General features: G+C 73.0%; 105 protein-coding genes, 1 tRNA gene, 3 pseudogenes and 1 riboswitch (2 of these 110 running past the window's edge). Of the genes and pseudogenes, 52 read left to right on the top strand and 57 right to left on the bottom strand.

Annotated elements, in window-relative coordinates:
• Window positions 1–400, bottom strand: partial view of an aldose epimerase family protein gene (locus B086_RS0132640; protein WP_018570643.1) — the beginning only. It extends 584 nt beyond the left edge of the window; 400 of the gene's 984 nt are visible here — the first part of the coding sequence; it begins with the start codon at window positions 398–400; its stop codon lies off the left edge, out of view.
• 14 nt (window positions 401–414) lie between these two features.
• A complete protein-coding gene (locus B086_RS0132635) occupies window positions 415–1,311 on the bottom strand; it encodes an SGNH/GDSL hydrolase family protein (RefSeq protein WP_018570642.1) in 897 nt (298 codons plus the stop codon).
• 248 nt (window positions 1,312–1,559) lie between these two features.
• Here B086_RS0132635 and B086_RS0132630 point away from each other — a divergent pair, with 248 nt between their 5' ends.
• On the top strand, window positions 1,560–2,054 hold the full coding sequence (locus B086_RS0132630) for a DUF3145 domain-containing protein (RefSeq protein ID WP_026253000.1): 495 nt from the start codon (window positions 1,560–1,562) through the stop codon (window positions 2,052–2,054).
• Window positions 2,055–2,151: 97 nt separating this feature from the next.
• On the opposite strand, the gene B086_RS0132625 is transcribed toward B086_RS0132630, so the two are convergent.
• The 5 genes from B086_RS0132625 to fasR all read right to left on the bottom strand — a co-directional run bounded on the left by B086_RS0132625 (window position 2,152) and on the right by fasR (window position 7,133).
• The gene (locus B086_RS0132625) at window positions 2,152–3,432 is read right to left on the bottom strand and encodes a beta-ketoacyl-[acyl-carrier-protein] synthase family protein (RefSeq protein ID WP_018570640.1); all 1,281 of its coding nucleotides are present in this window, start codon (window positions 3,430–3,432) and stop codon (window positions 2,152–2,154) included.
• Between the two features lie 86 nt (window positions 3,433–3,518).
• Window positions 3,519–3,767 carry an acyl carrier protein gene (locus tag B086_RS0132620; protein ID WP_018570639.1) on the bottom strand — a complete coding sequence of 83 codons (249 nt, stop codon included), beginning with the start codon at window positions 3,765–3,767 and terminating at the stop codon, window positions 3,519–3,521.
• Window positions 3,768–3,867: 100 nt separating this feature from the next.
• A complete protein-coding gene (locus tag B086_RS0132615; RefSeq protein ID WP_018570638.1) occupies window positions 3,868–4,899 on the bottom strand; it encodes a ketoacyl-ACP synthase III in 1,032 nt (343 codons plus the stop codon).
• A 21-nt stretch (window positions 4,900–4,920) separates the two neighbouring features.
• Window positions 4,921–5,838, bottom strand: coding sequence for an ACP S-malonyltransferase (locus B086_RS0132610; RefSeq protein ID WP_018570637.1), 918 nt, complete (start codon window positions 5,836–5,838; stop codon window positions 4,921–4,923).
• Window positions 5,839–5,927: 89 nt separating this feature from the next.
• The gene (fasR, locus tag B086_RS0132605; RefSeq protein ID WP_018570636.1) at window positions 5,928–7,133 is read right to left on the bottom strand and encodes a fatty acid biosynthesis transcriptional regulator FasR; all 1,206 of its coding nucleotides are present in this window, start codon (window positions 7,131–7,133) and stop codon (window positions 5,928–5,930) included.
• Between the two features lie 91 nt (window positions 7,134–7,224).
• On the opposite strand from fasR, the gene B086_RS0132600 reads away from it, so the two are divergent.
• The gene (locus tag B086_RS0132600) at window positions 7,225–7,893 is read left to right on the top strand and encodes a pirin family protein (RefSeq protein ID WP_018570635.1); all 669 of its coding nucleotides are present in this window, start codon (window positions 7,225–7,227) and stop codon (window positions 7,891–7,893) included.
• A gap of 6 nt (window positions 7,894–7,899) precedes the next feature.
• Here the strand turns inward: B086_RS0132600 and B086_RS0132595 are convergent, their stop codons facing one another.
• On the bottom strand, window positions 7,900–8,724 hold the full coding sequence (locus tag B086_RS0132595; RefSeq protein WP_018570634.1) for a serine hydrolase domain-containing protein: 825 nt from the start codon (window positions 8,722–8,724) through the stop codon (window positions 7,900–7,902).
• A gap of 163 nt (window positions 8,725–8,887) precedes the next feature.
• Here B086_RS0132595 and B086_RS41375 point away from each other — a divergent pair, with 163 nt between their 5' ends.
• Window positions 8,888–11,041 carry a choice-of-anchor A family protein gene (locus tag B086_RS41375; RefSeq protein WP_078531268.1) on the top strand — a complete coding sequence of 718 codons (2,154 nt, stop codon included), beginning with the start codon at window positions 8,888–8,890 and terminating at the stop codon, window positions 11,039–11,041.
• 139 nt (window positions 11,042–11,180) lie between these two features.
• Window positions 11,181–11,888 (top strand): L,D-transpeptidase family protein, encoded by a 708-nt coding sequence (locus B086_RS0132580; protein ID WP_018570633.1) that lies wholly within the window; start codon window positions 11,181–11,183, stop codon window positions 11,886–11,888.
• Window positions 11,889–11,915: 27 nt separating this feature from the next.
• On the opposite strand, the gene B086_RS0132575 is transcribed toward B086_RS0132580, so the two are convergent.
• Window positions 11,916–12,386 (bottom strand): GNAT family N-acetyltransferase, encoded by a 471-nt coding sequence (locus B086_RS0132575; RefSeq protein WP_018570632.1) that lies wholly within the window; start codon window positions 12,384–12,386, stop codon window positions 11,916–11,918.
• Window positions 12,387–12,493: 107 nt separating this feature from the next.
• Between B086_RS0132575 and B086_RS0132570 the strand changes: the two genes are divergently transcribed.
• The gene (locus B086_RS0132570; RefSeq protein ID WP_018570631.1) at window positions 12,494–12,973 is read left to right on the top strand and encodes a MerR family transcriptional regulator; all 480 of its coding nucleotides are present in this window, start codon (window positions 12,494–12,496) and stop codon (window positions 12,971–12,973) included.
• Between the two features lie 40 nt (window positions 12,974–13,013).
• Here the strand turns inward: B086_RS0132570 and B086_RS0132565 are convergent, their stop codons facing one another.
• The 3 genes from B086_RS0132565 to B086_RS0132555 form a co-directional block, all read right to left on the bottom strand.
• Window positions 13,014–13,889, bottom strand: coding sequence for a DUF4429 domain-containing protein (locus B086_RS0132565; protein ID WP_018570630.1), 876 nt, complete (start codon window positions 13,887–13,889; stop codon window positions 13,014–13,016).
• A gap of 66 nt (window positions 13,890–13,955) precedes the next feature.
• Window positions 13,956–15,173 carry an alpha/beta hydrolase gene (locus B086_RS0132560; RefSeq protein ID WP_018570629.1) on the bottom strand — a complete coding sequence of 406 codons (1,218 nt, stop codon included), beginning with the start codon at window positions 15,171–15,173 and terminating at the stop codon, window positions 13,956–13,958.
• A 154-nt stretch (window positions 15,174–15,327) separates the two neighbouring features.
• Window positions 15,328–15,993: a TetR family transcriptional regulator gene (locus tag B086_RS0132555; RefSeq protein ID WP_018570628.1), complete on the bottom strand. Its 666-nt coding sequence runs from the start codon at window positions 15,991–15,993 to the stop codon at window positions 15,328–15,330.
• A gap of 203 nt (window positions 15,994–16,196) precedes the next feature.
• Here B086_RS0132555 and B086_RS0132550 point away from each other — a divergent pair, with 203 nt between their 5' ends.
• Both B086_RS0132550 and B086_RS0132545 read left to right on the top strand, forming a co-directional pair.
• The gene (locus tag B086_RS0132550; RefSeq protein WP_018570627.1) at window positions 16,197–17,732 is read left to right on the top strand and encodes a DHA2 family efflux MFS transporter permease subunit; all 1,536 of its coding nucleotides are present in this window, start codon (window positions 16,197–16,199) and stop codon (window positions 17,730–17,732) included.
• A gap of 311 nt (window positions 17,733–18,043) precedes the next feature.
• The gene (locus B086_RS0132545) at window positions 18,044–18,352 is read left to right on the top strand and encodes a hypothetical protein (protein ID WP_018570626.1); all 309 of its coding nucleotides are present in this window, start codon (window positions 18,044–18,046) and stop codon (window positions 18,350–18,352) included.
• Between the two features lie 110 nt (window positions 18,353–18,462).
• Here the strand turns inward: B086_RS0132545 and aceE are convergent, their stop codons facing one another.
• Window positions 18,463–21,210: a pyruvate dehydrogenase (acetyl-transferring), homodimeric type gene (gene aceE, locus B086_RS0132540; protein WP_026252995.1), complete on the bottom strand. Its 2,748-nt coding sequence runs from the start codon at window positions 21,208–21,210 to the stop codon at window positions 18,463–18,465.
• Between the two features lie 490 nt (window positions 21,211–21,700).
• On the opposite strand from aceE, the gene B086_RS0132535 reads away from it, so the two are divergent.
• The 8 genes from B086_RS0132535 (at window position 21,701) to B086_RS0132500 (ending at window position 30,769) form a co-directional block, all read left to right on the top strand.
• Window positions 21,701–22,138 carry a DUF3052 domain-containing protein gene (locus B086_RS0132535; RefSeq protein ID WP_018570624.1) on the top strand — a complete coding sequence of 146 codons (438 nt, stop codon included), beginning with the start codon at window positions 21,701–21,703 and terminating at the stop codon, window positions 22,136–22,138.
• Window positions 22,139–22,278: 140 nt separating this feature from the next.
• Window positions 22,279–22,737 carry a peroxiredoxin gene (locus B086_RS0132530; RefSeq protein WP_018570623.1) on the top strand — a complete coding sequence of 153 codons (459 nt, stop codon included), beginning with the start codon at window positions 22,279–22,281 and terminating at the stop codon, window positions 22,735–22,737.
• Between the two features lie 161 nt (window positions 22,738–22,898).
• Window positions 22,899–23,474, top strand: coding sequence for a TerD family protein (locus B086_RS0132525; protein WP_018570622.1), 576 nt, complete (start codon window positions 22,899–22,901; stop codon window positions 23,472–23,474).
• Between the two features lie 100 nt (window positions 23,475–23,574).
• The gene (locus tag B086_RS0132520; protein ID WP_018570621.1) at window positions 23,575–24,153 is read left to right on the top strand and encodes a TerD family protein; all 579 of its coding nucleotides are present in this window, start codon (window positions 23,575–23,577) and stop codon (window positions 24,151–24,153) included.
• 72 nt (window positions 24,154–24,225) lie between these two features.
• Entirely contained in the window at window positions 24,226–25,374 is a 1,149-nt protein-coding gene (locus tag B086_RS0132515; RefSeq protein WP_018570620.1) for a DUF475 domain-containing protein, read from the top strand.
• A gap of 135 nt (window positions 25,375–25,509) precedes the next feature.
• Window positions 25,510–26,247 carry a TerD family protein gene (locus B086_RS0132510; protein ID WP_018570619.1) on the top strand — a complete coding sequence of 246 codons (738 nt, stop codon included), beginning with the start codon at window positions 25,510–25,512 and terminating at the stop codon, window positions 26,245–26,247.
• Between the two features lie 309 nt (window positions 26,248–26,556).
• Window positions 26,557–30,429 carry a polymorphic toxin-type HINT domain-containing protein gene (locus B086_RS41370; RefSeq protein WP_234029415.1) on the top strand — a complete coding sequence of 1,291 codons (3,873 nt, stop codon included), beginning with the start codon at window positions 26,557–26,559 and terminating at the stop codon, window positions 30,427–30,429.
• Window positions 30,422–30,769: a hypothetical protein gene (locus tag B086_RS0132500; RefSeq protein WP_158690445.1), complete on the top strand. Its 348-nt coding sequence runs from the start codon at window positions 30,422–30,424 to the stop codon at window positions 30,767–30,769. The genes B086_RS41370 and B086_RS0132500 overlap by 8 nt, the downstream gene beginning before the upstream one ends.
• Before the next feature lie 27 nt (window positions 30,770–30,796).
• Here B086_RS0132500 and B086_RS0132495 read toward each other — a convergent pair whose 3' ends face one another.
• Window positions 30,797–31,651, bottom strand: a complete 855-nt coding sequence (locus B086_RS0132495) for a TerD family protein (protein ID WP_018570616.1) — start codon at window positions 31,649–31,651, stop codon at window positions 30,797–30,799.
• A 171-nt stretch (window positions 31,652–31,822) separates the two neighbouring features.
• Between B086_RS0132495 and B086_RS0132490 the strand changes: the two genes are divergently transcribed.
• From B086_RS0132490 to B086_RS0132480, 3 genes are read left to right on the top strand one after another with little or no spacing between them, the layout of a single operon-like run.
• Entirely contained in the window at window positions 31,823–32,998 is a 1,176-nt protein-coding gene (locus B086_RS0132490; protein WP_018570615.1) for an HpcH/HpaI aldolase/citrate lyase family protein, read from the top strand.
• Window positions 32,999–33,028: 30 nt separating this feature from the next.
• Window positions 33,029–35,506, top strand: coding sequence for a phosphoribosyltransferase (locus B086_RS0132485; RefSeq protein ID WP_018570614.1), 2,478 nt, complete (start codon window positions 33,029–33,031; stop codon window positions 35,504–35,506).
• Entirely contained in the window at window positions 35,506–36,318 is an 813-nt protein-coding gene (locus tag B086_RS0132480; RefSeq protein WP_018570613.1) for a hypothetical protein, read from the top strand. The genes B086_RS0132485 and B086_RS0132480 overlap by 1 nt, the downstream gene beginning before the upstream one ends.
• Before the next feature lie 6 nt (window positions 36,319–36,324).
• Here B086_RS0132480 and B086_RS0132475 read toward each other — a convergent pair whose 3' ends face one another.
• Entirely contained in the window at window positions 36,325–36,546 is a 222-nt protein-coding gene (locus B086_RS0132475; protein WP_026252994.1) for an FmdB family zinc ribbon protein, read from the bottom strand.
• Between the two features lie 297 nt (window positions 36,547–36,843).
• Here B086_RS0132475 and B086_RS0132470 point away from each other — a divergent pair, with 297 nt between their 5' ends.
• The 3 genes from B086_RS0132470 (at window position 36,844) to B086_RS0132460 (ending at window position 41,903) form a co-directional block, all read left to right on the top strand.
• Window positions 36,844–39,204 (top strand): transglycosylase domain-containing protein, encoded by a 2,361-nt coding sequence (locus B086_RS0132470; RefSeq protein WP_018570611.1) that lies wholly within the window; start codon window positions 36,844–36,846, stop codon window positions 39,202–39,204.
• A 94-nt stretch (window positions 39,205–39,298) separates the two neighbouring features.
• The gene (locus B086_RS0132465) at window positions 39,299–40,594 is read left to right on the top strand and encodes a hypothetical protein (protein ID WP_018570610.1); all 1,296 of its coding nucleotides are present in this window, start codon (window positions 39,299–39,301) and stop codon (window positions 40,592–40,594) included.
• Window positions 40,595–40,769: 175 nt separating this feature from the next.
• Window positions 40,770–41,903, top strand: coding sequence for an amidase domain-containing protein (locus tag B086_RS0132460; protein WP_018570609.1), 1,134 nt, complete (start codon window positions 40,770–40,772; stop codon window positions 41,901–41,903).
• Between the two features lie 35 nt (window positions 41,904–41,938).
• Here the strand turns inward: B086_RS0132460 and B086_RS0132455 are convergent, their stop codons facing one another.
• From B086_RS0132455 to B086_RS0132440, 4 genes are all read right to left on the bottom strand, one after another.
• Window positions 41,939–43,339: a hypothetical protein gene (locus tag B086_RS0132455; protein WP_026252993.1), complete on the bottom strand. Its 1,401-nt coding sequence runs from the start codon at window positions 43,337–43,339 to the stop codon at window positions 41,939–41,941.
• Window positions 43,340–43,603: 264 nt separating this feature from the next.
• Window positions 43,604–44,374: a DUF4097 family beta strand repeat-containing protein gene (locus tag B086_RS0132450; protein ID WP_018570607.1), complete on the bottom strand. Its 771-nt coding sequence runs from the start codon at window positions 44,372–44,374 to the stop codon at window positions 43,604–43,606.
• Window positions 44,375–44,599: 225 nt separating this feature from the next.
• Window positions 44,600–44,671 (bottom strand) — tRNA-Val (locus tag B086_RS0132445).
• A 93-nt stretch (window positions 44,672–44,764) separates the two neighbouring features.
• Complete coding sequence (locus B086_RS0132440; protein WP_018570606.1) at window positions 44,765–45,130, bottom strand: hypothetical protein; 366 nt, start codon at window positions 45,128–45,130, stop codon at window positions 44,765–44,767.
• Window positions 45,131–45,277: 147 nt separating this feature from the next.
• Between B086_RS0132440 and B086_RS0132435 the strand changes: the two genes are divergently transcribed.
• Window positions 45,278–45,805, top strand: a complete 528-nt coding sequence (locus B086_RS0132435) for a GNAT family N-acetyltransferase (protein ID WP_018570605.1) — start codon at window positions 45,278–45,280, stop codon at window positions 45,803–45,805.
• Between the two features lie 41 nt (window positions 45,806–45,846).
• Window positions 45,847–46,083 carry a DUF2277 domain-containing protein gene (locus tag B086_RS0132430; RefSeq protein ID WP_018570604.1) on the top strand — a complete coding sequence of 79 codons (237 nt, stop codon included), beginning with the start codon at window positions 45,847–45,849 and terminating at the stop codon, window positions 46,081–46,083.
• 141 nt (window positions 46,084–46,224) lie between these two features.
• Here B086_RS0132430 and B086_RS0132425 read toward each other — a convergent pair whose 3' ends face one another.
• From B086_RS0132425 to B086_RS0132415, 3 genes are all read right to left on the bottom strand, one after another.
• A complete protein-coding gene (locus tag B086_RS0132425; protein ID WP_018570603.1) occupies window positions 46,225–46,863 on the bottom strand; it encodes a DedA family protein in 639 nt (212 codons plus the stop codon).
• Between the two features lie 238 nt (window positions 46,864–47,101).
• Window positions 47,102–47,554, bottom strand: a complete 453-nt coding sequence (locus B086_RS0132420) for a DoxX family protein (RefSeq protein ID WP_026252992.1) — start codon at window positions 47,552–47,554, stop codon at window positions 47,102–47,104.
• A 602-nt stretch (window positions 47,555–48,156) separates the two neighbouring features.
• Window positions 48,157–48,831 carry an HNH endonuclease family protein gene (locus tag B086_RS0132415; RefSeq protein WP_018570601.1) on the bottom strand — a complete coding sequence of 225 codons (675 nt, stop codon included), beginning with the start codon at window positions 48,829–48,831 and terminating at the stop codon, window positions 48,157–48,159.
• A 382-nt stretch (window positions 48,832–49,213) separates the two neighbouring features.
• Between B086_RS0132415 and B086_RS0132410 the strand changes: the two genes are divergently transcribed.
• Both B086_RS0132410 and B086_RS0132405 read left to right on the top strand, forming a co-directional pair.
• Window positions 49,214–49,792, top strand: a complete 579-nt coding sequence (locus B086_RS0132410; RefSeq protein ID WP_018570600.1) for a TMEM165/GDT1 family protein — start codon at window positions 49,214–49,216, stop codon at window positions 49,790–49,792.
• Window positions 49,793–50,089: 297 nt separating this feature from the next.
• On the top strand, window positions 50,090–50,749 hold the full coding sequence (locus B086_RS0132405; protein WP_018570599.1) for an HAD-IA family hydrolase: 660 nt from the start codon (window positions 50,090–50,092) through the stop codon (window positions 50,747–50,749).
• 43 nt (window positions 50,750–50,792) lie between these two features.
• Here B086_RS0132405 and B086_RS43375 read toward each other — a convergent pair whose 3' ends face one another.
• Window positions 50,793–51,761 (bottom strand): peptidoglycan-binding domain-containing protein, encoded by a 969-nt coding sequence (locus B086_RS43375; protein ID WP_234029414.1) that lies wholly within the window; start codon window positions 51,759–51,761, stop codon window positions 50,793–50,795.
• 513 nt (window positions 51,762–52,274) lie between these two features.
• Here B086_RS43375 and B086_RS0132395 point away from each other — a divergent pair.
• Window positions 52,275–54,380: an MDR family MFS transporter gene (locus tag B086_RS0132395; protein WP_018570597.1), complete on the top strand. Its 2,106-nt coding sequence runs from the start codon at window positions 52,275–52,277 to the stop codon at window positions 54,378–54,380.
• Window positions 54,381–54,418: 38 nt separating this feature from the next.
• On the opposite strand, the gene B086_RS0132390 is transcribed toward B086_RS0132395, so the two are convergent.
• Both B086_RS0132390 and B086_RS0132385 read right to left on the bottom strand, forming a co-directional pair.
• Window positions 54,419–54,952 (bottom strand): GNAT family N-acetyltransferase, encoded by a 534-nt coding sequence (locus B086_RS0132390; protein WP_018570596.1) that lies wholly within the window; start codon window positions 54,950–54,952, stop codon window positions 54,419–54,421.
• Between the two features lie 101 nt (window positions 54,953–55,053).
• Window positions 55,054–55,488: a DUF1992 domain-containing protein gene (locus B086_RS0132385; protein ID WP_026252989.1), complete on the bottom strand. Its 435-nt coding sequence runs from the start codon at window positions 55,486–55,488 to the stop codon at window positions 55,054–55,056.
• A gap of 147 nt (window positions 55,489–55,635) precedes the next feature.
• Here B086_RS0132385 and B086_RS0132380 point away from each other — a divergent pair, with 147 nt between their 5' ends.
• Window positions 55,636–56,052 (top strand): hypothetical protein, encoded by a 417-nt coding sequence (locus tag B086_RS0132380; protein ID WP_018570594.1) that lies wholly within the window; start codon window positions 55,636–55,638, stop codon window positions 56,050–56,052.
• A 56-nt stretch (window positions 56,053–56,108) separates the two neighbouring features.
• Here B086_RS0132380 and B086_RS0132375 read toward each other — a convergent pair whose 3' ends face one another.
• Both B086_RS0132375 and proP read right to left on the bottom strand, forming a co-directional pair.
• On the bottom strand, window positions 56,109–56,780 hold the full coding sequence (locus tag B086_RS0132375) for an O-methyltransferase (protein WP_018570593.1): 672 nt from the start codon (window positions 56,778–56,780) through the stop codon (window positions 56,109–56,111).
• A gap of 101 nt (window positions 56,781–56,881) precedes the next feature.
• The gene (proP, locus tag B086_RS0132370) at window positions 56,882–58,273 is read right to left on the bottom strand and encodes a glycine betaine/L-proline transporter ProP (RefSeq protein ID WP_018570592.1); all 1,392 of its coding nucleotides are present in this window, start codon (window positions 58,271–58,273) and stop codon (window positions 56,882–56,884) included.
• 529 nt (window positions 58,274–58,802) lie between these two features.
• On the opposite strand from proP, the gene B086_RS0132365 reads away from it, so the two are divergent.
• Window positions 58,803–61,004 (top strand): bifunctional glycosyltransferase 87/phosphatase PAP2 family protein, encoded by a 2,202-nt coding sequence (locus tag B086_RS0132365; RefSeq protein ID WP_018570591.1) that lies wholly within the window; start codon window positions 58,803–58,805, stop codon window positions 61,002–61,004.
• 1 nt (window position 61,005) lies between these two features.
• Entirely contained in the window at window positions 61,006–62,520 is a 1,515-nt protein-coding gene (locus tag B086_RS0132360) for a glycosyltransferase family 39 protein (RefSeq protein ID WP_037874287.1), read from the top strand.
• 41 nt (window positions 62,521–62,561) lie between these two features.
• Here B086_RS0132360 and B086_RS0132355 read toward each other — a convergent pair whose 3' ends face one another.
• The gene (locus tag B086_RS0132355) at window positions 62,562–63,176 is read right to left on the bottom strand and encodes a TetR family transcriptional regulator (RefSeq protein ID WP_018570589.1); all 615 of its coding nucleotides are present in this window, start codon (window positions 63,174–63,176) and stop codon (window positions 62,562–62,564) included.
• A gap of 145 nt (window positions 63,177–63,321) precedes the next feature.
• On the opposite strand from B086_RS0132355, the gene B086_RS0132350 reads away from it, so the two are divergent.
• Complete coding sequence (locus B086_RS0132350; protein WP_026252986.1) at window positions 63,322–64,341, top strand: aldo/keto reductase; 1,020 nt, start codon at window positions 63,322–63,324, stop codon at window positions 64,339–64,341.
• A gap of 53 nt (window positions 64,342–64,394) precedes the next feature.
• On the opposite strand, the gene B086_RS41360 is transcribed toward B086_RS0132350, so the two are convergent.
• Window positions 64,395–64,841: an ATP-binding protein gene (locus B086_RS41360; protein WP_018570587.1), complete on the bottom strand. Its 447-nt coding sequence runs from the start codon at window positions 64,839–64,841 to the stop codon at window positions 64,395–64,397.
• 90 nt (window positions 64,842–64,931) lie between these two features.
• Here B086_RS41360 and B086_RS0132340 point away from each other — a divergent pair, with 90 nt between their 5' ends.
• From B086_RS0132340 to B086_RS0132325, 4 genes are all read left to right on the top strand, one after another.
• Window positions 64,932–65,759 carry a helix-turn-helix domain-containing protein gene (locus tag B086_RS0132340; RefSeq protein ID WP_018570586.1) on the top strand — a complete coding sequence of 276 codons (828 nt, stop codon included), beginning with the start codon at window positions 64,932–64,934 and terminating at the stop codon, window positions 65,757–65,759.
• Entirely contained in the window at window positions 65,740–66,000 is a 261-nt protein-coding gene (locus B086_RS0132335; RefSeq protein WP_018570585.1) for a DUF397 domain-containing protein, read from the top strand. The genes B086_RS0132340 and B086_RS0132335 overlap by 20 nt, the downstream gene beginning before the upstream one ends.
• Complete coding sequence (locus B086_RS0132330; protein WP_018570584.1) at window positions 65,997–66,566, top strand: cysteine hydrolase family protein; 570 nt, start codon at window positions 65,997–65,999, stop codon at window positions 66,564–66,566. The genes B086_RS0132335 and B086_RS0132330 overlap by 4 nt, the downstream gene beginning before the upstream one ends.
• Before the next feature lie 115 nt (window positions 66,567–66,681).
• The gene (locus B086_RS0132325; RefSeq protein ID WP_018570583.1) at window positions 66,682–67,047 is read left to right on the top strand and encodes a hypothetical protein; all 366 of its coding nucleotides are present in this window, start codon (window positions 66,682–66,684) and stop codon (window positions 67,045–67,047) included.
• Between the two features lie 27 nt (window positions 67,048–67,074).
• Here B086_RS0132325 and B086_RS0132320 read toward each other — a convergent pair whose 3' ends face one another.
• Complete coding sequence (locus B086_RS0132320) at window positions 67,075–67,698, bottom strand: TetR/AcrR family transcriptional regulator (RefSeq protein ID WP_026252985.1); 624 nt, start codon at window positions 67,696–67,698, stop codon at window positions 67,075–67,077.
• Window positions 67,699–67,817: 119 nt separating this feature from the next.
• Between B086_RS0132320 and B086_RS0132315 the strand changes: the two genes are divergently transcribed.
• Window positions 67,818–69,269, top strand: a complete 1,452-nt coding sequence (locus B086_RS0132315) for an amidase (protein WP_026252984.1) — start codon at window positions 67,818–67,820, stop codon at window positions 69,267–69,269.
• Window positions 69,270–69,325: 56 nt separating this feature from the next.
• Here the strand turns inward: B086_RS0132315 and B086_RS0132310 are convergent, their stop codons facing one another.
• On the bottom strand, window positions 69,326–70,246 hold the full coding sequence (locus B086_RS0132310) for an NADP-dependent oxidoreductase (protein ID WP_018570580.1): 921 nt from the start codon (window positions 70,244–70,246) through the stop codon (window positions 69,326–69,328).
• An 82-nt stretch (window positions 70,247–70,328) separates the two neighbouring features.
• On the opposite strand from B086_RS0132310, the gene B086_RS0132305 reads away from it, so the two are divergent.
• The gene (locus B086_RS0132305) at window positions 70,329–70,943 is read left to right on the top strand and encodes a TetR family transcriptional regulator (RefSeq protein WP_018570579.1); all 615 of its coding nucleotides are present in this window, start codon (window positions 70,329–70,331) and stop codon (window positions 70,941–70,943) included.
• 274 nt (window positions 70,944–71,217) lie between these two features.
• On the opposite strand, the gene B086_RS45765 is transcribed toward B086_RS0132305, so the two are convergent.
• Complete coding sequence (locus tag B086_RS45765) at window positions 71,218–72,168, bottom strand: VOC family protein (protein ID WP_018570578.1); 951 nt, start codon at window positions 72,166–72,168, stop codon at window positions 71,218–71,220.
• The gene (locus tag B086_RS0132290; protein ID WP_026252983.1) at window positions 72,168–73,061 is read right to left on the bottom strand and encodes a ketopantoate reductase family protein; all 894 of its coding nucleotides are present in this window, start codon (window positions 73,059–73,061) and stop codon (window positions 72,168–72,170) included. The genes B086_RS45765 and B086_RS0132290 overlap by 1 nt, the downstream gene beginning before the upstream one ends.
• A 221-nt stretch (window positions 73,062–73,282) precedes the next feature.
• Here B086_RS0132290 and B086_RS41350 point away from each other — a divergent pair, with 221 nt between their 5' ends.
• Both B086_RS41350 and B086_RS45760 read left to right on the top strand, forming a co-directional pair.
• On the top strand, window positions 73,283–73,873 hold the full coding sequence (locus B086_RS41350; protein ID WP_018570576.1) for a LysR family transcriptional regulator: 591 nt from the start codon (window positions 73,283–73,285) through the stop codon (window positions 73,871–73,873).
• A 16-nt stretch (window positions 73,874–73,889) separates the two neighbouring features.
• Entirely contained in the window at window positions 73,890–74,384 is a 495-nt protein-coding gene (locus tag B086_RS45760; protein ID WP_234029412.1) for a hypothetical protein, read from the top strand.
• Window positions 74,385–74,424: 40 nt separating this feature from the next.
• Here the strand turns inward: B086_RS45760 and B086_RS41345 are convergent.
• Window positions 74,425–74,838: pseudogene (locus B086_RS41345) on the bottom strand (DUF1275 family protein); the annotation flags it as partial.
• Between the two features lie 13 nt (window positions 74,839–74,851).
• On the opposite strand from B086_RS41345, the gene B086_RS0132270 reads away from it, so the two are divergent.
• The 3 genes from B086_RS0132270 to B086_RS44820 all read left to right on the top strand — a co-directional run bounded on the left by B086_RS0132270 (window position 74,852) and on the right by B086_RS44820 (window position 76,086).
• Window positions 74,852–75,031: a hypothetical protein gene (locus tag B086_RS0132270; RefSeq protein ID WP_018570573.1), complete on the top strand. Its 180-nt coding sequence runs from the start codon at window positions 74,852–74,854 to the stop codon at window positions 75,029–75,031.
• A 157-nt stretch (window positions 75,032–75,188) separates the two neighbouring features.
• Window positions 75,189–75,698: a hypothetical protein gene (locus B086_RS44825; RefSeq protein ID WP_158690444.1), complete on the top strand. Its 510-nt coding sequence runs from the start codon at window positions 75,189–75,191 to the stop codon at window positions 75,696–75,698.
• A 115-nt stretch (window positions 75,699–75,813) separates the two neighbouring features.
• On the top strand, window positions 75,814–76,086 hold the full coding sequence (locus B086_RS44820; protein WP_158690443.1) for a hypothetical protein: 273 nt from the start codon (window positions 75,814–75,816) through the stop codon (window positions 76,084–76,086).
• Between the two features lie 750 nt (window positions 76,087–76,836).
• On the opposite strand, the gene B086_RS0132265 is transcribed toward B086_RS44820, so the two are convergent.
• Window positions 76,837–77,562: a YoaK family protein gene (locus tag B086_RS0132265; RefSeq protein WP_018570572.1), complete on the bottom strand. Its 726-nt coding sequence runs from the start codon at window positions 77,560–77,562 to the stop codon at window positions 76,837–76,839.
• A gap of 106 nt (window positions 77,563–77,668) precedes the next feature.
• On the opposite strand from B086_RS0132265, the gene B086_RS0132260 reads away from it, so the two are divergent.
• Together B086_RS0132260 and B086_RS0132255 are read left to right on the top strand one after the other, a co-directional pair.
• Entirely contained in the window at window positions 77,669–79,018 is a 1,350-nt protein-coding gene (locus B086_RS0132260; RefSeq protein ID WP_018570571.1) for a hypothetical protein, read from the top strand.
• 317 nt (window positions 79,019–79,335) lie between these two features.
• Complete coding sequence (locus B086_RS0132255) at window positions 79,336–81,516, top strand: beta-galactosidase trimerization domain-containing protein (RefSeq protein ID WP_020573049.1); 2,181 nt, start codon at window positions 79,336–79,338, stop codon at window positions 81,514–81,516.
• Between the two features lie 134 nt (window positions 81,517–81,650).
• On the opposite strand, the gene B086_RS0132250 is transcribed toward B086_RS0132255, so the two are convergent.
• The 7 genes from B086_RS0132250 to B086_RS0132220 all read right to left on the bottom strand — a co-directional run bounded on the left by B086_RS0132250 (window position 81,651) and on the right by B086_RS0132220 (window position 89,349).
• Window positions 81,651–82,067 carry a transglycosylase SLT domain-containing protein gene (locus B086_RS0132250; RefSeq protein WP_018570570.1) on the bottom strand — a complete coding sequence of 139 codons (417 nt, stop codon included), beginning with the start codon at window positions 82,065–82,067 and terminating at the stop codon, window positions 81,651–81,653.
• A gap of 346 nt (window positions 82,068–82,413) precedes the next feature.
• Window positions 82,414–83,292, bottom strand: coding sequence for an ECF transporter S component (locus B086_RS0132245; protein WP_018570569.1), 879 nt, complete (start codon window positions 83,290–83,292; stop codon window positions 82,414–82,416).
• A complete protein-coding gene (locus B086_RS0132240) occupies window positions 83,289–85,019 on the bottom strand; it encodes an ABC transporter ATP-binding protein (RefSeq protein WP_018570568.1) in 1,731 nt (576 codons plus the stop codon). Before B086_RS0132240 ends, B086_RS0132245 begins: the two co-directional genes overlap by 4 nt.
• Window positions 85,016–86,161 carry a CbiQ family ECF transporter T component gene (locus B086_RS0132235; protein ID WP_026252981.1) on the bottom strand — a complete coding sequence of 382 codons (1,146 nt, stop codon included), beginning with the start codon at window positions 86,159–86,161 and terminating at the stop codon, window positions 85,016–85,018. Before B086_RS0132235 ends, B086_RS0132240 begins: the two co-directional genes overlap by 4 nt.
• Complete coding sequence (locus tag B086_RS0132230) at window positions 86,154–86,846, bottom strand: SCO2322 family protein (RefSeq protein ID WP_018570566.1); 693 nt, start codon at window positions 86,844–86,846, stop codon at window positions 86,154–86,156. The genes B086_RS0132235 and B086_RS0132230 overlap by 8 nt, the downstream gene beginning before the upstream one ends.
• Complete coding sequence (locus tag B086_RS41340; RefSeq protein ID WP_018570565.1) at window positions 86,843–88,132, bottom strand: prenyltransferase/squalene oxidase repeat-containing protein; 1,290 nt, start codon at window positions 88,130–88,132, stop codon at window positions 86,843–86,845. The genes B086_RS0132230 and B086_RS41340 overlap by 4 nt, the downstream gene beginning before the upstream one ends.
• Window positions 88,133–88,267: 135 nt before the next feature.
• Window positions 88,268–88,339, bottom strand: a riboswitch (cobalamin riboswitch).
• Between the two features lie 377 nt (window positions 88,340–88,716).
• Window positions 88,717–89,349, bottom strand: a complete 633-nt coding sequence (locus B086_RS0132220) for a TetR family transcriptional regulator (protein WP_018570564.1) — start codon at window positions 89,347–89,349, stop codon at window positions 88,717–88,719.
• Between the two features lie 261 nt (window positions 89,350–89,610).
• Between B086_RS0132220 and B086_RS0132215 the strand changes: the two genes are divergently transcribed.
• The 3 genes from B086_RS0132215 to B086_RS0132205 are packed head-to-tail and all read left to right on the top strand — an operon-like array spanning window position 89,611 to window position 92,866.
• Window positions 89,611–91,071 carry a glycosyltransferase family 4 protein gene (locus tag B086_RS0132215; RefSeq protein WP_018570563.1) on the top strand — a complete coding sequence of 487 codons (1,461 nt, stop codon included), beginning with the start codon at window positions 89,611–89,613 and terminating at the stop codon, window positions 91,069–91,071.
• Window positions 91,065–91,799 (top strand): class I SAM-dependent methyltransferase, encoded by a 735-nt coding sequence (locus B086_RS0132210; protein ID WP_018570562.1) that lies wholly within the window; start codon window positions 91,065–91,067, stop codon window positions 91,797–91,799. Before B086_RS0132215 ends, B086_RS0132210 begins: the two co-directional genes overlap by 7 nt.
• On the top strand, window positions 91,796–92,866 hold the full coding sequence (locus B086_RS0132205) for a prenyltransferase/squalene oxidase repeat-containing protein (RefSeq protein WP_018570561.1): 1,071 nt from the start codon (window positions 91,796–91,798) through the stop codon (window positions 92,864–92,866). The genes B086_RS0132210 and B086_RS0132205 overlap by 4 nt, the downstream gene beginning before the upstream one ends.
• Before the next feature lie 28 nt (window positions 92,867–92,894).
• Here the strand turns inward: B086_RS0132205 and B086_RS0132200 are convergent, their stop codons facing one another.
• The gene (locus tag B086_RS0132200; RefSeq protein ID WP_026252980.1) at window positions 92,895–93,188 is read right to left on the bottom strand and encodes a hypothetical protein; all 294 of its coding nucleotides are present in this window, start codon (window positions 93,186–93,188) and stop codon (window positions 92,895–92,897) included.
• A gap of 176 nt (window positions 93,189–93,364) precedes the next feature.
• Here B086_RS0132200 and B086_RS0132195 point away from each other — a divergent pair, with 176 nt between their 5' ends.
• Window positions 93,365–93,946: a hypothetical protein gene (locus B086_RS0132195; RefSeq protein ID WP_018570559.1), complete on the top strand. Its 582-nt coding sequence runs from the start codon at window positions 93,365–93,367 to the stop codon at window positions 93,944–93,946.
• 118 nt (window positions 93,947–94,064) lie between these two features.
• Here the strand turns inward: B086_RS0132195 and B086_RS0132190 are convergent, their stop codons facing one another.
• The 4 genes from B086_RS0132190 to B086_RS0132175 all read right to left on the bottom strand — a co-directional run bounded on the left by B086_RS0132190 (window position 94,065) and on the right by B086_RS0132175 (window position 98,547).
• Window positions 94,065–94,850 carry a hypothetical protein gene (locus B086_RS0132190; RefSeq protein WP_199785624.1) on the bottom strand — a complete coding sequence of 262 codons (786 nt, stop codon included), beginning with the start codon at window positions 94,848–94,850 and terminating at the stop codon, window positions 94,065–94,067.
• 155 nt (window positions 94,851–95,005) lie between these two features.
• A complete protein-coding gene (locus B086_RS0132185) occupies window positions 95,006–95,962 on the bottom strand; it encodes an N-acetylmuramoyl-L-alanine amidase (protein ID WP_199790799.1) in 957 nt (318 codons plus the stop codon).
• A gap of 10 nt (window positions 95,963–95,972) precedes the next feature.
• On the bottom strand, window positions 95,973–96,635 hold the full coding sequence (locus B086_RS0132180) for a class I SAM-dependent methyltransferase (RefSeq protein WP_018570556.1): 663 nt from the start codon (window positions 96,633–96,635) through the stop codon (window positions 95,973–95,975).
• 172 nt (window positions 96,636–96,807) lie between these two features.
• Complete coding sequence (locus tag B086_RS0132175; protein ID WP_018570555.1) at window positions 96,808–98,547, bottom strand: MFS transporter; 1,740 nt, start codon at window positions 98,545–98,547, stop codon at window positions 96,808–96,810.
• A gap of 294 nt (window positions 98,548–98,841) precedes the next feature.
• Between B086_RS0132175 and B086_RS0132170 the strand changes: the two genes are divergently transcribed.
• Complete coding sequence (locus B086_RS0132170) at window positions 98,842–100,278, top strand: DHA2 family efflux MFS transporter permease subunit (protein WP_018570554.1); 1,437 nt, start codon at window positions 98,842–98,844, stop codon at window positions 100,276–100,278.
• Window positions 100,279–100,315: 37 nt separating this feature from the next.
• On the opposite strand, the gene B086_RS0132165 is transcribed toward B086_RS0132170, so the two are convergent.
• The 5 genes and pseudogenes from B086_RS0132165 to B086_RS46300 form a co-directional block, all read right to left on the bottom strand.
• Window positions 100,316–100,957 carry a response regulator transcription factor gene (locus B086_RS0132165; protein WP_018570553.1) on the bottom strand — a complete coding sequence of 214 codons (642 nt, stop codon included), beginning with the start codon at window positions 100,955–100,957 and terminating at the stop codon, window positions 100,316–100,318.
• 85 nt (window positions 100,958–101,042) lie between these two features.
• Window positions 101,043–102,395, bottom strand: coding sequence for a sensor histidine kinase (locus B086_RS41335; protein WP_018570552.1), 1,353 nt, complete (start codon window positions 102,393–102,395; stop codon window positions 101,043–101,045).
• Window positions 102,396–102,410: 15 nt separating this feature from the next.
• Window positions 102,411–103,142, bottom strand: coding sequence for an ABC transporter permease (locus B086_RS0132155; RefSeq protein WP_018570551.1), 732 nt, complete (start codon window positions 103,140–103,142; stop codon window positions 102,411–102,413).
• 248 nt (window positions 103,143–103,390) lie between these two features.
• Window positions 103,391–103,489 (bottom strand): annotated as a pseudogene (locus B086_RS46305) (ABC transporter ATP-binding protein); the annotation flags it as partial.
• Window positions 103,490–103,504: 15 nt separating this feature from the next.
• Window positions 103,505–104,059 (bottom strand): annotated as a pseudogene (locus tag B086_RS46300) (ABC transporter ATP-binding protein); the annotation flags it as partial.
• Window positions 104,060–104,223: 164 nt separating this feature from the next.
• On the opposite strand from B086_RS46300, the gene B086_RS0132145 reads away from it, so the two are divergent.
• Window positions 104,224–105,090, top strand: a complete 867-nt coding sequence (locus B086_RS0132145; protein WP_018570549.1) for a MaoC/PaaZ C-terminal domain-containing protein — start codon at window positions 104,224–104,226, stop codon at window positions 105,088–105,090.
• A gap of 90 nt (window positions 105,091–105,180) precedes the next feature.
• Here the strand turns inward: B086_RS0132145 and B086_RS45180 are convergent, their stop codons facing one another.
• A complete protein-coding gene (locus B086_RS45180; protein WP_018570548.1) occupies window positions 105,181–105,339 on the bottom strand; it encodes a hypothetical protein in 159 nt (52 codons plus the stop codon).
• 104 nt (window positions 105,340–105,443) lie between these two features.
• Complete coding sequence (locus B086_RS46295; protein ID WP_018570547.1) at window positions 105,444–107,405, bottom strand: hypothetical protein; 1,962 nt, start codon at window positions 107,403–107,405, stop codon at window positions 105,444–105,446.
• 243 nt (window positions 107,406–107,648) lie between these two features.
• Here B086_RS46295 and B086_RS0132130 point away from each other — a divergent pair, with 243 nt between their 5' ends.
• Genes B086_RS0132130 through B086_RS0132120 form a run of 3 tightly spaced genes read left to right on the top strand, consistent with a single transcriptional unit; the run spans window position 107,649 to window position 110,615 of the window.
• Window positions 107,649–108,488, top strand: coding sequence for a Nif3-like dinuclear metal center hexameric protein (locus B086_RS0132130; RefSeq protein ID WP_018570546.1), 840 nt, complete (start codon window positions 107,649–107,651; stop codon window positions 108,486–108,488).
• Between the two features lie 19 nt (window positions 108,489–108,507).
• Window positions 108,508–109,251 carry a zinc ribbon domain-containing protein gene (locus B086_RS0132125; RefSeq protein ID WP_078531264.1) on the top strand — a complete coding sequence of 248 codons (744 nt, stop codon included), beginning with the start codon at window positions 108,508–108,510 and terminating at the stop codon, window positions 109,249–109,251.
• A gap of 44 nt (window positions 109,252–109,295) precedes the next feature.
• Window positions 109,296–110,615 (top strand): bifunctional RNase H/acid phosphatase, encoded by a 1,320-nt coding sequence (locus B086_RS0132120; protein WP_018570544.1) that lies wholly within the window; start codon window positions 109,296–109,298, stop codon window positions 110,613–110,615.
• On the opposite strand, the gene eda is transcribed toward B086_RS0132120, so the two are convergent.
• From eda to B086_RS41330, 3 genes are all read right to left on the bottom strand, one after another.
• Window positions 110,590–111,300: a bifunctional 4-hydroxy-2-oxoglutarate aldolase/2-dehydro-3-deoxy-phosphogluconate aldolase gene (gene eda / locus B086_RS0132115; RefSeq protein ID WP_018570543.1), complete on the bottom strand. Its 711-nt coding sequence runs from the start codon at window positions 111,298–111,300 to the stop codon at window positions 110,590–110,592. The genes B086_RS0132120 and eda overlap by 26 nt on opposite strands.
• A gap of 74 nt (window positions 111,301–111,374) precedes the next feature.
• Complete coding sequence (gene yaaA / locus B086_RS0132110) at window positions 111,375–112,166, bottom strand: peroxide stress protein YaaA (RefSeq protein ID WP_018570542.1); 792 nt, start codon at window positions 112,164–112,166, stop codon at window positions 111,375–111,377.
• Between the two features lie 84 nt (window positions 112,167–112,250).
• Window positions 112,251–112,609: the end of an FAD-dependent monooxygenase gene (locus B086_RS41330; RefSeq protein WP_018570541.1), read on the bottom strand. The gene runs 1,285 nt beyond the window's last position; only the last 359 of its 1,644 coding nucleotides appear in the window; the start codon falls outside the window, past its right edge; the stop codon is at window positions 112,251–112,253.

The following is a 112,609-nucleotide window of genomic DNA, read 5'->3' as shown; positions in this document are numbered from 1 at the left end:
CCTCGCCGTCCGGGCTGACCCGGGACAGGCGTACGCCGTGCTCGACCGGCTCCGCGTCCCACACCCGCTTGTCGAAGCCGCGCGCGCCGCCGTGCAGCGTGTTGGCCCCCTCGTTCGGCGTGACCGTGTACGTCCGCCCGTCCAGGGCGAAGCGGCCGCCCTCGATCCGGTTGGCGTACCGCCCGATCAGCGCGCCGAGATACGGCTCCGGATGGGCGAGGTAGCCGTCCACCGAGGGGAAGCCCAGCACCACGTCCGCGGTACGCCCGTCCCGGTCCGGGATCTCGGCCGACTGCACGATCCCGCCGTAGGACAGCACCCGCACCCGCACCCCGGCCCGCTCCAGTGTCCAGCGGTGCACCGGCGTGCCGTCGGAAAGTGTGCTGAAAAGTTCGTTCATGGGGGAACCCTAGGTCACGGATCTGTGGCCGTGACAGTGCGGTAGGCGATCTCCGCCAGCCTGGCCTGGCCGTTGCGGCTGGGGTGGAACCAGTCCCAGTGGCTCAACTGCTTGGTGCCGAACCGGTAGTCGAAGACCGCGTTGCCGTCGAAGCGGCAGCGGCGGTCCTTCGCGCACACCTCGGCGAGCACCTTGTTGTACTCCACCACCCGGGCCTGCACCGTGTCCCGCCGCTGGGTGGCCGCCGCGTCCAGCGCGTCCGCGTCGCCCAGCATCGACGGGCAGATGCCCAGCTTCCAGACCTGCTTGCCCAGCGCGTTGGTCCGGCCCTGCGACCACAGCCGCTTCAGGTCCGGCACGCTGGAGACGTACACCTCCGTCTTCGGCAGCGCCTGCCGCAGGGCGGTCAGGGCGGACTGGAACTGACGGCGGAAGTCCGCCACCGGCGTCATCTGGCCGGTGGAGTCCCGGCACGCGTCGTTCGCCCCGGCCATCACCGTCACCAGCTCCGGCCGGTGCAGCACCGCCCGCTCCATCTGCGCGCGCAGATCGGCCATCCGGGAACCGGTCACCGCGTCGTTCCAGCTGCGCTGCGCCGCCCCGGTCACCCCGAGCAGCCGCACGGCCAGGCTGTCCACACCCGCGTCGCTGCCCGTCGCCCAGGAGACCTCCGGACAGTCCGTCAGCACCATGCACGCGTCGAAGCCGCGGGTGATGGAGTCGCCCACCGCGGCGATGGAATCCGGACGGGTGTTCCACACCGGCGCGGGCGACGCGGACCGGCCGGCCGCGGTGCCCGCCTCCCGCCCGCCGGAGGCGCCCGCACCGGCCGCGTCGCAGCCCGCCGCGGTCAGTACGGCGGCCGCCACGACGGCATGGGCGGCCCGCAGCCGGTGACTTCGCTTGGGCATGCCGGTCTTCCCCTCGGTCGTCGTGCGGTGGTCCCTTCCAGAACAACGCCTGAGGGTTCCCAGCCTCACCCGATGTGACGGCGCACACCCGTACAAGCGTCCCCCCGGGTGAATGGCGGGTGTTTCCAGGCCCCGGGACCGACCGTACGTCACACTCCCCGGCCCGTCGCACGGTAGCCTCGCCCTCAACGTGGCCCCGCGCCACTGCCGCCCGCCCGCCCCCTTCCCCGCTCTGCCCGGAGGTCCCGGTGACGACACGTGGAGTTCTGTACGTGCACTCCGCGCCGCGCGCGCTGTGCCCGCACGTCGAGTGGGCCGTCGCCGGGGTGCTCGGCACCCGCGTCAGCCTGGACTGGATCCGCCAGCCGGCCGCCCCCGGCACCTGGCGCTCGGAGTTCTCCTGGCAGGGCCAGGCCGGCACCGCCTCCAAGCTGGCCTCCGCGCTGCGCGGCTGGCACCTGCTGCGCTTCGAGGTCACCGCCGAGCCCTGCGCGAGCGCCGAGGGCGAGCGCTACAGCTGCACCCCCGAGCTGGGCATCTTCCACGCCGTCACCGGCATCCACGGCGACATCCTCATCCCCGAGGACCGCCTGCGCGCCGCGCTGACCCGCTCCCAGCGCGGCGAGACCGATCTGGAGGCCGAGATCGCCAAGCTCCTCGGCAAGCCCTGGGACGACGAACTGGAGCCGTTCCGCTACGCGGGTGAAGGCGCCCCGGTCCGCTGGCTCCACCAGGTGGTCTGAGCCCGGCGGGCGGGCGCGGACGAACGGCGACGGCTGCGGCCCGGACCCCCGACGGGGTCCGGGCCGCAGCCGTTCACCCGGACGGTGCCGGGCGACCTCAGATCGTGCGGAACGCCAGGACGACGTTGTGCCCGCCGAAGCCGAACGAGTCGTTCAGCGCGGCGATCCGGCCCTCGACCGGCAGCTTGCGCGCCTCGCCGCGGACCACGTCCGCGTTGGCCTCGGCCTCGGGGTCGATGTCGTCGAGGTTGATGGTCGGCGGCGCCACCCGGTGGTACAGGGCCAGCACGGTCGCCACCGACTCCACACCGCCCGCGCCGCCGAGCAGGTGACCGGTCATCGACTTGGTCGCGGAGACCGCCATGTGGTCCGCGTCGTCGCCGAACACCTTCCGCAGCGCCTTCAGCTCGGCGATGTCACCGGCGGGCGTCGAGGTGGCGTGCGCGTTGACGTGCACGATCTCGGCCGGGTCCAGGTCGTTGCGGTCCAGCAGGTTCTGTAGGGCGTGCGAGATGCCGCGGCCCTCCGGCTCCGGCTGCACGATGTCGTGGCTGTCGGCGGAGATGCCCTGGCCGACCGCCTCCGCGTAGACGCGGGCGCCGCGCGCGGCGGCGTGCTCGGCGGACTCCAGCACGATCACGCCCGCGCCCTCGCCGAGGACGAAGCCGTCCCGGGCGACGTCGTAGGGGCGCGACGCCGTCTCGGGGTTCTCGTTGTTCTTGGACATCGCCATCATGTTGCCGAACGCGGCGATGGGCAGCGGGTGGATCGCCGCCTCGGTGCCGCCGGCGACGACCACGTCGGCCCGGCCGGTACGGATCATCTCGATGGCGTAGCCGATGGCCTCGGCGCCCGAGGCGCAGGCGGAGACCGGGGTGTGCACGCCCGCGCGGGCGCCCACGAGCAGGCCGACGTTGGCCGAGGGGCCGTTCGGCATCAGCATGGGGACGGTGTGCGGGGAGACGCGGCGTACGCCCTTCTCCTTCAGCACGTCGTACTGGTCCAGCAGGGTCGTCACGCCGCCGATGCCGGAGGCGATGACCGCACCGAGCCGGTCGGGGTCGACGGCGCCGTCGCTGCCGTCCTCGCCGGCCTTGCCGGAGAAACCGGCGTCCTGCCACGCCTCCTGGGCGGCGATCAGCGCGAACTGCGCCGAACGGTCCAGCCTGCGGGCCTGCGGACGCGGGATGATCTCGGACGGCTCGACGGCGATCTGAGCCGCGATACGGACGGCCTGCTCGGCCGCCCAGTCCTGGGTGAGGGGCTTGACCCCGGACTTGCCGGCGATCAGACCCTCCCAGGTAGAGGCTGCGTCGCCACCCAGCGGTGTGGTTGCGCCGATACCGGTGACGACCACGGTGCGATTGGTCGGGCTCACGGGAATTCTTTCTCCAACGGAACGAGGATCAAAAACGGCGCCACCGCCGGGTGGCGGGGCATCAGCCCACAGCAGTGATCGGTAGATCAGCTCTGGTGCTTGAGGATGTAGTCGGTGGCGTCCCCGACCGTCTTGAGGTTCTTGACGTCCTCGTCCGGGATCTTGACGTCGAAACGCTCTTCGGCGGCGACGACGACCTCGACCATGGACAGCGAGTCGACGTCCAGGTCGTCGGTGAAGGACTTGTCCAGCTGGACGTCCTCGGTGGGGATACCGGCGATCTCGTTCACGATCTCGGCGAGACCGTCGAGGATCTCCTTCTGAGTGGCGGCCATGTCGGCGCTCCTTCGTAGATGTTCAGAGGGTGTGGCGCCCGCCGCGGCAGCGGCAGGTGGGGCAGTGCCGTACCGGACCCCATGATCCGGCACGGAGTGCCTAGGGGAGGGTAACGACCGTAGCGGCGTAGACGAGACCCGCCCCGAAGCCGATGACGAGCGCGGTGTCGCCGCTCTTCGCCTCGCCGGTCGCCAGGAGCCGCTCCATCGCGAGCGGGATCGAGGCGGCCGAGGTGTTGCCGGTGGTGCGGATGTCACGGGCGACCGTGACGTGCTCCGGCAGTTTCAGGGTCTTCACCATCGAGTCGATGATCCGCACATTGGCCTGGTGCGGGATGAAGACGTCCAGGTCGTCCGGGGTGATCCCGGCCGCTTCCAGCGCCTGCTGGGCGACCTTCGCCATCTCGAACACGGCCCAGCGGAACACCGCCTGGCCCTCCTGCGTGATCGCGGGGAACTTGACGTTGCCCTCGCTGTCCTGGGGCAGACCGTCGAGGTCGCCGCTGCGGAAGCGGTCCCAGGGGACGGTCTGCTTGATCGTCTCGGACTTGTCGCCCTCCGAGCCCCAGACCGTCGGGCCGATCGCCGGCTCCGGGGAGGGGCCGACCACGACCGCGCCCGCGCCGTCGCCGAACAGGAAGGCCGTGGCGCGGTCCTCCAGGTCGGTCAGGTCGCTCAGCCGCTCCACGCCGATGACGAGCACGTACTCGGCGGAACCCTCCACCACCATGCCCTTGGCCAGCGTCAGGCCGTAGCCGAAGCCCGCGCAGCCCGCCGAGATGTCGAAGGCGGCGGCCCTGTCCGTGCCCAGCCGGTCGGCGATCTCGGTCGCGACGGCCGGGGTCTGGCTGAAGTGCGAGACGGTCGAGACGACCACGGCGCCGATCTGCTCGGGGGTGATCCCGGCGTCCGCGACGGCCTTGCCGGCCGCCTCGATCGACATGGCCGCGACGGTCTCCTCGGGGCCCGCCCAGTGCCGGGTCTCGATACCGGAGCGCGACCGGATCCACTCGTCGGACGAGTCGATCTTCTCGAGGATCACCTCGTTGGGCACCACCCGGGTCGGGCGGTAGCCGCCGACACCGAGGATGCGCGCGTACGGGGCGCCCTTGCTGGGCCTGATCTTCGACATGAACGTCGGCTCCTTCGGTCGTCAGGCGTTCGCGTGCTCGGCGATGAGCTCGCGGGCCGCGTCGAGGTCGTCGGGGGTCTTCAGCGCCAGCGTCCGCACGCCGGGCAGCGCCCGCTTGGCCAGACCGGTCAGCGTGCCACCCGGGCACACCTCGATCAGCGCGGTGGCGCCCAGCTCCTCGAAGGTCTTCATGCACAGGTCCCAGCGGACCGGGTTGGCGACCTGGCCGACCAGCCGCTCCACGATCTCGGCGCCGCTCGTCACGGCCCGGCCGTCCTTGTTGGAGACGTAGGTGACCTTCGGGTCGCCCGGCTCCAGGGCCTTCGCGGCCTCGGCGAGCCGGTCGACCGCGGGGGCCATGTGGGAGGTGTGGAAGGCACCGGCCACCTTCAGCGGCACGACCTTGCGCACGCCCTCCGGCTTGTTCTCGGCCAGCTCGGCGAGCTGCTCCAGCGTCCCGGCGGCCACGATCTGGCCCGCGCCGTTGACGTTCGCCGGGGTCAGGCCCAGCTTCTCCAGATGCGCGACGGAGACCTCGGGGTCGCCGCCGAGCAGCGCCGACATGCCCGTCGCGGTGATCGCGGCGGCCTCGGCCATCGCCAGCCCGCGCCGGCGGACCAGGGTCAGCGCCGCGGTGTCGCCCAGCACGCCCGCGAAGGCCGCGGCGGTGATCTCGCCCACGCTGTGCCCGGCGACGGCATCGGGTGCCACGTCACCGAGTGCCGCGGCCGACAGGATCCCGGCGGCGACCAGCAGCGGCTGCGCCACCGCGGTGTCACGGATGGCGTCCGCGTCGGCCTGCGTCCCGTAGTGGACGAGGTCCAGGCCGATGGCGTCCGACCAGGCGGCCACACGATCGGCGGCACCGGGCAGTTCGAGCCAGGGGGTCAGGAAGCCGGGCGTCTGGGCGCCCTGGCCGGGAGCGACGAGTACGAGCACTCTCACACTCTCTCTTGGGGACGGGCATGGCCGCCCGTGAGGACAGGGACGAAGAACACGGAGGGGTTTTGTGGACCCCCGACAAAAGGCTAGGCCTGGGGATCTCCATCGGCCAGACGCCCCAGGATCAGGGCGATCCGCAGCGTGAACGCGGATCGTACATCGGAGGGGGACCATCCGGTGACGTCAGTCACACGTCGGAGCCGGTAGCGCACGGTGTTCGGGTGAACGAAGAGCATCCGGGCCGCCCCCTCCAGACTGCTCGCCTGCTCCAGATAGACACTCAGCGTCTCCAGGAGCGCGGACCCGGCCTCCTCCAGCGGTCTGTAGATCTCCTCTACCAACTGCTCCCGGGCGCTCGGATCCCCGGCGATGGCGCGCTCCGGCAGCAGATCGTCCGCCAGCACCGGGCGGGGCGCGTCCTGCCAGGCGAAACAGGCCTTCAGACCGGCCGCGGCGGCCTGCGCGGACCGGGTGGCGGCCAGCAGGTCGGGCACGATCGGCCCGGCCACCACCGGCCCGGCCGCGTACGGCCCGATCAGCGACCTGGCGACGGCCAGCGGATTGTCGTCGCCGCCCGCGATCACCACCAGACGGTCGCCGAGCACCCCGGTGAGCACCTGGAGCTTGGCGTGCCGGGCGGCCCGCCGGATGGCCTCCACGGTCAGCTCGGAGTCGCCCTCGGGCGCGGTGCCCAGCACCACGCACACATGGTCGGGGGAGTTCCAGCCGAGCGCGGCGGCCCGCGACACGGCGCCCTCGTCGGCCTCCCCGCTGAGCACCGCGTTCACCACCAGCGACTCAAGGCGCGCGTCCCAGGCACCCCGTGCCTCGGCGGCCTGGGCGTAGACCTGGGCGGTGGCGAAGGCGATCTCCCGGGCGTACACGAGCAGCGCCTCGCGCAGCACGTTCTCGTCGCCGGGCGCGGCCACCTCGTCGATGGCGCTCTCCATGACCTCGATGGTGGTGCGCACCATCTCCACGGTCTGCCGCAGCGTGATCGCCCGCGTCAGCTCGCGCGGCGCCGTCCCGAACACATCGGTGGAGATCGCCTGCGGGGCGTCGGGGTGCCGGAACCACTCGGTGAACGCGGCGATGCCCGCCTGGGCCACCAGTCCGATCCAGGACCGGTTCTCCGGTGGCATGGCCCGGTACCACGGCAGCGATTCGTCCATCCGCGCGATGGCCTGCGCGGCGAGCGACCCGGAGGACTTCTCCAGCCGTTTCAGGGTCGCGGAGTGCCGGTGGGCGGGGCGGGCGGCGGCTTCGGGGCGGTGGGACTCGGGTTCGGGCACGGGGACAAGACTGCCTTATCCGGACGTGCGTGCGTGCCGCGGGTCGGACCGGGGGCCCGCGGTCCCGTCCCGCGGGGCTACGGTGGTGCGCGTGAGCACGGACGTACGACGCGCCGCGGACCGCTACCCGGGCGGCGACGAGAGCGCCGGGATCAGCACCCGGCACGCCTTCTCCTTCGGCCCCCACTACGACCCGGACAACCTCGGCCTCGGCGCCCTGATCGCCTGCAACGAGGAGCACCTGGCCCCGGGCGCGGGCTTCGCCGAACACCCGCACAGCCACACCGAGATCGTCACCTGGGTCGTCGAGGGCGAACTGACCCACCGCGACTCCACCGGCCGCCGCACGGTGATCCGCCCCGGCGACCTCCAGCACCTGTCGGCCGCGGCCGGGGTGCGCCACACCGAACGCAACGACGCGGACGTCCCGCTGACCTTCGTCCAGATGTGGCTGACCCCGCCGCACCCCGGCGGCGAGCCCCGCTACGAGGCCGTACGCGCCCTGCCCGCCGACACCCCGTACCCCGTGCCCGGGGCGGGCGCCACCCTGCGCGTCCTGCGGCTGCGCGCGGGCGGACGCACCCTGCTCCCGTCCGCCCCGCACGTGTACGTCCACGTCGTGCGCGGCGAACTGCGCCTGTCCGGCCACCTCCTGGCCCCGGGCGACGCGGCCCGCCTCACCGACCCGGCCGACGCCGAGCGGGCGGCGGTGGCGGTGGGCGCCGCCGAGGTGCTGGTGTGGGAGCTGCGCGGACGTTAGGCCCCCTCACACGCCCCGGAGTTCCGCCAGCACCCCGTCCGTGAAGACCGGCCACGCCTCGACCGCCCACGGGCCGAAGGCGCGGTCGGTCAGGGCGACGCAGGCCGCGCCCGCGTCGGGGTCGGTCCACAGGAAGGTGCCGGACTGGCCGAAGTGGCCGAAGGTGCGGGGCGAGGAGGAACTGCCCGTCCAGTGCGGGGACTTGGCGTCGCGGATCTCGAAGCCGAGACCCCAGTCGTTGGGGTTCTGGTGGCCGTAGCCCGGCAGGACGCCCTTGGTGCCCGGGTACTGGACGGTCATCGCCCCGGCGACCGTGCGCGGGTCCAGCAGGCGGGGGGCCTGGAGTTCGGCGGCGAAGCGCAGCAGGTCCTCGACGGTGGAGACGCCGTCCTTGGCGGGGGAGCCGTCCAGGACGGTCGCGGTCATGCCCAGCGGTTCCAGGACCGCCTGGCGCGCGTACTCCCCGAAGGGGATGTCCGTCGCCTTGGCCACATGGTCGCCGAGCTGCTCGAAACCGGCGTTGGAGTACAGCCGCCGTTCACCGGGCGGCGCCGTCACCCGGTGCTCGTCGAAGGCCAGCCCCGAGGTGTGGGCGAGCAGATGGCGCACCGTGGCGCCGGGCGGCCCGGCCGGCTCGTCCAGCTCGACGGCGCCCTCCTCGTAGGCGACGAGGACCGCGTAGGCGGCCAGCGGCTTGGTCACCGAGGCCAGCGGGAAGCGGTGCCCCGTGGGGCCGTGGGTGCCGACGACCGTGCCGTCCGCGCGGACCACGCCCGCCGCGGCGGTGGGCACCGGCCAGTTCTCGATCGACGCCAGGCTGTTCAACGACATGCGCCGAGCCTACGCGGCCGGGCCGCGCTCCCAGGATCCGGACCACCGGTGTGACAAATACCCCTCCGTGGTGCTCCGGTCGAATGAGAAACGTCGCAAGATGCGATCAGCCGCACGTGTCACGCGACCGGTTCGGCCACCGGGGCTGCCCACCATGCCCCTCATGAAACGCTTCTCCCAGCACCTCGGCGCGCTGCGTACCCGCGTCGGTGCCACCGGAACCGCCTGGGCCCTGGCCGCGGCGGCGGCGCCCGCCCTCGCCCTCGGGCTCGGCGCGGCTCCCGCCCACGCCGCGCCGCTGCCGGGCGGCCTCGGCCCGTGCGTCCCCGGCTCCTGCCCGAACCCGTTCCCCGGCATCAACAACGGGCCCCTCGCCGGTCGCGACAACGCCATCAACATCTTCGTCGGCGACGACTTCCTGGTGCGCGGCCGGGCCGCGGAGGCGGAGGGCCGGGTCGTCGTCCTCGACAACTTCGACCAGAACAAGGACCCGGCCGGCAGCAGCCTGTACAACCTCGGCATCGTCGGCGTCGGTTCGCGCGTACCGCCGCCCACCGACGCGGACTTCCTGACCACCGGCGGCAATGTCACCATCGCGCCCGGCCAGCGGCTGGAGACCACCGGCGGGATCGTCGGCGAGCGCGGCATCGTGCGCTACGCGGGCACCGAGTCCGGCACGGTCGTCGGCGAACTCGTCCACGACCCGGCCGCCGCCCAGCCGTACACGGCCCTCAGGAACCAGCTCACCGCGGCCAGCCAGTGCTACGCCCGCGTCGGCGGCCAGCCCCGCCAGGCCACCGGCACCGCCGTCAACGAGGGCACCCGGACGGTGTTCCGGGGCGACGGGACCTCCTCGCTCCAGGTCTTCAACGTCGACTTCGACCTGACCGCGCCCGGCGGCGGCCAGCAGGGCATCGTCTTCGAGAACGTCCCCGCCGACGCCACCGTCCTGGTCAACATCGTCGGCGGCGACCGCACCATCAACACCTACAGCGGCGGCATCGACGACAGCACCGACCCGCTCAACGCCTACCGCGAGCGGCTGCTGTGGAACTTCCCGGACGCGACCACGGTCCACCTCAGCGGCACCGGCCAGATGCAGGGCAGCTTCCTCATGGGCGACCAGGCGTCGATGACGACCGTCACCCTGCCCGGCATCAACGGCCGTTTCTTCACGACCGGTTCGCTCACCCACACCAGCTCGGCGACGGGCGGCGGCGGCCAGGAGTTCCACGCCTACCCCTTCGACGGCGACCTGCCCGACTGCGGCGGCACCGGCCCGACCACCGGTGAGGTACGGGTCGTGAAGACCGACGCGACCACCGGCGACACCCTGCCGGGCGCCGACTTCGAGCTGTGGCGCGAGACCAACGGCGAGCCCGGTCTCCAGACCACCGGCACGAACCCGGACACCCGGGTCACCTCCTGCACCACCGGCGACGACGGCCGCTGCGGCGTGACCGTGGCGACCGGCATGTACTACTGGCGGGAGACCGCGGCCCCCGACGGCTACGACCTGCCCGACCCGAACGTCTTCGGCCCGCTGACCCTCACCGCCGACAACGCGGCGCAGGGCGTGCAGGCCGTGGCCAAGGACACCCGCAGCACCGTGCCGCCGGTCAGCGGCGAGGTGCGCATCCTCAAGACGGACGCTGGCACCGGTGACGTGCTGGAGGGCGCGGACTTCGAGCTGTGGCGCGAGACCAACGGCGAGCCCGGTCTCCAGACCACGGGCGCCAACCCGGACACCCAGGTCACCTCCTGCACCACGGGCACCAACGGCCGCTGCTCGGTCACGGTCGAGACGGGCACGTACTACTGGCGGGAGACCGCGGCCCCCGAGGGCTACGACCTGCCCGACCCGAATGTGTTCGGCCCGCTGCACCTCACCGAGGACAACGCGGACGCCGGGGTGCAGGCCGTGGCCGCCGACACCCGCTCCACCGTCCCGCCCGGCAACGGCGCCATCCACCTGACCAAGACCGACCGCAAGGACGGCAGCCCGCTGGCGGGCGCCGTGTTCGAGACCTGGCGCGAGACCAACGGCGTCCCCGGTCTCCAGACCACCGGCGCTGACCCGGACACCCGGGTCGGCGGCGGCTGCTCGACCGACACCGCGGGCCACTGCGCCTTCGAGGACCTGCCGCCCGGCGAGTACTACCTGCGCGAGACGGCCGTCCCCGAGGGCTACGTCCTGCCCGGCAACCCGGTCTCCGGCCCCTACCGGGTGACCGGCGGCTCCACCGCCGTGGACGTCAGTCTCTCCAACGAGCGCGGCGAGCCCTGCAAGGGCAAGGACTGCTCGTACGGCTACTGACCGGCCGGTCCGCCGACCCGCTGACGGGCGGCCCTGACCCCCGGCCCGTTCACCGGTTCGGCCGCCCTCCCCAGGGCGGCCGGAGCGGCCCGGCGCTTCACTGGCAGGAGAAGCCCGCTCCGCTCAGGAGGTCTCCGCCGTGGGTCCTGCCCGTATCCGCATATCCGGCGCCGCCACCGCAACGGTGGCGGCGCTGGCCTGCGTGGCGCTCGCCGTGCCGGGCGCCGCCGCCGCTCCCGGCGGCGCGGCCGCCGAGTGCACCGCGCCGACCGGCCCCTACCAGCGGCCGCTGGAGCAGTACCTCGGCCTGCCCGTCGACGGGATCCAGTCCCCGGCGGACTGCGAGGCCGTGCGCGCCTTCCAGAGCGCGCACCAGGTCCCCCGCACCGACGGCTACGCGGACCTGGCCACCTACCGCTACATGCTCGCCGCGCAGGCCGCGGCCGACCCCAACGCGGCCGGCCACTGCCCGGTGCGCGGCTACCGGGTCACCTGCGTCGACATGGACCGGCAGCTGCTGTGGGTGCAGACCGGCACGCGCGTCGACTTCCGCCCGGTGCCCATCCGCACCGGCCGCGACACCCAGGAGACCCGGCCCGGCTGGCACTCCGTCTACTGGCGCGACAAGGACCATGTCTCCTCGCTGTACGACGACGCCCCGATGCCGTACTCGCAGTTCTTCGACGGCGGGCAGGCCCTGCACGGGCACCCGGGCAACCTCTACGACGGCGGCGGCTCGGCCGGCTGCGTCAACCTCACGGTGAGCGACGCGGCGGCCCTGTGGGACCTGCTCGCCCTGCACGACGCCGTCTACGTCTGGGGAACCAAGCCCGGCACCGCGGGCTGACCCGGCCGGGAAAGGCGGGCCCCGGTCTCAGAGCAGCAGTTCCAGCAGCGGGTCCGGCTTCGGACGGAAGCCGAGCGAGGCGTACAGCGGGGCGGCCTCGGCGGAGGCGGTGAGCTGGATGCGGCGCGCGCCGCGCTCGCGGAACCACTCCAGCAGCGTGTCCATGCACGCGCGCGCGTACCCGCGCCTGCGGGCGTCGGGGTCGGTGGCGACGCTGAAGACGAAGCCGACCGTGCCGGTGGGGTCGCCGGCCTTCCCGATGCGGTAGTCGACCGTCCCGGCCACCAGCGCCGCCAGCGCTCCGGGCCGCTCGGGGTGGTCGACGACGAAGGCCGCGAAGCCGCCGCCCGGATCGCCCAGCCGGGCCCGCAGGGCGGGCAGGGACTCCTGGTGCCACGCGGTGGACGGATCGGAACCGGGCAGCGAGTCGATCATCACCTGGCGCAGCCGCAGCACTTCGGCGGCGTCCGCGGGTTCGGCACGTCGTACGAGACTCATGCCTTCGCACGCTAGTCACCACCGGCCGCCCGTGTCCCGCGCTTTTGCCGCCCGGCCGGGGGACCGCCCTTGCTTCGAGCGCACTCCAAGGCCCTAGCGTGGGAACCATGACGGTGACGCAGACCACGGCCGTGGCCACCCGGGAGACGCCGCAGAGCGAGGACACCAGCACCGGCCTGTGCGCCGAGCCGCGGCGGCGTCCGCGCCCGGACGGACAGGACAGCTACACCATCAGCGAGGTCGTCGCCTTCACCGGGCTGACCGCGCACACCCTGCGCTGGTACGAGCGGATCGGCCTGATGGCCCACGTCGACCGCTCGCACACCGGCCAGCGCCGCTACAGCAACCGCGACCTGGACTGGCTCGACCTGGTCGGCAAGCTGCGGCGGACCGGCATGCCGGTGGCCGACATGGTGCGGTACGCGGAGCTGGTGCGCCAGGGCGAGCAGACGTACGGGGAGCGGTTCGCGCTGCTGGAGGCGACCCGCCGGGACGTGCTGTCCCGGATCGCCGAACTCCAGGACACCCTGGCCGTGCTGGACGGCAAGATCGGCTTCTACGCGGCGGCCGGGAGCCGGGCCCGCTGAACCGCGGGGCCCGCCCCGGCCGTACGGCCCGGTGGCGGGCTCACAGCTCGGCGAGCAGTTGCGCCTTCTTCACCGAGAACTCCTCGTCCGTCACCAGACCCGCCTGGTGCAGTTCCCCGAGGTGGCGGATCCGCTCCGCGATGTCGGCGGGGTCGCGGCGGGCCGCCGGGACCGACAGCGCGGGCGCGGGCGCGGCCACCCGCACCGCGGCCAGCACCGCCGCCGCGAACGGCAGCGACTCGTGCACCGGCCCGTAGCCGCGGCCGAACACCACCGCCGCCGGGTCCTGGTCGGGCTGCGGCGGCTGCCCCGCGCCCGCGGCGGCACCGGCCGCGCCGCAGCCCTCGCGCGGCAGCAGCCGCAGATGGCCCTCGAAGGACTCCGGGGAGCGCCACTCCACCCCGCTCAGCGCGGCCACCGGGAAGTGCTGGTCGCCCGTCTTCCACTTGGCCGAGGACGCCCCGGTCCAGGACCAGCGGAAGCGCACGGCGGCGCCGTCGAAGGACGCCTTGCCGTCGTACGCCTTGAAGTGGAGCGGCGGCTCGGGCGCGGCGACCAGATGGCGGTCGGCGGGCCCGCTCCCGGTGAGCCGGGCGGTCAGCTCGTCGGCGCAGCGCCCGGCGAGGGCCTCGCGGTCGGCGGGCAGCACCAGCCGGTAGGGGTCGCAGCCCTCCTTGAGCTGTCCGCCGGCCGCGTCCATCAGCGGATCGGCGCCCGGCCGCGGCTCGGCGTGCAGGACCACGGTCCCGCGCCGCCCCGGCGTGAGTGTCACCGACGCGAGCGCGGCCAGCGGAACGCGGCGCTCGCCGAGCGCCTGGAAGAGCTTCGGTGTCCGTATCCCCCGTTCGTAACGGATGAGCACGGAATCGGACGCGAACTCCCAGGCAGCATGAAATCCGGCCAGTACGTCACCCATGCGGCTCATCGTAGGGGGCACGCGCTGCTTCGTCCCTCCCCTCGCGGACCGCACTTCCTGCTGTCTCTACGCGCGTTCGGCCGTCGTCGTGCCGGACAAACCCGCCCGGCAACCGTCGTTGTCATGGGCGCACCGCACGGCGTCGTACGCGCCGACGCCGATCTCGGCGAAGTTGGCCAGGCTGTCGGTGCCCGGCTCGAAGTAGCCGGCGTGGCCCTCGGCCGTCTCGGCGGACAGCACCCGGGCGCCGAAGGCGCCGGAGACCGGGTCGGCGCCGTGGCCGAGACCGCCCAGCTCCAGGTAGGGCACGTCGCGGATCCAGTCGGTGGCGTCCCGCATCGCCCAGACGTGCGCCGAGGTGTTCAGGCGGGACGCCTTCTGGGCGCGCATGCCGGGGCTGGCGGCGACCGCTATGTCGGTGACCCGGCCGGGCACATCCCGGGCGGCCACCCCGCAGAGCACCGAGCCGTAGCTGTGGCAGAACAGGGCCACGGGCGCGCTGCCGGGCAGCGCGCGCAGCAGCTTGTTCAGCCGCACCGCGCCCTCCTCGGCGCGCATCGCGGTGGCCGCGTCCACGCCGATGCCGCTGGGCGCGGTGTAGTCGGCCCAGGCGATCACGGCGGTGCGGGTGGCCGGGGCGGCGGTGCGCTCGGCGGCGTACAGCGCCTGCGCCATGCCGTACGGCGCCGAGTAGGGGCGGTAGGTCTTGCGGAACGTGATCAGGTCGGTGTCGACGCCGGGGACGACGACGGAGACCCGCTGGGCCCGGGGCAGGTCGCCGAAGACCTCGGCGACGCGGCCGGAGCCGGTGGGGTCGAAGGCGAGGATCTGGCGGCCCGCGCCCAGCAGCGAGGCGAAGCGGTGCATCCGCCGTCCTGCGGCCTGCTGCCCGGCGGGGGAGAGCCTGCTGTCGTGCATGCGTTCGCGTTCGACGTCCCGGGCCTGGCCGAGCGCGACCCGGTTGGCCAGATAGCGCAGCGGTACCGGGGCGCCGTTCATGTTGCCGACCGCGAGCGGGTAGCGGTGCGCGAGCCGGGTGCGGTCCTGCGCGGTGAGCGAGGTGAAGAAGCGGGTCAGCCGGGCGGGGCCCGCCTCGGGGTCCGGCAGCCGGTGCCCGTGCAGGCTCCCGCGCTCCCAGGCGGACAGGGATGCCTGGAGGGCGGTGGTCCCGCGCTGGTGGCGCACGGCGGTCCAGCCGGTGGTCGCCAGCATCACGAAGACCACGGCCAGCGCGAGCAGCGCGCGCCAGACGTTGAGCTGCGGGGAGGTGTCGAAGGAAGTCACTGGGAGGACACACTAGGAGAACGAGGCGGTCTCGCGTGAATCGAGTGACCGGGATCACGTTTCACGTGGCGTGCCGTGTGTCACCGCCCGCACGGCTGTTCAAGATCGGTTGCGCGTACGGAAGTTCAAGATCCGCGCGGTAAGTGCCGCGGGGTCACGGACGGGTGGTCCGCCAGTTCCCGGTGAGCGCCGGACCCACCTGATCGAGGTACGCGGCGGTGAGCGTCCGGATCGCCTCCAGGCTGAGGTCCGGGCCCGCGCTCCACTGACGGCCCGTCACCCGCATCGCCCCGCCGAAGAGGGCCACCAGCAGCCGCGGGCGCGGATCGGTGTCCGCGTCCAGGCCCTCGCGGGCGGCGAGCAGCCGGGCGACCTGCTCCTCGGTCTCCGCCGCACGGCGCAGCTGCGCGGCGAGCAGGACGGGCGTCGACTCGATGGTGCAGAACATCCGCAGATACAGCTCGACGGGCACGACGCTCAGCACGGCGTCGCTGATCGTGTCCCAGCCCTCCAGGACCGCCTGGCGCAGCGCCTCCAGCGGGGCCTCGTGCGGCGGCCGGGCGCGCAGCGCCTCGACGAAGTGCGCCTCCACCATGTCCTGCACGGCGAAGGCGGCCTCCTCCTTGCCGGGGAAGTACCGGAAGAAGGTGCGCTGCGAGACGCCGACGGCCTCGGCGATGCCGTCCACCGTCGTGCGCTCGTAGCCGACGGTGGTGAACAGCTCCAGCGCGGCCCGCAGCAGGGCGTCCCGGGTGCGCTGCTTCTTGCGCTCACGCAGCCCCGGTGGTGGTGCCGCCTCGGCGGTCCCCGCCGTCTCCATGTGCCTCTCCGGACCTCTCCGCGAACTGTTTCCCCAGTTCAGCCTATAGGAGGCTGACATGTCAGTTACCGACTTGTGAATTGGTTTGTCATTTGTCAGTCGCTGACATTAGCCTCGAATGTATGACTAGTCAGACCACCGTCGACACGACAGGGCCGGGGGACAAGGCGTCAGCCCTGTCGGACCCCGCACCGGCCAAGGGGATGCGCGGACACCCGTGGTTCACGCTCATCACCGTCGCCGTAGGGGTCATGATGGTGGCCCTCGACGGCACCATCGTGGCCATCGCCAACCCGGCGATCCAGAAGGACCTGCACGCCAGCTTCGCCGACGTCCAGTGGATCACCAACGGATACTTCCTCGCGCTCGCCGTCTCCCTGATCACCGCGGGCAAGCTCGGTGACCGCTTCGGGCACCGGCAGACCTTCCTGATCGGCGTGACCGGCTTCGCCGCCGCCTCCGGCGCGATCGGCCTGTCGAGCACCATCGCCATGGTGGTCGTCTTCCGTGTCCTCCAGGGCCTGTTCGGCGCGCTGCTGATGCCGGCCGCGCTCGGCCTGCTGCGGGCCACCTTCCCGGCCGAGAAGCTCAACATGGCCATCGGCATCTGGGGCATGGTCATCGGCGCCTCCACCGCCGGCGGCCCGATCCTCGGCGGTGTCCTCGTCGAGCACGTCAACTGGCAGTCGGTGTTCTTCATCAATGTGCCGGTCGGCGCCCTCGCCCTGGTGCTCGGCCTGCTCATCCTGCTCGACCACCGCGCCGAGAACGCGCCGCGCTCCTTCGACATACCCGGCATCGCGCTGCTCTCCGGTGCGATGTTCTGCCTGGTGTGGGCGCTCATCAAGGCCCCGGCCTGGGGCTGGGGCGACGGCAAGACCTGGGCCTTCCTGGCCGGGTCCGTGCTGGGCTTCGTCCTCTTCGCCGTCTGGGAGACGAAGGTCAAGGAGCCGCTGATCCCGCTCGGGCTCTTCCGCTCGGTGCCGCTGTCGGCCGGTGTGGTCCTGATGGTGCTGATGGCCATCGCCTTCCTCGGCGGCCTCTTCTTCGTCACCTTCTACCTCCAGAACGTGCACGGCCTGAGCCCGATCAGCGCGGGTCTGCACCTGCTGCCGCTGACCGGCATGATGATCGTCGGCTCGCCGCTCGCGGGCGCGCTGATCACCAAGGCCGGACCGCGCATCCCGCTCGCGGGCGGCATGGCCGTCACCGCCCTCGCCATGTTCGGCATGTCCACCCTGGACACCGGCACCGGCAGCGCCACCATGTCGGTCTGGTTCGCCCTGCTCGGCCTCGGCCTGGCCCCGGTCATGGTCGGCGCCACCGAGGTCATCGTCGGCAACGCCCCCATGGAGCTGTCCGGCGTGGCCGGCGGTCTCCAGCAGGCCGCCATGCAGATCGGCGGCAGCCTTGGTACGGCCGTGCTGGGCGGCGTGATGGCCTCCAAGGTCGACCACGCGCTGCCGGGCAACTGGAAGGACGCGGGCCTGCCGCCGCTCACCCCCGCCCAGGCGGACCAGGCGTCCGAGGCGGTCCAGGTCGGCGTCGCCCCGGTGCCGAAGGGGGTGCCGGCGGAGGTCGCCGCGAAGATCACCTCGGTCGCGCACGACACATTCATCTCCGGGATGAGCCTCGCCTCGCTGGTCGCCGCCGGTGTCGCCGTGGTGGCCGTCCTGGTCGCGCTGCTCACCAAGCGCGGCGTCAACGCGGAGGCGGGCGCGGGCGTCGGCCACCTCTGACGCCGCCGCGGTGCGGTTTCCCCTATCAGGGTGACCGCACCGCGCAACCGCCGCCCCCGGTCCCGGCCGCGGGTGACAGTGGGCCACGTCCGGCACGGGGGCGACGGGCCCGACGAACGGGACGAACGGGACCAGGGGAACGACAGGGGCGCCGGTCCGCGGCGCGCCGCCGGAGGGGGGCGGCGCGCCGGCCCGGCAGGCGGCCCACAGGCCCTCCGTACGGCCCGTACGGATGGCCCGTCAGAACCGGGGTACCCGCTCCCCGAACCCCGATGGAACTCCAACCCGACCCGGGGTTCGGGGAGTTGATGATGGCGGGCTTCGGACACCGAACGCGCGGGTACCCCCGTTCACGGGGCCGGACGTGGCGCCGGGAAGGGCCGGACCGCGCGACGCTCGGGATCATCGGAACCGTCTGCGCGGTCGCGGGCTTCTTCGCCCTCGGGATCGTGCTCGGCCCGGTGGCGGTCGTCTGCGGATGGCTGTCGATGGGCCGCAGCTGGACCGGCGCGAGCCGCTCCGTCCCGGCCCTGGTCGCCCTCGTCCTGGGCGCCGTCGACACCCTGCTCGCCCTGGTCGCGCTCGCCGGAGCCGCGACCTGGGGGCACGGCGTGCTCTGAGCGGCCGGGCGGAAGCGCCCGCCGCGCGCGAGACGGACGGACGCCGAAGGGGTGGTGGAGCCGAGGCTCCACCACCCCTTCGCGGTGTGCGGGTGCCGCGGGCCCGGCCGCTACGCGTCGCCCCCGGCCGCGCCCGGGTGCGCCGCCGTCACGTCGAGCAGCTGGTAGCGGTCGATCGCCTGCTTGAGCAGCGAGCGGTCGACCTTCCCCTGGCGCGCCAGCTCGGTCAGCACCGCCACCACGACCGACTGGGCGTCGATGTGGAAGAACCGCCGGGCCGCCCCGCGGGTGTCGGCGAAGCCGAACCCGTCCGCGCCCAGCGACTGGTACGGACCGGGCACCCAGCGCGCGATCTGGTCCGGCACCGAGCGCATCCAGTCGGAGACGGCCACGAACGGCCCCTCGGCGCCGCTCAGCTTCCGCGTCACCCACGGCACCCGCTGCTCCTCCTCGGGGTGCAGCAGGTTGTGCTCCTCGCAGGCCACGGCCTCGCGGCGCAGCTCGTTCCAGGAGGTGGCCGACCAGACGTCCGCCCTGACGTTCCACTCGGAGGCGAGGATCTGCTGCGCCTCCAGCGCCCAGGGCACGCCCACGCCCGAGGCCATGATCTGCGCCGGGATCTCGCCCGCCGTGCCCGCCGAGATCCGGTGGATGCCCTTGAGGATGCCCTCGACGTCCACGTCGGCCGGTTCGGCGGGCTGGCGGATCGGCTCGTTGTAGACGGTGAGGTAGTAGAAGACGTCCTCGCCGTGCGGGTGCTGCTCGTCGCCGCCGTACATCCGGCGCAGGCCGTCCTGCACGATGTGCGCGATCTCGTAGCCGTACGCCGGGTCGTAGGCCACGCACGCCGGGTTGGTGGAGGCCAGCAGCTGCGAGTGGCCGTCGGCGTGCTGGAGCCCCTCGCCGGTCAGGGTCGTACGGCCGGCGGTCGCGCCCAGGACGAAACCGCGCGCGAGCTGGTCGGCCATCTGCCAGAACTGGTCACCGGTGCGCTGGAAACCGAACATCGAGTAGAAGACGTAGACCGGGATCAGCGGCTCGCCGTGGGTGGCGTAGGCCGAGCCCGCCGCGATGGCGGAGGCGGTGCAGCCCGCCTCCGAGATGCCGTCGTGCAGCATCTGCCCGGTCGGGGACTCCTTGTAGGCGAGCAGCAGATCGCGGTCGACCGACTCGTACTGCTGGCCGAGCGGGTTGTAGATCTTCGCACTCGGGAAGAACGAGTCCATGCCGAAGGTGCGGTACTCGTCCGGCGCGATCAGCACGAACCGCTTGCCGATCTCCTTGTCCCGCATGAGGTCCTTCAGGAGCCGCACAAAGGCCATGGTGGTCGCGATGGCCTGCTGCCCCGAACCCTTCTTCACGGACGCGTACGTCTTGTCATCGGGCAGCGGCAGCGGCTTCGCGCGCACGACCCGGGTCGGGACATAGCCGCCGCACTGCTTGCGGCGGTCGTGCATGTACTGCATCTCCTCGGAGTCGCGCCCCGGGTGGTAGTACGGCGGCGCGCCGGACTCCAGCTCCTTGTCGGAGATCGGCAGGTGCAGCCGGTCGCGGAAGCGCTTGAGGTCGTCGACCGTCAGCTTCTTCATCTGGTGGGTGGCGTTGCGGCCCTCGAAGTTCGGGCCCAGCGTCCAGCCCTTGACCGTCTTGGCCAGGATGACGGTCGGCTGCCCCTTGTGCTCCACGGCCGCCTTGAACGCCGCGTAGATCTTGCGGTGGTCGTGACCGCCGCGGCCCAGGTGCAGGATCTGGTCGTCGGTCATGTTCTCGACCATGGCGCGCAGCCGGTGGTCGTCGCCGAAGAAGTGGTCGCGGATGTAGGCGCCGGACTCGGTGGCGTAGGTCTGGAACTGGCCGTCCGGGGTGGTGTTCATCCGGTTGACCAGGATGCCGTCGCGGTCCTGGGCGAGCAGCGGGTCCCAGGTGCGGTCCCAGATCAGCTTGATCACGTTCCAGCCGGCACCGCGGAAGACCGACTCCAGCTCCTGGATGATCTTGCCGTTGCCGCGCACCGGGCCGTCCAGCCGCTGGAGGTTGCAGTTGACCACGAAGGTCAGGTTGTCCAGGCCCTCACGGGCGGCGATGGAGAGCTGGCCCAGCGACTCCGGCTCGTCCATCTCGCCGTCGCCGAGGAAGGCCCACACGTGCGAGCCGGAGGTGTCCGCGATGCCGCGCGCCTGCATGTACCGGTTCATCCGGGCCTGGAAGATCGCCCCGATCGGGCCGAGGCCCATGGAGACGGTCGGGAACTCCCAGAACTCCGGCATGGAGCGCGGGTGCGGGTAGCTGGACAGGGCGTGGGGCGCCTTGGACTTCTCCTGGCGGAAGCCGTCCAGGTGCTGCTCGCTCAGCCGGTCCAGCAGGTACGCGCGCGCGTAGATGCCCGGTGAGGCGTGGCCCTGGAAGAAGACCTGGTCGCCGCCCCGGCCGTCGTCCTTGCCGCGGAAGAAGTGGTTGAAGCCGACGTCGTAGAGCGAGGCGGAGGAGGCGAAGGTCGCGATGTGGCCGCCGACGCCGATCCCGGGGCGCTGGGCGCGGGAGACCATCACCGCGGCGTTCCAGCGGGTGGCGTTGAGGATCTTGCGCTCGATCTCCTCGTTGCCCGGGAAGAACGGCTCGCTCTTGGTGGGGATGGTGTTGACGTAGTCCGTGCTGCGCATCTCCGGCACGGCCACGCGCTTCTCCCGCGCGCGCTCGATCAGCCGGAGCATGAGGTAGCGGGCCCGCTCCCGGCCTCGCTCGTCGACGGCTGCGTCGAGCGAGTCGAGCCACTCCTGGGTCTCCTCGGGATCGAAGTCAGGAACCTGACTCGGAAGGCCGCCAATGATGATCGGGTTTCGATCGGATCCGGAAGCCACGCTGTTCCTTACCTGTCAGAGGGCTGACATATCTGTGACGTCTCTGGGCTCTTGCTGGGGTTTCCCTGGGTTTGTGCGGTTCTGGCCGTTCTGCTCGTTCTGCTCGTTCTGGTCTGTTCCGGGTCATCTGTCTGTGTGTGCCTGCACCGTTCCCCATCGTGTACCTCGGGTGAGGCAAACGTCATCTTTACTCACCGGTAACAGGGGTGGGTGGGGCCGCCCCTCCGGGGGGTGAAAGGGTTCCCCTTCTGATCTCGTGCCGAGCAGGGGTTCCCAAACACGCAAAAGTGGGCAGAAGGGTGTGGTGTGTGTCACCGCGGAGCGCGATACCGTGTCAGGAGTTGCGGCGACACAGCCGGGAACGTCACCGTTTCGGCGGTCCGGAGCGCCGGGTACTTGCGCGATCCGGCCCGCCCGTGTGGACTACGGCCAATGCTTCGCGCACGCGCGTGGCTGAAGACCCAATCGCAACACCATCAGGAGGCAACCCGTGAGCGCGACCGCGGACCACGCGGAGGAGCGGACTAACCCGGCCGCCAGGCTGGGATTCCAGCCCGGACAGGTGGTCCAGGAGATCGGCTACGACGACGACGTCGACCAGGAGCTCCGCGAGTCCATCGAGGAAGTCATCGGACAGGACCTCGTCGACGAGGACTACGACGACGTGGCCGACGCCGCGGTGCTGTGGTTCCGCGACGAGGACGGCGACCTGACGGACGCGCTGGTCGACGCCCTGGGGTTCCTCGACGAGGGCGGCGAGATCCTGCTCCTGACGCCGAAGACCGGCCGGGACGGATACGTCGAACCCAGCGACATCGGCGAGGCCGCGACGACGGCGGGTCTGTCGCAGACCAAGAGCGTCAGCGTGGGCAAGGACTGGAACGGCACCAGGCTGCTCACGCCGAAGGCGGCCAAGCCCAAGAAGTAGCCTCCGTCCCGCGGGCCGTGCCCGCGGGCGCCCGGCGGAGCCCCGGACGGGCCGGCGCGTATCGGCCCGTCCGCGGGTGCGCGGTGTGCGCTGCGTAGGGTGGTCTCACCCGAACAGCCCCACCGAAGGGAAGCAGCGCGATGGCGATCCAGGTCGGCGACAAGGCACCCGACTTCGAGCTGAAGGACAACCACGGCCGCACCGTACGGCTGTCCGACTTCCGCGGCGAGAAGAACGTGGTGGTGCTCTTCTACCCGTTCGCCTTCACCGGTGTGTGCACCGGCGAGCTGTGCGCGCTGCGCGACAACCTGCCGAAGTTCGTCAACGACGACACCCAGCTGCTCGCCGTCTCCAACGACTCCATCCACACCCTGCGCGTCTTCGCCGAGCAGGAGGGCCTGGAGTACCCGCTGCTCAGCGACTTCTGGCCGCACGGCGAGACCTCGCGCGCCTACGGCGTCCTCGACGAGGGCAAGGGTTGCGCCGTGCGCGGCACCTTCATCGTCGACAAGGAGGGCGTGGTGCGCTGGACCGTCGTCAACGGCCTGCCGGACGCCCGCGACCTGAACGAGTACGTGACGGCGCTCGGCGCCCTGTGAGCCGCCCCCGCCCCCTGCCGCGGACCCGGGAGGACCCGACACCTGGGAATCTTCGGTCACACGGCCTGCGAGGGGCGGGAACCCGTCACTAGGATCGACACGTTGATCCCATATCCGATGCACGACGGGGCTCCCCGCCCCCGGACACCAATGGAGGACTCGTGGGAGTCAGCCTCAGCAAGGGCGGCAACGTATCGCTTTCGAAGGAGGCGCCGGGCCTGACCGCGGTCCTCGTCGGCCTGGGCTGGGACGCCCGGACGACGACCGGCACCGGCTTCGACCTCGATGCCAGCGCGCTGCTGCTGAACAGCGCCGGCAAGGTCGGCAGCGACCAGAACTTCGTCTTCTTCAACAACCTCAAGAGCCCCGACGGCTCCGTGGAGCACACCGGTGACAACCTCACCGGTGAGGGCGAGGGCGACGACGAGGTGATCAAGGTCAACCTCGCGGGCGTCCCGGCCGACGTCGAGAAGATCGTCTTCCCGGTCTCCATCTACGACGCCGAGACCCGCCAGCAGTCCTTCGGCCAGGTCCGCAACGCCTACATCCGCGTGGTGAACCAGGCCGGCGGCGCGGAGATCGCCCGCTACGACCTGAGCGAGGACGCCTCCACGGAGACCGCCATGGTCTTCGGCGAGCTGTACCGCAACGGCGCGGAGTGGAAGTTCCGCGCCATCGGCCAGGGGTACGCCTCCGGCCTGCGCGGTATCGCCCAGGACTTCGGCGTCAACGTCTGAGTTCCGCACCACGCCCGACCGTCCGGCGCCGCGCGTCCCAGCGCGGCGCCGGACGCGCAGGACACCGACACAGGCACCACCCACGGGGAGGACCAGCAGCATGGGCGTCACGCTCGCCAAGGGAGGCAACGTCTCCCTGTCCAAGGCCGCACCCAACCTGACCAACGTCCTGGTCGGGCTCGGCTGGGACGCGCGCTCCACCACCGGAGCCCCCTTCGACCTGGACGCCAGCGCCCTGCTGTGCGGCGCCGGGAACCGAGTGCTGGGCGACGAGTGGTTCGTCTTCTACAACCAGCTCACCAGCCCCGACGGCTCCGTGGAGCACACCGGTGACAACCTCACCGGTGAGGGCGAGGGCGACGACGAGTCGATCCTGGTCGACCTCGCCCGGGTCCCGGACCGCTGCGAGAAGATCGTCTTCCCGGTCTCGATCCACATGGCCGACGAGCGCGGCCAGACCTTCGGACAGGTGAGCAACGCCTTCATCCGCGTGGTCAACCAGGCCGACGGCCAGGAGCTCGCGCGCTACGACCTGAGCGAGGACGCCTCCACCGAGACGGCGATGATCTTCGGCGAGCTCTACCGCTACCAGGGCGAATGGAAGTTCCGGGCCGTGGGACAGGGGTACGCCTCCGGACTGCGCGGTATCGCTCTAGACTTCGGAGTCAACGTTTCGTAAAGCCGAGTGCGGCGACGGGGGAGACCCGTACAGGCGACGGGGGAGACCCGTACTTAAGGGATTGGGTAGCCAGTGCTTCTGAAAACCTTCGGCTGGTCGTTCGCGATCACCGTGCTCGGCCTGATCGCGGCCGCGTTCTACGGGGGGTGGACCGCCTTCGGGGTCGTGGCGATCCTCGCCGTCCTGGAGATCTCGCTCTCCTTCGACAACGCGGTGGTCAACGCCGGGATCCTGAAGAAGATGAATGCCTTCTGGCAGAAGATCTTCCTCACGGTGGGCGTGCTGATCGCGGTCTTCGGTATGCGGCTGGTGTTCCCCGTCGTCATCGTCGCCGTCACCGCCAAGATGGGCCCCATCGAGGCCGTCCGGCTGGCGTTCGACGACAAGGACCAGTACCAGCAGCTGGTCACCGACGCGCACCCGGCGATCGCCGCCTTCGGTGGCATGTTCCTGCTGATGATCTTCCTCGACTTCATCTTCGAGGACCGGGACATCCAGTGGCTGCGCTGGATCGAGCGGCCCCTGGCCAAGCTCGGCAAGGTCGACATGCTGTCGGTCTGCATCTCCCTGATCGTCCTGCTGATCACCTCCTTCACCTTCGCCACCCACGCCCACCAGCACGGCGGCGCGCACGCGGACAAGGCGCAGACCGTACTGATCGCCGGTATCGCCGGTCTGATCACGTACATGATCGTCGGCGGTCTCTCCGGGTTCTTCGAGGACCGCCTGGAGGAGGACGAGGAACGCGAGCACGAGGAGGAGGAAGAGGCCGCCCGCAGCGGAAAGCAGCGCTCGGCCGTGAAGCTGGCCGGCCAGGCCGCGTTCTTCATGTTCCTCTACCTGGAGGTCCTGGACGCGTCCTTCTCCTTCGACGGTGTCATCGGCGCCTTCGCCATCACCAACGACATCGTCCTGATGGCCCTCGGCCTCGGCATCGGCGCCATGTACGTCCGGTCCCTCACCGTCTACCTGGTCCGCCAGGGCACCCTCGACGACTACGTCTACCTGGAGCACGGCGCCCACTACGCGATCGGCGCGCTGGCCGTGATCCTCATGGTCACCATCCGGTACGAGATCAACGAGGTCATCACCGGCCTGGTCGGCGTGGTCCTGATCGCCTGGTCCTTCTGGTCCTCGGTCCGGCGCAACCGCGCGCTGGAGGCCGCGGAGGGAAAAGCGGCGGGCTCGGGGGAGAAGACTGAGGTGCAGTCCGGGGTGTGACGCCCCACCCGGTACGGGAACGCTCTGAGCGGGGCGGCCGACGGGACCGCACGGCAGCCGAGCCGGGTGCGTCCGACCGGCCGCCCCGCGAGCATGTGGACGGGGGTGGACGAGCGCGGTGAAGGTGGGGGGAAGATGGGATTCTTCGACGGTCTGCGCGGCGGACGCCTGGCCGAGTTCGACTCGGGCAGCGCCGCGTCCAACGCGATCGAGCTGACCAAACGGCACGCCCAGGTGTCGCTGACCAAACAGGGCGCGGCCACCGGCAATCTGCGCATCAACCTGAACTGGCGGATGCGCACCTCGGACTTCGGCGGCGCCGCCCGGGAGAGCCTGCTGCGCCACCCGTTCAAGGCGCTCAAACCGCCGGAGGTGCAGGGCCACAGCCAGTCCATGGTCAACGTCGACCTGGACCTCGGCTGCCTGTACGAGCTGGCGGACGGCACCAAGGGCGTCGTCCAGCCCCTCGGCAACCTGCTGGGCGATGTGAACGGCCCGCCGTACATCAAGCTCAGCGGCGACGACCGGTTCGGCTCCGCGTCCGGCGAGACGATCTACGTCAACCTCGACCACCGCGACGACATCAAGCGGATGCTGGTCTTCGTCTACATCTACGACCAGACACCGGCCTTCGACCGCACCCACGCCGTCGTCACGCTCTACCCGAGCAACGGCCCGCGCATCGAGATCGGCCTCGACGAACGCCACCCCCAGGCCCGCTCCTGCGCGGTCGTCCTCATCGAGAACGTGAAGGGCGAACTGCTGGTGCGCCGCGAGGTCAAGTTCGTCTACGGCTTCCAGTCGGAGCTGGACCGGCTCTACGGCTGGGGACTCCAGTGGGGCCGGGGCTACAAGTCGAAGGCGGACCGGTAGGCGAGGGCGCGGCCGGTACGGCAGCCGGGCCCGACTGCTAGATTGCTGTGCACATGATCAAGCACATGCAGTGATCACCAACTTTGTCGCACCTGTCTTCGTCGCGTTCGCGCGTGCCGGGCAGGGGGGTGCGGATCAGGGCGGTCCGTACGCGGGGGACGCACAAGGTGTCGTACGGGCTGTCGGTGATCGACCGCTTTCCTGGTCGCGGGAGCACCCCTCCAGGAGTGCCGTGCAGCCGTACCTTCCCCGGACCGCCCCCGTCCGCCGCACCGGCGGTCGGACGGTCAGGGAGAAGGAGAGAAGGCATTGGCAATCGGACTCCGGGCCAGACCGGGCCGGCGTGGCGTCGCGATGACGCTCGCGGCCCTGGTCCTGCTCCTGGGACTGGACCTGCGCCCGGCCGCGGCCGACACGGCGCCGGTGTACGGCAGAGCGGACGTTCTGGAGGTGTGGGACGCCGCGGGCCCAGGGGTGAAGCGGGCGGCCGAGGCCGCCCTGCTGGGCTCCGACCAGGACATCCAGACGTTCATGGGCAAGGACCTGCCCGTCCTGGAGGAGGAGGACCTGCGGGTCCAGGTCGCCCAGGTGATGGCCATCGGCGGCCCCGGGGTTCGCTCGGCGGCGAACACCGCGCTGAGCGGCGGCGCCGACCAGCTGACGGCGTTCCTCGACGAGGGGTTCGAGGCGCCCTACGACGAGGATCTGCGGGTCCAGGTCGCCCAGGTCATGGCGTACGGCGGTCCGGGGGTGAAGGCCGCGGCGGCCAAGGCGCTGGACGGGACGCCCGACGACTGGCAGGCGTTTCTCGACGAGGGCCAGTTCCGGCCCCGTGAGGACGACAACCGGGTCCAGGTGCTGCGGCTGATGGCGGCGGGCGGTCCGAACGTCAGGCAGGCGGCGCAGCAGGCGCTGGACGGGACGCCGGAAGACGTACAGGCGTTCCTGGACGACGGATGGCAGGTCGCCTCCGCCCGGGACCAGGAGACGCTGACCGTCTCCCAGCTGGCCGACCTGGCCGATCACGCGCAGAAGCAGGCCAGGGAGCTGACGGACAAGGCCAAGGAGGAGGCAGCCAAGGCGGAGGCGGCCACACAGGCGGCCAAGGCGGCCGCCCTGGTGGCGGCCAAGGAGGCACAGGATTCCAAGGAGTCGGCCGGGCGTGCGGCGGCGGCCGCCTCGCGCGCGGCGGCCGCGGCGGACCGGGCGGCACAGGCGGCACGTACGGCGGTGTCGGCGGCGGCTGCCGCGAACCGGACCGCGAGGGTGGCGGCGAGTGCCGCGGCGCAGGCGGCGTACGCGGCCGGGCGCGCGGGCAGTGCGGCGTCCTCGGCGCGGTCGGCCGCGGCGGCGGCGGCCGGTGACGCCTCCCGGGCCAAGCAGGCGCGGCAGGCGGCGGAGAACGCACGCCAGGCCGCGTCGGGCGCCAAGAAGGCGGCGGACGCCGCTGATCAGGCGGGCATCGCCGCCGAGAACGCGGCGAAGGCGGCCGGTGCCGCCGCGTCGGCGGGTGCCAACGCGGCCGCTGCCGCCGCCGCCGCGGCCGACGCGGGCCGGTGGGCCGGCGAAGCCGGTTCCAAGAGCACCGAGGCGCAGCAGGCGGCGGCGCGGGCCAAGCGGCTGGCCGACCAGGCCACCCGGGCGGCGGGCGCCGCGCAGGCCAACGCCAACCAGGCGGCCAAGGCGGCCCGGCAGTCGCGCGACGCGGCCAACGCGGCCGCCGCGCACGCGGAAGCGGCGGCGAAGGCCGCGGACAAGGCCGCCGACGAGGCGGGCAAGGCGGTGGACGCGGCCAAGGAGTCGACGGCCGCCGCCAACGAGGCGACGACGGCCGCGAACGCCGCGCAGACCGCGGCCGACCAGGCGGCGACCGTGGCCGACCTGGCCCAGAAGGCGGACGCCGAGCGGCTGGCCGAGCAGCAGGACGAGGATGTCCTCGCCGCCGAGGAGGCCGCCAAGGAGCATGCCGCGCAGGTCGCCCAGGCCGTGTGGGAGGCGGGCCGGATCCAGCAGCTGGACGCCGAGACCCGTCGGCTCGTGCAGGACGCCGCCGCGTCGACCGACCCGCAGATCACGGCCGCCAAGGGCCGGCAGGCTGCCGTCAACCTGCTCACCAGCGGGGGCACCTGGGTGAAGGACGCGGCCGAGATGGCCGTGACCGGTACGGACGCGGATGTGGCCGAGTTCGTGCGCACCGGCCTGGACATCGCGCTGGAACAGGACGACCGCGCGAGCGTCGCGTACATCGCCGAGACCAGCGACAAGCCGGCTCAGCGGCAGGCCGCCCTCGATGTGCTGGACAAGCCGGTCGGCCAGGTGCGCGAGTGGCTGCGCACCCGGGCCTACCCGGGCAAGGAGGACGACGACCGGATCGCCGTCGGCAAGATCATGGCCGAGGGCGGGCCGGGGGTGAAGGCGGCCGGCAGCAAGGCGCTGGACGGCACCGCCGCCGATCTCCAGGAGTTCCTGGAGTCCGGCCAGTACACGGCGCGCGAGGACGACGACCGGGTCGCTGTCTCCGAGGCCCTGGCGTCCGGCGGGCCGGAGGTCAGGGCCGCCGCGCAGGCCGCGCTGACCGGACCGCCCGCCGGACTGCGGTCCTTCCTCCAGGTGGGCCTGTACCGGGCCAGGCAGCGGGATGCCAACGCCGCGTCCCACCTCGCGGAGATCAACACCCTGCTGCTGGCCGCCTACAAGTCGGCGGCGCTCGCCCACAAGGACGCCGCCGAGGCGCAGCGCGTGGCGGCCGAGGCCCGCAAGGACGCCGCCAAGGCGGTGGAGTGGGCCGACAAGGCGAAGGATTCCGCGAAGAAGGCGTCCGACTACGCTCAGCAGGCCGACAAGTCCGCCGACGATGCGGCGGCCTCCGCCGACCGTGCCGCCGAGTCCGCGAGGACCGCCAGGAACGCGGCGGCCTCCGCCCAGCAGGACGCGCGGTCGGCGGCCCACTCCGCGCAGCAGGCGGAGCATTCCGCGGCGGTCGCCTCCGGTTACTCTGCGCAGGCGAGCACGGCCTCGTACCAGGCGGCGGCCTCGGCGCGGGCCGCGGGCAGGGACGCCGCGGCGGCGGCCAAGGCATCGGCGGAGGCCATGAAGGCCGCCGCGGACAAGCTGGTGGCCGAACTCAAGGCGCAGATCCAGGCGGAGGTCAAGGACCCGAGCAAGCCGCTCTCCGACAAGGAACTGCGCAAGGCACTGGAGAAGCGGCTGTTCCAGTTCCGCCGGGAGCACGCGTTCAACGGCGACATCAAGGCCGGTGACACCATCCTGGTGTGCGGCGGTGACGGCGCCGGCGGCATGGGCTGCATCACCACGACCTACCTGGACCGCCTGATCGCCTGGTACGTGGGTGTCGACGAGATCCAGAAGTGCCTCGACAAGTTCGACTCCTCGTGCATGAAGGACCTTGCACTGCACGCCCTCAGGTACAAGTTCCTGAAGAAGTCGCCGTGCAACAGCTTCGCGCCCGGCACCCGGGTGCTGCTGGCCGGCCGGCGGACCAGAGCCATCGAGGACATCCGCGTCGGCGACCGTGTGATGGCCACCGACCCGGAGTCCGGTCGGACGGTGGCGGAGCCCGTCGAGGCGACCATCACCGGCCAGGGACGCAAGGTCCTCGTCGGCGTCGCGGTCGGCCGCTCGGCGGCCGGACGCGGCGGCACGGTGGTCGCCACCGACAAGCATCCCTTCTGGGTGACGGACGGCCGCGGCGCATGGCTCGACGCGGACCGGCTCACCCCCGGCATGCGTCTGCGCACCGATACCGGCGATCGGCCGCGGATCACGGCGGCCAGTGCCTGGACCGCCCCCGGCCAGCGGGTCTACAACCTGACGGTCGCGGAGCTGCACACCTACTACGTCCTCGCCGGGGACACCGCGGTGCTGGTGCACAACGCGGGCAAGTTCTGCGGCAAGGACGCGGACGCGCTCCAGCACTGGGACCCGGCGACGTTCGGCAGTGCGGAGGAGACGGCGGTCTACCATCTCGACAAGCACGGCAAGGGCAGGACGCTCGCCGAGTACACCAAGGAAGCGATGGACCTCTGGAACAAGACCAAGCCCGGGGACCGCATCGAGTGGAAGCTGCGGAACGGCGAGATGGGGTGGAAGATCCGGGGCGGCCTGTTCGGTGGTGAGGGGATCTACACCAAGGACGGAAAGATCGTCACCTGGCATGACTGACACCATGGCCGAGTTCCGCGCCGCCTTCGACGCCTTCCGGGCCCTGCCGTACCCCGCTCTACCCCGAGGGGAGGAGCTGCGCGACTGGAACTCCCGCCTGCTCGACCTCGACGGGTACGCCGCGGGGTACGCGGCACGGGTGCGGGACGGCCGGATCGGCGCCGCCGAGGTGCCGGGGACCGGCGCGCTGCTCCTGGAGGCCGAGACGCTGCGGCGGGACCTCGACGGGCTCGGCCCGCAGCGGGGCGGCGACGCGGAGCTGGTGGACGACTACCGTGCGTACATCGGCACGCTGGAGCGGATGGTCCGCCTGCTCGCGCTGCTCGCCCGGCCGGTGTGAGCGCGGGGGCCGCGGGTCACCGGTGGCTCAGCGGCCGATGAACTGCGGCCCCTGCGGGGGCAGCCGGAAGTCCGGGTCCGGGGCGGAACCGGCCGGCTGCGGATAGCCGTAGCCGCCCGGCGCGGCGCCCGCGGACACCGGCGCGGGCTGCTGCGGATAGCCGTAGCCGGGCTGCGGATAGCCGTAGGAGGGCTGGGCCGCCGTCGTGCGCGGCGGCTGCTGCGGCGCCGCGGTCTGCGGCGGCTGCGGGGGATGGGCGTATGTGGGCTGCTCCGGGGGCAGCGGCTGGGCCGCCGGGGCGGTGGCCGCGTCCGCCGCGCTGCCGTCGGCCGCCTCCGCCGCCTCGTCCACCGAGATCCCGAAGTCCGTGGCCAGGCCCTTCAGCCCGTTCGAGTAGCCCTCGCCCAGCGCCCGGAACTTCCAGCCCTCGCCGCGGCGGTACAGCTCGCCGCAGATCAGCGCGGTCTCCTGGCCGGTCTCGGGCTTGATGTCGAAGGACGCGAGCGGCTCGTCGTCGCCGCCCGCCGCGTCGTACAGCAGGATGCTCAGCGCCGGGACGCGGTCGAAGGCGACGCCGTCCGCCGAGGCGACCAGCAGGATCCGGCCGATCTCCGGCTCCACCCCGGTCAGCTCGGCCCGGACGGTGTCGGTCAGGCCCTCCGCGACCCGCCGCTTGCCCAGCCGCCAGACCGTCCCGGAGGGATGCCGGGGCTGGTTGTAGAAGACGAAGTCCTCGTCGGAGCGGACCCGCCCCCCAGGGCCGAGGAGCAGCGCCGACGCGTCGACGTCCGGCACCCCCTGGCCCGGCGTCCAGCGCACCACGGCCCGTACCGTGGCGGCTTCCACCGGGACGTTCGACCCCTTCAGCATCGCGCGCGTCATGCCGTCATCCTGCCTGCTCGGTCCTGCTCACGACAACGCGGCCCGGCACCCCGCTACGGTGGCGGGCGCCCGTCATCAGAAGTTCACGCCCGGCGGGAACCGCCGACACCGGTATGTACGTACTATTACCGGCCACCTATTTTCCGCCGGGCGTCACCACAGGGGAGCTACATGCGTCATTTCGGGCACCTCGCCCCTGAGGCACGGCAGCGGCTCTTCCACCGGGAACCGGCCGAGTTCACCGCCGATTCCCCGGCCCGGCTGCTCTCCACCGCCCTGGGCGCCACCCTCTACAGCCCGGCCACCCGCCCGAGCCTGGCCGAGGACATCACCAAGCAGGCCGCCCGCGGGGTCGTCTCCATGGTGCTGTGCCTGGAGGACTCGATCGGCGACGCCGACGTGGCGGAGGGCGAGGCGAACCTCGTCCGGCAGTTCGCCGCGCTGGCCGCGCTCCCGGCGGACACCGGGCTCCCGCTGCTGTTCATCCGGGTCCGTACCGCCCGCCAGATACCCGACCTGGTGCGCCGCCTGGGCCCCTCGGTCCGGCTGCTGTCCGGTTTTGTGCTGCCGAAGTTCACCGGCGAACGCGGCCTCGGCTTCCTGGAGGCCGTCCAGGCGGCCGAGGCCGACTGCGGCCGGCGGCTGTTCGCCATGCCCGTCCTGGAATCGCCCGAACTGCTCTACCGGGAGACCCGCGTGGAGACCCTGGAGGGCATCTTCCGCGCGGTCGACAAGTACCGCGACCGGGTGCTGGCGCTGCGCCTGGGCGTGACCGACTTCTGCTCCTCCTACGGACTGCGCCGGGCCCCCGACATGACGGCCTACGACGTCCAGGTCGTCGCCTCCGTCATCGCCGACGTGGTCAACATGCTGGGCCGGGCCGACGGCACCGGATTCACCGTGACCGGCCCGGTGTGGGAGTACTTCCGGGCACAGGAGCGCATGTTCAAGCCGCAGTTGCGCCAGAGCCCCTTCCTGGAGGTGCAGGCCGCGGGCCTGCGCGCGACACTGATCGAACACGCGATGGACGGGCTGCTGCGGGAGATCACCCTGGACCAGGCCAACGGGCTGCTCGGCAAGACCTGCATCCACCCCTCGCACGTCCTGCCCGTGCACGCGCTGTCCGTCGTCAGCCACGAGGAGTACAGCGACGCGGCCGACATCCTGCGCCCCGAGCGCGGCGGCGGGGGCGTGCTCAGGTCGGCGTACACGAACAAGATGAACGAGGTGAAGCCGCACCGCGCCTGGGCCGAGCGGACCCTGCTGCGCGCCGAGGTCTTCGGCGTCGCCCGGGAGGACATCGGCTTCGTGGAACTGCTCGCCGCGGGCATCCCCGCCGACCGCTGACCGGCCCCCACCCCCCTCCCCTAGGAACGCATGAACAAGGCAGTGCACGACGGCATCTGGTCCGGCGACTGGGTCGCCGAGCGGCTCGGTGTGGACCTCGTGGGCGGCGGCGAGCTCAAGGACCTGCTGGGCCTCGCGCTGCGCCGCAACCCCAAGCGGGCCCACCTGCTCGTCTCGTACGTCCTCGGCAAGCACGTACCGCAGTCGCCCGCGGTGGTCCACGGGCACGGCCTCGCCCTGGGCCGCCGGGTCCGCGCCCTGCTCGGCGAGCGCGACACTGCCGGAGCGGTCGTCCTCGGCTACGCGGAGACCGCCACCGGACTCGGCCACTCGGTCGCCGACGGTCTGGGCCCGGTGCCGTACCTGCACTCCACCCGCAGGCCCGTGCCCGGCGTCGCCCCGGCCGGCGGCTTCGAGGAGTCCCACTCCCACGCCACCTCGCACCTGCTGCTCCCCGAGGACCCGGCGCTGCTGTCCGGCGGCGGCCCGCTGGTGCTGGTGGACGACGAGTTCTCCACCGGCAGCACCGTCCTGAACACCATCCGCGACCTGCACGCCCGCCATCCGCGCGAGCGCTACGTCGTGGTCGCCCTGGTGGACATGCGCTCACCGGCCGACACCGCCCGCCTGGACGACTTCGCCCGGAGCATCGGCGCCCGCGTCGATCTGGTCGCCGCCGCCTCCGGCACCGTCCGGCTCCCCGACGGCGTGCTGGACAAGGGCCGGGACCTGGTCGCCCGCCACGAGACGGCGGCGCCCGGCCCCGCCACGCTGCCCGCCGGGCGCGCCCGCGGCCGGATCACCCGCGTCGGACTCGACTGGCCCGCCGGCCTCCCCGACGGCGGACGGCACGGCTTCACCCCGGCCCACCGCGCCCGCCTGGAGCGCGCCCTGCCCGGCATGGCGGCCCGGCTCGCCGCCGCGCTGCCCGCCGGTGTCCGCCGGATCCTGGTCCTCGGCTGCGAGGAACTGATGTACGCGCCGCTGCGGCTCGCCCACGAGCTGGAGCGGACCACCGGCGCCGAGGTGCGCTCCTCCACCACCACCCGCTCGCCCGTCCTCGCCGTGGACGACCCCGGCTACGCCATCCGCAGCCGCCTGGTCTTCCCCGCGCACGACGACCCGGCCGACGGACCCGGCGAGCGCTACGCCTACAACGTGGCGGGCGGCGGCTTCGACGCCGTCCTCGCCGTCGTCGACTCGGCCGCCGACACGCCCGCGCTGCACGCCTCCGACGGCCTGCTCGCCCGCCTCGCCGAGCACACCCCGCACGTGCTGCTCGCCGTCGTCCCCGCGTACGTCCCCGCCGCCCACCCGGCTGTTCCCGCCTCCCGCCCGGAAGGTTCCCCCATGCTGCCCGAGCCCCTGCGCGGCCCCGACTTCTCCTCGTACGCGCCCGAGGAGGTCGGCTGGCTGCTCCAGGACCTCTCGGACGTGACGCTGGAGGCGCCCACCGAGGAGCGCGAGGAGGCCATCCAGCGCGGCGGAGCGCACTACGCCGAGTCGCTGCCGGTGGAGTACCAGCCCAGCGCGGAGTACCAGGAGCTGTTCCACTCCGCGCTCACCGCCTCCGCCGACCGGCTCGCGCGCGGCGTCGGCGCGGTCACCGAACTGGTCCTCGCCGAGCGCTCCCCGCGCCCCGTCCTGGTCTCGCTGGCCCGCGCGGGCACCCCCGTCGGGGTGCTGATGCGCCGCTGGGCCGCCTTCCGGCACGGCCTCGACCTGCCGCACTACGCGGTGTCGATCGTGCGCGGCCGGGGCATCGACGCCAACGCGCTGCGCTGGCTGGCCGCCCACCACGACCCGGCCGACGTCGTCTTCGTGGACGGCTGGACCGGCAAGGGCGCCATCACCCGCGAACTCGCCGACGCCATCGCCCGGTTCGAGGAGCAGGGCGGCGCCCCGGGCTTCGACCCGGAGATCGCGGTGCTCGCCGACCCGGGCGCCTGCGTGCGCACCTACGGCACCCGGGACGACTTCCTCATCCCCTCCGCCTGCCTCAACTCCACCGTCTCCGGGCTGATATCGCGCACCGTGCTGCGCGCCGACCTGGTCGGCCCGGACGACTTCCACGGCGCGAAGTTCTACCGCGAACTGGCCGGTGCCGACCTCTCGAACGCCTTCCTCGACGCCGTCTCGGCCCGCTTCCCCGAGGCCGCCGAGACCGTGCAGATGGCCGTCAAGGAGCTGCTGGCCGGTGACCGCGCCCCGACCTGGGCGGGCTGGGCGGCCGTCGAGCGGATCAGCGAGGAGTACGGCATCCACGACGTGAACCTGGTCAAGCCGGGCGTCGGCGAGACCACCCGGGTGCTGCTGCGCCGGGTGCCGTGGAAGATCCTCGCCCGGACCGGCGCGGGCGCTGACCTGGACCACGTACGCCTGCTGGCCGGGCAGCGCGGGGTGCCGGTCGAGGAGGTGGACGGCCTGCCGTACACCTGCGTGGGGCTGATCCACCCCCGCTACACGCGCGGGGCGACCGGCGCCGACGGCAAGGCGGTGACCCGCTGATGACGGTCATGGTGGCGAGTGACCTGGACCGTACGCTCATCTACTCGGCCGGGGCACTGGCCCTGACCATGCCGGACGCGCGCGCCCCGCGGCTGCTGTGCGTGGAGGTGCACGAGAGCAGACCGCTGTCCTATCTGACGGAGACGGCGGCCGCCCTGCTGACCGAACTCGGCGACGCGGCCACCTTCGTGCCCACCACCACCCGCACCCGCAAGCAGTACCTGCGCATCAACCTGCCGGGCCCGCAGCCGGAGTACGCGATCTGCGCCAACGGCGGCCATCTGCTGGTGGACGGTGTGTCCGACGCCGACTGGCACCGGCGGGTGACCGCGCGGCTGGCCGCGGAGTGCGCGCCGCTCGCCGAGGTCCGCGAGCATCTGCTGCGCAGCGCCGACCCGGTGTGGGCGCGCAAGCACCGGGTCGCCGAGGATCTGTTCGCCTATCTCGTGGTGGAGCGCGAACTGCTCCCGGAGCAGTGGGTGAAGGAGCTGGCCGGGTGGGCGCAGGGCCGTGGCTGGACGGTCTCGCTCCAGGGCCGCAAGATCTACGCCGTGCCCAGGCCGCTCACGAAGGGCGCGGCGGTGCGCGAGGTCGTCCGCCGCACCGGCGCGGAGCGGGTGCTCGGGGCGGGCGACTCGCTGCTGGACGCCGATCTGCTGGAGGCCGTGGACCGCGGCTGGCGGCCGGGCCACGGCGAACTGGCGGAGAGCGGCTGGACGGCCCCCGGCATCAGCGCGCTGCCCGAGCGCGGGGTGCTGGCCGGGGAGCGCATCCTGCGCGAGTTCCTCGCGGCGGCCCGCAGGCCCGCGTAGGACGGGTCAGCCGCAGCAGCCACCGCCGCAGCAGCCGCCCCCGCCCCCGCCGCCCGCGCCCTGGGAGCGGGGGGCGCTCGCCGAGCCGCCCACCGCGACCGTGGACAGCAGCTTGACCGTGTCGCCGTGTCCGGCCGGGCAGGTGGCCGGGTCGGCCGACTGCGCCATGGGACGGTTCAGTTCGAAGGTGTCGCCGCAGCTGCGGCAGCGGTACTCGTAACGAGGCATGCGACCAGGTTAGGCCAGGCCCCGGCGGGCGTGACGGGGGACACAATGCTGGGTGTTCCTTGTGTGTTCTGTTCTGTCCCGTTCTCCTGCGGAGAAATTGAAAAGACGGCTGATAATTTTGTATGGCCGTGCGAGCCGCGAAGCGGCTGGGAGTGAGGGGGCCGGCGGCCGCGGTTGCGGCGGCTGTGTCGACCCGCGCGAGCAACACGGGGTGCGGAGGGAGACGCAGTCGTGACCGAGGCAGGGCAGGGGGGAGACCTTCCGGAGGAAGGCCGCCCACCCCGAATACGCCGCGCCGTGCCGGACCGCGCGCAGGACCGTGCGCCGGACCCCGGGACGGACGAGTCCCGCCCGCCCGTACGGGCGGACGAGACCATGCAGTTGAACGTCGGCGCGCTGCGCAGAAGGCTGCCCGCCCGGCTGCGGCCCGCCGACCGCAGGACCGCAGGACCGGCCGCCGGACCCCCGCGGGCGGACCCGGGCGGCGAGGCACCGGAGCCGGGGGAGTCCGGCGAGCCGCCGCCGCAGCCCCACGAGACCATGCAACTGCGCGTCGCCCAGCTGCGGTCGGCGTCCGCGAAGGACGACGCCACCGGCGGCCGGGCCGAGCGCCGCAGCCGCCGCAAGCCGCGCCGCTCCCGCGTCCTGCCCCCGGCCGTCGCCGGGGTCCTCGCCCCGGTCGCCCGGCGGCTGGCCCCGCTGTTCGCGGTGATCGCGCCGTACGCCCGGAAGCTGAAGCCGGTCTACCCGCGCCGCGGCCGCACCGGCTGGCGCCGCTGGCTGCCCTCCTGGCGGCAGTGGATCGGCGTGGCCTTCTCCGGGATCGGCCTGACCACCCTGTTCCTGGTCGTCGCCTACGCCGCCACGGACATCCCGGACAACCTCAACTCGTACGCCACCCAGCAGGACAACGTCTACTTCTGGTCCGACGGCACCCCCATGGCCCGCACCGGCTGGGTACAGCGGCAGGCGATGCCGTTGCAGGACATCCCCGAGGACGTGCGCTGGGCGGTGCTGGCCGCCGAGAACGAGAGCTTCTACAGCGATCCGGGCATCTCCTTCAAGGGCATCACCCGCGCCCTGTGGCGCACGGTCGGCCAGGGCGACACCGAGGGCGGCTCGACCATCACCCAGCAGTACGTCAAGAACGTCTACCTGACCCAGAACCAGACCGTCAGCCGCAAGTTCACCGAGGCGATGATCGCCCTCAAGCTCGACAACAGGATGAGCAAGGACAAGATCCTGGAGGGCTACCTCAACACCAGCTGGTTCGGCCGCGGCACCTACGGCATCCAGCGCGCCTCCCAGGCCTACTACGGCAAGGACGTCAGCCGGCTCAACGCCAGCGAGGCCGCCTTCCTCGCCTCCCTGCTCAAGGGCGCCGGCCTCTACGACCCCACGCTCGGCCCGAAGAACCACGCCCGCGCCGTCAAACGCTGGAAGTGGACCCTGGACCGCATGGTCAAGATCGGCAAGCTGTCGGAGAAGGAGCGCGCCGGTTACACCACCTTCCCCGAGCCGCTCCAGCGCAACCCGCTCTCCGACACCGGCCAGCAGAGCGACTACCTGGTCGAACTCGCCTCGCAGAGCGTCAAGAACACCGCGCACCTGTCGGACAAGGACTTCGACCTGGGCGGCTACCAGATCTACACGACCTTCGACCGCAAGCGCGAGAGCGCGCTCACCGACATCGTCACCAAGGCCCGCAACAAGGCGAAGAAGAGCGACGCGGGCGCCGCGAAGACCGCCCACTACGGCGCCGCCTCGGTGGACACCGACGGCCGCATCCTCGCCGTCTACGGCGGCCCCGACCACCGCACCCAGGGCTTCAACGAGTCCAACGCGGCGACCGTACCCGCCGGTTCGGCCTTCCAGCCGTTCGTCTACGCGGCCGGTCTCGAACACGGCGTCGTCAAACAGCGCGACGCCCCGCGCCAGCAGATCTCCCCGGACACCGTCTACGACGGGGACGACGCCGTGCCCGTCAGCACCCCCGAGGGCCCCTACTGGGACCGCAGCGGCCGCAAGGTCGCCGCCCACAACGACGACAAGAAGTCCTACGGCAAGATCACCCTGCGCAAGGCCCTCGCCCAGTCGGTGAACACGCCGTTCATGCAGCTCGGCATGGACACCGGCCTGGACAAGGTGAAACAGACCGCCGTCGCCTCCGGACTGCTCTCCTCCAGCCTGGGCCCGCAGGTGCCCGCGCTGACCCAGGGGAACTCCCGGCCGAGCGCCATCCGTATGGCCAGCGGCTACGCCACCTTCGCCGCCGCGGGCGTGCACACCGAGCCGTACTCGGTGCAGCGCATCACCCGCAACGGCGCCACCGTGCCCGTGGACCGCCCGCTCAGCGGGCAGGCGGTCAGTACCCGGACCGCCCAGCAGGTGGACGACGCGCTCGCCGACGCCTTCCGCACCGCCCATCCGGACGCGGCCCCCGCCCAGGCACGGGTCACCGGCAAGCGGGGCACCACCGAGGACGACACGGCCGCCTGGTACGTGGGCAGCGCGCGCAAGGTGACCACGGCCGTCGTCGTCTACCGCATGGACCTGGCCAAGAGCCTCGAACCGCTGCCGCTGAAGGGGATCGACGAGACGATGCCCGGCGGTGTGCCGTACTCCATCTGGGAGGGTGCCATGGCGCCACTCGGCTGACCCGCGCGGCGCCCCGGTGCCGCACGGCTGATCCGCGAGCCGCCCGCTCCCCGCAGCAGTCTCCCGCAGCCCACCACGCAGATTCGAGCCGCCCATGAAGCCGCCCCCCGGCCGACGCCGCAAGGCGCCCGCACGCCGCCGACCCACCCGACCGCAGTTCATCACTCTGGCCGCCTTCCTGGTCGTCGCCTCCGTGGTGGCCGGCTTCCTCGCCCTGACCCGCCCCGACTCCACCGCGCCCACCGCGTCCGACGGGGCCGGGGGGACCGCCACCAAGGGCCCCGCCCCGTCGGCCGCGGCGAGCAAGGAGCCCGCCTGGGACGGCAAGGTCAAGGTGCTCGGCGACGGCTCCACTTCTTACACGGGTCCGCAGCAGGGAGAGTTCAAGCCGGTCCCGCTCAAACCGGGTGAGAAGCCGCCGCAGTTCGTGGTGTTCTCCTGGGACGGCGCCCTGGAGGGCAGCGACCACCTGTTCTCGCACTACCGGGAGCTGGCCAAGCAGTACAAGGCCCACATGACCTTCTTCCTCACCGGGATCTACCTGCTGCCCAAGGACAAGAAGACGCTCTACCACCCGCCGATGCACGAACCCGGCGACGCGGCCATCGACTACGCCACCGACGAGCACATCCGCGACACCCTCGGCCAGTTGCGCACGGCCTACCAGGAGGGCAACGAGATCGGCACCCACTTCAACGGCCACTTCTGCGGCGCCAAGGGCGGCGGCGACTGGAGCGTGGAGGAGTGGAAGAGCGAGATCGACCAGTTCTACGACTTCGTGGAGAAGTGGAAGACCAACACCGGCTTCACCGACATCCCGCCGCTGCCCTTCGACTTCCGCAAGGAGGTCACCGGCGGCCGGGCGCCCTGCCTGGAGGGCCAGCCCAACCTGCTGAAGGCGATGAAGGACTACGGCTGGCGCTACGACGCCTCCTCGCCGGGCGACTTCCAGATCTGGCCCGCCAAGAAGAACGGCATCTGGGACTTCCCGCTCCAGATGCTCCCGTACGAGGACGGCAAGTACCAGGGCCTGTCCATGGACTTCAACTTCCTCTACAACCAGTCGGCGGGCGAGACCAAGGGCGACCCCGCCAAGTACCCGCAGTGGGAGAAGCAGACCGTCGACTCCTACATGGCGGGCTTCAACCGCGCCTACTACGGCAGCCGGGCACCGCTGTTCATCGGCAACCACTTCGAGGACTGGAACGGCGGCATCTACATGAAGTCCATCGACCAGGTCATCAAGAAGGTCTGCGTCAAACCGGGCGTCAAGTGCGTGTCGTTCAAGGAGCTGGCGGACTGGATGGACGTGCAGAAGCCGGAGACCCTGCAAGCCCTGCGCGGACTGGATCCGGCGCAGTCGCCGGACTGGTCCACGGTGGTCAAGTGACCCGTGTAACCCCTTGGTTCCACTTGCGCACACCCTCTTCACAACCGGCGTTCGCCCCATGCGAAGATGCGTCCGCCCGGTAGGTGTACCGGCGTAGAGGGGATCATCATTGAAATCAAGAAAACTGAGCCGTAAGCGGCGTCGCGCCACCATAGTCACCGCCGCTGCCGCCTCGGTGGTCGCCGGCGTCGTGCTGGTGCCCAACTGGAGCGCGGGCGCGGCGGTCACCGACGACCCGACGGTCGACGCGGCCACCAAGGCCACCTTCCAGAAGCTGGCGGACGCGGTCTTCACCGACCGCACCGAGGCCCTGGTCGACGGCGGCAAGGGCGGCAAGCAGGGGAAGCAGGGGCACCACCAGCGGCTGTCCTCGCGCTTCTCCGGCAAGGTCCGCCTGTCCGGCACGCAGTCCAAGTACGAGGACTCCGCGCTGAGCCAGCTGCGCGGCCGCAAGGACCGGCTGGAGAAGCTGGGCGAGAAGTACAGCGCGGGCAGCACCACCGTCACGCTGAACGCCACCCAGGTCAAGGGCCGCAACGCCAAGGTCGCCGTCACCGAGAACACGACGCTGACCTATGCCAGGGTCCGGGGCAACGAGCCGAAGAACACCGGCTTCCAGGCCCACCACGAGCTGTCCTTCCAGGCCGACAAGCACGGCAACTGGCAGCTCACCAGCATCCACGACACCGACGACGGCGTGGCCGTGAACCAGCCCGCGCCGCCGCCGGCCACCAAGCCGGAGACGCCCGCCGACGACGGCAACCCGCCGGAGGCGACCCGCTCGTCCACGGCGAAGAACGCACCGGCCAACAAGAAGAACCTGACGTCGGGCACGTACGACTACCAGGCCATGGCCGCGTACGCGCAGAAGTACTGGAGCAAGTACAACCCCGACTACCCGAGCTTCGACGGCCAGGGCGCCGGCGGCGACTGCACCAACTTCGTCAGCCAGTCCCTGAAGGCCGGCGGCTGGAAGCACGTCCCCGGTTACACGAACGACTTCCACAACTGGTTCGGCAACAACGAGATCCAGTCGGACTCGTTCGTCGGGGTCAACGAGTTCTCCTGGTTCGCCCTGTCCTCCAAGCGGGTCACCGGCCTGCCGTACGTCTACCAGATGGACGTCGGCGACGTGCTCCAGGTGGACTTCAACCGGGACGGGTCCAAGGACCACTCCATGATCGTCACCTACCGCAGCCCGCAGGGCGTGCCGTACGTGTCGTACCACTCCACCAACACCTACAACCGGTCGGTGGCGAGCCTCATCGCCTCCTACCCGAACGCCAACTACTTCGCCTATCGCACCTGAGCCGCGCGGGAGCGGGAGCCGGCCGGGGCCTCGCCTCAGTGGCCGGCTCCCCGCTCCTCGCGGATCTGCGTCACCACCCGGGCGGCCGTCCGCCGGACCGTGTCGGTCTCCGTCAGGAAGTGCCAGTAGTCCGGGTGCCGCCCCTCCAGGCCCGTGATCGCCCGCTCCAGCCGGGCCACCGCGTCGTCCAGCGGGCGCGCGTGCCGCGGATCGGGCGTCGTACGTCCCGTCATCGCCAGCCGCTGCGCGTCCCGGATCGCGAACCGGGTCTTCTCGATCTCGCCCTGCGGATCCTTCTGCACCGCGTTCAGCCGGTTCAGCCGGTCCCCGGCCGCCGAGACCGCCTCGTCGGTGGTGTTCAGCAGCGCCCGCACCGTCGACAGCAGCGCCGTCGCGTCCGGCCAGCGCTGCGCGTCCCGCGCGGCCTGCGCCTCCGTCAGCTTCGCCTCGGCCTGCCGGACGTTCTCAGCGGCCTGCTCGGGGACCTGCTGGAGGTCCTGCCAGCAGGCGATCGTGAACCGCCGCCGCAGCTCGGACAGGACCGGGTCCACCTGGCCGCTGCGGGTGGTCAGCGCCTGCGCGCGGGTACGCAGCGACACCAGCCGGTGGTCGATCTCGGCGGCCTTCTCCGGCAGCCGCCCGGCCTCGGCGCCGATGGCCGCCGCCTCCCGCGACACCCGCTCGGCCCGCTCCAGCGTCGGCTGCACGCCGTGCTGCCCCGCGCCCTGGTTCAGCTTCGTCAACTCCGGGGCGAGCGCGGCCAGCCGGGCGGCCAGGTCGTCGGCCCGCAGGCCCGCGCCGCGCACCGCGTCCAGCGCGTTGCTCGCGGCCAGCAGCGCCTGCCGGGCGCGCTCCACGGCGGGCGCGAGCCGCGCGAGCTGGGTCTCGGCCTTGCCGAGCAGCGGCCCCAGACCGCTGCTGAAACGGTCCAGCTCGCGCTTGACGTTCAGCAGTTCGTCCTTGGCGGCGGTCAGATCGGCGCGCGCCCGGGAGGCGGCCGACGCCTCCAGGTCGTCGCGGTCCAGGTCGGTGGCGTCGACCGCCTGGATGTAGCGGCCGCTGGCCTGGTCGATGCGCTGCCCGAGCGCCTCGAAGTCGGCGACCGCGCGGCGGGCGGCCGGGGAGTCGTCGACGGCGGTGATGGTCTCCATCGAGATCCGCAGGTCGCGCTGGGCGGTGTCCAGCTCGTAGAAGGCGCTCGCCGCCGCGTCCTTGGCCGCCTGCGCCTCGGCCCGCTGGCTCTCGGCCCGGCCGCCGAACCAGCGCCGGGTGCCGCCGCCCGCGAAGGCGGCGGGCAGCGCGAGCGCGGCCAGCAGCGGCAGGACCGCCAGGGCGAGCACGTCGGCGGCGCGCCCGGCGCGCCCGGCGGGCGTGGGCGGCCGCCGCACTGGTGCCGGTGCCGCCGCCGTGGCCCGTCCCGCCGGTGTGGCCGTCACATTCCTCTCCCCGTGCCGTCGTCCGCCCCGCCTGAATCAGCGTGGGTACATTCTCCCACCTGTACAGGGTGAACACACGGGCCGGTCCTAGGGCCTGTCGTCAAATTGCCGACGTCCGCCCGGAGGGCGGGCCTCGCGGCGTCAGGTGCGTGCTCTCGGCGTGCCGGGTCCTGACCCGCGTACTGGACGTACTCGGGTCGGGTCCCGGTGCGGCGAGAGTGCGTGCATGGCGTCGCGGGGCAGGCGGGAATTTGACGACAGGCCCTAGTTCGCCGTGCGCACCGTGATGCTTCCGTTGGAGGTCCGCGCGGACACCACGTGCGGGCTGGAGTCGTCCCGGGGCACCGACACATGGGTGGAACCGTGGCTGGTCTCCGTCGTCACCCGGTACCGGCCGCCGGGCAGCGCCACGGTCACCGGACCGTTCGAGGAGTGGGTGTCGACCAGGTCGGGCACGGCGCCGAGCTCCAGGTGCACGGAACCGTTGCTGGTGGTGGTGCGCACCCGGCGCGCGGCGACCTCGGCCCGCACGGAGCCGTTGGACGTGCGCAGGTCCAGCGGCCCGGTGGAGTCGGTGATGTGCACGGGCCCGTTCGAGGTGCGCACGGTCAGCGGGTCCTTGAAGCCCTGCGCCCGTACGCTGCCGTTGCCGTCCCGCACCGTCACGGCGATGCCGCGCGGCACCTCGATGCGGTGCCGGGCGTCGCAGTCGGTGACGATCCCGGAGCACTTCAGGCGCAGCACCAGCCGGTCGTTCTTCATGGACCAGGTCACATGGGGGTCGTCGCCGATCAGCACGGAGCCCTTGAACCACCGCGTGACCTGGACGGTTCCGGCCTTGACGCCGTCGGCGGAGACGATCTCCAGCGCCGAGTCGTCGGAGTCCACGGTCAGGGTGCGGCCGTGCAGGGAGAAGGAGCGCTGCTCGGGGTCCTTGTCGTCCGCCGCGGAGCCGCCGCAGGCGGTGGCCGTGGCGAGCAGGGCCGCGACGACACCGGTCACGGCGGCGGCGCGGACGGGAACGGAACGGGACATGACGGTCTCCCCCAGATGCGGAACAGCGCTCTCGGCGCGTGGTGCTGCGGTCACCAACGACCGTAGGAGAAGGGGAGCGGGCGGGGAATGCGGCTCGCTGCCGGATCGGGGGTGGGGGTAACCCCCCTACGCCGGGCCCCGGGTGCACCGAAGGCCCAGCTCCTCGGGACACCCCGTGGTGCTGGGCCTTCGCTCGCGTGACACGACGTGACGTGACGCGGCCGGTGGGCGCGGACGGTTTCGAACCGCCGACATCCTGCTTGTAAGGCAGGCGCTCTACCCCTGAGCTACGCACCCGGGACGAGTGGACAGCCTACCCTGACGAGGGGACCGTCCCGCAAACCCCTTCCGGCGGGCCCGGCGGCGCGACGCCCCGGTGACCAGCGGGCATCACCCGTCGCCCGGTCCGTCCCCGCGCGCGAGGCGCTCGTGGTCCTCGCGGGCGTGCTTGAGCCGGGTGCGGGCGGCGACGGCGTCCGGGCCGGTGAAGGCGGACCAGTAGCGGTGCGTGGTGACGAACACCGCCAGTTCGTGCTCGCGGCGGCGGAGCTTCTCCACCTCGGCCTGGTCGTCGGCGGACCAGCCCGGGGAGGCCGGGCGCTCCACCTTGCGCCAGCCGCCGTCGTCGCTGAATCCGTCCAGCGGCTGGACCGACCAGGGCAGCCGTTTGAGCAGGGCCGACAGCTCGGCCCGGACCTGATGCAGCTCCTCCTGGCCGGCGAGGAGGTCACTCGGGAAGTCATAGGGCGTAGCCACGCCGCAATGCTACGCCTGTTCGATTTTCGGTGGCGACTCGCGCGAGGGGGTTCATGCGTTCGACGAATCCGCCGGTCGCGGCCCGTTGTCAGACCCCTGCCCTACGGTGACGGGGATGGGTGACGTAGGACGGAAGGGGAGAGTGTCATGGGCGAGGCGGACGAGGCGAAGGTGCGGCTGGAGCCGTGGGGCGAGGACGACTTCTGGCTGCTGCGGCTGCACAACAGCCCGGAGATGACCGAGCACCTGGGCGGCCCGGAGAGCGAGGAGAAGCTCGCCGAGCGCCACCGGCGCTATCTGGAGCTGCCCGCCGGGGGGATGTACCGGGTGGTGGCGGCGGACGACGGACGCACGGCGGGGGCGATCGGCTTCTGGGAGCGGCCCTGGCCGGACGGGACCGTCTGGGAGACGGGATGGGCGATATCGCCCGAATTCCAGGGGCGCGGGCTCGCGGCGGCGGCCGCGCGGGCGGTCATGGGCCGCGCGCGGGCCGCCGGACGGCACCCGTTCCTGCACGCGTATCCGCGCGTGGAGCACACCGCCTCGAACGCGGTCTGCCGCAGGGCCGGTTTCACCCTGCGCGGCACGGTCGCCTTCGAGTACCCGAAGGGCAACCCGATCACGTCGAACGACTGGTACGCCGACCTGGGCACCGAGTCCCCGGGCGGCGCATGAGGGCACCGGCGGTCCCGCGGGACCGGGAGGAGACTGGAAGCATGTGCCGGAGCATCAAGACGCTGCGCCCGCCCGCCCTGCCCGAGGAGGCGACCGAGGAGGAGATCCGCGCCGCCGCCCTCCAGTACGTCCGGAAGGTCTCGGGGTTCCGGGCGCCCGCCGCGCACAACCAGGAAGTCTTCGACCGCGCGGTCGAGGCGGTCGCGGCGGCGACGGCGGAGCTGCTGGCGGGACTCCAGGTGCGGGGAGGTGCGGCACGACGGGCCGCCGCCGGGTGAGACGCGCCCCGGGCTGCCGGGTGTGGCGCGCCTCGGGCTGCCGGGCTGCCGGGCTGATGGTCCTTGCGCTCCGGTCCTCGCGCTCCGGGCTCCGGGGTGAGGTGAGCCTCACCTGAGACGGCCGGGGGGAGGGGCGGTGGCTCAGGACGCCTCGCGCGCCTTCGGGGCGCGGCGCATCAGATACGCCGCCGCGGCCCCGGCTGCGAACAGGGCGGCCACCGAGACACAGGTGGCGAGCCAGGCGGCGCCCAGCCAGCGGGTGCCGAAGTAGCCGAGGGCCACGCTGTAGCCCGCCCAGGACAGCCCGGCCAGCGCCGACCAGGGGAGGAACTCCCGCACCCGGCGCTGCGCCGCGCCCGCGCTGAAGGAGACGACCGAGCGTCCGGCCGGGGCGAAGCGGGCGATGACCACCAGCGCGCCTCCGCCGCCCCGGGCGAGCGCGGCGCCCAGCCGCTCCTGGGCGGTGCTGAGGCGGCGCGAGCGGGCGAGCGCCCGGTCCAGCCGCTCGCCGCCGCGCCGGGCGAGGCGGTAGGCGAAGAGGTCGCCCAGCACCGAGGCGGTGGCCGCGCACAGGATCAGCGCGAGGATGTCGGGCACATCGTGCGGGACATGCCCGGCGGCGGCGCCCGTGCCCGCCGCGGCGGCCGTCGCCGCCGTCACGATCAGCACCCCGCTGGGCAGCACCGGCAGGAACACGTCCAGCAGCACCGAGAGGGTCACCGCGACATAGATCCACGGAGTGCCGGTGAGCGCCCCCACCCTCGCCACACTCTCCAGCACCGCGAACTCCCTCGACTCCCCCGGGGACCGACCGTGTGCCGCGATGTCGCGGGGGAGCGGCAGGGGCGGTCTGTGAACAGCCATACAGCGTACGCCCGGGGTGTGACAGGGGATTCACCGGGGGCTCATGTGTTCGCAGAGGCCCCCGTGGGGTGTGCGGGGAAGCCGGGGCCGGTGCGCGGGAGGACCGGCCCGGGGCCGGGGCTGCCGGGTGGGACCGGCAGCCCCGCGCCCGCCGTCAGGCCGCCACCGGGGTCTGCTCGGCGGCGGGCTGACGCTGTGTCGAGCGCCGGGCGAGCAGCCCGTCCAGGGCGAAGGCGCCGGAGCCGGTGAAGACCAGCAGCAGGAAGGACCAGCAGAACAGCACCGGCATCTCGCCGCCGTTCTCGATGGGCCACAGCGCCGCCTTCTGGTGCACGTCGAAGTAGGCGAAGGCCATCGAGCCGGAGGCGATGAACGCGGCGGCGCGGGTGCCCAGGCCCAGCACGACCAGGGCACCGGCGACCAGCTGGATCACCGCGGCGTACCAGTTCGGCCAGGTGCCCGCCGAGAGCGTGCCGCCATGGGTGCCCGCGGCACCGCCGAGCACACCGAACAGGGACGCGGCGCCGTGGCAGAAGAACACCAGTCCCACGACGACGCGGAACAGGCCGAGGACATAGGGCTGCGCGGAGTTGAGACGTCCGGTCAGGCCGGTCATGTGGGGGTTCTCCTTCGGTCAAGGCCGGCCCGGGGAGGGGACCGGCTGGGGGACGCATCCGAACGAGTGACCTAGGTTAGGTCGACCTAATCTGTACTTGCAAGTTCAACATCTGGCCATGCTGGGGGTGCGCTTCCGATTCCGTTTGCTCCGGTACGCAGCGGATTAAGTGAAGTGCGCGAACCAGCCGAGGGGTGGACAACCTGGTGAATAACGGGGTGTGCCACCTGCTGGACCACTGGGCGGGCCGGGGGTGCGGCGGACTCCGCTACGGCTCGCGGCCGGGCTCCCCGGGCGCGCTCGGCCTGCGCGCGGAGGCGCGCCGGACGTCTCCGGGGCGAACGTCGACGAGCGTCGAGTTAACGAACAAATGGCCGAACCACCACGGCCGGGTGCGGCGTCGGCGGCCCGATGGCTCGGATCGCGCCATGCGGGGGCGGTGCGGATCGGCCACGCGCTCGCCGCGCGGACTCCCGTCCACGGCGAAGCCCGCCCTCCTCCGTCGGCCCGGAAGGGCGTGCGGCGGAGGAGGGCGGGCGGGGTGCGGCGTGCGTGGGAGAGGCGGTGGGGGGAAGTGGGGGCGGGCGGGGTGCTCAGCAGCTCGCGAGGTAGCCCTGGAGGGCGCTCTTCTCCGCCGAGTCGACCGACAGGCCGTAGTAGTACTTCACCTGGACCCAGGCGCGGACGTACGTGCAGACGTACGCCGACCGGGACGGCACCCAGGTGGCGGGGTCCTGGTCGCCCTTGGCCTGGTTGACGTTGTCGGTGACCGCGATGAGCTGCGGGCGGGTCAGGTCGTTGGCGAACGCCTGGCGCTGTGCGGTGGTCCACTTGCTCGCGCCCGAGTCCCACGCCTCGGCCAGCGGGACCACGTGGTCGATGTCCAGGTCGGAGGCGGCGGTCCAGGTCGCGCCGTCGTAGGGGGAGTACCAGCTGCCGCTCTTGGCGGCGCAGGAGGAGTCGGTGGTGACGTTCGAACCGTCCCGCTTCAGCACGGTCTCGCGGGTGTTGCAGCTGCCGCTGATGGTGATCCAGTGCGGGAACAGGGAGCGGTCGTAGCCGGTGCGGTTCTCGGCCGCGACGGTGAGGGAGGCGAGGTAGCCGCGGGCGGTGGCGGCGCTGACCGGGGTGGGCAGGGCGGCGGACGCGGCCGGGGGGTTGATCAGCGCGGCGGAGGCGAGGAGGCCGGTCAGGGCCGTGAGGATGCCCACGCGTCGACGCGCGTAGAACGAGGAGGCGGAGGACCGGCGGCGGAATATGCGGGCCATGTGAACTCCCTTGCGTTGTGGGGGTTTTGGGCGCGAGTGTGGGAATGCTCGCGGCGCCGCGTTGCGGGAGGGTGTGCGTCCGGTGAGAAGTTAGTGACGCGTCCATGACATGACAAGGTCCGGGGCCGAACTCGTCGTCGCGTACCATGGACGGCGCAGAAGGGGAGTAGCTCTTCGCCGGACCGTCGACATACTGCTCAGCCATGCTGAGCCGGCGCCCGGAGGCAGGCCGCGGACACCGTCCCGGCCGGCCAGCGAGACCTTCGGCAAGCAGTGCACGCCCGTGCCCACGGCACGGGCGCATCAGTGCGCTGCCCTGCCGAGGCGTCTGTCGCACAGCTCACAGCACTCTCGGCGGGGCGGCCCGACCGATTGAGGGACAGTGATCAGTCTCAGCGTCATGGCGCTCGTCTTCGGCGTCGTCTTCCTCGCCGAACTGCCGGACAAGACGGCCCTGGCGGGACTCGTCCTCGGCACCCGCTACCGCGCCTCCTACGTCTTCGCGGGCGTCGCCGCCGCCTTCCTGCTGCACGTGGTGCTGGCCGTGGCGGCGGGCAGCGTGCTCACCCTCCTGCCGCAGCAGATCGTGCACGCGCTCACCGGCGTGCTGTTCCTGGGCGGCGCGGCCGTGCTGCTCTTCAAGAAGGGCGACGACGAGGAGGAGATCCGCAAGCCCGCCGACCAGTCCTTCTGGAAGGTCGCCGGGACCGGCTTCATGCTCATCCTGGTCGCCGAGTTCGGTGACCTCACCCAGATCATGACGGCGAACCTCGCCGCCCGTTACGACGACCCGATCTCCGTGGGCGTGGGCGCGGTCCTGGCGCTGTGGGCGGTCGCCGGTCTCGGCATCGTCGGCGGAAAGGCGCTGATGCGGCGCGTGCCGCTGGGGCTGATCACCAAGATCGCGGCCGTGCTGATGATCGCGCTCGGTGTGTGGAGCCTGTGGGAGGCGGTGAGCTGAGCCGCCGGGCGGGTGCGCGGGGCGTGCGTGCGGGCGCGCGAGCGTGTGCGCCGGGGGCGTGCCGGAAGGGTGCCCCCGGGCTCCCGGTGCCCGACCCGGAGCTGAACTTCCGGTGAAGTCCGCTGAAGGGTGCACGGGGTGGTGGCGGGAAGCCCGTCTCGTTTTGTACCGTAGAGAAACAAAGTGGCTCCCGCCCGTTCTCCCTGACCGGCGGGCGGGGCCGCCTTGTCTCCTCCGGGAGGCCCGGCCGGACAGCCGGGGCCCCACCGCACGCCCCTCCGCACCTTGGAGCTGCCGATGACGGCCACCGCCGTGCTCACCGCCCGCGCCCTCCTGCTCGACATGGACGGCACCCTCGTCAACTCCGACGCCGTCGTCGACCGCATCTGGCGGCGCTGGGCCGACCGGCACGGGCTGGACGGCGACGAGGTGATGAAGGTGGTGCACGGCCGCCAGGGGCACGCCTCCATGGCGCTGCTGCTGCCGGACCGCCCCCAGGAGCAGAACATCGCCGAGAACGCCCGCATGCTCGCCGAGGAGACCTCGGACATGGACGGCGTGGTGCCCGTGCCCGGCGCGCCGGAGTTCATGGCCGCGCTGCGCGGGCTGCCGCACGCCCTGGTGACCTCGGCCGACGTGGGCCTGTCCACCGCGCGGATGGCCGCCGCCGGGCTGCCGCTGCCGGACGTGCGGGTCACCGCCGAGTCCGTGGGCGCCAGCAAGCCCGACCCCGAGGGCTTCCTCAAGGGCGCCGCCGAACTCGGCGTCGAGCCCGCCGACTGCGTGGTCTTCGAGGACTCCGGCGCGGGCATCGCCGCCGGGCGGGCCGCCGGGATGCGCGTCGTCGGCATCGGTCCGCGCGCCGCCGTCCACGAACCCGACGCGGTCGTGCGGGACCTCACCGAGATCCGGGTCGAGCCGGTGGGGGACGGGACCGTGCGGTTGCATCTGGGCTGAGCACCCGACCGGACCGGTGGGCTGATGGCGCGCGGGCCCCGTCTCACCATTGCGTCGGCTCTGCCTCCAGGCTCGCTCGGGTCGCCGGGCCGTACACGCCGAAGCCGTCCGAGGTGATGCCGCGGGCCCACTGGTAGTTGCGCACCGAGTCCTCGACGCTGCGGCTGTAGTAGCCGTCGATCGCGTCGGTGTAGAGGTACAGCCGCGTCAGGCGCTCCTGGAGGTCGCGTACCGCGGGGCCGTGGTCGCCCCGGCGCAGGGACCCGGCGGGCTGCGTGGAGGCGGTGGCCAGGGTGCTCGGCGGGCTCTGCGTGGGCGAGGCGGTGCCCGGCCCCGGTACGGCGGCGCCGGTCGGGGACCCCGAGGGCGTCGGCGAGTGGCCGGTGGCCGAGGGCGACGCCGACGCCGAGGTGCTCGCGGTGGGCGAGGACGAGGTGGTCGCCGAAACGGACGGCGAGGGCGAGCGCACCGGCGCGGCGCTCGTCGGCGCGGCCGACGGGACCGTGGGCGCCGGGCCGTCCGGGATGCCCTCCCGTACGTCCTGGGCCGCGCCGTCGCGCGCGGGGGACTCGTACGAGAACAGACCGCCGGCGTACGCGGTCGCCGCGACGACCGCCACCACCGCCGTCGACACGGCGATCACGGCGGCGGGGCGGCGTCGGTGACGGCGCCGACGGGACCCGCCCGGCCCGTCGCCCGTGCCGTCCGCCCCGGCGGACGGGTCCACCGCCTCGAAGGTCTGCGTGGAGCGGGCGTCGAACAGGCTCAGGTCGGACGCGCTGGGCGCACCCGCCCGCCGCGCCAGCGGGGTGGACAGGGCGGGCGGGGTGATGGCGCGCAATGACATGGTGGCGTCCGAGCCGTGCGCGCCGTGCGTGCTGTCCGAACCGTGCGCGCCGTCCAAGCCGTGCGCGGCGCCCGCGCCCTCGGCCGCGTCCGCGCGGGGCGCGCCGTCCGCAGGGCCCGTACGGGACGCGCCCTCTGCGCCCTCTGCGCCCCTCGCACCGTCCACGACAGGCACCGGCCGTGTCTCCGCCTCGGCCCGGGAATCGCCCCCGGCGGCGACGGGAGCCGCACCCGTACCCGCACCCGCACCGACGGCCCCCGGGGCACCAGAGCCACTCGGACCTCCAAGGTCACCCGGGGCTCCAGGCCCACCCGGGGCACCGGCGTCTCCAGGGTCCCCGGGATTCACGTATGGCCGTATCCGCAGCGGGTCGAAGTCCTCGGCCCGCGCCGCTTCCGCCGTCCGCGCGTCGCGCAGGGCGTCGGCCGCCCGGCGGCCGCAGGCGCACGACGGGGAGTTGTCCGCGCTGCGGGGCGCCCCGCACTCCGGGCAGACATGCCGTTTCGGCTCTTCCACGCCCCGGTCCCCTCCCAGTCCGAACTCCAAGGATTATGCAGATCCCCTCCACACCTTCTCCCCGAAGCCCCCGGAATGGCGGCGGCCGAAGGGGACTCGACAGGCCATAACCGGACACATTGGTGACGATGGAGGGTGTCACGCGAGCGTCGGGAGGTCGCCATGGCCGGGAATGGACACGGCACGACCGGTACGCCGGAGACCCCGGAGGTGCCCGAGACCCCGGAGGTGCCGGAGACGGTGCCGCGCGGCGCCGCGCCCGACGACTCCGAGCACGTCCCGGGCAACGTCCTCGTCTCGATCGGCGCGCTGCTCCTGGGCATGCTGCTGGCCGCGCTCGACCAGACGATCGTCTCCACCGCGCTGCCCACCATCGTCAGCGACCTCGGCGGCCTGGAGCATCTGTCCTGGGTGGTCACCGCCTATCTCCTGGCGTCGACCGCCGCGACCCCGCTGTGGGGCAAGCTCGGTGACCAGTACGGCCGCAAGAAGCTGTTCCAGACCGCCATCGTGATCTTCCTGATCGGCTCCGCGCTGTGCGGGATGGCGCGGAACATGCCCGAGCTGATCGCGTTCCGGGCCGTGCAGGGGCTGGGCGGCGGCGGGCTGATGGTGCTGTCCATGGCGATCGTGGGCGATGTCGTGCCGCCCCGCGACCGCGGCCGCTACCAGGGGCTCTTCGGCGCGGTGTTCGGCGCGACCAGTGTGCTCGGGCCGCTGCTCGGCGGTCTGTTCACCCAGCATCTGAGCTGGCGCTGGGTCTTCTACGTCAACCTGCCCGTCGGTGTGGTCGCGCTCGCCGTGATCGCCACCGCGCTGCACATCCCGCGCAAGACGCAGCGCCATGTCATCGACTACCTCGGCACGCTGCTGATCGCCGCGGTCGCCACCTGCCTGGTGCTGGTCGCCTCGCTCGGCGGCACCACCTGGGGCTGGGGCTCGCCGCAGATCATCGGGCTCGCGGTGGCGGGCGTCCTGCTCGCGGCGGCCTTCGTCGCCGTCGAGCACCGGGCGGCCGAACCGGTGCTGCCGCTCAAGCTGTTCCGCATCCGCACCTTCACGCTCTCCGCGGTGATCAGCTTCATCGTCGGCTTCGCGATGTTCGGCGCGATGACGTACCTGCCGACCTTCCTCCAGGTCGTGCGGGGCATCTCGCCGACGCTGTCCGGTGTCCACATGCTGCCGATGGTGGTCGGCATGCTGCTGGCGTCCACCGGTTCCGGGCAGATCGTCAGCCGGACCGGGCGCTGGAAGGTGTTCCCCGTCACCGGGACCGCCGTCACCACCGTCGGCCTGCTCCTGCTGCACCGGCTCGACGAGCACAGCTCCACCGCCGAGATGAGCGCGTACTTCTTCGTCTTCGGTCTCGGTCTGGGCCTGGTGATGCAGGTTCTCGTGCTCATCGTGCAGAACGCCGTCAGCTACGAGGACCTGGGCGTCGCCACTTCCGGTGCCACCTTCTTCCGCTCCATCGGCGCCTCCTTCGGCGTGGCCATCTTCGGTACGGTCTTCGCGAGCCGGCTCGGCGACCAGCTCGCCGCCGCCTTCCGGGGGACGCGGCTGCCGCCGGGCGTGACGGCGGACGCCCTCAAGTCCGACCCGCGCGGCATCGGCGCCCTGCCGCCCGGCCTGCGCCCGGCCGCGCTGCACGCGTACGCCTCCGCCATCACCGACGTCTTCCTCTACGCCGCCCCGGTGGCCCTCCTCGCCTTCGTACTGGCCTGGTTCCTGAAGGAGGACAAGCTGCGCGGCTCGGTCACGGCGCCGGACGGCACGCAGACGCTCGCCACCAACCCGGTGGAGCGGTCCTCGTACGACGAGGTGTGCCGGGCGCTGTCGGTGCTGGGCACCCGCGAGGGGCGGCGCGAGATCTACCGGACGATCACCGCGCGGGCGGGCTACGACCTGCTGCCCGCGGCGAGCTGGCTGGTGCTGCGGATCAACAAGTTCGGGTGGGTGGAACCGGCCCTGCTCGCCGAGCGTGTCCCGGTGCCGCTGACCGTCATCCTGGAGGCGGCCCGCCAGGTCGAGGAACGCCGCCTTGCCGAGCGGCAGGGACTGGACCTCGTCCTGACCGACCGGGGGCGCGAGGTCGCCGAGCGGCTGGCCCACGCCCGCGAGGACTCCCTCGCCGAACTCCTGGGCGACTGGTGGAAGCCCGGCCGCTCCACCGACCTGACCCAGCTCGTGAAGGAACTGACCGGCGAACTCTGCGGCTCCGACGGCGAACGCCCCCACGACGGACGGCCGGTCACCCGCCAGCTCTGACCGCCGCGCTTCTGACCGCCGCGCCGCGCCGCGGCGGGTCAGGCGCGGGCGCCTCGGCGCAGGGACTTGGCGAACCAGTGCTCGGCGTAGAGGGAGTCGTTGTGGGGTGCGGTCTCGGTGTAGCCGAGGCGGGCGTACAGGGCGCGGGCCTCGACGAGGTCATGGCGGGTGTCCAGGACCATGCGCCGGGCGCCGAGGGCGCGGGCCGCCTCCTCGGCGGCGCCGACCAGGAGCGCGGCGCCGCCCCGGCCGCGCGCCTCCGCGTACAGGAACACCCGGGTCAGCTCGGCGGTGCCGGGATCCAGCAGCCGGACCCCCGCCGTCCCCGCCGGCCGTCCCTCGTAGCGGCCGAGCAGCAACTGCCCCGTGGGCGGCGCCAGTTCCGCCCCGGTGACGGCGGCGATCTCCCGCTCCAGCTCCTCCGGACCGGTGCGGCGCCCCTCGTGCAGCAGATACCAGCGGTCGCTGACCTCGGTGTAGTACGCCCGCCACAGAGCGGCGGCGACCGGCGAGTCGTACGGCTCCGGGCTCACGCTCCAGGACACGGCGGTGGTCGGCGACGGCAGCGGCATGCGCACATTCTCACCGGCGGGCCACACGCGTCCGCAACCGGATATCACCCGCCCGTCAGCCGCACGAGCCGTCGCCCGTCAGCCGCACGAGCCGTCGCCCGTCAGCCGCACGAGCCGTCGCCCGCCGCCCCTGCTTCCCGCCCTCCCCGCCGTGCGCGCCACTCCGCGACGACCTCCTCCGCGTCGAACCGCCGCAGGCCCAGCGGTGGGCCGGGCGGGGGTTTGACCATCATGTCGAGGATCTTGGTGTTGATGTCCGCGACGATCCGGCGGACGGCAGCCTCCGAGGGGGCCGCGTGGGCCGCCGCCAGGGCGTCCTCGGCCTCCTTGCGCAGGGCGAGGGTCGGCGGGAGGACGGACAGGCCCTCGCGGGCGAGCTTGCGCTTGACCCACCACAGTTCGTCGTACGTGGTGTCGTCCGGGAGGGGCTTGCCCGCGCCGGGGAGCCGGTCGAAGGCGCCGCGCGCCTGCGCGTCGCGGATCTCCTTCTCGACCCAGGACTCGAACGGCACACCCGGTGGCTTTCGCTCGGTCATGGGCCCATTGTGCCGGACACGCCCCGCCCAGGCGATTTATCATTCCGCCGCGGTGCGTCAACCGGGCGCTCCGCGAACGGTGTTGGCGCGCACGGCCGGGCACGCACAGGCTGCGGCCCGGGGCGCCCCGAACCACGAGGAGCGCACGTGCTCGAACTCACCATGGCCGCGGTCGCCGGGACGGAAGCGGGCAGCACCGCCGGCATGCTGATGGCCGAGGCGCCCAGCGAGCCGGGTGCCGTGCTGCGGGTGGGCCGGGACCGGGCCGTGTGCCGGCTGGCGACGCCCGAGGACTGGCTGTTCGTCTCCCGCGTCCACCTGGAGTTCCGCTGCGGAGCCGAGGGCGCCTGGCGGGTCACCTGGCTGCGCGGCTCGCAGCCGGAACCGTCCGCCGAGGTCCGGCTGACGGTCGGCGCGCCGGGCAGGGCACAGGCCGGCGCGCAGGGCGGCCCGCTCGGCTACGGCGCCACCGCCGAGCTGCCGAGGGGCGGCTCGGGCGAGATACTCGTCCGGGACCGCACCAGCCCGCGCAGCCTCAGTGTCGGCTTCTACCACGAGGTATGAGCGGGCACGAGGTGTGAGCGGGCCGGGCGCGGCCCGGACGGACGAGCGGCGGGGGCTCAGTCGAGCACGAGGGCCAGCGCGAAGCCGTCGTAGCCCTTGCTGCCCACCGTCTGGATGGCGGTGCCGTCCAGACGGGGGTGCTCGGCGACGAGTTCCAGCGCGCCGCGGGTGCCGCGCACGCTCGGGTCGGTGCTGTCCGGGTCGGTCACGGCGCCGCCGCGCACCACGTTGTCCAGGACGATCAGGCTGCCGGTGCGGGTCAGCCGCAGCGCCCACTCGACATAGCGCGGGTTGTTGACCTTGTCGGCGTCGATGAAGACCAGGTCGAAGGGGGCCGGGTTCTCGTCGGCGAGCTTGGGCAGCGACTCCAGGGCGGGCCCCACCCGCACCTCGGTGATCCGGTCGAGCCCGGCGTGCGCGAGGTTGCGGCGGGCCACGTCGGCGTGATGGGCGTCGTACTCCAGCGTGACCAGGCGGCCGTCCTCGGGCAGCGCGCGGGCGAGCCAGATGGTGCTGTAGCCGCCCAGCGTGCCGATCTCCAGGACGTTCCGGGCGCCCTGGAGGCGGGCCAGGAGATGCAGCAGCTTGCCCTGGTTCGGGGTGACGTTGATCTGCGGCAGGCCCTCGGTGTCGCTGTCCCGCTGCGCGGCCCGGAGGGATTCGTCCTCCGGGGAGAGCAGGCCGGAGAAGTAGGCGTCCACGTCGTCCCAGAGCTGCGAGTCGCTCATGCACCATGCCTTTCGTGTGCCTAGTTAGATCCGCTAACTAGCTGCGCTAACGAATATAGCCCGGCGGCACGAACAGTGTCAGCGAATCGCGGCCCCGGCGCTCACGACTCCACGCGCGACTGCACGCACGACTCCACGGAGGGCGGCGAACCCGGCAGCGGGCGCCCGGCGGACTCCGCCATGAACCACACCGCCACACCGCCGATCAGCGACGCCGCCATCATGTAGTAGGCGGGCATCATCATGTTGCCGGTCGCGCCGATCAGGGCCGTGACCACCAGCGGGGTGGTGCCGCCGAACAGCGACACGGAGATGTTGAAGCCGATCGACAGGGAGCCGTAGCGCACCCGGGTCGGGAACAGCGCGGGCAGCGCGGACGGCATCGCCGAGGTGAAGCAGACCAGGAGCAGACCGAGCGCGCCCATGCCCAGACCGATGGCGAGCAGGCTGCCCTGGCGGATCAGCAGCAGCGCGGGGACGGACAGCAGCAGGAAGCCCGCGCAGCCCGCCGCGATCACCGGGCGGCGGCCGATCCGGTCGGTGAGCGCCCCGGCGAACGGCTGGACGATCATCATCAGCGCCATCACGGCCAGCACGACCAGCAGCCCGTGCGTCTCGTCGTACTTCAGCTCACTGGTCAGATAGCTGGGCATGTACGACAGCAGCATGTAGTCGGTGACGTTGAAGACCAGCACCAGGCCCATGCACAGCAGCAGCGCCTTCCACTGGCCCGCGACCATCTCGCGCAGCGGCACCTTCGGACGGCTGGATTCGGACTTCTCGACCTCGGCGGCGAACGCCGGGGTCTCCTCCAGGCGCATCCGCAGATACAGGCCGATGATGCCCATCGGGCCCGCGATCAGGAACGGGATCCGCCAGCCCCAGGAGACCAGGTCCTCCGAGGACAGCAGCGCGGTCATCAGCGTGACCAGGCCCGCGCCGCCGATGTACCCGGCGAGCGTGCCGAACTCCAGCCAGCTCCCGAGGAAGCCGCGGCGCCGGTCGGGGGCGTACTCGGCGATGAAGGTGGAGGCGCCCGCGTACTCGCCGCCGGTGGAGAAGCCCTGCACCAGACGGGCCGCCAGCAGCAGGATCGGGGCGCCGACGCCGATCGTGGCGTACGACGGGATCAGGCCGATGGCGAAGGTGCCCGCGGCCATCATGATCATGGTGACGGCCAGCACCTTCTGCCGTCCGACGCGGTCGCCGAGCGGGCCGAAGACCATGCCGCCCAGCGGACGCACCAGGAAGGCCGCGGCGAAGGCGCCGAAGGTGGAGAGCAGCTGGGCCGTGGGGTTGCCGGAGGGGAAGAAGACCTTGCCCAGGGTCACCGCGATGTAGCTGTAGACACCGAAGTCGAACCATTCCATCGCGTTGCCCAGTGCGGCGGCCTTCACGGCCCGCCGCACGAGCGCCGGGTCGGTGACCGTGGCGTCGGAGCGGTTCTTGGTGAGAGTGACGGGAGGGGGCGCGGTGACGGTGGCAGCCGACAAGGCTTCGCTCGCCTACCTTTCGACGGGGGCAGGGACACGACCCACGCGGCGGCGCTGTCGGCGGGTCCGGCCGGTCCGCGCGCGGCGGTCCGGCACCGGTCCGCACGGGGTGCGGACCGAAAGCGGCCCCCGCGTGGCGTGGCTGGAAAGCGACGGTCGCGGTGGGCCAGAAATCGACCATACGACCGCTTGCTCCCCTTGCGTGGTGTAAGCAGGTCGATGCGTAGAGCACTCAAATGGGCGATACGCAGGCACGTATGCCCGCTTCCGGACACCCGGAACGGTTCCGCGTTGTGATCCTTGTCGCGCCGTACGACGGGGTACGCGGGGGTCCGGAGACAGGTGGAACCCGGTCCCGGGGCGTCTTCCGGGGAGGGGGCGGCGCCGCACGGGGGCTTCCGTGGCGGTGCCGCGCGCCTCATAGGGTTCGTAAGGGTTCGTACCGGGACAGGCAGACGTCCCGGCGCACGGGACGCGGCACGCGGATTCGCGAGCGCGCGGGACGAGTGGGGCGGGAGGCCGACGAGGCGTGGCGGATGCGAAGCACAGCGGCGGACCGGTGGCGGCCTTCGGGGGCGGTGCGGCGGCGGCCGCACCGCCCGCCGGAGGACGTCTGAGAGCGGCCCGGCTGGGCCTGTGGCTGATCGCCGGGCTCCTCGCGATACGGCAGGTGGCCGTCGTCCTCGCCACCCCGCGCGGGGACCGGCTGACGGACCTGGAGACCTGGGTGGGACCGCACGGCGTCCTGCACGTCAAGGGCTCCCTGTACGAGACGGCCAGCTTCACCGGCACCCCCTTCAGCGGCCTCGTCCTCAAACCGCTGACCAACGCCGCCGAGCGGGCCCTCGGCTGGAGCTGGATCTTCGGCACGCTGCTGCTGGTCGTCGCCCTCGGCCTGGTCGCCGCCCGCGCGCTGCCCCAGCCGGCCGGGCGCCGTACCGCGCTGCTGGCCGCGCCCGTCGCGATCAGCCTGCTCATGCTGTCCCTGCCGGTGCGCAACGCGTTCTGGCTCGGCCAGACCGGTGTGCTGCCGGTGCTGCTGGTGCTGCTCGGCCTCTTCGCCGTGCGCGGCGAGCGCACCGGCGGGCTCCTCGTCGGACTCGCCGCCGCGCTCCAGCCGACCACGCTGCTGTTCGCGCCGCTGCTGTGGTGCACCGGACGCAGACGGGCCGCCGCCGCGACCGGCGCCACCTTCGCCACGGGCACCGCCCTCGCCTGGGCGGCCATGCCGCACGACTCCGCCGTGTACTGGATCCGCCACTGCGCGGGCACCGGCCTCGGCGGACCGGCCGACGCCCGCGCCAACCAGTCCCTGCACGGCGCCCTGCTGCGCTTCGGGCTGACCGGCCCGCTGGAGATCGCGCTGTTCCTGGCCCTGGCCGCCGCCGTCGCCGCCCTCGCCCTGCGCCGGGCGGTCCGCTACGCCCGTGACGGACAGCTCCTGCTGGCGGTCGCCGTCACCGGCTGCGCCGTGATCGCCGTCTCGCCCACCGCCTGGCAGCACCAGCTCCTGTGGGTGCTGCTCGCGGTCGCGGGCCGGGCCGGGCGGCGCGCCTCCGACCGGTACGTGTGGCCGGTCGCCGTGGTGCTGGTGCTGACGCTGCCCGCGCGGGCGATGCTGCCCCAGATGGCGGTCCTGAACCCGCTGCGCGACAACCTCGTCCTGCTGGCGGCCCTGGCGGCGGCCACCGCCGTGCCGTTCCTGTCCCGGACCGACGCGCACTACCGCACCCCGGTCCCCACCCGCTACGCGGACCCGGTGCCCGCCCGGCTGCGCCACGTCCCGCTCGTGCCGTTCCTGCGCCGGGTGCTCACCCGCCCCAACCTCCTGCTCGAACTGCTCCTGATCCGCGTCACCTACGCCGCCTACTCCCAGGTCCGGGTGGTCGCGCGCGGCGACCGCGCCACCGCCGAGCACCACGGCCGCCAGGTGCACTCCCTGGAGCACTTCCTGCACCTCGACATAGAGCACTGGGCCAACCACACCATGGTCCGGCTGCCCCGGCTCGACCACTTCCTCAGCTACTACTACGAGACGTTCCACTTCGTTCTGCCGCTGACCGTCCTCGGCGTGCTCTACCTGCGGCGCCCGGCCGACTACCGGTGGGCGCGCACCGCGCTGGGCGTGGCCACCCTGCTCGCCCTGGTCGGCTTCTGGCTCTACCCGCTGGCCCCGCCCCGCCTCATGCCGGGCTTCGGCTTCATCGACACCGTGCACGGCGTGCAGGACTTCTCCAAACCGGAGTACGGCGCCCTGACCGCGCTCACCAACCCGTACGCGGCGATGCCGTCCCTGCACTTCGGCTGGGCCCTGTGGTGCGGGGTGGTGATCGCCGTGGTGGCACCGCGCTGGTGGATGAAGGCCCTCGGCCTGCTGCACCCCCTGTTCACCGTCTCCGCGATCATCGGCACCGCCAACCACTGGGTACTGGACGCGGTCGGCGGCGCCACCGTGGTCGCCACGGGCTTCACGGTGACCTATCTGCTGTCGGGCCCCCGCGCGCGGACTTCCGGGACCCGCCCGCCGGAACTCCGGAAGGCCGCCCCGGTCCCGGACTCCGGCGCGGCCTCGGCCGCGGGGGCGGTCCTGTCCGTCGCAGTGCCCCCGTCCGCCGGTGCGGGCTCGGCCACCATCCCGTCCCAGGCCACGGGCGCGGGCACCAGCACGGGCGCGGGCACCGATACCGACACCGACCCGGGTGGCCCCAGACCCGCACCGGCGGCGCGCTGAGATGACGCGTACGGCCTCGCCACGCACGACGGTGCGGGCCGCTCTGCCCGCAGTCGCGCCCGCCGCCCTGCCCGCCGTCCTGGCGCTCGCCCTCGGTCTGTGGGGGATCGGGCGGCGGGACAGCATGTGGCGCGACGAGTCCGTCACCCATCAGGTGGCCCACCGCTCCCTGGGGGACCTCGGGCGGCTGCTGGGCCACATCGACGCCGTGCACGGCCTCTACTACCTGCTCATGCACGCCGTGTTCGCGCTGTGGGACGGCGGTCTGCTCGCGCTGCGCCTGCCCTCGGTCCTGGCGACGGCGCTGGCGGCGGCGGGCGTCGGGGTGATCGGCGCCCGCCTCGCGGGCCGCCGTGCGGGCGTGCTCGCCGGTACGGTCTTCGCCGTGCTGCCGGTGACCCAGCAGTACGCGCAGGAGGGCCGCTCGTACGCGCTGGTCACGGCGGCGGTCACCTGGGCCACGTACCTCTTCCTGCGCGGCCTGGATGCGCCGGGCCGCCGCTGGTGGGCCGGGTACGCGGTGCTGCTGGCCCTCGCCTGCTGGCTGCACGAGTTCGCCGCCCTGGCGCTCACCGCGTACGCCCTGACCCTGTGGCGGCTCGGCGCGCCGCGCCGTACCTGGCGCCGCTGGGCGCTCGCCTCGGCCGCCGTCCTCGCCGCCCTGCTGCTGCTGGCCGTGCTGAGCGCCCGTCAGGCCGAGGACCAACTGGGCTGGCTGGGCCGCCCGAGCCCCGCCCTGTGGTTCCAGTACGCGGCCGTCGCGGCGGTCTGCGCGCTGCTGGCGCGGTGGCTGCTGCGGAACGAGCCGGACGAGGCGGGCGCGCCCGGGACGGGCGATGCGGCGCGCGGCCGGGTGACGCTCGTATGGCTCGGGCTGGGGCTCGCGGTCCTGCCCGCCGGGCTGCTGATGACGGTGTCGCTGGTGAAGCCCTGGTACGTGGACCGGTACGTCATCTACGGGATGACGGGCGCCGCACTGCTGGCGGGCGCCGCCCTGGACCGCGCGGTCGCCGGGCGCGCCCGGTGGCGCCGGGCGGTCCGGGTGCCGGTGGCGTGCCTGGCCGCCGTGGCGGCGGTGGCCGTGCTGCTGCCCTGGTCGCTGGCGGTGCGCTCACCGCAGAGCCGCAAGGACGACGTGGTCGCCGTCGCCCGGGAGGTGCGGCGGCTGGCGCGGCCCGGGGACGGGGTGCTGTTCCTGCCCGCCCGGCGCCGCGAGTGGCTGCTGTCCCGCCCCGGGCTCTACGCCCGCCTGGACGATCTGGCCCTGGCCGGGTCGCCGGCGGCCTCGGCCACCCTCCAGGGCACCGAGCTGCCCGCCGCGGAGATCCGGCGGCGCATCCTGGCGGCCGACGGGATCGTCGCCCTCGCCGACCCGCCGGGGCAGCCCCTGGACCCGTACCCCCAGGAGGCCGTCAAACGGGACGTGCTGCACCGGCAGTTCGAGGTCTGCGCGCGCGTCCATGTGCACGGCGCGCAGATCCTGCGCTACGCCCGCCCCGGCCGCTGCGCGCGCTGAGGGCACCGCTGAGCGGAGCGGAGCGGCGGCGGGATTGCCGCTCACGGCTCCCGGCGCAGTCCCGCGACGAGGCGCTGCGCGAGGCGGCGCGCGTCGTACTCCGGGTCGTTCTCCGCGCCGATGCAGAGGTTGCCGACCCCGCGCATCAGCTCGTAGGCGGTCACGTCCGGGCTGGTCTCGCCCGCCTCGGCCGCGGCGCCGAGCAGTTCGGCGCAGACGGGCAGCAGCCGGTCGAGGAAGTACGCGTGCAGGGTGCGGAAGCCCGCGTCGTCGGACTGGAGCGCGGCGGCGAGGCCGTGCTTGGTGACCAGGAAGTCGACGAAGAGGTCGATCCAGCGGCCCAGTGCGGCGTGCGGGCTCGCGCTCTCGGCCAGCAGCGCGGGTCCGGCCTCGGCGCAGGCTTCGACCTGGTGCCGGTAGACGGCGACGACGAGGTCGGCGCGGGTCGGGAAGTGCCGGTAGATGGTGCCCATGCCGACCCCGGCCCTGGCCGCGATGTCCCGGACCGGCGCCTCCACGCCCGAGGTGACGAAGACCGCGGCGGCGGCGTCGAGCAGGGTCTGCTGGTTGCGCAGGGCGTCCGCCCGCCTGGCCCGGGACGCGCTCCTCGCGCCTCCGTCGCTCTCACTCACCGTGCGTATGTCCCTTCCCGCCATGACTCCACCGCGGTCGCCGTTGCCAAACCGGAGCGTTGTTCCGTATCGTCGTCGTGTCGTTAACGGAGCAGCGTTCCGTTTGCTCATCATGGCAGAGCGGCGGCCCGTCGGCCAGCCCTGCCCCCGTTCCCTGGAGAGCATCCGCATGCAGTACCGCACCCTGGGCCGCACCGGCGTACAGGTCAGCACCCTCGCGCTCGGCGCCATGAACTTCGGCCGCATCGGCCGTACCACGCAGGAGGAGGCCACCGCCCTGGTCGACACCGCGCTCGACGCCGGGATCAACCTCATCGACACCGCCGACATGTACGGCACCGGAGAGTCCGAGGAGATGGTCGGCAGGGCGATCGCCGGCCGCCGCGACGACATCGTGCTCGCCACCAAGGCGGGCCTGCCGATGAGCGAGGAGCGCAACCACCGCGGCGCCTCCCGCCGTTGGCTGGTCACCGCGCTCGACGCCAGCCTGCGCCGCCTCGGCGTCGACCACGTCGACCTCTACCAGATCCACCGCTGGGACCCGGCCACCGGCGACGAGGAGACCCTGTCCGCCCTGACCGACCTGCAACGCGCCGGGAAGATCCGCGCGTTCGGCTCCTCCACCTTCCCGGCCCACCGCATCGTGCAGGCCCGGTGGGCGGCCCGCGAGCACCGACTGAGCGGCTACGCCACCGAGCAGCCCGGCTACTCCCTGCTCCAGCGCGGCGCCGAGGCCCATGTCCTGCCCGTCACGCAGGAGTACGGCATGGGCGTACTGGTCTGGTCGCCGCTGGCCTCGGGCTGGCTCTCGGGCGCCGTCCGCGCGGACCGCGACCTCACCAACCACCGCGCCCGCATCCTGCCCGAGCGCTTCGACCTGACCGTTCCCGCCAACCGCGCCCGGATGGACGCCGTCGAACGGCTCGCGAAGGTCGCCGAAGACGCCGGGCTCACCATGATCCAGCTCGCCCTCGGCTTCGTCACCGCCCACCCGGCCGTGACCTGCGCCCTCATCGGCCCGCGCACCCTGGACCACCTGCGCGCCCAGCTCGCCGCCGCCGACACGGTGCTTCCCGCCGACGTCCTCGACGCGGTCGACGGGATCGTCGCGCCCGGCACCGACCTCGCCCCGCAGGAGAAGTTCGACACGCCGCCCGCCCTGCTGGACGCGGCCCTGCGCCGCCGCTGACCGGCCGCGGCACCGGACGGGCGGACCCCGTCCGGGCGCGCGGAGCCGGCGGTTCAGCCGCTGACCCGGCCCGGACGGCGAGGCGCGGTGCCGCACTCGAACCACACGGTCTTGCCGCCCTGCCTCCAGCGGTCCACACCCCACTTGTCGGCCACGGCGTCGAGCAGCAGCAGCCCGCGCCCGCTCTCCGCCTCCCAGGGCACCTCGGCCGGGGCCACGGGCAGCTCGGACGAACCGTCCGTGACCTCCACCCGGACCCCGGCCTCCTGTTGCAGCAGCACCAGCGTGCAGTGGCGGTCCGGGACATGCCGTACGACGTTCGCGACCAGCTCGGTCACGCCCAGTTCCACGGCGTCGGTCAGCTCGGCAAGGCCCCATTCGGCCAGGTGCGAGCGGACGATACGACGGATATGACCCGCCGAGTGCTCACCGGCGGTGAGGATCAGGCGGTACTGGGCAGGGCGGGGGCCTGCCAGAACGGAGGGGAAGTAGTCGTTCACGGTACGAGACTGACCTGTGGTCACTACTCTGGGCTATTGCCTGGATACAACGGGTCTGCCCGTGGGCAGTCCGAGGAAAGGGGACCCCGCGTGACCAACATCAACGTCCTCGACCCCGGGGCCTCGCCGCTCGACTACTACGGCTTCGAGCTGCGCCGCCTCCGCGAGACCGCGAACCTGACGCAACGTCAACTGGGTGAGATCGTCAACTACACGGGCTCGCTGGTGGGTCAGGTGGAGACGGCGAGGAAGCTGCCCACGGCGGAGTTCAGCGAACGCGTGGACGCCGCCCTCGGCACGGGTGGACTGCTGTCGCGGCTGGTCGAGTTGGTGATGCGCAGCCAGCTTCCGGCGTGGTTCCAGCAAGTGGCCGAGCTGGAGTTGCGGGCTGTGGAGATCTGCTCCTTCCAGACGCACATGGTGCTTGGCCTCCTTCAGACGAAGGACTACGCAAGTGCGGTGCTCGGTGCGCTCGATCAGGACGACGTCGACGGCCGAGCCGCTGCGCGACTGGCGCGCCAACGAGTCTTCAAGAAGAAGGCCCCGCCAGTGTTCTGGGCTGTCCTGAGTGAGGCTGTTCTCCACCAGGAGATCGGCGGGGCAGAGACCATGAAGGGCCAACTCGCGCACCTCTTGACATTCGAGTCCACGCCCCGGATCAACGTGCAGATCCTCCCGTACGAAGCCGGAGCGCATGCCGGACTTCAAGGCTCGTTCGACGTCTACCGCTTCCAGAGCGACCCGACCGTTGTGTACACGGAGAGCTATGGCAGCGGGCATCCGACAGCGAATCCAGACACCGTTGCGGACTGCTCGCTCCGTTACGATCACCTCCGGGCCGCCGCGCTGTCCCTCAGGGACTCGGCGGAGCTGATCCGGCGAGTGATGGAGGACCGCTATGGAGAGCAACTGGCGTAAGTCCAGCTACAGCAGCGACCAGGGCGGCGAGTGCGTGGAGTGCGCGCCGCTCGGGCCCCTGGCCTGGCGCAAGTCGACGTACAGCGGCGACCAGAACGGCCAGTGTGTCGAGGTGGCGGACACCCCCTGCGCCTCCGTGGCCGTACGGGACTCCAAGGTGTCCGGCGGACCGATGCTGACGTTCCGCCCGGGAACGTTCGCTGGCTTCGTGGGCTGGGCGGCGGAGGCGCGGGAGCGGTGACGACGCTGGAGAACCGCCCCGGGACCGCGCTGCTGGTGGTGGACGTTCAGGTGGACGTGGTGGACGGGGCGCACGAGCGGGACGCGGTGGTGGGGAACATCGCGACGCTGGTGGAGCGCGCCCGGCGGGCGGACGTACCGGTGGTGTGGGTGCAGCACGCGGACGACGGGCTGGCGAAGGGCAGTGACGGCTGGCGGATCGTCCCGGAACTGGTCCCGGCGGAGGGCGAGGCGCTCGTCCACAAGAACTACGGGGACTCCTTCGAGGACACCACGCTGGAGGGCGTCCTGTCGGACCTGGGCGTCGGACGGCTCCTGGTGGCGGGCGCGGAGACGGACGCGTGCATCCGCTCCACGCTGCACGGCGCATTCGTCCGCGGCTACGACACGATCCTGGTCGCCGACGCCCACACGGCAGGCGACAAGACGGCCTGGGGCGCCCCACCGGTCCCCCAGGTGATCGCCCACACCAACCTCTACTGGACTTACCAGCAGGCCCCGGGCCGCACAGCGGGCACGGTCCAGACGGACTCGGTCGACTTCGAGAGCACCCCGCCCGGAAAGTGACGGCGGACTGAACCCGGCCTCCAGGGCGAGAACGGACCTCGACACCACGAGGTCCGCCCCCTTCTCCCCGTCCGCCTGGGCCGGCCGGGTCAGGGACTGACGAGGTGGGTGGGTCATGGCGGTCTATGTGTCGGTGCGAGGATGGCTGGAATGCGATGGTTCCCAGCTCGCGGCACTGAAGAAAATCATCGCGGGCAACACCGATGAGCACTATTCCGGCGGCTGGGGATTTCCGGTACGGCGGTTCAATTGGACGTCGTACGTTTTCTACGGTGGTGACGTCCGGGAAGAGAGCGTTTCCTGGCTCCTGGATCAGCTGACGGAGATGGCCGCCCTTCCCGCCGAGCATGAAGACTTCCCGAAGATGCAAGGGCTCTTCATGCTGACGCACGAAGTCGAAGGACTGGTCGAGTGGCAGGTCCGGGACGGGGGCGTCCATGTTGTCCCCGGCGGCGGAAGCCACCAGTACCTAGGGAATTGACCGTGGCCGCGCGGCCCGCACGGGCGGTCAGTCGGCCGCCCTGTACGCGCCGACGTCGGAGCGGTGCCGTGCCACGATTCCCTCGACGATCTTCATCAGGCGGTCCCCCGCCCGGTCGATGCTTCCGTTCTGCGTGCTGACCTGCGCCCCTTCGAGCGCGAACGTGATCTCGGCCGCGGCTTGTTCGGGATCGGGCATCCGGGCGTCGGCGCACATGGCGATCAGCCTGCGGGTCTGGTGGGCCTTGTGCTCCTCGATCACCTGCCGGGCCGGGTGCAGCCGGTCGGGCAGCTCGGCGAGGGAGTTGATGAACGGGCAGCCCCGGTACGAGATCGCCGGGAGCCCCTCCGCGATGAAGCGGGCCAGGCCCAGGATCTGCTCCTCGGGCCGGTCCGGGTAGGCGGCCTCCACACGGTCGAAGGCCGCCTGATAATCGGCGGCGACGATCCGCAGCCACTCCGCGACCAGCGCGTCCTTGGTCTCGAAGTGCCGGTAGATCGCCATTTTGGTGGTCTCGGCCCTGTCGGCGATCGCCTGGACCCCCACCTGCCGGATCCCCTCCCTCTGGAAGAGCTCCTCGGCCGCGTCGAGGATGCGCTCACGCGGCGGCAGCTTCGCCACTCTGCCGGGCCTGCTGAGGCTCGATGCCATGACTGCTCCGTCACTCCGATCGTGGGGCTCGCAACCCCTCCACGGTACCAGTCGGCCCCCTTCGATACCGTAGGGTATCGTCCAAGACTCATCGGTATCGTTCGCGGCAGGGAGTGGCAGTGAGAGTTTCCGAGTACGTGAGCTTCGACGCGGTCGGGCTGGCGGAGCTGGTGGCCGGGGGCGAGGTGCTTCCCGCCGAGCTGGAGGCGGCCGCACGTGAGGCGGTGCGGACGGTCGATCCGCGGATCAACGCCGTCGTGGAGACCTGGCCGTCCGACGACGAACCCGTCCCCGGCGGCGCGGCCCTGGCCGGCGTCCCCTTTCTGATCAAGGACATGGCGGTGGCCATGGCGGGCCGCCGGACGGAGCTGGGAAGCCGCCTGGCGGCCGGTAACGTCGCCGCCTCCGACTCCTCGCTGATGCGGCGCTTCCGCCGCGCCGGTCTCGTGACGTTCGGGCGCACCGCGACACCGGAGCTGGCCTACGGCATCTCGACGGAATCGGCGTTGTACGGCGCGACCCGTAACCCGTGGGACCCGGAGCGGAGCGCGGGCGGCTCCAGCGGAGGCGCTGCCGCCGCCGTCGCCGCGGGGGTGGTCCCGGTCGCCCATGGCACCGACGCCGCCGGGTCGCTCCGCATCCCCGCCGCCCACAACGGCCTCTTCGGGATCAAACCCACCCGTGGCCGGGTGTCCATGGGGCCCGCCCTCGACGAGGTCTTCAGCGGCCTGGCCGTGCAGGGCGGCGTCAGCCGCACCGTACGCGACAGCGCCGTACTGCTCGACCAGATGCGCGGCCCGGAACCGGGCGACCCCTACTTCGCCGCGCAGCCGTCACGGCCGTACGCGCAGGAAGTCACCCGTCCTCCGGGCTCGTTGCGCATCGGTGTCCTCGCCCAGGCGTGGGGCGGGCGCCGCACCACCGCACCGGTGGCCGACGCCCTCTCCCGCACCGTGCGGCTGCTCGAATCCCTCGGTCACCGGGTGGAGGAGGCCGAGGTCGGCCTCGGCGCCGACTGGGAGGAGTTCGTCCTCGCCAACGCCCGGCTCATGACGGTGAACCTCACCGCCCTGGTCGACGAGCTGGCCGCCGCCTTCGGCCGCCCCGTCGACTCCTCGACCCTGGAGCCGGTGACCCTGGCCGGCTACCACTACGGGCAGCGGATCGGCGGCGCGCAGTTCCTCACCGCTCTCGCGATGCGCAACCGGGTGTCCCGGAGCCTGGCGCGGTGCTTCGACGCGTACGACGTCCTCCTCACACCGACCCTGCCGGAACCCCCCTTGCCTCTGGGCGCGCACACCGAGGGCGCGGAGGCGCTGGACGGCCTCGGCTGGATCGAGCGCATCACCGACCTGTCGCCGTTCACCCTGCCGTTCAACGTGGCGGGCACACCCGCCATGTCCGTACCGGTGACGGCCGATGCCGGGACGGGGCTCCCGCTGGGAATGCAGTTCGCCGCCGGATACGGCCGCGAGAGCCTGCTCTTCCGCCTCGCCGGCCAGCTCGAACAGGCGAGTCCGTGGTCGGGCCGGACCCCCACGGTATGGGCCGGGAACCGCCCTCCCCGCTGAGGAACGCGCCGCCGGGCATGGAGCGGACACGGCACTTCATGCGGAACATCGCCTGTTCACAGCGTGATCACGATCTTGCCGTGGACGTGCCGCCCGGCCTGTGTCGTCACGGCTTCGCGGATCCGCTCGACCGGGAAGGTGGCCGCGACCGGCACCGTGATCGCGCCGGAACGGACGGCCTCGGCGATCCGTTCCAGGTCGCCCGGACCCGCGTCGTAGGCGCCCGCCCTGCGCACACCGGGCGGCGGGGCGGGGCCGTCGGCCACGACGGAGATCCGCTCGGGTGCCACCCCCAGCTCGACCGCGGTCTCGGCCGCCTCCCGTCCGAACAGGTCCGTCGCGGCGGTGATCCCCCCGGGCGCCAGCGCCCGCACCCGGTCCGCCAGTCCGGGGCCGTACGCCACGGGTTCGGCGCCGAGCCCGCGCAGGAACCCGAAGGTGCCCTCGGAGGCGGTGCCGAGCACCCGGGCACCCGCGAGCCTCGCCAACTGCACGGCGAAGATGCCCACTCCACCGGCCGCCCCGCCGATCAGGACGGTGTCCCCGGCGCGCAGCCCGACCGCGGTGAGCGCGGCGGCGGCCGTCAGACCGGACACCGGAAGCGTGGCCGCCACCTCGTCCCCGACGCCCTCCGGGATGGGCCACAGATGAGCCGTGGGCGTCTCGACCAGCACGAAATCGGCGACGGACCGCCCGATCGCGGCCCCGTACACCCGGTCGCCGACCGCGAACCCCGTGGCCTCGGCGCCCACCTCGTCCACCACCCCGGCGAAGTCGCTGCCGAACCCGGCGGGCAGGGCGATGCCGAACCGCGCGGCCATGTCGGGCTGTGCGGCGATCTGCCAGTCCATCGGATTCAGCCCGGCGGCGGTGACCCGGACACGGACCTCGCCCGGGGCGGCGTGCGGCTCGGGTATCTCCCGCAGTTCGAGCACTTCGGGACCGCCGAAGCGCTGGTAACGGACAGCTCTGCTCATCGGTGATCTCCTCGACCGGTGATGGGACTTGGTCTCATCGACCCTACACCGGTGATGGGACCAAGTCCCGTACACTGTTCCCATGGCCCGCTGGCAACCCGACGCACCAGGACGACTCGCCGCCGCCGCTCTCGACCTCTTCGAGGAGCGCGGCTACGAGAACACGACCGTCATCGAGATCGCGGAACGCGCGGGGCTCACCAAGAGCACGTTCTTCCGGTACTTCCCGGACAAGCGCGAAGTGCTCTTCGGCCGGGGCGCGTTGACCGGTCTGCTCGTCGACGGGATCGCCTCGGCGCCCCCGGAGGCCGGACCGCTCGACACGGTGGCGCACGCCCTCGACACCCTCGGCCGGACCTTCTTCACCGCCGACCGCCGCGAGTTCAGCGCCCGGCGCCAGGCCGTCCTGAACGCCAACACGGAACTGCTGGAACGCGAAGCCCTGAAACGGACCGAGCTGACCACCGCGATGGCCGACGCCCTCACCCGCCGCGGCACCCCGCCCCCGACCGCCCGCGTGGCCGCGAAACTGGGCGCACTCGTCTGGGAGATCGCCTACGACCAGTGGATCGCCACCGCCACCGACACCGAAACGGGCGCGGACACCGACACGGACACCGGCACCGGCACCGGTGAGGGCTTCGGCCCCCTGGCCCGCCGGGCGCTCACCGCCGTACGCGCGACCGCGGCCCAGTAGTCGGCCACTTTCCGGCACCCACCGCCCGGGGACCCGTCGTCGCCAGGGCGCGATCCCTCGCACAGGCCGCGCACCTACGACCGGTCTACGGCCTGGTCACCTCACAGAGCGACAGCGGCGACAGCGACCACGGCGTTCAGCCGGTCCGCACCCGTACCACCTGCGTCGCCCCCGCCACGGGCACCAAGCTCGCCGAGTGGACCTACGACGCTCGTCGTCGCGCGGCTCTCGGCTGGAGGCTTGGGGCAACAGCTTCACCCGCCCAGGGGCTTGGTCAGGTGTAGGTGGAGATCTCGATCAGGTTGCCGTCCGGGTCGCGCAGGTAGGTGCTGAGGATCGGGCCGAGGGCGCCGGTGCGCGGTACCGGGCCTTTCTCCACGGGTACCCCGCAGGCGGCCAGATGGGCCAGCACTTGTTCCTGCGGGGTCTCGGTGACCAGGCAGAGGTCGGCGCTGCCGGGGGTGGGCCGGGCGGCGTGGGGCAGGCGTTCGCGGCCTGCCCGGTGGAGGTTGATCTTGCTGCTGCCGAAGCCCAGCGCGCGGCGCCCCTCCCCGAAGGTGACGGGCCGTATGCCGAGGACCCGCTGGTAGAAGGCGGTGGTCCGCTCGACGTCGGTGACGGTCAGCACCAGGTGGTCCAGGCCGCTGATCACGATCCCCGGCTCGGGGGCGTACCGGGCCAGATGCTCGGCGCAGGCGTTCCACGCGGGCGCGGACAGCAGATCGCGTGAGCGGGCGAACAGGCGGTACAGGGCCGGGCCGTGGCGTTCGGCCAGCCCGACGTGGTGGGCCAGCACGTCGAGCTCGTTGGCGGCCGTGATCTCCACGATGGCGCGTACGTCCGCCTCGGCCGGAGTGTGTTCCCGGCCCGTGAAGCGGTCATGGAAGACCACCGGAAGTCCGTTGCCCAGGCGCGGATAGACGGCCGCCCGGTCGCAGCTTGCGTACAGGTACACCAGGGCCTCCGCGCGATCGCCGATCAGTTCGGCGAGCACCCCGCGCTCGGTGCTGCCCAGGAGCGACCCGTCGAATCCGTCCGTTCCGTAGGCGGCGTGGCACAGCCCCGCGAGCTGGACGTCAGGGTCGGCGTCCCAGGCGGAGAGCAAGCGCGCGACGCGGTGCAGGTGGTCCAGGAGCGTTCCGCCCGGATGAGCCGTCCGGGCGGCGCCGCGGGCAGACAGGAACTCCTCGGCCCGGGACCATCGCGCCGGGGCGGGCCGCCCCATCAGGCCACCCGTTTCGCGGACTGCGCCACCTCGGCGACCAGTCGGGCGGTGGCCGGGACGGCGATGCCGTGGGCGGCTCCGGCGCGCAGGACGGCTCCGCCGATGGCGTCGAGTTCGAGCGGACGGCCGGCCTCGGCGTCGCGCTGCATCGAGGACCTCATCGTCCCGGGGACGCGGTCGAAGAAGGAGAGCAGCCCCTCGGCGCTCACCGGCGTGCCGGCGGCGAGGGCTACGGCCGCGATCTCGTCGAGGACGGTGAGCAGCTCGAGCCGGTGCCGATCACGGACGGCACCGACGTCGGACTGGTGGCGGGTGGTCAGCAGGGCGAACGGAGCGAGGAAGGCCAGTTTGTCCCAGAGCATCGCGCTCTCGTCCTCGCGTACGGTCACGCCCAGACCGGCCTGTCGCAGCAGCTCCACGAAGTCATCCAGGGGGGCGGCGAGTTCAAGGTCGGCGAAAGGGCTGGTGTGGGCGATGCGGCCAGGCGCCGTGCGGGTGGCCTCGACCCGGATGGTGCCCGCGACGACCTGGGCAGAGGGGAAGCACTCGCGGAGTACGGCGAGATGGTCGAGGCCGTTGAGCAGCGGTACCACGACCGCCGTGCCGAGCACCTCGGCCGGGATGCGGTCGAGCGCCTCGGCGAGCGCGGTCTGCTTGACCGTCACGAAGACGGCATCTACCGGCTCGCGCAACTCGGTGTCGGACTCCACCGCCACGGTGAACTCCCCGTACCGGTTGCTGTCGACGCGCAGCCCGTCCTGGCGCAGCACGGCAACGGTCTGTTCCCCCGCCAGGCAGACGACGCGGTGTCCGGCACGGGCGAGCAGCGCGCCGACCAGGCCGCCGACGCCGCCCGGGCCGAGAACCGCCACGGTCGTCCTGCTTGTGCTCATGTGTGCTCCTGTCCGGGAAATCAATGAGTCGAGAGGTGGGGCGGCCGGGGCCGGCCAGCCGGTCGGGCCCGTGGTGGGTCGGCACCCGCCCGCATTCAGGACCGCGTCCGGACCGCCGAAGAGACAGCGGGCGGGTTGCCGCCCTGGGCCCGGAACGATGATCAAACCTGCCGGAACCTAAGTCAATCCACGGGTTTGCTGGGAAACACCCAAGCAATAGCTTGGGTCTCGCGCTAATCCACGATCTCCGTGTCTTTGCCGCCGCCCGCCGAACCGGTTCGCTCAGCGGTGCCGCCCGTGACCTGGGCTGTACACAGTCGGCCGTCATCCGGCACGTGAAGCGACTCAAGCGGGAACGGGGACTCAGCCTGCTCGAACGCCACCCGCGCGGGATTGCGCCGACCTCGGCAGAGCGGCTGCTGCACACGACGGTGACCGAGGGCCTGGGGCGCATCGACCAGGCAGTGCGCCGGATCGAGGAACTCGCCCGCGCGGAGGGCGGATCGGTACGGGTCACCACCGGTGCCACGACCGTCCGGCACTTCATGGCCGCCGCCGTGGTCGGCTTCCGCCGGCGCTTCCCGCGAGCCAGTCTCGAATTCCAGACCGAGACCTCCAGCCGCGGTTGCTTCGACGCGCTCGCCGCCGACGCGGTGGACCTCGCCTGGATCACCCTGCGGCCGGCAGGCGGAGCCGTGGAGCAGCGCCCCGTCGTCCACCTGCCCCGGTCATTATCATGCCTCGGCGCACGTACGTGGGGTCCGTCTCTCTTCCCGATGTCGGGCCAGGATTATTCATCCATGAAGCAGTAGAAGTGGTGAGCGGCCGGTGAATATTTCGTTCTCGAATGTCGAATATTCAAAACACGGAAGGGAATGGATTGTCGGTGATGATCTGAGTGTCGTTTCCAAGGCTGACCTGAGGTGGTACTACTTCCTCGGAAGGCTCTCGATCTCTGTTTCCGGCAAGGAGATGGGGCCGCCATGGGGTTGGGTTCCGCTGTTCGACGCTTTCTGTTGCATCCAGCAGGTGATGATTTTTGCGCAAGGCGGAGATGCGCTCGGGCGGATCGACTTCACCGAGAACGACGAGTTCATCAGTTTCGAGTTCGAGGGTGATGATCTTCGTGTCACGCCAACTTACATGGAGGGGCAACTGTTCTGTTCTGTTGCTGATTTCGTGACGGCCGGGAGTGAATTTATTCGCGATGAGCTGTCGACCAGAGTCGACGCGCACCCCTCTCTTGCCCGCAACCCGAGCGTGCGTTCGCTGGCGATGGAAGTGGGACTGCGGCTTCCTGGGGATAGCTCTGAGATCTCGTGAGTACCGGCGCTTCCCCGATACCGAGGACATGGCCGGCGCCTCACTCCCGTCCCGAAGCGACCATCGCCAGCGCCCCCGCCGCCAGTGCGGCGATCAGCAGGGGGGCGGCCAGGTCGTGGTGGACGACCAGCCAGGCGCCCAGGGTCGCGCCGGCCAGCATGGCGAGGACNGAGGCGGTGCGGCGGGGGGAGTGGTGGCCGGTGCCGCCGCCTGCCCGGGAGTCGGAGGCGAGGCCCGTCAGGGTCATCGTCAGGACCGTGGTGGTCAGGTCGGGGATGCCCAGTTTGCGGACGGTGGCGTTGCGCAGGCCCATCGCGAAGGCGGTGAGGGCGATCAGCGCGTAGGTGGTGGTGGTGGCGTCCGGGACGGTGAACGCCACCACCGCCGAGACGCCGACCAGGAAGCAGACCAGCGAGGTCAGGGGGTGCGGCACGGAGAAGCCGGGCACCCCGGCCCCGACCGCCCGCGTGGCCGCGAAACTGGGCGCACTCGTCTGGGAGATCGCCTACGATCAGTGGATCGACACCGGCACCGACACGGGCGCGGACACCGACACGGACACCGGCACCGGCACCGGCGAGGACTTCGGCCCCCTGGCCCGCCGGGCACTCACCGCCGTACGCGTGACCGCAGCCGCGGCCCAGTAGTCGGGCTGGCGCGGTCGATCGACGATCCGGCGTCGGTCGAGGGCGTGCCGGACCTCGCCCGCGACGAGTGATCTGTGGGTGCGGCTGGTTCAAGCACGCGGGGGAAGTCGCCGGGGCCGGGGTCGGTGTCGTGGACGGCCTTGAGGAAGCGGAGGATATGAGTTCTGAAGCGAGCATCGAGGTGTGGCTCGACGAAATGTCATCCCTCGTCCCGCGATTTGTTGCGGAGTTCGAGGCAAGGCATGGATATCCGCCGGGCGAACACTACGTAGCCCGCTCGACTGACCGCAGCAGCCGCGACGCGCTCGCGGCGATTCTGTGCGACCGAAGCGCGAGGAATCTGATCGAATTCTACTCGTATGTGGCGTGTGTCTCTCTTCCCGATGTCGGACCAGGGTTCTTCATTCAAGAAGCAGAGGAAGTGGTGAGTGGTCTGCGGGGCGCTCAGCCGACATGTGTGAGCGGTCCGCCGGACACGCCGATCGTCGTATTCGGATCCGACGGCGGCGGCGCATTGTTTGCCATCGATCGGCGAACGGGAGCGGTGATCCGACTCGCAGGCGGCTCCCTTCTGGGTGCCGCTTACGAGGTGGGAAAATCTGAACTACAAGTTGTGGCACGTGGATTCTTGGAATTCTTGCGGTCTCTCCGTGATGGCCTTGAATGAAACCCGAGAGATATCGCCAAGTATCTGATCGGCGAAGAGATCGCGCTTACCAGTGGCGAGAAGTGGGTTGACTCGGATATTGGCCGCGACTTCTTGACTGTGTGATAATGAATCGGTGATCGATCTTGCGTCTATCAGTCTTCCTCGGTTCATCGCTGACTGGTATGGACAGCCGGACCTGCCTGCCGAAGAAGCAGCCGGTTGCACGGGCCTGCCTGAATCGCTGCATGCCTGGTACGATTTGGCGGCCCAATATTCCACTCCACTCCTCGGAGTCAAACGATTCGCCCTGCCGGGAAATATCGGTATGCGAAATGGCGAGGCGGTATTTGGGCACGCACTTACCTCGCACCATATGACGATCACCTTCCGGACGGTAATCTACTAGACGCGGCACTGCTGCGGTGAATATAGCGTTCTAGATTGACTGGTGAGCGCGGCTCGGTTGTCGGGCGCTAGGGGAATAAATGTCAAAGTTGGATCAAAGGGTGCAATGTCATCGCAAATTTCCTCATTTTGTGGCGCTTGTCCCCGTTGTTGTCCTGATCGTGTCCGGATGCTATGCATCAACGGATTATGAAAAGTATCCGGCGGGTCGCTTCGTGTCAGCCGCTTCCCTCGCGCGTACGTGGAAGAGGGGTGCTGGCACCCTTGATCTGCAGCAGGGTGCGAAGTTCACGGCAAGCCGACTCATGCTGGAATATTTCAGCTGCTCACGAGACGGCGTTCGGGAAAAAGATGGAGCCGGGACATGGAGAAGCGACAGGGGGCGCCAGCGAAGTGAAGTTCTCCTCCGCTTCGATGATGGATGCACTACAACTCTTTGGGCTGGTGTCGTGGATGGACGTACTGTGCTCTGGAGCGAATACGGTGACAGTGGCCAGCTCGCGACACTCAAGTAGACACCCAGCCAGGCCGGAATTTGGAGATCAATAGCCGGGCGGATTCGGTTTCGCCGTCGCAGGATCCGGAACCGCCCAGAACGGCTTGATGCTCTTAACTCAGCAGCTACTTCTGGATGCTCCAAGGTGCCGGAGCCTACGAAAAACGTGAAATATTTGACCGGGTCGTCCGAGGGGTGTTGTGGCGGGTGTGAAGTGTCCGGCGCATGCACCGACCTCAGATTCTTGCTCAGGCCTCACTCCCGTCCCGAAGCGACCGCCGCCAGCACCCCCGCCGCCAGTGCGGCGATCAGCAGGGGGGCGGCCAGGTCGTGGTGGACGACCAGCCAGGCGCCCAGGGTCGCGCCGGCCAGCATGGCGAGGACCGAGGCGGTGCGGCGGGGGGAGTGGTGGCCGGAGCCGCCGCCTGCCCGGGAGTCGGAGGCGAGGCCCGTCAGGGTCATCGTCAGGACCGTGGTGGTCAGGTCGGGGATGCCCAGTTTGCGGACGGTGGCGTTGCGCAGGCCCATCGCGAAGGCGGTGAGGGCGATCAGCGCGTAGGTGGTGGTCGTGGCGTCCGGCACGGTGAACGCCACCACCGCCGAGACGCCGACCAGGGCCGCCTCCGCCGCCAGCGTCACCCGCGCCCAGGTGCGGCGCGAGCCGTCGCCGTAGCGGACCGCGACCCGGCCGCCGGTCACCGCGCCCACCAGGAAGCAGACCAGCGAGGTCAGGGTGTGCGGCACCGAGAAGCCGGGCGCCCCGGCGGCGGCGAAGCCGAGGACGACCACGTTGCCGGTCATGTTGGCCGTGAAGACGTGCCCGAGCCCCAGATAGCTGACCGCGTCGATGATGCCGCTCACCACGGTCAGCCCCAGCAGGACCGGTACGAGCCGCAGCCCCCGGCTCTCACGGTCCTCGCCACCGTCGCCACCGCCGTCACCGTTGTCCGGCTCCGCGTCCCGCGCGCCCTCCGTTGTCATCGAAACCTCCGGTCACCTGCACGGTCAGGGGTGTCGCCAAGTCCACCACGCAGGCGGGGGAGTCTCGGATGTCCCGGGTGCCCCGCGTGTCCGTAGCGTCCTGGACATGACGACGCACACCGGCAACAGCCGAGTCCCGCAGTCCCGTTGGCGCGCCCCGCGCACCCACCGCACCCACCGCACCCACCGCGCCCTCGCCGCCTCCGCCGCCCTCCTCCTCGCCGCCCTCGCCGCCGCCCCCGCCGCGACGGCCGCAACCGGCCACGCCCGGACCGCCACGGTGGCTTCGGCCGACCGCGCCCGCGCCCGCGGCGCGCTCCTCTCCGTCGTCCCGGTCGCCGCCCACAGCCGGGCCGGAGTCGTGCGGTATCTGGCCGCGCTGCCGATGGACACCGGCACCGTGCGGTACGGCGTGCGCGCGTACCGGCTGACGTACCGCACCGTCGACCCGTACGGCCGCCCCACCACCGCCACCGGACTGCTCACCCTGCCCGAGGGCGGCGGGCGGCGGCTGAGTCTGGTGTCGGACACCCACGGGACCATGGTCGACAGGGAGTACGCGCCGTCCGTGGCGGAGGACAACCGGGCGCAGTCCTATCTGTTCGGCTCGGCCGGGCACGCGGTCGCCGCGCCCGACTACCTCGGCCTCGGCAAGGGGCCGGGCGTCCACCCGTACATGGACACGCGCTCGGCGGTCACCGCCTCGGTGGACATGCTGCGGGCGGCCCGCACCGCGACGGCCCGGCTGGGGCGGACCCTCACCGGGGACGTGTATCTGACCGGGTTCTCGCAGGGCGGCCAGGTCGCGATGGCGCTCGGCCGGGCGCTCCAGAACGGCGCTGACGGCTCCGACGGCGTCGACGGTGCCGACCGGCGCTTCAGGGTGCGCGCGCTGGCCCCGGTCAGCGGCCCGTACGACCTGACGGGCCAGGAGATCCCCGCGCTCACCGACGGCCGGGTCAACGACGTCAGCGGGGTGTTCTACCTCGCCTACTTCCTCGTCGCGCAGAACCGCCTGCACCCGATCTACCGGGACCCCGCCGAGGTATTCCGGGCGCCCTACGCCGACCGCGTCGAAGCCCTCTTCGACGGGCGGCACACCGAGGAGGAGGTCATCCCGCAGCTCGCGCCCACCGTGCGCGAGCTGGTCACCGACGACTTCTACGCCCGGCTCGCCCGCCCCGGCGGCGGCCTGCTGGCTGCGCTCGTCGCCAACGACGGCTCCTGCGACTGGAAGCCGGCCGCGCCGGTGCGGCTGTACGCCGGGAACGCCGACACCGACGTCCCCATCGGCAACGCCCGCAGCTGCGCCCGCGCCCTGGCCGGGCACGGGGTGACGGCGCCGGTGATGAACCAGGGGGACGTCGACCACAACGGGTCGGTGTTCGCGGCGCTGCCCAAGGTCGCCCGGTGGTTCGGCGCGCTGGAGGCGGCCCGCACCCGCCATAACGGCTGACCGGGGGGTGCGGTGCGACGGTGGGTGTTCGGGCCACCGGCCGGGGCCCCGGCGTGGTGCGGAACCGGACGGGGGCGCCGGAGCGGAACACCGGCCGCGGTGCTCGTGGGGCACCGGGGGCCGGTGGGGCGTCGCACAGCTCACCGCCGCCGGTAGCCGCCCCTCCGGGCGCGCGTTCGCGCCGTATCGCCGTTGTCCGTGAACGCCCTCCCGCCGCCGCGCCGCGCTCGGGCAGTGTGCTGCCTCGGCCGCCCCGGAGGCGGAAGCGCGGCCATCCACCACGGCCTCGAACCCGGGTGCGGCGGAAGGGGACAGCCATGCGCGAACGACGGGGACTGACACGGAGAGCGCTGCTGCGCGGCTCGCTCGCGGCGGGCGGGGCGGCGGCCGCGGTCCGGCTGCTGCCCGGCCGGGCGGGACGGCAGCCGGATCCGACCGGCGGCCCCGGCGTACCGCTGCGGCCTGCCGGGGCCGCCGCCCGGCTCACGCCCGCCGCCTTCCCCGAGTGGGCCCGGCACGCCCGGATCGCGGACGCCACCTTCGACGACGACGCCGACCCCGCCCGCGACATGCGGCCGGTCATCGACGCGCTGAAGAAGCAGAACGTCAGCGTGATCGAGGTCGACACGATCCTGTCGAACTGGCTGACCGACGCCGAGTTCACCCAGCACCTGGGCAAGATCCACAGCTTCTCGGAACTCGCCCACACCGCCGGGATGCGGGTCGTCATGTACTACCCGTCCCTCGAACTGATCAGCGTGGGCGGCGAGAAGGGCCCCTCGTTCTACAAGACCGCCGAGGGCGCCTCCTGGGTGCAGCGCGACCTCAGCGGGCAGCCCAACGTGTTCTACGGCAGCCTTGTCGTCTGGGTGGACCCCGGCGACGAGAGCTGCTGGCTCAGCCCCAACTCGCCCTGGCGCGACTACTACCTGGGCCGCGTCAAGAAGATCGCCGCGACCGGCGTGGACGCGATCTGGCCGGATGTGCCGATCTACTTCGACGGGGCGCTGAGCTGGTGCGACACCTCCTCCTGGGCGACGGCCGCGTTCACCGGGGACACCGGCCTGCCGATGCCCGTCAAGCCCGACTTCAAGGACCCGGTCTTCCGGCGGTACGTCGACTGGCGCCACCACAACCTCAACCAGTGGCAGCTCGACATCGCGGCGGCCGGCCGCTCCGCCAACCCGGACCTGGTCACCTTCGTCGAGACCGTCACCATGGACTACGACTACGCCACCACCATCGGCCTGGACGGCGCCCTGCTGCGCACCGCCGAGAGCGCCAGTCACGTCTGGGAGGTGGACATCCTCGGCAACTACGACGGCATGCGCCACGCCACCGCCGACGACTGGATCTGTCTGATCTCCATGTACAAGTACGCGCGGGCGGCCAGCGGCACCAAGCCCGCCTGGGCGTTCTCCTACGGCTGGAAGGCCGACGACGCCTCCCTGGTGCTCGCCGAGGTGCTGGCCGCCGGATGCAACCCGTACGAGGTGAAGACGCCCTTCAAGTCGGACAGCGCCGACCTGCCCACCCGCACCCGCGTGTACGGCTTCGCCGCCGCCCACCGGGAGCGGCTGTTCGACGCGGAGCGCGGCGCCGAGGTCGGCCTCTACCACTCCTCCGCCAGCCGCGACTTCACCGCCCCGCGCGACGGCAGCGGCATGTACGTCAACACGAAGCCGCCGGCCGGTGTCGAGGAGTGGTGGAGCGAGAACTACGCGGAGGAGAGCTGTCTGAACCATCCCTGGCTCGGGGAGTTCCGCGGCACGGTCAAGGCGCTGGTGCGCGCCCAGATCCCGTTCGACACCGTGCCGAGCCCCGGCCTCACCGCCGCCGACCTGGCCCGCTACCGGGTGCTGCTGCTGCCGTACCTCCAGGCCGTCTCCGACGCGGAGGCGGCGGTGCTGCGCGAGTATGTGACGGGCGGCGGGACCCTCGTCGTCACCGGGCCCGCGCCCACCTCGCTGACCGAGTACGGCACCGCGCGCACCGAGTACGCGCTCGCCGACGTGCTCGGCTTCGGCGCCGCCGACCCGCAGCCCGAGACCCGCGAGCACGCCGTCGGGGCGGGCGCCTGCCACTACGTGAAGGATCTCGCCGGACTGCGGTACCTGGGCAAGACCGACCAGGCCACCGCCGATCGGCTGCTCGGGCCGGTGCGGGCCGCCGCGCCGCCCGCCGTGGGGCTCACCGGGGATCCGCGCATCCACCTGGAGCTGAGCCGGCTCGGCGACGAGACGCTGGTGCAGCTGGTGAACTTCACCTGCTTCGGCGACACCCCGGCCGCCTTCAAGACCAGGCCCGCCACCTGCACGGTCCGGCTCACCGTGCCCGCGGGGCGCCGGGTGACCGCCGTCACGGTCAGCTCCCCGGACGGGCCGTCGCCCGATGCGCGCCCGGTGTCCTGGCAGGTCACGGGGGACGCGGTCACGGCGGAGGTGACCGTCGCGCAGTACGCCCTGCTCGCCTTCACCACCGCCGCCGTGACCGGCTGAGGGGCTCCGGCCCCCGGGCATGGCGAAGGCGGCGGCCCGGGGATCGGGGCCGCCGCCTTCACGACTGCCGTGCGGGGGCGCGGGTCAGGTGGATCGCACCTGCCGGGCCGGTCGCCGCATCAGGGGGCTGTGGCTCAGTACCAGCCGTTGGCCTGCCAGAAGTTCCAGGCGGCGGCCGGGCTGCCGTAGCGGGAGTTCATGTAGTCCAGACCCCACTTGATCTGGGTCTTGGGGTTGGTCTTCCAGTCCGCGCCGGCCGAGGACATCTTCGAGGCCGGGAGCGCCTGGACCAGGCCGTAGGCACCGGAGGAGGAGTTGGTGGCGTGGACGTTCCAGCTGCTCTCGTGGTTGACGATGTTGCTGAAAGCGTTGAACTGGGCGGCGTCCGGGATCATCTGGCGCGCGATCGACCTGGCGTCGGCACCCGAAGCGGGGGTGGCCGCGTGCGCGGGGGCCGAGGTGAGGGCCATACCGACGGTGGCGGCGGCCACGGCGGCGGTGGAGAGGGCCTTCTTCGGAGTGGCGATGCGGCGGATGAAGGAGACGGACACGGAGAACCTCTTACGTCGGGGACAGGAATCGCCGGCGGCCGGAGCCCGCGGAAGCGGGGGAGGGGCTGCCCGGTGCCGCGACCCCCGGGGGGACCGTCGGCTCCTGGCGACGTCGTCCAGAGAAGCAGCCCGGAAAACCGGGCGCAACCACCCCTTTTACTAGTGGTCGTCGCATCAGGGATGATCCGGACTCGTGTGAGCGGCGTCTCAATGCCCAGGTGGACGCGCGTAAAGCCGGGTACATGACAGCCAAATCGAGCTACGGCCCCGCTTCGTAGGTGACCTGGGTCATGTGGGGCGCCTCACCGGTCCGGTCACGGTGGGCTCGGCGGGCCTCACCGACGGTTCACCGGCCGGGGCCCTCGAAGGTGACCGGCGTCTCGAAGGCGGCCCGCCGGGTGGCCCGGCGCAGCGCCCGCAGCACCGCCGGGCCGACCGCCAGCGTCAGCACCACGGTCACCACGGCCCGGCCCAGGTCCCAGCCCAGCGAGGTGGCCAGGCAGTACGCGGTGAAACGGGCCAGGTTCGCGCCGATCGCGGCGTGCGGGTCGAAGGAGATGGAGGAGGCGAGGGTGCCCATGAAGGGCCAGCCCGCGAGGTTCATGACCGTGCCGTAGGCGAACGCGGCGACGAAGCCGTACAGGCCCAGCACCAGCAGCTCCGCCCGCCCGCGCAGCCGGTCCGGGCCCGGCAGCAGGCCCGCGCCCATGGTGAACCAGCCCATCGCCAGCATCTGGAACGGCATCCACGGCCCCACCCCACCGGTGAGCAGCGCGGACGCGAACATCGTCACCGAGCCCAGCACGTACCCGAAGCCCGGCCCGAGCACGCGCCCGCTCAGCACCATCAGGAAGAACATCGGCTCCAGGCCCGCCGTACCGGCGCCGATCGGGCGCAGCGCCGCCCCGGTCGCGGCCAGCACCCCGAGCATCGCGACCGCCTTGGGGCCGAGGCCCGACTCGGAGATCGTCGCCGCGACGACCGCCACCAGCAGGACGAGCAGTCCCGCGAACAGCCAGGGCGCGTCCTCGGCGTGCGCGTTCACCTGGGCGGTCGGCGGCGCCAGGAACGGCCAGGTGAACGCGGCCACCCCGACCGCGCTGACCAGGGCGAGCGCGGCCACCGAGCGCGGCCCGAAGCGGACGGCGCGCACCCGGCGGGCGGGCCGGGCGGCGGGGTCCGGCGCGGGCGCGGTGGGTGTGGGCGCGGAGGCGGGCGCGGTCATGCCAGCGCCTCGCGGACCTGGGAGACGGTGAGCCACCGCTGCGGGGCGAGGATCTTGGCGACCTGCGGGGCGTAAGAAGGGGAGGAGACGACCACCTCGGCCATCGGGCCGTCCGCGATCACCTCGCCCTCGGCGAGCAGCACCACGCGGTGCGCCAGGTCGGCGGCCAGCTCCACGTCGTGCGTGGCCAGCACGATCGCGTGGCCCTCGGCGGCCAGCGCGCGCAGCACGGCGACCAGCCGGGCCTTCGCGCCGTAGTCCAGGCCCCGGGTCGGCTCGTCCAGGAGCAGCAGCGGCGGGCGCGCGGCCAGCACCACCGCGAGGGCGAGCGCGAGGCGCTGGCCCTCGGACAGATCGCGCGGGTGGGTGGTGTCGCCGACACCGGGCAGCAGCTCCTCGACCAGGGCCCGGCAGGTGCCGGGCGCCGCCTGCGCGTCCCGGTCGGCGGCCGCGCACTCGGCGGCGACCGTGTCCGCGTACAGCAGGTCGCGCGGCTCCTGCGGGACCAGGCCGACCCGGCGCACCAGCTCGCGGGGCGCGGTGCGGTGCGGGACGGCGCCGCCCACCCGGACCTGCCCGGTGCGCGGCTCCACCAGGCCGACCAGCGAGCCGAGCAGTGTGGACTTGCCGGCGCCGTTGCGGCCCATGAGCGCGACGGTCTCGCCGGGGGCGACGGCCAGGTCGACGTCGCGCAGCGCCTGCACGCCGTCGCGGCGGACGCCCAGGGCGCGGATCTCGGCGACCAGGGGGGCGCCGCCGGACGCCCCCGGGGCAGCGGCGGCCGTGGCACCGCCCGCCGCGCGTCCGCGCAGGAGCGTGCGCAGCCCCGGCCGTCCGGCGGGGGTGTGCGGTACGGGCGGGGGCGCGCCGGGCGGTGCCGTGGCCGGGAGCGGCGCGGGCGCGGGCGCGCGGCCGGTCAGCCGGGTGCGCAGGTCCGCCGCGCGGCGCCGGGCGTCGCGCACGGTCAGCGGCAGCGGCGACCAGCCGGCCAGCCGCCCCAGGTCCACCACCGGCGGGACCACCGGCGAGACGGCCATCACCTCGGCCGGGGCGCCCAGCAGCGGGGCGGCGCCCGGCGCGGGCAGCAGGACGACCCGGTCGGCGTACTGCACGACGCGTTCGAGGCGGTGCTCGGCCATCAGGACCGTGGTGCCGAGGTCGTGCACGATCCGCTGGAGGACGGCCAGCACCTCCTCGGCGGCGGCCGGGTCGAGCGCCGAGGTCGGCTCGTCCAGGACCAGCACCTTGGGGTGCGGGGTGAGCACCGAGCCGATCGCGACCCGCTGCTGCTGGCCGCCGGAGAGCGTGGCGATGGGCCGGTCCCGCAGCGCGGCCAGGCCCAGCAGATCGAGGGTCTCCTCCACCCGGCGGCGCATCACGGCCGGGGCGAGGCCCAGCGACTCCATGCCGTAGGCGAGTTCGTCCTCCACCGTGTCGGTGACGAAGTGGGACAGCGGGTCCTGGCCGACCGTGCCGACGACGTCGGCCAGCTCTCGCGGCTTGTGGACGTGGGTGTCGCGGCCCGCCACGGTGACCCGGCCGCGCAGGGTGCCGCCGGTGAAGTGCGGCACCAGACCGCTCACCGCGCCCAGCACGGTGGACTTGCCGACGCCCGACGGGCCGACCAGCAGCACGAGTTCGCCCTCGGGCACCTCGAAGTCCACGCCGCTGACGGTGGGTTCGGCGGTCCCCTCGTACCGTACGGAGACATCCTCGAAACGGATCACGGCGACTCCTCGCGGGCGCGGGGGCCCGGCTCCTCGCGGGCGGCGGTGCCGGTGGGCGCGACGAACGCGGGGACCAGACCGAGCAGGACGGCCGCCGCCGGCCACAGCGGCAGACCGGGGGCGACCAGCGGGACCACCCCGGGATGCAGGGCCTCCGGGTCGCGGGCGGCGGCCAGCGTCAGCAGCGCGGCCACGGCCACGCCCGAGGCGGCCACCAGACAGGACCGGGCGTTCCAGGTGTCGGGCCGGTAGCGGGTGCGCACCGAGCGCCGCCCGCCCAGCCAGAGTCCGCCGAGCGCGGCGCCGAGCCCGGCCAGCAGCACCGGGAGGCCGTAGCTGCCGCCCGCCGCGGTGAGCAGCCCGTACGTGCCCGCGCAGACTCCGAGCAGCCCGCCCAGGGTGAGCGCGGCGGTGGTACGGCGCACGGCGGGCGGCACCTCGGCGGTACGGCCGTAGCCCCGGGCGTCCATCGCGGCGGCCAGCGCCACCGAACGCTCCAACGCCCCCTCCAGCACCGGCAGTCCGACGTGCAGCAGCCCGCGCACCCCCCGGTCGGGACGCCCGCGCAGCCGCCGCGCGGCCCGCAGCCTGCGCCCGTCGGCCACCAGATGCGGGGCGAAGGTGAGCGCGACGACGACGGCCACACCCGTCTCGTACAGGGCGCCCGGCAGCGACTTGAGCAGCCGGGCGGGAGCGGCCAGCGCGTTGGCCGCGCCCACGCAGATCAGCAGCGCGGCCAGCTTCAGCCCGTCGTACAGCGCGAACAGCAGCCCCTCGGCCGTGACCCGGCCGCCCAGCCGGATGCCCTGCGCCCAGTGCGGCAGCGGCACCTCGGGCAGGGTGACCAGCACATGGGTGCCGGGGATGGGCGAGCCCAGGACGACCGCGAAGAACAGCCGGATGACCAGGACGGCCAGCGCCAGCCGCAGGAAGGCGGTGTAGGAGCGGGCCGAGGGGGTGCGCGGGCGGCAGGTCACGACGACGTAGCCGGAGACCGTGAGGAGCAGCGCGAGCAGCAGCGGGTTGGTGGTGCGGGTGGCGCCGGTGCCCAGCGCCAGCGCCCACAGCCACCAGGCGCCCGCGTGCACCCGCGGGCCGGACCGGCGCGCGGGCGCACCGGCCGTACGGCTGCTGCTAGGCATTCCTGCGCCGCCGGGCCTGCCACACGGCCGCCCCGGCGAGGACCACGACCACGGCGCCGCCCGCGAGCAGACCCACCGAGGGGCCGCCGCCGTCACTGTCCTTGGCGGCGGCCGAGCTGTCCGCGCCCTTGTCCTTGTCCTTGCCCTGCCCCTGGTCGGCCCGGTCGCCGCCGTCCGCGGCGACCTGCTCGCCGCAGCCCTGGTGCGGATAGCCGGAGATCGCGCAGAGCAGCGCGTCGGTGTTGTAGCGCAGCGGCTTGGCGACGGCCGCCAGGGCCTCGGCCGTGGTGGCGTCGGACGGCACCCGGGCGCAGGCCGTGCGCGGCGCGGGCGGATGCTCGCCGGAGGGCGCGTCCGCCGCGACACCGAAGTCCAGGACCAGCGCGACCCGCTTGTCACCGCCGCGGGCCTCGGTGCCCGAGCAGATGGCGGCGAAGCCGGCCGTCCCGCGCGGCTGGGCCGCGTCCTGGGAGTCCTGGCTCACCGCGAACCGGAAACCCTGCACGTCCCCGTCGGCGGGGCGCGCCGTGGACGGCCCCTGGGTGGCGTACGTCCACTTCCCGCCCTCGCGGTCCCAGAAGGACCAGTAGCGGTACCCGGCCGCCTGCGCTGGGGCGCCGCCCGCCGCCAGCAGGAACACGGCGGCCAGCAGCACGGGCAGGATGCGCGGGAGGCGGTACGTCACGACCGCTGCCCCGCGCCGCCGCGCCCGCGCAGGACCGACCAGGCGACGGCGGCGATCACGAGGACCACGACGACACCGCCGACGACCCACCAGACGGTGTGCGAAGAGCCGCTGTCCTTATCCGCCTTATCAGCCTTACCCGTCTGGTCTGCCTTGTCCGCCGGGGCCGTCGTGCCCTGGCTCTTGCCGTCGGCGGACTGCTGCGGCGCCGGGCCGGTGGCGTTCAGCGCCTTGACCAGGTCGGTGCCGCCGAAGGCGCGCGGGTCGGTGCCGGTGGCGTGCGCGGCGAAGATCAGCTGGGCGTAGGCGGCCGGACCGCTCTGCGCCGCCCAGGTCCCGGCGTTCTTCTCCAGCCACTCCAGCGGCTTGCGGGCCTGTGCGGCGCCGCCCTGCGCGGCCAGCGCCACGACCGTGTCGGCGGTGTTGCCGTAGTCGGGCTGCGGGTCGGCGCCGGGCAGCGCGGAGGTGAGGTGGCCGTCCTTGGCGACGGCGCGGGTGAGGTAGGCGGCGCCGTTGGCGGCGGCCCGCTCGGGGGCGGGTCCGGCCTCGGAGCAGCGGGCCGCGCCGCCGTCCTTGGCGGCGGACGCGACCAGGCCCTTGCCGAGGATGCCGACGACACCGGCGGCGGTCGCGTCCGCGTTGGCGGCGAGCTTGCCCTGCTTGTCCGGCTGGAAGGCGAACGCGCCCGCGCCGTCGCCCGTGCCGGAGCACGGCAGGGCCAGCTTCAGCAGGGCGTCGTAGGGGGAGTTGCCGTCCTTGAGGACGGACGCGGGCTGGTCACCGGCGGCGGTGAGGGCGCCGACGACGACCGAGGTCGAGTTGGTGTCACTGGCCCCGCCGGGCATATAGCCCCAGCCGCCGTCCTTGTTCTGCACGGACTTCAGCCAGGCCACCGCCTTGCCGGTGACGGCCTCGTGGCCGCCGAGCGTGGTGAGGGCCTGGACGGCGGCGGCCGTGCCGTTGGTGTCCACGGCGGTCTTGGCGTCGCAGGCACGGGAGGTGTCGGCGCGGAAGGGCGCGAAGCCGCCGCTGGCGCACTGCTGCCCGGCCAGCCAGTCCACGGCCTCGGCGGCGGGCCGTACGCCCGCGGTGTGCTGGGCGAGCAGCGCCAGGGACTGCCGCCAGACGCCGTCGTACTGCGGATCGGTCTTGCCGTACAGCGCCGCCGGGAGCTTGGGCGCGGCGGAGGCGGGCGGGGCGGTGTCGGCGGCGGCGGACTGCACCGGGGCACCGATCACGGCGACGGCGACGGCGGCCAGGGCCGCTGCGCTGCGGCGGATGTTCATGATCGGCGGAAGCCTCTCCCTGCGGGGAGCCGGACAGCGCGGGCGACCCCGGCGGCTCGGCTCCGTATCCCTCGACGGTGCCGTGCACCGGCGGACCGCCGGCGCACGCGAGCCGGTCACGCACGGGTCCGGGGCGGTCCGGCTCCCCGCTCCCGGGAGGGGAGGGGTCACGGTTGCGGGTCAGCGCCGGAATTGCACCGGCTTCCCCCAGGACAGGCGTGAAACGACCGGGCCACTCTACCGGCCCCGTCCGGAGCGGCTGCGGGGCGGCTGTGGGGCGGCCGTGGCACGGAGCCGTACCGGCGGGGCCCCGGAGAGACAAAAGACCTACGAGACGGGTTCCCTTCGCCGGTATGGTCCGGATCAGGTGATGGGGGTCGCCGTCCGGTCCGTCCTGCTCACTGGACCTTCGGCCTCTCAGCCCTACCGTCGACGTCGGCCCCGGCGGATACCGCAGCATCTCGCCCGAGTCGGCTACGCCGGTGGGACTCCCTCACTCGTCTCGCAGGCACTTATCAGCATAGAACGGCTGCTGCCCGATACAAGGGGCGGAAGGGGAAAAATACCCTCTTTTCTCGGGTCTTCTACCGCCCGCCACCGCTCCCGGGGGCGCCCTCCGTCAGGTCGATCAGGCGGCACACCGTGTCGATGTCCGCCTTCACCTGCGCGATGGAGGCCCGGCCCGAGAGCCAGGTGATCAGCGCCGAGAGCCAGGTGTGCTCGATGACGCGCACGGCGGAGAGCTGCTCGGGCGTCGGGTCGTCCTGGCCCATGGCGTCCAGGATGATCGCCGTGGTCTGCCGGGAGACCTGGTCGACCTCGGGGCTCACGCTGCGGTCGGCGAAGGTCAGCGCGCGCACCATCGCGTCCGCGAGGTCGGGCTCGCTCTGGAGCGCGAAGAACGCCCGCATCAGCGTCTCCGCCACCCGCTCGGCGGCCCGCTCGCCCGCCGGTGGCCGCTTGCGCAGCGTGCCGTGCAGCCGCTCCAGCTGGTCCTGCATGGTGGCGACCAGCAGATGCACCTTGGACGGGAAGTAGCGGTAGAGCGTGCCGAGCGCCACCTCGGAGGACTCCGCGACCTCCCGCATCTGCACCGCGTCGAACCCGCCCCGGCAGGCCAGGCGCGCGCTGGCGCGCAGGATGCGGCGGCGGCGCGCCTCCTGCCGCTCGGTGAGCGGCGGCGCGGCCGGCCGGGAGATACGGGCTTGCGCGGGCATGGGTCGCACTCCGTGGCAGTCGGTGGGGCCGTGGGCCGGTGGAGCCGGCGGGCCCGGTGGTCGGACAGCGTGGCAGGGCGTCCGGCCGGTGTGCGAGAGGCGGGGCGTTCGCGAGCCGTGGCGCGAATCACCCGGTCCCCCGCTCACAGCGCGGCTACCTGCCGGTAGATTCGGAGCCTCCGGAACGATCAAGTCTGAAACTTGTTCTAGATTAGCGTCCCGGCGTAATCTCGCGGCGGTGCAGTCAGAAGGGGGCCCAGAGTGACCGCTGAGGCCAGTCAGGCAGGCTCCCCGGCGGATCTCGCCGCGGACGGCGGGCGACCGCTCAGGATCGCGCTCCTCACCTACAAGGGGAACCCGTTCTGCGGCGGCCAGGGCGTCTACGTCCGCCATCTCTCGCGCGAACTGGCCCGCCTCGGCCACCGCGTCGAGGTGATCGGCTCCCAGCCCTACCCCGTCCTGGACGAGAACGAGGACTACGCGGGCGCGCTGCGCCTGACCGAGCTGCCCAGCCTCGACCTCTACCGCCAGCCCGACCCCTTCCGCACCCCCGGCCGCGGCGAGTACCGCGACTGGATCGACGCGCTGGAGGTCGCCACCATGTGGACCGGCGGCTTCCCCGAGCCGCTGACGTTCTCGCTGCGCGCCCGCCGCCATCTGCGCGCCCGGCGCGGCGAGTTCGACGTCGTCCACGACAACCAGACCCTCGGCTACGGACTCCTCGGCGACGTCGGCGCCCCGCTGGTCACCACCGTCCACCACCCCATCACCGTGGACCGGCGGCTGGAGCTGGACGCGGCGGCCACCCGGCAGCGGCAGTGGTCGGTGCGCCGCTGGTACGCCTTCACCCGGATGCAGAAGCGGGTGGCGCGCCGTCTGCCGTCCGTGCTCACCGTCTCCGGCACCTCCCGGCAGGAGATCGTCGACCACCTCGGTGTCCGCCCCGACCGCATCCACGTGGTGCACATCGGCGCCGACACCGGCCTGTTCTCGCCCGACCCGTCCGTGGCCCGGGTGAGCGGCCGGATCGTCACCACCTCCAGCGCCGATGTGCCGCTCAAGGGCCTGGTCTTCCTGGTGGAGGCGCTGGCCAAGGTCCGCGCCGAGCACCCCGGCGCCCATCTGGTCGTGGTCGGCAAGCGGCCGTCCGAGGGCCCGGTCGCGCGGGCCGTGGAGCGCTACGGCCTCCAGGACGCCGTCGAGTTCGTCAAGGGCATCTCCGACGCCGAACTGGTCGACCTGGTCCGCTCGGCCGAGGTCGCCTGCGTGCCCTCGCTCTACGAGGGCTTCTCGCTGCCCGCCGCCGAGGCCATGGCCACCGGGACCCCGCTGCTGGCCACGACCGGCGGCGCGATCCCCGAGGTGGCGGGCCGGGACGGCGAGACCTGCCTCGCCGTGCCGCCGGGCGACGCGGAGGCCCTGGCCGCCGGGCTGGTCCGGCTGCTGGGCGACCCGGGCCTGCGGGCGCGGCTCGGCGCCGCCGGACGCGAGCGCGTGCTGCGGCACTTCACCTGGGCCCGCGCCGCCGAGGGCACCGTCGCCCGCTACCGCGAGGCCATCGCGGACGCCGCCCGCCCCGCGGGAGCGGCCGCGCGCCGCCGCCCCGCACCGGCGGCCGCCGTGCCCGCGGCGGACGCACCCGCGCCGGACGCACCCGCCGCGACCGCAGCCGCACCAGCCGCAGAAGCAGCAGACGCATACGAAAGCAGGGCAACGTGCTGACCGTCGACTTCTCCCGGTTCCCGCTCGCGCCGGGCGACCGCGTCCTCGACCTCGGCTGCGGCGCCGGACGGCACGCGTTCGAGTGCTACCGGCGCGGCGCCCGGGTGGTGGCCCTCGACCAGAACGCCGAGGAGATCAGCGAGGTCGCCAAGTGGTTCGCGGCGATGAAGGAGGCCGGCGAGGCACCCGCCGGGGCCACCGCCACCGCCCTGCGGGGCGACGCCCTCGCGCTGCCCTTCCCCGACGAGTCCTTCGACGTCGTCATCATCTCCGAGGTGATGGAGCACATCCACGACGACAAGGGCGTCCTCGCCGAGATGGTGCGCATCCTGCGGCCGGGCGGCCGGATCGCGGTCACCGTGCCGCGCTACGGCCCCGAGAAGGTCTGCTGGACCCTGTCCGACGCCTACCACGAGGTCGAGGGCGGCCACATCCGCATCTACAAGGCGGACGAACTGCTCGGCAAGATCCGCGAGGCCGGGCTCAAGCCGTACGGCACGCACCACGCGCACGCCCTGCACTCGCCGTACTGGTGGCTCAAGTGCGCCTTCGGCGTCGACAACGACCAGGTGCTCCCGGTGAAGGCGTACCACAAGCTGCTGGTCTGGGACATCATGAAGAAGCCGCTGGCCACCCGGGTCGCCGAGCAGGCGCTGAACCCGCTGATCGGCAAGAGCTTCGTGGCGTACGCGACCAAGCCCCATCTGCCCCGGGCGGACGCCAAGTGACCACGCCCCGGACAGAACACCTCGTCCTGCCCGGGGTCCTCACCGCCGGGCAGGCCGCCGCCACCGTGGCCGGGCTCCTCGCCGTCCAGCGGGAGGACGGGGCCATCCCGTGGTTCCGCGGCCACCACCTCGACCCGTGGGACCACACCGAGGCCGCCATGGCGCTGGACGCGGCGGGCGAGCACGAGGCCGCCGCGCGGGCCTACGACTGGCTGGCCCGTCACCAGCTCCCCGACGGCTCCTGGTACGCCGCCTACGCGGACGGCGCCCACGACGACGTCACCGGCCGCCACCGGGAGACCAACTTCGTCGCCTATGTGGCCGTCGGCGTCTGGCACCACTACCTGTCCACCGGCGACGACACCTTCCTGGACCGCATGTGGCCCGTGGTGTACGCGGCCGTCGAGTTCGTGCTGCGCCTCCAGCAGCCGGGCGGCCAGATCGGCTGGAAGCGCGACGACGACGGAACGGCCACCGCGGACGCGCTGCTGACCGGCTCCGCCTCCGTCCACCACGCGCTGTGCTGCGCGCTGGCCATCGCCGAGCAGCGCGAAGAGCCGCAGCCCGACTGGGAGTTGGCGGCCGGTGCGCTGCGGCACGCGATCCGCAGGCACCCGGAGCGGTTCCTGGACAAGGACCGCTACTCGATGGACTGGTACTACCCGGTGCTCGGCGGCGCGGTCACCGGCGCCGAGGCCAAGGCGCGCATCGAGGCCGGCTGGGACCGCTTCGTGGTGCCCGGCCTCGGGGTGCGCTGCGTGGTGCCCAACCCGTGGGTGACCGGCGGCGAGTCGGCCGAACTCGCCCTCACCCTCTGGGCGGTGGGCGAGTCCGACCGCGCGCTCGACGTCCTCCAGTCCATCCAGCACCTGCGCGATGCGGACAGCGGCCTGTACTGGACCGGCTACGTCTTCGAGGACGACGCCATATGGCCGCGCGAACTGACCACGTGGACGGCCGGTTCGCTGCTCCTCGCGGTCGCCGCGCTCGGCGGCCACGAGCCCACCTGCACGGTCTTCGCGCAGGACGGCCCGCCCAGGGGACTGGAACCCGACTGCTGCGGCTGACGCGCTCCGGCGGGCCGCCGAGGCCGCGTCAGCCGCGGTGCAGCCGGTTGGCCACGGCGTGCCCGATGAACAGGTACACGACCGCGGCCAGGCCGTAGCCCGCGACCACCCGGGCCCACGCCTCGTCGAAGGTGAACAGGTCACGCGACCAGCCGGCGAGCCAGTCGGCCGCTCCATGGATGAACCGCACCAGGTCGTTGGCCCGGTTCGCGTCCAGCAGGTACATCAGGATCCACAGTCCGAGGATGACGGCCATGACATCGGCGACCACCGCGATGACCGTCCCGGCGGAGCCGGAACCCGTGCGATATCGAGGGGACATGCCAAGCGTCTGGCCGCGCGTGGCCGCTTGAAACCTCCCGCGCGCACACGTCGTCACGGCGTACGCACCCTCCGTGCCGTGTTTCGACAGGTATGGCGTGTTTCATCGGGTATGCCGTGGTTCACACGGACCTCTGGAGTATCCGAGACCCGGAGCAACACCTTTCGGAGGACACCGTGCCCGTACCGATACGGCGCCTCACCGTGGCGCTCACCCTCTGCTGCGCCCTGCTCGCCGGTTCCACCCCCGTGTGGGCGGCGGGCCAGGGCGACGGGCGGCAGACCGTCCCCAGCGTCGCGGTCGCCGCCCCCACGCCCAGCCCGAGCACCCCCGCCGAGCGGCAGAAGTTCGCCAAGACCCGGTTCGTGGCGAACGCGGGCCTCGCGGCCGGCGCGACCTACCAGTGGATCGTGAAACCGTACAAGGAAGGCAAGTTCAAGAAGGGCGCCAAGCACCGCAGGACGACGCTCGTCAAGGCGGCCCTGGCCGGTGCGTTCACCTACAACCGGCTGAAGGCGGCCGAGCGCAACGCCAAGGGCGACCCGACCCTCTCCAAGGCGCTGGCCCCGCTGGAGTCGGCCATCGCCGGGCTCAAGGACCTCCCGGCCAAGCTCCGCAAGGGCGACGGTTCGGCCGCGAGCAGCTTCAACGACACCATCAACAAGGTGAAGGACGCGGGCAAGGGCGCGGGCGCGCCCGTCAAGGACAAGGTGCCCACGCCGTCCGAGCTGCGGCAGGGCGCCAAGTCCGGCTCCTGAGCCGCCCGTACGCTCGCGCGAACGGCGACGGCCCCCGCCCGGAGTCCGGACGGGGGCCGTACGGCCATGGGGCTGTGGGGCCGTGGAGCCGTGAAGAGTGGTGGCGCGGTGGCGCGGATCAGCCGCGCTGGATGTTCGAGGCGTCCTGGAGGACACCGCGGCGGCCGTCCTGCATCTCGGTCAGCAGGCCCTGGCCGCGCTGCTCGACGGCCAGGTACCAGACGCCCGGCGCCAGCTCGGCGATCGGCGCGGACGAACCGTCCTCGCCGAACAGCGGACGCGGCGCGGGCACCGCGAACCAGAACGGCGAGAAGGCCGGAGTCTGCTGACCGGCGGCCGCCGGGGCGGGAGCGGGCTGGCCCGGCTGCGGCTGCCCGCCGAAGGACGGACCGCCGCCCTGCGGCTGCCCGCCGTACGGCTGGGGCTGGGCGCCCGGGTAGCCGTAACCGGCCTGCGGCTGGCCGCCGTACGGGCCCGGGGCGACCGGCTTGGGCGCCGAGACCAGCGGGGCCTGGAGCGCCGGGACCAGCGGGGTGGCGATCACCGCGCCCGCCATGACCAGGGACGCGATGAAGCCGAGGATCAGGCCCGCGCCCGCGCCGACCGTGCTGGGCGTGTCCACCAGGTCCCAGAACAGGATCCACGCCACGAGCACCGTGAACCCCGCGCCGACCGTGCCCAGTTCCAGACCGGCCACCTTGCGGGGCTGGGGCAGGCAGCGCTGCACGACGACCAGGACCGCACCGATCACCCCGCCCATGTAGATGCCGAGCCCCAGACCGAGCCCGTCCCAGGCGTTGGTGGCGAGGTAGTTGTCGTACGTGTGGAGGAACGACGCGATGAACAGCAACACCGCTGCTCCGATCACCACGCCGTCGCCCCGAGTGAGGGAGCGGATATTCACTTCAGGTCCTTCAGTCGTCTTGTCGCGGGTCAGAGGCGTCGCTTCGGCAGGCCGCCGGTACCGGGTCCTGGGGTGAAGCGCGGGGGTGGCCCCTCATCGTACGGGTGACACTATCGTCCGTCCGGCGCGCCTGTCCGCCGGGAACGGGGTGCGGATCACGACCCGCGCAGGAAACTCACGATTCCCTCAGACAACCCCTCCGCCGCCTTCTGCCGCCAGCTTCCGCTGGTCAGCAGGGCCGCGTCGGTGCGGTCGCGCATGTTGCCGCACTCGATGAACACCTTGGGAACCGTTGACAGATTGAGACCCCCGAGGTCCTTCCGCGTGACGAGTCCGGTGCCGCCGCCGAGGTAGTTGGACGGCGGTTCGCCGGTGCTCCGCCGGAAGCCGTCCGCGACGTGTTCCCCCAGGACCTCGGAGGCGGCCGCGATCGGGCGGGTGTCGGCGGCGCCGCCGTGCACGGCCGCCGGGAGGATCACGTGGAAGCCGCGGTCGCCGGGGGCGGCGCCGTCGGCGTGGATCGAGAGCGCCGCGTCCGCGTGCGCGCTGTTGCCGATCCGGGCGCGCTCGTCCACGCACGGCCCCCAGTCCGGGGAGCCGTCGTCGTGGGTCAGCTTCACCGTGACGCCCTGCCGCTGGAGCAGCGTGCGCAGCCGGTGCGCCACGTCCAGCGTGAACCGAGCCTCGGCGTAGCCGTCGTTGGTGGACGTGCCCGTGGTGTCGCACTCCTTGCGGTCGGTGCCGATGTCCACCGGGCGGTTGATCTGCGACGTGTGGCGGAAGTTGCCGGGATTGTGGCCCGGGTCGATGACGACGACCTTGCCCGCGAGGGTGCCCGCGCCGGATCCCTTGCCGTCCTCGGACGACGGACCGGGGGAGCCGGACGGCGCACCCGGGGCGGCGGGGGAGGCGGGGGAGGCGGAGGCCGGGGGAGAGGCGGCGGAGCCGTCGTCCGGCGCGCCCACCGCCTCGTACCCGAGCCAGCCCAGCAGCCCGCCGCACACCAGCGCGGTGAGCAGCACGACGGGTGTACGGCGCGAACGGCCGGGGCGCCCGGGGGGCTCGGGCCGGTCCGGGTGCGGGCTCCGGGGGCCTGGGTCTGCGTACGACACGGCTGCGACTCTAACCGCGCGCCGGGGCGCTCGCGCCGGTCCGCCGCAGGACGCGCAGCGAGCCCGTCGCCGAGACCTCGGTGAACTCCCCGGACTCCAGCGCCCGCAGATACACGCGGTACGGCGCCTGCCCGGTGAACTCGTCCTCGGGTTCCGGGAACACGTCGTGGAGGACGAGCAGCCCGCTCGCCGCCAGGTGCGGGGCCCAGCCCGCGTAGTCGGCACCGGCGTGCTCGTCGGTGTGCCCGCCGTCGACGAAGACCAGCCCGAGCGGGGTGTTCCACAGCGCGGCGATCTGCGGCGAGCGGCCGACGAGCGCCACCACGTGCTCCTCCAGACCGGCCCGGTGCAGCGTGCGCCGGAACGCGGGCAGCGTGTCCATCAGGCCGATCTCCGGGTCGACCGTCTCCGGGTCGTGGTAGTCCCAGCCGGGCTGCTGCTCCTCGCTGCCCCGGTGGTGGTCGACGGTGAGCGCGGTGACTCCCGCCTGCCGCGCCGCGTCGGCGAGCAGCACCGTGGAGCGCCCGCAGTACGTGCCGACCTCCAGCAGCGGCAGCCCGAGCCGCCCGGCGTCCGCCGCCGCCGCGTACAGCGCCAGCCCCTCGTCCGTGGGCATGAACCCCTTCGCGGCCTCGAACGCGGCCAGGATGTCGGGCTTCGGTACCGCGGTCATGCGGCGGGTCCTTCCGGTCGTACGTACGGCGTGCCGGGCGCCCATGCTGCCGCACCCGCTGCCGGGCGGGCGACAGCGGGTGCGGTGGTGTGCGTGCGGCGGGCGGCTCGGGCGGTCCGGTCCGGGCGGTCCCGGCCGGGGCAGTACCGGCCGGACGGTCCCGGTCGGGACGTCAGGCGCTGACCGTCTCGCCCGGCAGGGCCAGGTCGAGGTCGACCGGGCGGTCGTCGCCGGTGTGGGTGGCCGAGGCGGCGTGCGGGCCGTGGCCGGTGGCGCGGGCGGCCAGGACGTACGGTCCCCGGGCCGGGACCGCGAGGGCGTAGCTGCCGTCGGCCGAGGAGAGGGTGGCACCGGCCTGGCGGCCGTGCCGGTCGATCAGCGTGACCTTGGCGCGGGCGACCGGGGCGCCGGCGGCGTCCAGGACCCGGCCGCGGAAGCCGCCCAGCGCCTCCTGCGCGCGGGCCAGGTTCGCGTCCTCCTCGCTGCTGGCGCGCAGTTGCGGGGCGGTGGAGCGGGCGGGCCGGGGCACGCACAGGGCGAGCACCAGGCCGACGGCGACGGCGGCGGTGGCGATCAGGAAGGAGACGCGGAAGCCGTGCATGGTGGGCACGGCCACGCCGTTCACCTGGTGGGCGGTGTTGGCCAGCACCATGCCGATCACGGCGCTGGAGACCGAGGTGCCGATGGAGCGCATCAGCGTGTTCAGGCCGTTGGCCGCGCCGGTCTCGGCGGCCGGGACCGCGCCGACGATCAGCGCGGGCAGCGAGGAGTAGGCGAGACCGATGCCGGCGCCCAGCATCACCGAGGTGAGCACCGTCTGCCAGGCCGCGTCCATCAGGCCGAGGCCGCCGCCGTAGCCGATCGCGATGACCACCAGGCCGATGACCAGGGTGGTGCGGGGGCCGTAGCGGGCGGACAGCCGGGCGTAGACGGGCGCGGTGAACATCATCGTCAGGCCGAGCGGGGCCACGCACAGGCCCGCGACGACCATCGACCGGCCCAGGCCGTAGCCGGTGGCGGTGGGGAGCTGGAGCAGCTGCGGCAGGACCAGGGAGACGACGTAGAAGGCGACGCCGACCATGATCGAGGCGAGGTTGGTGAGCAGCACCTCGCGGCGGGCGGTGGTGCGCAGGTCGACCAGCGGGGCCTTGCTGCGCAGCTCCATCAGGCCCCACAGCAGCAGGACGACGACGGCGGCGGCGAACAGGCCGAGCGTGGTGGGCGAGGACCAGCCCCAGTCACTGCCCTTGGTGATCGGCAGCAGGAACAGCACCAGTCCCGCGGACAGGCCGAGCGCGCCCGGCAGGTCGAAGGAGCCCGCGGCGCGCATCGGCGACTCGGGGACGGTCAGCAGGGTGAGGACGATGGCGAGGACGCCGAGCCCGGCGGCGCCGTAGAAGAGGGCGTGCCAGTCGGTGTGCTGGGCGACGAGGGCCGCGGCGGGCAGCGCGAGGCCGCCGCCGACGCCGATGGAGGAACTCATCAGCGCCATCGAGGAGCCGAGCTTCTCGCGCGGCAGCATGTCGCGCATCAGGCCGATGCCGAGCGGGATCGCGCCCATGGCGAAGCCCTGGAGCGTACGGCCCACGATCATGGCGAGCAACGCACTTGTGAAGGCGCTGACCAGCGCGCCCGCGACCATGACCGTGAGGCTGGCTATCAGCATCCGGCGCTTGCCGTAGAGGTCGCCGAGGCGGCCCATGATCGGCGTGGCCACGGCGCCGGAGAGGAGGGTGGAGGTCAGGACCCAGGTGGCGTTGCTGGGGGAGGTGTCCAGCAGCAGCGGCAGGTCCTTGATGACCGGGACGAGCAGGGTCTGCATCACCGCGACAACGATGCCCGCGAAGGCGAGCACCGGGACGACGGCCCCGCTCGCGCTCCGGGCGGGCCGGTTGGTCGTCGTGAGCGTCATTGAGGGCGGCCTCCAGGCCTTGAGAACGAAGGTTCGGTGATCATCCGTGCGGGATAAGTGCCGGGTAAACCTCGTTCGCCGGGGCACCTATTCCGATGCTTCGGCGTACTAACGAATTCTTGACCGTTCCGAAAGAATCTGACTAGGAGTCAGGCACGATCCGGTCGCAACGGGGCAGAGCGGGACGGGGGCGCGCGGACCGGAGGGGCTAGGAGGACTAGGCCGAGAGGACCAGGTGAAGGCGGCCCGAAATCCCGATGCAAGGGGCACCGGCCGCTTGAGACCATGACAGCCATGCTCAAAGCCGCCGGTCGCACCCCGACCACCCGCAGCCGTGTCCCGGCCTCACCCACCTGGCTCGTCGTCGCCCTCGCCTGTGCCGGACAGTTCCTGGTCGTCCTGGACGTGTCCGTCGTCAACGTCGCCCTCCCCTCGATGCGTGCCGACCTCGGGCTCAGCGGCCCGGGACTGCAATGGGTGGTGAACGCCTACGCCATCGCCTTCGCCGGGTTCATGCTGCTCGGCGGCCGGGCCGGCGACCTCTACGGCCGCAAGCGCATGTTCCTGGTCGGCCTCGGCCTGTTCACGCTGGCCTCGCTCGGCGGCGGCCTCGCCCAGGAGGGCTGGCAGCTGCTGCTGGCCCGCGCCGTGCAGGGGCTCGGCGCCGCCGTGCTCGCCCCCTCCACCCTGACCCTGCTCACCGCCGCCGTCCCCGAGGGCGCCGCCCGCGCGCGGGCGATAGCCACCTGGACGGCGGTCGGCGCGGGCGGCGGCGCGGCGGGCGGTCTGGTCGGCGGGGCCCTGGTGCAGGGCCTGTCCTGGCGCTGGGTGCTGCTGATCAACGTGCCGGTCGGCGCGGTGGTGCTGGCCGCCTCCGTGCGGCGGCTGACGGAGAGCCGGGCCGGTGAGCGCAGGCGCCTGGACCTGCCGGGCGCGCTGCTGGTCACCGCCGGGCTCGCCGTGCTCGCGTACGGCATCTCCCAGACCGAGGCCGAGGGCTGGACCGCGGCGGCCACCCTGGTCCCGCTGCTCGCCGGGCTCGTCCTCATCGCCGCCTTCCTCGCCGTGGAGGCGCGCACCGCCGCCCCGCTGATGCCGCTCGGCCTGCTGCGGGTGCGCTCGGTGGCGTCCGCGAACGCGGCGATGCTGATCTGCGGCTCGGCGATGTTCTGCATGTGGTTCTTCATGACGCTGTACGCGCAGAACGTGCTCGGCTACTCCCCGCTGGACGCCGGACTCGCCCTGGTCCCCAGCTCCCTCGCCGTCGTCCTCGGCTCCAAGATCGCACCGCGCCTGATGCGGGCGGCGGGCGCGCGCAACGTCGCCGTGCTCGGCACCCTGGTGTCGGCCGCCGGGTTCGGCTGGCAGTCCCTGATGAAGGCGGACAGCGGCTATCTGACGTCGATCATGTTCCCCGGCATCCTGATGATGCTGGGCGCGGGCCTGGCCGGCACCCCGCTCGCCGCCCTGGCCACCTCCGGTGCCGCCCCCGGCGACGCCGGACTCGTCTCCGGCCTCATCAACACCTCCCGCACGATGGGCGGTTCCCTCGGCCTCGCCGTCATGTCCACCCTCGCCGCCGCCCGCACCGCCGGCCGCACCACCCCCGCCGCCCTCACCGACGGCTACGCCCTCGTCTTCCGCACCGGCACCGCCGTCGTCCTCGGCGGCGCCGTCCTGATGGCGGTGTGGCTGCCGCGGGCGGTGGGGGGCGGGGAGCGGCGGGCCTGACTCCCGGCCCGGCCCGCGACTCCGGCCCGAGCAGGCCCTACAGCCACCCCTGCTGGCGGGCCTCGCGCATGGCTTCCATGCGGTTGCGGGTGCCGGTCTTGCCGATGGCGGAGGAGAGGTAGTTGCGGACGGTGGACTCGGAGAGGTGGAGTCTGGCGGCGATGTCGGCGACCGTCGCGCCGTCGGCGGACGCCTTGAGGACGTCGCACTCGCGGGCGGTGAGGGGGCTGGGGCCCGCGCTGAGGGCCGCCGCGGCGAGGGCCGGGTCGACCACCGTCTCGCCCGCCAGCACCCGCCGGATCGCCGCCGCCAGCTCCTCCACCGGGCCGTCCTTGACGAGGAAACCGGCCGCGCCCGCCTCCATGGCCCGGCGCAGATAGCCGGGGCGGCCGAAGGTGGTGAGGATCAGCACCTTGCAGCCGGGGGCCCGCTCGCGCAGCTCGGCGGCGGCGTCGAGACCGCTGCGGCCGGGCAGTTCGATGTCCAGGAGCGCCACGTCGGGACGGTGGGCCAGCGCGGCGTCCACGATGGCGTCCCCGGCCGCCACCTGCGCGACGACCTCCATGTCCTCCTCCAGCCCGAGCAGCAGCGCGAGCGCGCCCCGCATCATCCCCTGGTCCTCGGCGAGAAGGACCCGGGTGCGTTCGGCCGGACGGTGCTCCTGCGGCGTCTCGTTCACGGGGCAAGCGTAGGGACTCGGGGGAGCGGCGGGTGCCGGAACGGTTCTCTCGGGCCGGGGCCGGGGCCGCGGTCGCGGTGCGGGGTCAGCGTCCGGCCGGGCGCGTGCCCAGGTCCGTGCCGCCCGGGAGTGCCGTGGCCAGGGCCGCGGCGGTCAGTTCCTCGGTGCTGGAGGGGAGTTCGGCGGTGACCGTGAAGCCGCCGCGCGGGGACGGGCCGGTGTGCAGGGAGCCGCCGGCCGCGGCGAGGCGTTCGGTGAGGCCCTTGATCCCGGTGCCGCCGGTGCCGGGGGTCCGGGGCGGGGCCGCGGGGTCCGGGGCGCCGGTGCCGTTGTCGGCGACCGTGAGACGGACCCGCTCGGCCCCGCTCGTCACCGCGATCTCGCAGCGTCCGGCGCCGCTGTGACGCACCGCGTTGGTCACCGCCTCGCGTACCACCCAGCCCAGCAGCGCCTCCGTCTGCGGCGTCAGCGGCGGCCCCGAGCGGCGTACGACGGGCTCGATGCCCGCGGCGGTCAGCGCCGAGCGGGCCCGGTCCAGCTCCGTGCTCAGGCTGCCCTCGCGGTAGCCCGTGACCGCCTCGCGGATCTCGGTGAGCGCCTGCCGGCCGACCGACTCGATGTCGCCGATCTGCGCCAGCGCCGCGTCCAGGTCCCGCGCCGCCAGCCGCCGCGCCGCCTCCGACTTCACCACGATCACCGACAGGGTGTGCCCCAGCAGATCGTGCAGATCGCGGGAGAAGCGCATCCGCTCCTCCTCCACCGCGCGCCGGGCCAGCTCCTCCCGGGCGGCCCGCAGCTCCCGCACCGCCTCGCTCAGACTCAGGATCGCCGCCGTCACCATGGTGGACAGGAACGTCGCGTACGCGATGTTGACCCCGTCCCAGCCCTCCCGGAAGCCCGCCACGAGCCCCGAGAACACCGCCAGCGACAGCCCCGCCCTCCCCAGCCAGGGACCGCGCAGGATCGAGCCCGCGGCCAGCCCGAGCAGCGGGAAGAACAGCAGCCAGTTCCCGCCGTAGCCCAGGCCCAGCGCGGTGGTGACCAGCCCCATCAGCCCCAGCGCGGTCCGGGTGGCCCGCGCCGCCCGCCGCTCCTTGTCGAACGCGTTGAAGACGACGTAGACGTACAGCGAGTTGAACGCGAGCAGACCGAGCACGCCGCCCCAGGCGTGGGGCGTGCGGCCCTGGAAGATGTTGGAGAGCGAGCCAAGACCCATCAGCAGCCACGGCAGCAGCGCGAACCCGCTCGGCGGCGGCCCCGAGTTCTCCGGCACCTCTCCGGCCTTGCGCGCCGCCTTCCACTCGGCCTTGAGCTGCGCCTTGTTGTCCTTCCAGTACCGCCGCGCCTCCCGCGCCTCGCGGACCGCCTCCTGCCAGGACCGCTTGTGGTGGGCGATGCCCCGCGACCAGTGGCAGGCGATGCTGCGCGTCCGGCTCATGTTCCGTTCCCCCGATCAGACGGTTGCCGCGTTGCGGCGGTACGCCAGCACAGCGTACGAACCGAACGCCGCGAGCCAGCCCGCCAGCACGAGGATGGCACCCATGGCCGGAGCATGCCCCTCGGTGATCGCCAGCCCGACCTGGGAGAAGCGGTTCGTGGGCGTGTACGCGGACACCGACCGCAGCCAGTGCGGGAACAGGTCGACCGGGAACCACAGCCCGCCGACGACCGCGAGCCCCAGGTTGCACACCAGGTTCGCCACGGCCGAGGTCTGCGGGGTGTTCAGCCGGTAGCCGTTGCCCAGCCCCAGCAGCGTGAACGGCACCGAGCCCAGCCACAGCAGCAGCGCCGTCAGCGCCCACTGCCACACCGCCAGCCGTACGCCGTTGACCAGGCCGCCCGCCAGCAGCACCGAGCAGATCGCGGGCAGCACCGTCACCGCGCCGGTCAGCGCCCGCCCCGTCACCACCTGGCGCGGGGTCATCGGCGTCACCCGCAGCTGCCGCAGCCAGCCCAGCGACCGGTCCTCGGCGACCGCGCCGCCCGTGTTCAGCGCCGCGCCGACCGCGCCGTAGGCGGCCATGCCCACCATCGCGGCCGTCCGCCAGCCGCCGGTGCCGTCCGTGTCGCCCGTGCCGATGTTGGTGAACAGCAGGTACATCATCACCGGCACGGCGACCGAGCCGATCACGAACCCGGTGTCGCGCAGCGTGCGCCGCACTTCGAGGCGTAGGTAGTCCCACATCAGACCGTCTCCTTCTCGAAGGCCCGCCCGGCGGCGCCGGTCAGGGCCAGGAACGCCTCGTCCAGCGAGGCCGGGGCCACCTCAAGGCCGCGTATCGCGCCCAGACCGGCCAGCGCGACCACCGTCGCGTCCGCGTCGTCGGTGCGCAGCCGCGCCCGGTCCCCGCGCACCTCCAGGGACCGCACCCCCGGCAGCAGCTCAAGACCGGCCGTGCCGCGCCCGGCCAGGTCGAACGCGACCAGGCCGCCGCCCGCCGCCTGCCGCAGCTCCTCGCCGGTGCCGTCCGCGACGATCCGTCCCCGGTCCAGGACCAGGATCCGGTCGGCGTACGCGTCGGCCTCCTCCAGGTAGTGCGTGGAGAACAGCACCGTGCGCCCGCCGCGCGCATACGCCCGCATCGCCTCCCAGAACGCGTGCCGCGCCTCCACGTCCAGGGCGGCCGTCGGCTCGTCCAGGACCAGCAGCGCCGGATTCCCGGCGAGTGCCATCGCGAACCGCACCCGCTGTGTCTGGCCGCCGGACAGCCGGTCCACGCGCCGCCCCGCCAGCTCGGCGATCCCGGCCAGCTCCAGCACCCGGGCCAGGGGCAGCGGCTCCGGATAGCGGCGGGCCACGAAGCCCACCAGCTCGCCCACCGTCACCCGGGGCACCGCCCGCGCCTCCTGGAGCATCGCCCCCACGAGACCGGCGCGCACCGCCTGCTCCGGCACCCCGCCGAACAGCTCCACCGTGCCCGCGTCGGGCGCGACAAGACCCAGCAGCAGCGAGATCGCCGTCGACTTGCCGGCACCGTTGCGGCCGAGCAGCGCCACCGTCTCGCCGCGCCCGATCTCCAGATCCAAACCGTCCACGGCGCGCACCGCGCCGTACGTCCTGACCGCCCCCGTGAAGGACACGGCACTTCGTGTCTGTGTCATGACAGTGACGCTACGGATCCGGGCCCGGCCCCCGGCAGAGGCGCTTGTACGCACTCCGCCACGACGTCCGCCCTGCCCCGGGCAGGACAAATGTCCCGCCCCGTCGAACTGACGTACCGTCAGGAAATGTGCCCGCCCGCCGCACCGGGTGTACAGAGGAGCCCATGCCCCTCGACGCAGCCCGCGCCCTCGCGGCCGGACCCCGCACCCGTGAGATCTCCTGGACCGACCGGGACGTACGCCTCTACCACCTCGCCCTCGGCGCGGGCGTCCCCGCGACCGACCCGCGCGAGCTGCGCTACACCCTGGAGACCCGGCTGCACGTCCTGCCCGGCTTCGCCACGGTGGCGGGCGGCCGGCCGCCCGGCGTGATCGACGCGCTGTCCGTGCCCGGCGTCGACGTCGACCTCGCCCGCGTCCTGCACGGCGGACAGGCGCTGACCGTGCACCGCCCGCTCCCCGTCGCGGGCACCGCCACCGCCACCAGCCGGATCACCGCCGTGCACGACAAAGGGACGGCGGCCGTCCTCGTCCTGCGCACCGACACCGCCGACGCGGACGGGCCGCTGTGGACCGAGGAGGCGCGGATCTTCGTGCGCGGCGCGGGCGGCTGGGGCGGCGACCGCGGCCCCTCCGCGCGCGCCGAGGCACCGGTCGGCGAGCCGGAGCGCACCGTGGAGCGGCCGGTGCGCGAGGACCAGGCGCTCCTCTACCGCCTGACCGGCGACGCCAACCCGCTGCACGCCGACCCGGACTTCGCGCGGGCCGCCGGTTTCGACCGGCCGATCCTGCACGGGCTGTGCACCTACGGCATGACCCTCAAGGCGGTCGTCGACACGCTCCTCGACGGCGACGCGGCACGCGTGCGCTCCTGCGCCGCACGGTTCGCCGGGGTGGTGCACCCGGGCGAGACCCTGCGGATCCGCATGTGGCGGCCGGGGCCGGACACGGTCCGGGTGGCGGTGGGCGCCGTCGAGCGCGGTGACGCGCCGGTGCTGGCGGAGACGACCGTGGGCCTGGCCCGCCGCTGAGGCCCCCGGGACGCGGAACGGCCCCGCCCCCCGGTGCTTCCGTTCGGAGGGCGGGGCCGCGTTGTGCTCCCCGTGCTGTTCGGGCCGCTGTCAGGCCGCCACTTCGGTCTGCTCCCCGGCCGGCTTGCGGTGCCGTCCGGCGGGAGCCGTCTCACCGTCGTGGGAGGAGGTCTGGCCGCGGTGCTTGCCGTGGCCCTCGGGCTCCAGGACGTCGGTCGGACGCGGCTGGGTCGTGCTGGCGTCGGTCATCGGAAAAACTCACCCCGTCAACATCATCTTTCGTACAGCCGGGCGAGTTTAACCGGCACACCTCGGGCGAAATCCAGGCGGCCACGCCAACCGGCACGATTCCGTTACCTGCTCGCCATGCGTCCCGTGACCGGCCCTGTCATCCGACCGGTACGCGCGGCTTGTTGGAGGGTGACGGGGCGGGGAACGACGGGTGACGGAGGGTCGGATTCCGCCGGTTCCGCCGCCGGACCGGCCGCCGGTTCCGCCTCCGCGCAAGCGGCCGCTGCCGCCGCTTCTTCCGCCGGTTCTGCCGTCGGTTCGGCTGCTTCGGCTGCTTCGGCCGGTGGGGGCTGCGGTCCCGGGGCCCGCGCGGGGACCGGGGCGAGGTCCGGCGCGGGGTGCGGTGCGGGGTGCGGTGCGGGGTGCGGCGACCGGCCGGGCGCGAGAAGCCGGAAGGCGGCGGGGACGAGGAAACCGGGGGAGGAGTGGGTGGGCTGGGGACCGGCGGGGGCGCCGGGGCTTCCGGTGCCGGGGGCGCGGGGGGAGACGGGCGCGGGCGCGGTGGCGGGACTCCGGTGGGGCCCGACACCGGGTCCTCCGTACCTCCCCTCGCCGGGCAGCCCCTGCGTCCGCGCCGCCTGCTCCCCGTACGGCATCGGGCCCGGCGGGACGTACGGCCCCGGCAGCGGACCGGGCAGCGGATCGGGCAGCGGACCGGCCTGGGCGTACGGTGGCGCGGCCGGCCTCTCCTGGGGCCCCGCGGGGGCCCCCGCGCCGGGCGTCCCCCCGTACGGCCCGTACGGCCTGACGCGCGGTCTCCCCGCACCGGGCCCGCCGCCCGGTGCCGCGCCCGGCCCGCCCTCCGGTACCGCGACGCGCTCTGCGCCCGGCCCCGCGACCGGGCCGCTGTCCGGCGCCCCGGCCGGGGACGGCAGCGCGAGAGCCCGGCGGACCGGTACCCAGCGGGGCGCGCGGACCGCCGGGAGCGCCGCCCGGGAGCTGCCCGCCGCGCGCCCCGGGTCTCGGCCCGACGCCGTCCACCGGGCCACCCCGCACGGCACCGCGCCCGTGCTGAACGGCAGCCGCAGGGCGCCGTCGCCGGTCCAGACCCCGGCGCCGGGCAGCCACCCCTCGGGCGCGGGCAGATGGCGTACGCGCCGCTCGGCGGGCCGCCACACACCGATCCAGCTGCCGTACGCGCCCTCGTAGCGCAGCGCCACCGCGCACTGCTCCGGGGTCAGCACCTGGCCCGGCTGGACCGCGAACGGCGTCACCGCGCAGTCCGGCACCTCCAGGCCGCTCGGGAAGCGCACCGGCAGGGTGCTGCCGAGCACGCCCCAGCCCAGCCGGTCCCGCCCGGGGGAGGGGGCGTCCGAGCGGATCAGCAGCAGCCCGCTGCCGGGATCGGCGAGCAGCAGCCGGTCGTCGCTGTGCGGGGCGATCTGGAGCAGCGGGGTCACCTCGCCGCCGACGAGGTCCACCACGACCGTCTTGGTGCGTCCGCCGTCCCACCGGTCCAGGGCCAGCAGCCGCCCGGAGCGGTCCAGCCAGACCCCGCCCGAGCAGCGGCCGGGCACCTCGGCCAGCAGCTCGGGGCCGATACCGGCGCCCGCCACCAGCCACACCGCCGAGGTGAGCGGGCCCACGGCGAGGGCGTACGCCCGCTCGCCGCCGGGCGCGCAGGGCAGCAGCCGCAGCCGGGTGCGGTCGGGGCACTCGACCGCGCCCAGGGACAGCTCGCCGGTGCCGGAGCCCGCCGGGTAGAGCAGCGAGAAGGTGTGCCGGCCGGCCACCAGCCGCCGTACCAGGACCCGGCCGTCGCCCATCGGCTGCACCTCGGTGCCGGGCTCCTCGGGCCGTTCGGCGGGCAGCGGCACGGCGTACGGCTCGGGGCCGTCCAGCGTCCAGCGCTCCGGGTACCAGGAGCCCCCGCCGCGGGCGAGCCGGGCCGCGTAGGCGCCGTCCACCGTGATCGCGCAGGGCGCCGCGGGCGCCGCGCCGTCCTCGGCGGCCGCCCGCGGCGGGGCTGGGGCGCCCTCCTGTTCCCGTGCGGCCGAGGGCCCCGGAGAGGCACAGACTGTCATTATTCGGTCACCTCCTGCGAGGACGCTAGTTTTCGTACGCACAGGCGGTGGCCCGGCGGGCGGACGCTTCACACATACGGGTGGCCCAGGAACGATTCGCCGGAGAAAAGCGGAACGTTTGTGCTGGCGGAAAACGAAACCTCTGTGCGAAGGCGCCACCGGACGAGTCCGGCGCCGGGACGGCCGTCCCCGGGGCGACGGCACCGGTTCAGCCGCGCCGAACACCCAGGTAGCCTTGCACCCGTGCCCCGTCTGTCTGAAGTCATCGCCGCGCTGGAAGCCCTGTGGCCGCCCGAGCGGGCCGAGTCCTGGGACGCGGTCGGCACCGTCGCCGGTGACCCGGACCAGCAGGTCGGCCGGGTCCTGTTCGCCGTCGACCCGGTCCGCGAGACCGTCGACGAGGCCGTGCGGCTCGGCGCCGACCTGCTCGTCACCCACCACCCGCTCTATCTGCGCGGTACGACGACGGTGGCGGCCTCCACCTCCAAGGGCCGCGTCGTGCACACCCTCATCAAGAACGACATCGCCCTGCACGTCGCCCACACCAACGCCGACACCGCCGACCCGGGCGTCAGCGACGCGCTCGCCGGAGCGCTGGACCTCCGGGTCGTACGGCCCCTCGTCCCGGACCCGGACGACCCGGCGGGCCGCCGCGGTCTGGGCCGCGTCTGCGCGCTCGACCACCCGCTGACCCTGCGCGAACTGGCCGCGCGCGCCGCCGCGCGGCTGCCCGCGACCGCGCAGGGCATCCGGGTCGCCGGCGACCCGGAGCAGCAGGTGCGCACGGTCGCCGTGAGCGGCGGCAGCGGCGACAGTCTCTTCGACGCCGTGCGCGCCGCGGGCGTGGACGCGTTCCTCACCGCGGACCTGCGTCACCACCCGGCCTCCGAGGCCCGCGCGCACAGCTCCCTCGCGCTGCTCGACGCGGCGCACTGGGCCACCGAGTGGCCCTGGTGCGAGCTGGCCGCCGCCCAGCTCGACGAGATCTCCGACCGGCACGGATGGGACCTGCGGGTCCATGTCTCCACGACGGTCACCGACCCCTGGACCGCCCACGCGGCGTCCACCACCACCGACAACTAGAACTCATGGGAGCCCCCAACTGAACGCCGCGCCCGCCGACCAGATCCGACTCCTCGACGTCCAGGCCCTCGACGTCCGCCTCCAGCAGCTCGCGCACCGGCGCCGGTCGCTGCCCGAGCACGCCGAGATCGACGCGCTCGGCAAGGACCTCACCCAGCTGCGCGACCTGCTCGTGGCCGCGCAGACCGAGGAGAGCGACTGCGCCCGCGAGCAGACCAAGGCCGAGCAGGACGTCGACCAGGTGCGCACCCGCGCCACCCGCGACCAGCAGCGCCTGGACTCCGGCGCGGTCACCTCCCCGAAGGACCTGGAGAGCCTCCAGCGCGAGATCGCCTCGCTCGCCAAGCGCCAGGGCGACCTGGAGGACGTCGTCCTGGAGGTCATGGAGCGCCGCGAGTCCGCGCAGGAGCGGGTCGCCGAGCTGACCGAGCGGGTCTCCTCCGTCCAGGCCAAGGCCGACGACGCCACCGCCCGCCGCGACGCCGCCTACGAGGAACTGGACGGCGAGGCCGCCTCGGTGACCAAGGAGCGCGAGGTCGTCGCCGCCTCCGTACCTGCCGACCTGCTCAAGCTGTACGACAAGCTGCGCGAGCAGCAGGGCGGCATCGGCGCGGCCAAGCTGTACCAGCGCACCTGCCAGGGCTGCCGCCAGGAGCTCGCCATCACCGAGCTGAGCGAGATCCGCGGCGCCGCCGCCGACACGGTCGTACGCTGCGAGAACTGCCGCCGCATCCTGGTGCGCACCGCCGAGTCCGGTCTGTAGCGGAGCGGCGGGATCCCGGAGCGGCTGAGGAAGGGGCTTCGCGCGTGCGGGAGTTCATCGTCGAGGCGGACGGCGGGTCACGGGGCAACCCGGGGCCCGCGGGCTACGGCGCGGTCGTGTTCGACGCGTCCGACGGGCAGTCCCTCGCGGAGGCCGCCGAGTACCTGGGCACCGTCACCAACAACGTCGCCGAGTACCGGGGCCTGCTGGCCGGGCTGCGCGCCGCGCACGCCCTGGACCCGGGGGCGGCGGTGCATGTCCGGATGGACTCCAAGCTCGTCGTCGAGCAGATGTCGGGGCGCTGGCGGATCAAGCACCCCGACCTCCAGCCCCTGGCGGCCGAGGCCGCCCGCGTCTTCCCGCCCGGCCGGGTCACCTACGAGTGGATCCCGCGCGCACGCAACAAGCACGCCGACCGCCTGGCCAACGAGGCGATGGACGCGGGCGCGCGCGGCGAGAAGTGGTCCGCGTCGGCGTCGACGGCCGCCGCTGCCGCAGCCGCCGCCCCGGCGAAGGGCACCGTCGTGAGCGCCGTCGCGGCGGAAGAGGCTCCCGCGGCGGAAGAAGCCCTGGTGACGGAAGAAGCCCCCGTGGCGGGAGGCACCCCCGATCCGAAGCGCGCCGCCGATCAGCGCGCCGCCGATCAGCGCGCCGCCGATCAGCGCACCGCCGATCAGCGCGCCGCCGATCAGCGTGCCGCCCGGACCGTCGCCGCGCCCGGCTGGGCGCCCGCGGATCTCGGGGCGCCGGCCACGCTGGTGCTGCTGCGGCACGGTGAGACACCCCTGACCCCGCAGAAGCGGTTCTCCGGCAGCGGCGGCAGCGATCCCTCGCTCTCCGCCGTCGGCCGGGAGCAGGCGGAGAGGGCCGCGGCGGCGCTCGCCCGGCGCGGCACGATCCAGGCCGTGGTGTCCTCCCCGCTGGCCCGCACCCGGGAGACCGCCGCGATCGTCGCCGACCGCCTCGGCCTCGCCGTGACGGTCGACGATGGCCTGCGCGAGACCGACTTCGGCGCCTGGGAGGGGCTCACCTTCGGCGAGGTGCGCGAACGCCACCAGGACGATCTGAACGCCTGGCTGGCCTCGCCGGAGGCCGAACCCACCGGCGGGGGCGAGAGCTTCGCGGCCACCGCCGTACGGATCGCCGCGGCCCGGGACCGGCTGGTCGCGGCCCACGCGGGCCGCACCGTCCTGGTGGTCACCCATGTGACGCCGATCAAGACGTTCGTCAGGCTGGCCCTGGGCGCCCCGGCGGAGTCACTGTTCCGCATGGAGCTGTCGGCGGCCTCCCTGTCGGCGGTGGCGTACTACGCGGACGGCAACGCGAGCGTCCGGCTCCTCAACGACACGTCCCACCTGCGCTGAGCCCCGCCGCCTCGCGCGCCAGCCGCTCGATACGGGTCCAGTCCCCGGCCGCGACCGCGTCCGCCGGGACCATCCAGCTGCCGCCCACACAGCCGACGTTGGGCAGCGCCAGATAGTCGGGCGCGGTGCCGGGCCCGATGCCGCCGGTCGGGCAGAAACGCGCCTGGGGGAGCGGACCGGCCAGCGACCTGAGGTAGGCCGTGCCGCCCGCCGCCTCGGCCGGGAAGAACTTCATCTCGCGCACCCCGCGCTCCAGCAGCGCCACGACCTCGGAGGTCGTCGACACCCCGGGCAGATACGGCAGTCCGGACGCGGCCATGGCGGACAGCAGGGTGTCGGTCCAGCCGGGGCTGACCAGGAACCGGGCGCCCGCTGCCACGCACTGCTCGACCTGCGCGGGCGTGACGACCGTACCCGCGCCCACCACCGCGCCCGGCACCTCGGCGGCGACGGTGGCGATCGCCTCCGGCGCGGCCGGGGTCCGCAGCGTCACCTCGATCGCGGGCAGCCCCCCGGCGACCAGCGCGCGGGCGAGGGGCACCGCGGCGGCCGGGTCCTCCAGGACGACGACCGGAAGGACGGGGGCGAGATCCAGTACGGAGGCGGCCCCGGACGGCGCGGCGGGCGGGAAGGGCGGCGACGACGGCGAGGGCTGCGACGGCAGCGACGGCAGCGATGCGGACATGGCGCCATCCTGCCGGTCAGCACCAGCATGCGCAAAGCACGTTGCGCATGCTGCAATAGCGTGCTGGTCCGGACTCAGTGCACCTCGGTCACCAGCACATCCAGCGACCAGGCCCGGCCCGCCCCGGCCGGCTCCCGCGCCTCCACCTCATGACCGAGGTCCCGCAGCGCCTCCACCAGCTCGGCGGGACCGGCCGGAGCGGCGCCCGCGCTCAGCAGGCTCCGTACGATCCGCCCCTTGGTGGCCTTGTTGAAGTGGCTGACCACCTTCCGGGTGGGCGCGTGCAGCACCCGTACGGTCGCCGTCCGCTCCGCGACCTCGCCCTTCGGCTTCCAGGCGGTGGCGTACGCGGCGGACCGCAGGTCCAGCACCAGACCGCTCCCGGCCGCCTCGGGCAGCACCTCGGCCATCGGGGCGCGCCAGTGCGCGCCCAGCGCGCCGAGTCCGGGCAGTTTCACCCCCATCGAGCAGCGGTAGGAGGGGATCCTGTCGGTCACCCGGACCGCACCCCACAGCCCCGAGAAGACCAGCAGCGAACGGGCCGCGCGCCGCTTGGCCGCGGCGTCGAGCGTGGCCAGGCCGAGGGCGTCGTAGAGCACCCCGGTGTAGATCTCCCCGGCGGGCCGCGCCCCCGCCGTGCGCAGCTCCGCGTTCTTGGCGACCTCGCCCCGCAGCCCCTCGCTCAGCCCGAGCACGTCCCGCGCCTTGTCCTGCGCGTCACCGTCCCCCGAGCACAGCGCCACCAGCTCGTCGAGCACGGCCCGCCGCGCCCCGGCGAGCCCCGGCAGCGACAGCAACTCCAGCTCCAGCGGGGCACCACGACCGGAACCGGCCTTGCCTTCGGAGGGCGGCAGCAGGACGAGCACGGAATTCTCCTTCGGGTAGGGCTCCCGGCCAGCGTACGGGGACACCGACACGCTGCGGGGCGGGCCCTCGCTCCCGGCCGGAGGTCAGGAGCGGGCGGCTGCCGCCGGCTTCCCGAACCAGCGTTCCAGGGCCGGGAGGAGCGGTTCGCCGCCGTCCGGTGCCTCCGGACCCGAGGCGATGGCCGTGCCCGTGTCCGCGGCCCAGGCCACGAAGCCGTCGGGGCGGACCAGCAGGGCGGCGAGTTCGGGGCGGGCGGCGCAGGGGGAGGTGATGACGGTGACCCGGTCGGCGTAGGCGTCGGCGAGGGCGCGCAGGGACGGGTCGCCGGTGAGGTCGAGGAGGAGGCCGCGGCCCTTGTGCAGCTGGTCGCCGAGGCGGCTGCCGTCGGCGAGTTCGAGGTCGGGGGCGCTGGCGCCGACGAGCGGGTGGCCGCCGGGCAGGT

This window comes from Streptomyces sp. PsTaAH-124, assembly GCF_000373685.1.
Taxonomy (GTDB): Bacteria; Actinomycetota; Actinomycetes; order Streptomycetales; family Streptomycetaceae; genus Streptomyces; species Streptomyces andamanensis.
The sequence above is the reverse complement of the archived record's forward strand: the minus strand, read 5'-3'. Positions and strand labels throughout refer to the sequence as shown.

Bases quoted from the DNA above. Each gene is read 5' to 3' on its own strand.
- B086_RS0132635 (WP_018570642.1), bottom strand. From the start codon at position 1,311: ATGCCCAAGCGAAGTCACCGGCTGCGGGCCGCCCATGCCGTCGTGGCG.
- B086_RS0132620 (WP_018570639.1), bottom strand. From the start codon at position 3,767: ATGGCCGCCACTCAGAAGGAGATCCTCGACGGTCTCGCCGAGATCGTG.
- B086_RS0132615 (WP_018570638.1), bottom strand. From the start codon at position 4,899: ATGTCGAAGATCAGGCCCAGCAAGGGCGCCCCGTACGCGCGCATCCTC.
- B086_RS0132595 (WP_018570634.1), bottom strand. From the start codon at position 8,724: ATGTCGTTGAACAGCCTGGCGTCGATCGAGAACTGGCCGGTGCCCACC.
- B086_RS41375 (WP_078531268.1), top strand. From the start codon at position 8,888: ATGAAACGCTTCTCCCAGCACCTCGGCGCGCTGCGTACCCGCGTCGGT.
- B086_RS0132575 (WP_018570632.1), bottom strand. From the start codon at position 12,386: ATGAGTCTCGTACGACGTGCCGAACCCGCGGACGCCGCCGAAGTGCTG.
- B086_RS0132570 (WP_018570631.1), top strand. From the start codon at position 12,494: ATGACGGTGACGCAGACCACGGCCGTGGCCACCCGGGAGACGCCGCAG.
- B086_RS0132565 (WP_018570630.1), bottom strand. From the start codon at position 13,889: ATGGGTGACGTACTGGCCGGATTTCATGCTGCCTGGGAGTTCGCGTCC.
- B086_RS0132555 (WP_018570628.1), bottom strand. From the start codon at position 15,993: ATGGAGACGGCGGGGACCGCCGAGGCGGCACCACCACCGGGGCTGCGT.
- B086_RS0132550 (WP_018570627.1), top strand. From the start codon at position 16,197: ATGCGCGGACACCCGTGGTTCACGCTCATCACCGTCGCCGTAGGGGTC.
- B086_RS0132545 (WP_018570626.1), top strand. From the start codon at position 18,044: ATGGCGGGCTTCGGACACCGAACGCGCGGGTACCCCCGTTCACGGGGC.
- B086_RS0132530 (WP_018570623.1), top strand. From the start codon at position 22,279: ATGGCGATCCAGGTCGGCGACAAGGCACCCGACTTCGAGCTGAAGGAC.
- B086_RS0132520 (WP_018570621.1), top strand. From the start codon at position 23,575: ATGGGCGTCACGCTCGCCAAGGGAGGCAACGTCTCCCTGTCCAAGGCC.
- B086_RS0132510 (WP_018570619.1), top strand. From the start codon at position 25,510: ATGGGATTCTTCGACGGTCTGCGCGGCGGACGCCTGGCCGAGTTCGAC.
- B086_RS0132500 (WP_158690445.1), top strand. From the start codon at position 30,422: ATGACTGACACCATGGCCGAGTTCCGCGCCGCCTTCGACGCCTTCCGG.
- B086_RS0132495 (WP_018570616.1), bottom strand. From the start codon at position 31,651: ATGACGCGCGCGATGCTGAAGGGGTCGAACGTCCCGGTGGAAGCCGCC.
- B086_RS0132490 (WP_018570615.1), top strand. From the start codon at position 31,823: ATGCGTCATTTCGGGCACCTCGCCCCTGAGGCACGGCAGCGGCTCTTC.
- B086_RS0132485 (WP_018570614.1), top strand. From the start codon at position 33,029: ATGAACAAGGCAGTGCACGACGGCATCTGGTCCGGCGACTGGGTCGCC.
- B086_RS0132480 (WP_018570613.1), top strand. From the start codon at position 35,506: ATGACGGTCATGGTGGCGAGTGACCTGGACCGTACGCTCATCTACTCG.
- B086_RS0132475 (WP_026252994.1), bottom strand. From the start codon at position 36,546: ATGCCTCGTTACGAGTACCGCTGCCGCAGCTGCGGCGACACCTTCGAA.
- B086_RS0132465 (WP_018570610.1), top strand. From the start codon at position 39,299: ATGAAGCCGCCCCCCGGCCGACGCCGCAAGGCGCCCGCACGCCGCCGA.
- B086_RS0132450 (WP_018570607.1), bottom strand. From the start codon at position 44,374: ATGTCCCGTTCCGTTCCCGTCCGCGCCGCCGCCGTGACCGGTGTCGTC.
- B086_RS0132435 (WP_018570605.1), top strand. From the start codon at position 45,278: ATGGGCGAGGCGGACGAGGCGAAGGTGCGGCTGGAGCCGTGGGGCGAG.
- B086_RS0132430 (WP_018570604.1), top strand. From the start codon at position 45,847: ATGTGCCGGAGCATCAAGACGCTGCGCCCGCCCGCCCTGCCCGAGGAG.
- B086_RS0132415 (WP_018570601.1), bottom strand. From the start codon at position 48,831: ATGGCCCGCATATTCCGCCGCCGGTCCTCCGCCTCCTCGTTCTACGCG.
- B086_RS0132405 (WP_018570599.1), top strand. From the start codon at position 50,090: ATGACGGCCACCGCCGTGCTCACCGCCCGCGCCCTCCTGCTCGACATG.
- B086_RS0132395 (WP_018570597.1), top strand. From the start codon at position 52,275: ATGGCCGGGAATGGACACGGCACGACCGGTACGCCGGAGACCCCGGAG.
- B086_RS0132390 (WP_018570596.1), bottom strand. From the start codon at position 54,952: ATGCCGCTGCCGTCGCCGACCACCGCCGTGTCCTGGAGCGTGAGCCCG.
- B086_RS0132385 (WP_026252989.1), bottom strand. From the start codon at position 55,488: ATGACCGAGCGAAAGCCACCGGGTGTGCCGTTCGAGTCCTGGGTCGAG.
- B086_RS0132375 (WP_018570593.1), bottom strand. From the start codon at position 56,780: ATGAGCGACTCGCAGCTCTGGGACGACGTGGACGCCTACTTCTCCGGC.
- B086_RS0132360 (WP_037874287.1), top strand. From the start codon at position 61,006: ATGACGCGTACGGCCTCGCCACGCACGACGGTGCGGGCCGCTCTGCCC.
- B086_RS0132355 (WP_018570589.1), bottom strand. From the start codon at position 63,176: ATGGCGGGAAGGGACATACGCACGGTGAGTGAGAGCGACGGAGGCGCG.
- B086_RS0132350 (WP_026252986.1), top strand. From the start codon at position 63,322: ATGCAGTACCGCACCCTGGGCCGCACCGGCGTACAGGTCAGCACCCTC.
- B086_RS0132335 (WP_018570585.1), top strand. From the start codon at position 65,740: ATGGAGAGCAACTGGCGTAAGTCCAGCTACAGCAGCGACCAGGGCGGC.
- B086_RS0132325 (WP_018570583.1), top strand. From the start codon at position 66,682: ATGGCGGTCTATGTGTCGGTGCGAGGATGGCTGGAATGCGATGGTTCC.
- B086_RS0132320 (WP_026252985.1), bottom strand. From the start codon at position 67,698: ATGGCATCGAGCCTCAGCAGGCCCGGCAGAGTGGCGAAGCTGCCGCCG.
- B086_RS0132310 (WP_018570580.1), bottom strand. From the start codon at position 70,246: ATGAGCAGAGCTGTCCGTTACCAGCGCTTCGGCGGTCCCGAAGTGCTC.
- B086_RS0132305 (WP_018570579.1), top strand. From the start codon at position 70,329: ATGGCCCGCTGGCAACCCGACGCACCAGGACGACTCGCCGCCGCCGCT.
- B086_RS45765 (WP_018570578.1), bottom strand. From the start codon at position 72,168: ATGGGGCGGCCCGCCCCGGCGCGATGGTCCCGGGCCGAGGAGTTCCTG.
- B086_RS0132290 (WP_026252983.1), bottom strand. From the start codon at position 73,061: ATGAGCACAAGCAGGACGACCGTGGCGGTTCTCGGCCCGGGCGGCGTC.
- B086_RS44825 (WP_158690444.1), top strand. From the start codon at position 75,189: ATGAGTTCTGAAGCGAGCATCGAGGTGTGGCTCGACGAAATGTCATCC.
- B086_RS0132265 (WP_018570572.1), bottom strand. From the start codon at position 77,562: ATGACAACGGAGGGCGCGCGGGACGCGGAGCCGGACAACGGTGACGGC.
- B086_RS0132260 (WP_018570571.1), top strand. From the start codon at position 77,669: ATGACGACGCACACCGGCAACAGCCGAGTCCCGCAGTCCCGTTGGCGC.
- B086_RS0132255 (WP_020573049.1), top strand. From the start codon at position 79,336: ATGCGCGAACGACGGGGACTGACACGGAGAGCGCTGCTGCGCGGCTCG.
- B086_RS0132245 (WP_018570569.1), bottom strand. From the start codon at position 83,292: ATGACCGCGCCCGCCTCCGCGCCCACACCCACCGCGCCCGCGCCGGAC.
- B086_RS0132235 (WP_026252981.1), bottom strand. From the start codon at position 86,161: ATGCCTAGCAGCAGCCGTACGGCCGGTGCGCCCGCGCGCCGGTCCGGC.
- B086_RS41340 (WP_018570565.1), bottom strand. From the start codon at position 88,132: ATGAACATCCGCCGCAGCGCAGCGGCCCTGGCCGCCGTCGCCGTCGCC.
- B086_RS0132220 (WP_018570564.1), bottom strand. From the start codon at position 89,349: ATGCCCGCGCAAGCCCGTATCTCCCGGCCGGCCGCGCCGCCGCTCACC.
- B086_RS0132200 (WP_026252980.1), bottom strand. From the start codon at position 93,188: ATGTCCCCTCGATATCGCACGGGTTCCGGCTCCGCCGGGACGGTCATC.
- B086_RS0132180 (WP_018570556.1), bottom strand. From the start codon at position 96,635: ATGACCGCGGTACCGAAGCCCGACATCCTGGCCGCGTTCGAGGCCGCG.
- B086_RS0132175 (WP_018570555.1), bottom strand. From the start codon at position 98,547: ATGACGCTCACGACGACCAACCGGCCCGCCCGGAGCGCGAGCGGGGCC.
- B086_RS0132170 (WP_018570554.1), top strand. From the start codon at position 98,842: ATGCTCAAAGCCGCCGGTCGCACCCCGACCACCCGCAGCCGTGTCCCG.
- B086_RS41335 (WP_018570552.1), bottom strand. From the start codon at position 102,395: ATGAGCCGGACGCGCAGCATCGCCTGCCACTGGTCGCGGGGCATCGCC.
- B086_RS0132155 (WP_018570551.1), bottom strand. From the start codon at position 103,142: ATGTGGGACTACCTACGCCTCGAAGTGCGGCGCACGCTGCGCGACACC.
- B086_RS0132145 (WP_018570549.1), top strand. From the start codon at position 104,224: ATGCCCCTCGACGCAGCCCGCGCCCTCGCGGCCGGACCCCGCACCCGT.
- B086_RS45180 (WP_018570548.1), bottom strand. From the start codon at position 105,339: ATGACCGACGCCAGCACGACCCAGCCGCGTCCGACCGACGTCCTGGAG.
- B086_RS46295 (WP_018570547.1), bottom strand. From the start codon at position 107,405: ATGACAGTCTGTGCCTCTCCGGGGCCCTCGGCCGCACGGGAACAGGAG.
- eda (WP_018570543.1), bottom strand. From the start codon at position 111,300: ATGTCCGCATCGCTGCCGTCGCTGCCGTCGCAGCCCTCGCCGTCGTCG.